Source organism: Acidovorax sp. CF316 (genome assembly GCF_000276605.1).
Classification (GTDB): Bacteria; Pseudomonadota; Gammaproteobacteria; order Burkholderiales; family Burkholderiaceae_C; genus Acidovorax.
The window spans coordinates 1-84,603 of sequence record NZ_AKJX01000178.1; the positions used below are offsets into that span (position 1 = coordinate 1).

Consider the following 84,603-nt stretch of genomic DNA (forward strand, 5'->3'; position numbering starts at 1 on the left):
TGCCGCGACCGCACAGCAGCAGCGCGACGGCACCGAGCAGCGAGCCGCGCCAGTACAGACGCGTGTAGCGGAAGTCCGCGTCCATGCCGCTGCCCTTCAGCTTGCGCACGCACAGGTGCACGGTCATGTTGGCGTCAAGGCTCTGGGCCAGCAGCCCGGCCATGAAATCTACGATCAATCCGGCATCGCGCGCCGGCACGAAGGGCTGGTCGTCGCGTAGCGGGACGTCCACCATGCGCGCCAGTGCCAGATCCTCGCCGTCGAAGAGGCTCGTGAGCACCTCGCGCTGAAAGGCATCTGTCGCCATCCAGAACGCGGCGCTGGCACCGCTGGCGAGCAGCTCGTTGGCCAGGGTCAGCGGCCGGCGGCCCATCATCGGGTGGCGCATCACGTTGCCCAGCAGGGAGTTGGGGCGGTCATCCCACAGCGGGGTGTCCAGGTTCACCCCCGCGGCGACCAGTTCGGCAACGGTGCCTGCGTCGCGCTCCTGCCAGTACAGGCGCTCCAGTCGGCGTTGATCGCTCATGGCCGGCGGCGCAACGGAGCGCGCGCCCAGCGTCTCCAGCACGGCCAGCACGTCCGGCCGGTCCTTGAAGAAATCCACACTGTTGAAGAGCAGGCTGCCCCGCACCTGCTCCGGGTGCAGGGCCCAGCGGATCTGCGCGTTGACGTCCACGCCCTCGCGCGACGCCAGCACGGCCAGCAGCTCGGGATGGTCGCAGAGCGCGCGCAGCACATACTCCGAGCGCCACAGCGCCGCCGGGTCGGCCTGTGGCGCCTGGACGAACGTGCGCAGCAGCGCCGGGGTGTTCTTGCCGCCGTAGCGCTGCACAACCTCTGCGACCTCGTCGACCCAGGCCAAGCAGGCGGTCAGGTCGACGCCCGCGTTCAGCAGCGCCGACACCGCCTTGCCCAGTCCGGCCTTGGCCGCATGCACCAGAAGCGGTGCGCCATCGACCACGGCGTTCTTCGGTGCACCGTCCTTGATGGCCTTGGCGAAGGCCGCCTCCTTGCCGTCGAGCAGCAGCTCCAGCAGCTGCTCCTCCTCGGTCAGCGTCGGCGCCGGGAAGGCCTTGGCCGCCACCTTCTTGCCGCCTTGGTAATGCAGCGTTCGCGTTTCGCCGACCTGCCCGTACCAGATGCGCACCCGGATGTGCGTCGCGCCGGCGTCGTGCAATGCCTGGATGTGCGCCTTCTCCAGCTCGTCGCCGGATGAGCTGTCGATCACGAAGCGCAGGGTCTCGCCGCGCAGCGACGTACTAGCCAAGAAGGGCTTCTCCCAATCGTCGAAGCAATCTTGCAGCGGCGCGGGCCACTGGTCGGCGAACTGGCCGACTGCGGCCTGGAGGTGACCATGCAGCGCGGAGAGCATAAGGGCATCGGCGCCGATGCAGGTAAAGGTCAGGATGTTGGAAGACATGAGGGGTGGTGTAGAAAGGCGAGAAGGCGTCCGAGGCGCCATTGTGTCCAGGCTCGATGCCCGCTAGATTGACAATTTGTCCACACACCCATATTCAGCCTTTGCGACCTTCAATCGACGTTGCAAATTCGGCTTTAGATTTTGCTATCGGATAGAAGCGTGCGAACTGCCGCGTAGGAAAGGACGCAGCGGCCGAACCAACACTGTAGGAGATCCCTGAAGGTAAATTGGCATGCCTGCCTAGGTCCATCCGCCGTTGCAAGCCGTACTTTGAGGGTTTTCCAACCCAGCTGCGGCAGGCGTCAATCGAGCACCCTGCGGGCAACTCCAAGGAGACCATCATGAGCGAGCTTCGTACCAGTCCACTTGATCCCGAGAACAAACCTGGCGCTGGTGCCGTCGTCGGGGGCGCGGCAGGAGGGATTGCCGGTGGAGCCGCTGCCGGAGCCCTGGCAGGGGGTTTGACTGGGCCAGCAGGCGCTGCCGTAGGGGCTGTCGTTGGCGCTGTGGCGGGCGCCGTCATGGGTAGCAAGGCAGCGGATCCCGCTGTTGAAGATACCTATTGGCGCGAGAACTTTTCTTCGCGGCCCTATGCCGGCGGATCGACCTACGACGAGTATCAACCTGCCTATCGCTATGGCGTCGATTCCTATTCCAAGTACCCCAATCGCACGTACGAAGACATCGAACCCGAGCTCGGCAGAGACTGGGGCGGAGTCAGGGGACGGTCCTCACTCGAATGGGAGAAGGCAAAGCACGCAACCCGGGATGCATGGCATCGGGTGAGCAATGCTGTGGAACGGGCAGTTCCCGGTGACTCCGACAAGGATGGTCGCTAACAACTGCATGCGGGGCATCTTCAATGCCTTTTTGCTTACTTCAACTCTTGGAAAAACCATGCAAGAAAAACCCAATGATCCACATCCTCTCAGCGACCTTGCCTACGACTGGATCACCTTGATTCAGAACAAGGCCCAGGCATTGATGGCGTACGACCAGTACATCAAGGACGCCGAAGCTGCAGGCTCGCCAGAGTGCGCCGCATTCTTCAAGAAGGTCCACGACACCGACAAAGCACAGCTCGCCGAAGCAAAACAGCATATGCTGGGGGTGCTTCAAGGCAATATGGGTGCTACCAAGTAGGTTCCAAGCACCCGTGCACCCTATCCAGGCTGCATAGAACCAGTCCTGCAGTTTGAGCAGGCGAAGAAGTAGGCCATCAGCGCAGGCAGTCACAGATCGATGAGCCCGCGTAAGTCCGCTGCTGCGGCTTTGCCTCAACGCTGCCAGCCTATCCCGTGTACTCCGTTCGCGATCGCCGATCTCTCGAGCATCTGGCATTCGCTGAGCGTGAAGTGCTTCTTCATGAGTGCAACGTGCGCCAGCGTCGAATGGCCTCCTAAAGGCCCCATGTCGCCATCGTGAATCGCCCCGGGGCGATTCAGCGAGCCCAGGCTTGCTTCGACGAGAAATCTCTTTGTCCACGGCTGGCCTAGCAATTCGAGCCTTGCGAGGGCGTGATGTCGTTGATCGCGCTCGGTGAGGCGTTGGTAAAGAAGCTTCAACCACTCGGCGTTGGATCTCGTGCAGCAGCCCAAATACGCAGCCGAGTGACGGGATGGCTTGTTGTCCGACAGGGTTCGATTAGCGCCGCTCATAAGAATCGATTTCCCAGAGTCGACAAAAGAGCCGCTCCATGCCGCATTCCATTTCCCTGACAGTCAACGGCCGAACCCGCAGGTTCGATATCGAGCCATCGGTCACGTTGCTGGACCTCCTTCACGACAAGCTCGGCCTCACGGGCGTCAAGAAAGGCTGCGACCACGGTCAGTGCGGTGCATGCACCGTGCTGGTCAATGGCGAGCGCATCAACTCGTGCCTGACCCTCGCGGTTATGCGGGATGGCTGTCAGGTGACCACCGTGGAGGGTCTTGCCAAGGACGGCCAGTTGCACCCCTTGCAGCAGGCCTTCGTTGAGCATGACGCCTTCCAGTGCGGGTATTGCACCCCTGGCCAGCTGTGTTCCGCAGTGGGCCTGATGAAGGAGGGCCATGCCAGGACGCGCGACGAGGTGCGCGAGCTCATGAGCGGCAACCTGTGCCGTTGCGGTGCGTATGTGCAGATTCTCAACGCGGTGACAGAAGTCGCATTGGGCGCCCGGGGAACGCCATGAAAGGCTTTACCTATTTGGCGGCCACAGACACGGCGCAAGCGCTGGCTTCGGGGAACGAGGGCGCCTTTATTGCCGGAGGCACCAACCTGCTCGATCTGATGAAGGAGGGCGTGGCGCGCCCGCGGACGCTCGTTGACATCAACCCGCTGCCGCTGAGCGCCATCGAGCAAACCCAGAGTGGCGGGGTGTTGCTGGGCGCGTTGGCCCGCAATGCGGCCACGGCATATCATCCGCTGGTGCGCGACAGGTATCCCCTGCTCTCGGCTGCCATCCTCTCGGGCGCGTCCCCGCAGATCCGCAACATGGCCACCGATGGGGGCAACCTGCTTCAACGCACCCGGTGCCATTACTTCTACGACACCGGCACGCCCTGCAACAAGCGCCTGCCCGGTGGCGGGTGCTCGGCCATAGGCAACCTGGCACGCCAGCACGCCATCCTGGGCGCCAGCCCGCAGTGCATAGCCACCCACCCTTCAGACATGTGCGTGGCACTGGCTGCGCTGGATGCAGTGGTGCACCTCGAATCCCCCGCGGAGCGCAGAAGCGTTCCATTCGCCGAGTTCCACCGGCTGCCCGGGGACCACCCCGACATCGACAACACTATGCACCCGGGCGAGTTGATCACGCACATCGAGTTGCCCCCGTCTTCCCAGTTTGCTCAGCACAGCGCCTACCTCAAGATCAGGGAAAGAGCGTCGTACGCCTTCGCGCTCGTGTCGGTGGCTGCGGCACTTCACCTGGATGAGAGTGGTCGGATCGTCGAAGCACGAATCGCCGTCGGCGGCGTTGCGCACAAGCCTTGGCGCCAAACGCAGGCGGAGGCCCTGCTGCAGGGGAAAAGGCCCGAGCGTACGGTGTTTGCCGAAGCGGGTGCAGCCCTGCTGGCTGGCGCAGTCCCGCAGGGCAGCGGGCCCGGGAGCAACGCGTTCAAGATTCCCATGGCCCAGCGCGCAGTGGTGCGCGCCCTTGAGATGGCCCTGGCCGGGCAAACCAGTCTGTTGCCAGGCAACGCTGTGAAAGGGCACACCGCATGACATCGACTCTCAGCCAAAACACCCAGCAGCCCAAGGCGGAGCCCGGCACGGGCTACGTCCGAATCGGAGACTCCGTTTCACGCACAGACGGGCGCGCCAAAGTCACGGGCCAGGCGCTGTATGCGGCAGACCACTTCGTGCAGGGGATGCTGTTCGGGGTGGTGGTGAACAGCACGATCACTCGGGGCCGTATTACCCGCTTCACGCTCGAGCGCGCGTTGGCCGTCGCGGGCGTGCGCGACATCCTGACCCACGAGAATCGACCCAAGACCCGGTCCATGGACATCTTCTACAAGGACATGACGGCACCGGGTGGCTCGCCCTTCAAGCCCCTGCACAGCGATGCGATCCTATACAGCGGACAACCCATCGCGCTGGTGCTGGCAGAAACCTTCGAGGCGGCCCGCGAAGCTTCCCAGCTGGTGGAGGTCGAGTACGAAGTCGAGAAGCATGAAACCGACCTGATGGCCGCGCTTCACCGGGCCCACGAGCCCAAGGGGTTCAAGGCCGGGTATGTGCCGCCACCCAATCCCAAGGGGGATGCGGACGCCGCCTTTGCGGCGGCGCCGGTGAAGATCGATGCGCAGTACTACAGCGGGGCTGAATACCACAACCCTCTGGAGATGCACGCCACCACCGTAGTACGCGACGAGGAAGGGCACCTCACCATCTACGACAAGACGCAGGGATCGCAGAACAGCCGCTGGGTGGTGTCCCGTGTCTTTGGCTTGGGCAAGGACAAGGTCACGGTCAAGAATCCGTTTGTCGGGGGTGCTTTCGGATCGGGGCTGCGGCCGCAGTACAACCTCATCCTAGCGGTGATGGCTTCGCTGCATACCGAACGCTCTGTAAGGCTCGTGCTGACCCGCCAGCAGATGTTCACCTTCGGGCACCGGCCGGAAACCGTGCAGCGCGTGCGGCTTGCCGCCGACCGCGATGGCACCCTCCAGTCCGTCATCCATGAGGCGGTCGCAGAGACATCGCGCCTGGAAGACTATGTCGAGGTGGTGGTGAATTGGTCGGGCCAGCTGTACACGAGCGACAACGTTCGCCTGGAGTACAAGCTCGTCGACCTAGACCGCTACAGCCCCATCGACATGCGAGCACCCGGCGCTGCCCATGGAGTGCACGCGCTCGAAATCGCCATGGATGAACTCTCGTACGCGCTCGGGATGGATCCCTTGGCTCTGCGGTTGAAGAACTACGCCGAGCGCGACCCGTCCAGGGACCTACCCCATTCCACCAAGGAGTTGAAGGCCTGCTATGCACAGGGCGCCGAGCGCTTTGGCTGGGCAAAACGCCCGCTGGAGCCACGGTCCATGCGGGAGGGCAACGAACTGGTCGGCTGGGGCATGGCGACAGGCGTCTGGGATGCAATGCAGATGCTCGCCCGTGCGCGGGCAGTGCTCCATGCTGACGGCCGGCTGGAAGTAAGCAGCGCTGCGAGCGACATTGGCACGGGCACCTATACCGTCATGGCGCAGATTGCCGCCGCGGCCCTGGGCCTGCCACTGGAGAACGTGACCTTCAAGCTCGGGGATTCGACCTTGCCGGTCGCGCCCATCGAAGGCGGCTCATCGCACGTGGCCACGGTGGGATCGGCCGTGGAAGGCGTTTGCGAGAAGCTGCGAAAGAGGCTGTTCAAGGTGGCCCGTGGACTGGACGATTCACCGTTTGCCAAGGCGCGCTTCGCAGACGTGGAATTCGTTCGCGGCACCCTGCGCCTGAAGGGGGTGTCAGGAGCGCAGTTGCCGCTCGCGCAGATTCTTGCCGCTGCTGGCGGCGAGCCTCTTGAGGAGAAGTACTTGATGCTCCCGCACATGCTCAAGCAGCGCAAGTATTCGCGGGCGACCCATTCTGCGGTGTTCTGCGAGGTGCGGGTGGACGAAGAGCTGGGCACAGTCCGTGTGACACGCGTGGTGAGCGCCATCGCAGCTGGCCGCATCATCAGCGCGAAGACGGCCCGCAGCCAGATCCACGGTGGCGTGGTGTGGGGTATCAGCCAGGCTCTTCATGAGGAAGCCCATTCCGACAATTCACTGGGTCGCTTCATGAACCACAGCTTTGCCGAGTACCACATCCCGGTGCAGGCGGACATCCACGATATTGACGTGATCTTCGTCGATGAGGATGACCGGATCGTGAGCCGGCTTGGCGCCAAAGGCGTGGGTGAAATCGGCCAGGTGGGCGTTGCGGCTGCCATCTCCAATGCCATCTTCCATGCCACCGGCAAGCGTGTGCGAAGTACGCCCTTGACGCCGGACAAAGTGATGCAACTAGAGAACGAGGGTAAGCGTCCAGGCAGCTATATGGATAGCGTCGTTCTCGCCGCTGACTAGCTAAGCCACGGTGCCGTCGTGGTACTAGCAGCCGGGAACCGGGGCCAGCCGCTTGAACAAGGCGTTCCGCCGGCGTGGCGCGGGAGCGTGGCCAGAGTGTTGTGGCCGGCGTCAAGCAACTGCTCAGAGATGAGTGTGTGGGTGGAGCAGCTTCTTCGGCGTTGACCGCCGAGGAAGTGGAGCGCCACTGGCGCCCCCAGCTCACGGCCTATAAAGTGCCGCGCAGATAGTGATACGCGATCGGCCGCCCCAGTCGCCGGTGGCAAGATATTCTGTTGCTGGGCAGGCAGGTGCAGGCGGTGCGCACGACCGATTGAGCCATCGGTGCCTGCTAGGTAAGCGGGCGAACTGTGCCCCCCTGGGTCGGCCACGCTGGTCTGCCTGGGCAGAACGCCTGGTTTCGATCCACGGCAGGATGGCCGCAACACCTCAGGAGAAAAAAAATGGACAAAAAGCGATGGAGTGCCGAGACCCTCATGCGCGGCGAAAAGGCTATGAGCGACCTTGAGACCTTTTGGGGCAACTTCAAGGCCAGTACACGCGAAGGGCGAAGGCTCATGATGTCGCAACTTCCCAGCCTCCGCTCAGAACTCGCGGGGGTGAGTGAAGCCGACAGTTATGTGCTTGAGCGCCTGACCAAACTGGATGACGCATGCAGGCAACTATCGCGACTCCAACCTATGAGCTTCAGCGAAGAAGATCAGATCGTGTTCGCACTAGGTGACGTCTCCGTGATCCGCGGCCAGCTGCACATGCTGGGCATTGTTGAAGAGGAAACGGCCGCACCCAAATAGCCAAATACCGCCTTCTAGCGCTACCCTCCTACGCATCAGGAGACTGGCAAGGCGTCCGATGGCCTGCTCCACCAAGAAGCCCCCCTGTAGTGCGGCTGGCACCAAGTTTTCAGTTCCGGGAAACTCCATCGGATTGATGAAGGCCAACAGCACTAGGCTTGCGACTCACGTGGAACCCGTACCTCTCCGCGATCTCGCCGTGGAGGGCCGCCGGGACCGATCAAGCTCTTGCAAATGCACTATGCAGATATTCGTCAAAGCTGGTATCCCCCCGCACAGAGTCGTCCGGCATCGCAAAACCATTGTCTATGCTGAGGCGTGTCATCCTGGCGTATGACTCAGCCGCCGCTGCCGAGAATCCCAGCGCGCGGAACGCCTCTTCCATTTGGGCGCGCGGCGTGACAACCACCTCCACGGGTCTGCCCAACACTTGAGAAACGCTTTGTGCCACGTCCCTTGGACTGTATCGCCTAGGACCTTCGACATGGCGAAGGGCCACGTCGCTCACCGAGGAAAGCAATCGTTCAGCTGCGTACTTTCCCAAGTCGCTTGGCGCCACCATCGGAATCGCCATGTCAGCGGGGATCATCGAATGCAACTGGCCTGTTTGGCTCACGGCGTCGATCTGAGCGAACCAATTGCTCATGTAGTAAGCACCGCGCTGCACGGCGGCGGGAGTGGATAACCTCCCCAGCCCCTGCTCTAGTTCCCAAAGCACGTTGAGATCCCCGATGCGATCTCCGGCCTGGGCCCCGCCGGTTGAAGCCGCAACCACCTTCTCCAGCCCCGATTCTTCCAACGCTTCCAGGATATTGGCGACCGTCTGCCGTTCCACGATATCCGTATCCAGCGATGTGTCTGCGGGCGGATTGAGCACGAAAGCGCGGCGTCCTTGCTTGAACGCGGCCCTGAGAGAAGCAGGCTTCCAGATATCCGCCACCAGGATCTCCGCTCCGCGTTGTTTCCATTCCTTCGCGTGCTCGGCGTGATGGGTGACGATGCCGACGGGCTCACCTCGCGCCAAAAGAGTTGAGGCCACACCAGAGCCCACGTGACCAGTGCCTCCCATGACTACGTACATATGCAGATCCTCCATAGGAAATTCAGGTGTCCATTTTTTGACCTCCTACCGACAGATCCTGTCAGCAGGTCAGGCAAATTGGTAACAGGGCGATTCCTAACGAGGGCAGCGCGACCAACCACTGAGCACGACCTTGAACCGCCAATGCTGAGCTGCCTTCGGAGTTTTCCTACATCGATATAAGAAAGCTAGGAACTGCCATAACAGTTCCGATTGATAGAGTGCTTGCGGTTTCCAACCCAAAAAATAGTTTGTGAGGGATCAATGCTGCAAGCAGACTTCGAAAAACCCCGGCTCACGCAGAAGAAGGTCAGAGTGGCACTGGTGGACGATCACGCGATCGTGCGCAGGGGATTGCGCGAATACCTAGAAAGCCATGATGACATTCACATCATTGCCGAAGCAGGCAACGGTCGTGAAGCGATGAACTTGGTGCGCGACCACGCCATTGACGTGCTGGTGCTTGATCTGACGATGCCCCAGTTCAGCGGGTTGGATGCCCTGGCCAGCTTGAAGGCTCGCTCGCCAGATACAGGCATTCTCATTTTTTCGGGGATGCCAGTTTCGCAATACGCCATCACCCTTTTGCAACAGGGCGTAGATGGTTACCTCAACAAGGACTGCGATCCGGATGAGGTGGTGCGCGCTATTCGGGTCGTCGGCGAAGGTCGACGATACCTTACGAGCGAGGTGGCGGAATTGCTCGCCCAGGAGGTTCTGAAGCCGAAGCCAAGCCTCCCCCACGAGTCGCTGAAGGCGCGGGAGTTTCAGATTTTCTTGAAGCTCGCTCAGGGACAGGACGTCGGTGAGATTGGAAAAATGCTTAACTTGAGCACCAAGACAGTAAGCACCTATCGCACCAGAACCTTGAAGAAACTCGGGCTCGACAGCAATAGCGAAGTGACCTACTACGCGCTAAAGCACGGCCTCATCGACTGACGGGGCATCTCTTGAGAGCCGTGCGAATTCGCAAGGGCGAAGCACGGCCTCACTGCCGCTTGGGGGCCAGCTATTTGGAGCCTGACTGTTGCACCCGATCAGCGTTTGTTGAACTTCGCGCTCCCTTGAGATGCAGCTCAATGTCGGTCGCCTTGTCTCCAACCTGGGCAACTGCGTTCTTCAGCTGTTCTTCAGTCGTGTCGAGCTCACGCTTCCAACGAGCCAGTGATGCGGCGTCGTTTACGTCAATGCGATCTGGTTGAGGGTTCGATTGCGCCATCGGTATGTCCTTTCTGGTTGGTCTACCGTTTCAAATGCTAGCCCTGTGAACCGGCTCGCAATGTAGGCGAGTAGCATATTTACCTTCTGCAATGGATGAGTTCGGTTGGACCGCACCGACCGTCGTTGCGAGTTAAGTTGAACTGAAAATCCATTGGATGGTTCCCTCGACTCAATGCGTGAATGTGCTGTGCACAAGGAGCGACGCAATATCCAAGGCGGATGCGAAATCGCCCGTTCGTCTGGATATGCGCCGAGTGCTGGCAGACCAAACTTGGAATCATCAAGGGCAGGCGCAGCCGGTCTTCCAAATAGCCACGTCAACGGCTGAGCCTGGATTTCGGAAGTGATGCGCCAGCGCAGTCAGCCTTTGCCCCTGACGAGTTCCAGCACCGCCATGGCGAATTCCTGTGGTGCTTCTTGCGGAAGGTTGTGACCGACGCCGTCCAGGATCCGATGGCCGTGCAGAGCGCTGAAGCGTGCTGCATGTACCGACGTCTCCGCCGGCGGACGCACTCCGTCGTCGGCGCCATCCAAGGTGATAGATGGAACGGTGATGACGGGTTGCTGGGCAAGCTTCGCTTCGATGCCGGCATAGGCCGGATCACCCGGCACCAAGGCGTAGCGGTGCCGGTACGAGTGGATTACCACTTCGACGAAATCCGGGTTGTCGAAGGCTGCAGCGCTCTGCTCGAAAGTGGCATCATCGAAGCGCCAGGTCGGTGACCACAGTTGCCACAACAGCTTCGCCAAAGGGCCGCGGTTTTGCTTCAGCCCCGCATGGCCACGCTCGCTGTGGAAGTAGTACTGGTACCAAAGCCTCAGCTCCTTTTCAGGCTCTTCTGGCACTAGGGCCTTGGCAATGTTTTGGATGTTGTAGCTGTTCACGGACACCAGGCCTGCACATCGCTCGGGCCAGAGAGCGGCAACGACACACGCGGCGCGGCCACCCCAGTCGTAACCGGCAAGATAAGTACGATCGATCTTTAGCGCGTCTAGAAAGGCGAGCAGGTCGGCTCCTAGCGCTGCCTGCTCGCCTGACCGCACGGTGGCCGTGTGCAGAAAGCGTGTGGAGCCATATCCACGCAGATATGGGACAAGCACGCGACAGCCGGCCTCGGCCAGGAGCGGAGCGACCTCTTGATAGCTATGGATGTCATACGGAAATCCGTGCATCAACACCACCGGCGGCCCATCGGCAGGGCCTTGTTCGACGTATGCAATGTTTAGAACTCCGGCCTGGACAGTGCGTGGGGGTTTCATGCGATCCATGGGTGTCTCCTTTACAGCCGCATTGCACAGGCTGGCGCTAAAAGGGAATGTCGTCATCAGTGCCAGGTGCGGCAGCGGATGTCGAAGCAGCCTTCGCAGAGTTTGAAGTTGGCGGTTCTGCGGCGGAGTTCAAAGCCGTTTCAAGTGCTTTTTCCACCGCGTCGATGCGCGTCTGGCATACCTTGTACGCAGCAACCGATTCCTCAACGATGCGAAGAAGATCATCGATGTTTGGTTCAGTCTGCTTGCGCAGGGTCTGGGCATGCGCTTGCAACACCCCATATGATTTCTTGAACGTTTCGCTCATGGCTTGTCTTCCTTGCGCAGCGTCGCGCTGCGCGTGCCGTCTCTGAATTGGATGGTGACCTTGGCACCAGCGCTGGTCGCACTGGTAACTGCCTTGCCAGCAGCATCACGCACCAGCGCAAAGCCACGGCTCAAAGTCTTTGCGGGTCCTTGCCCAGCGATCTCTCGGATGAGCGCCTGTGCTGCGACCCTGGCTTCCGCCACTGTCTTGTGCGCTTGCGGTCCTACCTCTGCAAACGCATTGGAGGCAGCATCTTTCATATGGCGCACGTCAGCCGCAGCCCGGTCGAGCACAAAGGTTTTGTCTGCTTTGATCGTGGCCCGTGCTGTCTGCAGGGTTTGCCGCGCTTCACTGCGTATTTCAGCCATTAGCGCGGGCACCTGGTTGCGGGCCCAACCCAGTTGGTGCGTTGCCATGCGACGCACATCGACCATGCTCCGCTCGGTCTGCTCGGCGCCGTTTCGCACGGCCTGCACTGCATCGAGCTGCAGTTGCGCCAACATCTCGGTAGTGCGCTGCCGGCTGCGAGCAATCTCCTGCCTGGCTCCCGCCTCTATAGCAGTGAAGTTCTCGAAGAAGATTCGCCGCGCGCTGCCCATGGCGTGCGTAGCTTCGCGGATGATGTCGTCGAACAAGCTCTTGGCTTCCTGGGCTCGTAGCAGAATGAGTCGCTCAATGCCCGCGATGACCTTGGAAGGGGTGTCAAATCGGATATTGGCAACCTCGTCGAGCACGGTGTTGTCTCGCTCGTGCCCTATGCCAGTGAGCACGGGGACATCCAGTTCGCAGACGGCGCGCACTAGCGCATAGTCATTGAGCCAAGCCATGTCGTTGATAGCCCCACCACCGCGGATGATGGCCACGGCGTCGGGGTGCAAGCCCTCTTGATCCATGCGCTCCAGCGCGCCAAGCAACTCCATGCGGATCTCTGCAGCAGCACCATCGCCCTGAAATCGACTGTGGACATATACGAACCGGCAGATTCCACTGGCCTCCAGCCGCTTCGCCTCAGCTTGGAAGTCGCCCAAGCCGGCTCCCCCCTCCGGTGCCACGACCAGGACCAGGTAGTAATCCCACGGACTTGGCAACTGTCGATTCAGTTCGAACAAGCCCTCGTGCTGCAAGCGCTCGCGGATTTCACGCTTGCGGGCCTCCAAGTCACCCAGCGTGTAGTCAGAGTCGATGGCATCGACCTCGATGCTGAAACCGAACTGCGGCTTGAACACGGGCCGTGCACGCACCAGCAGTTTGATACCTGGCCCGATCTGGGCGCCGGTCGCCGACTCGAACTTGGGGAGAATCTGGCTGGCCGTACTGGCCCAGATGACAGCATTGGCCTTGGCGGTGATGACGCCCGAAACGTCGCGCTCGGAGACTTCAAGGTACACATGGCCGTTGCGAATCCGCGTATCCACCACCTCCACGAGCGTCCAGACCCCGGCTTTGAAAGCCTGCGCTACCGCCCCCGAGACGCCTTGCAGCAACTGAGACAGCGATACCCCCTTCTTTTCAGGGACCGCCAAGCCGCTGGACGCGGTCGGGGAAGGCGCCAGCAAATCACGCGAGACTACGGGTGCCGGCACATCTGCAGCAGGCAACCACTGCGCGAACGGCGCCAGTTCGCGGCCCTCGGGCACATACCACTGCCGGCGAGTCGGATCCCAACGTGCGCCCAGCGCTTTGACGCGGTCTTTGTCCGCAAATGATGATACAAGGTAGGTGTCGGTCATGCCGCTGCAGACACTGGCGGGGGCGCATCCGATGCGCCTAGCCGCCAGGCATCCAGGTCGGTGAACTCTCGCGTGCATCCCGAGCACAACAAACGCTCGCCGTAGCGCATCGAGCCCTGTGCATCGCGTTCAACCACTCTGCGGTAGTTGGTAGATCCACAGTAGCCACAGCGATTGATGGGGGCAGTCTGATCGGTTTCCATCGTTGAGCTCTTATACAGAAATCTGCCTTTCAGGCACTTCGGGCATTGCAGCATGCTGACCTTGCACCAGGGTTTCGTCCGCACGCTCCGCTTGGTCATCGCAAATTTTTTCCACGCTGATGGTTCTTTTGATCCTCCAGCGCAGACGCTGATTTCCCCGCTATCGATTTGGGTGCGAACCGCTCGCAATGGCCTTCAACCGCCGTCGGAACCCTCTTTCCATGTCAGTAAGTCTGTCCATATACTGTATTTAATTACAGTATTTTGCCATGCCTGCCGCTCGCGCTTCCCAGCCCTTCGACAATCAGAGTCTGCCCATCTCGGTGCGGGAGTCAGTGTGGCTGGGCGACGACCTGGTGCACGAAGGCCACCCGACAATCTCTACGGGTTTTGACCTGCTGGACGCCTCCCTGCCGGGTGGTGGCTGGCCCACACGCGCCCTGACCGAGGTCCTCACGGCCCAAGCACCGCTGTGCGAATGGCGCCTGCTGGGCCGATGCTTGCCCAGCCTGGTCCAGAATGGCGGCCAGATACTGCTCGTTGCCCCACCCCAGCAGCCCCATGCAGGTGGCCTGGCTCAGCTCGGGGTGCCCGCCGACCAGATCGTCTGGATCCAGGCCAAGACTCCAGCCGAGCGCTTGTGGGTGACGGAGCAATTGGTGAAGTCCAATCCCCGCGGAGCGGTGCTGTCCTGGCTCCCCCAGGTCCGCGCGGACCAGATCAGGCGCCTGCAGGTGCACGCCCAGTCCTGTCAGTCGCCCGTCTTTCTCTTTCGGCCCTTGAACGCGCAGCGAGAGGCCTCGCCGGCGCCACTGCGCACCCTGGTGTCGCTCGGCACAGGCTGGAACATGTGCGCATCCTCAAGCGCCGTGGCACGCCATGCCCCGGTGTGCTGGAACTGCAGGCCATCCCCGGCCGCCTGAGCCAGGTGCTGCCGCCGCGACTGCACCGCCTGGACACCGATTTCGCCATCCCCCTGCGCAGAGAGGAGGCCACCGATGATCGGCATCTGGGTCGCACTGCTACCGCACAAGACCAGCACCGAGTCCTGCACCGCCATTGACCTGCCTTCCCTGGCTGTTTGGGCGCTGCAGTTCTCTCCGAGGGTGGCGGTGCGCGAAGAGGTGGTCTTGGTGGAGGTGGGAGCCAGCGCACGCCTGTTCGGCGGCCTGTCGCACCTGCGTGGGCGCATCGAGTCGGAGGCCAGTGAGTTGGGCGTTGAAGCTTTCGCCTGGGCCCCGACTGGCATGGCCGCGCTGGCTCTGGTGCGCTCGCGCGTGGTGGATGGCTTTGCAGGCCCGCTGCCATCCATCCTCGACAAACTACCGCTGGAAACGATCACCGCGGTGGCGCGCCATCAGTGCACGCTGCACCGCCTCGGATCACGCACGCTGGGTGATGTACGCAAGCTGCCCCGGGGTGGCCTGGGCCGGCGCTTCGACAAGGAGCTGCTTCACTGCCTGGACCAGGCCTACGGACTGCGTCCGGAGGTCTGCGAGTGGCAGCAGTTGCCCGAGACCTTCAGTGCCCGCCTGGAGTTCATGTTCCGCGTCGAAAACGCGATGGCGCTGATGTTCGGCGCCCGTCGCTTGTTGCTCCAGATGTCCGGCTGGCTCGCGGCCAGGCACATGGGCGTCACCTCGTTCACGTTGCGCTGGGCCCATGACGCGATGCGCGCCAAGACCGCAGGGACTGGCGGCGAGATCACCGTACGCACCGCGGAGGCCACGCAGAACGTGGACCACCTGGGCCGCCTGCTCAGCGAGCACCTAGCCAAAGTCGAGCTGCTGGCACCCGCTGGCGACATCGAGCTGCTTGCTTCCGAGACCATCCCCATCAAGCAGGAGAGCAAGTCACTGCTGCCTGAGACGATCCGCCAAGGCGAAGCCACGTCCCTGGTCTTGGAGCGCGTGCAGGCCCGACTGGGCAAGGATCGCGTGGTGCGTCCTGTCCTGAATGCCGACCACCGCCCAGAATGGATGCAGTGCTGGCAAGGTGCGGAGATGGCACGTCCACGCGCTGCACCCGACTGCCACGAGTTGCCACTGCCCGCATGGGTGCTGCCCGAACCGATGCGCTTGGCCGAGCGGGAGCACCGTCCGATATACCAAGGCCAACTGCAGTTGCTGCTGGGCCCCGACCGCGTGGAAGGCGGCTGGTGGCACCGAGAGTCCTCGACGGCTGCAGGTGCACCGGGCGGCCAGCTCAACGTGCAACGCGACTACTGGATCGCCTTGAGCCGGCATGCCGGAGTGCTGTGGATCTTCCAGCGCCGCTTGGCCGAGGACGAGACAGGCTGGTTCCTTCACGGCCTGTACGCCTGAACGATGCATCGACCTCCAGGCAACAGTCATGGCGCTTCCCTTTTACGCAGAGCTGCGCTGCGTCTCCAATTTCACGTTCCTTGTCGGGGCCAGCTGGCCTGACGAGCTGGTCGAGCGCGCCAAGGAACTGGGCTACAGCGCCATTGCCATCACCGACGAATGCACGCTGGCCGGTGTCGTGCGCGCGCATGTCGCCGCCAAGAAGGAGGGACTGCAGTTGCTGGTGGGCTCGCAGTTCAGGGTGCAGGCCGCCCTGCCTTTCACGATGGTGGTGCTTGCGCAGAACCTCGACGGCTATGGGAACCTCTGCCAGTTCATCACGCGGCTGCGGCGCACCGCCGAGAAAGGCACTTACCTTCTCGAACGGTCAACCATCGAAGGCGATGCGCTGGCCGACTGCCTGGTGATGGTGACGCCCGACCGGACAGGGACGGACGAGCAGCTGGAGGAACTGGGGCGCTGGACCTTGACGCACTTCATCGGGCGAACCTGGATTGGCGTGGACCTGAACCGCCGCATCGATGACGAGCTGTGGCTGCACCGCATGCGGGAGTTGTCTGCGCTGACTGCCATACCGCTGGTGGCCATGGGCGATGTGCACATGCACCGGCGCAGCCGCAAACCACTACAGGACGTGATGACCGCCACCAGGGTAGGTCGGCCCCTGACCGAGTGCGGCTACGAGCTGCAGCGCAGTGCCGAGCGACATCTGCGCAGCCGCCTGCGCTTGGCACAGACCTACCCCGATGAATTGCTGGCTGAAACGATTCGCGTGGCTGAGCGATGCACCTTCAGTCTCGACGAGCTGAGATACCAGTACCCGGACGAAGTCGTTCCAGAGGGCCACACCCCTGCCAGCTACCTGCGGCAGGCCACCTACGAAGGCGCCGGCCGCCGCTGGCCGCACGGCATCACCGCGAAGGTGCAGGCGCAGATAGAGCATGAGCTGGAGCTGATCTGCGACCTGCACTACGAGCACTACTTCCTCACTGTGTTCGACATCGTCAGCTTCGCGCGCTCCCAGCACATCCTCTGCCAGGGCCGTGGGTCCGCTGCGAACAGCGTGGTCTGCTATTGCCTGGGCGTGACCGAGGTGGACCCAGATCGCATGTCGACGCTGTTCGAACGCTTCATCAGCAGGGAGCGCAACGAGCCGCCGGACATCGATATCGACTTCGAGCACCAGCGCCGCGAAGAAGTGATCCAGTACCTGTACACAAAATACGGAAGGGACCGCGCTGCATTGGCAGCGATTGCGGTGACGTACGGACCCAAGTCAGCGATACGCGATGTCGGCAAGGCACTTGGCTTCAGCCTTGAAACCGTGGATGCCCTGGCCAAAGGGCACCAGTGGTGGGACGGCGAAGGTGTGCGGCTTGAGCGCTTCGAGGAACTAGAGTTGTCCGAGAACGACCTGGCAGTGAAGCAGCTCATCTTGCTGGCAAGCCAGCTGATTGGCTTTCCGCGGCATCTGTCACAGCACCCCGGTGGTTTTGTGCTCACGCGGGGTCTGCTCAGCCGCATGGTTCCGATCCAGAACGCGAGCATGGAAGACCGCACGGTCATCGAATGGGACAAGGACGACCTGGATGCAGTCGGTTTGCTCAAGGTCGATGTTCTAGCCCTGGGCATGCTCACGGCCATCCGCAAAGCCCTGACCCTGGTGGGCCGGCGCAAGGGGTACGACTTCGGGATGCAGGACATTCCAGTGGAGGACCGCGAAACGTACAAAATGATTTCTCGCGCGGACACGGTGGGCGTTTTCCAGGTGGAGAGCCGCGCGCAGATGTCGATGCTGCCGAGGCTCAAACCACGGTGCTTCTACGACCTCGTGATCTCCGTGTCGATCGTGCGGCCCGGCCCGATCCAGGGCGGTATGGTGCACCCATACCTCAACCGCCGACAAGGCCTGGAACCTGTGATCTATCCGAGCGAGGATTTGAAGCAGGTGCTCAGCCGCACGCTGGGTGTGACGCTGTTCCAGGAGCAGGTCATGCAGGTGGCGATGGTCGCCGCCGGCTTCACTGCAGGCGAGGCCGATGACCTTCGCCGCGCCATGGCGGCGTGGAAGAAGCGCGGCGGGCTGGAGAAGTACCAGACCAAGCTCATCGAGGGCATGAGGGCGCGGGGATATGACGAACCCTTTGCCCAGTCGATCTACCAGCAGATCAAGGGCTTCAGCGGGTACGGCTTTCCGGAAAGCCATGCGGCCAGCTTTGCGTTGCTGGTCTATGCCAGCTGCTGGCTCAAGCGGCACGAGCCAGCAGCCTTTCTCACGGCACTGCTCAACTCGCAGCCGATGGGCTTTTACACGCCAAGCCAGCTTGTGCAGGATGCCAAGCGACACCGCGTGGAAGTGCGAAGGATCGACGTGATGCACAGCGCCGTCGAATCAACACTGGAGGACTTGCCCACAATCCCTGCGGTGCGGCTTGGACTGCACATGGTTGCAGGCCTGCACGCCACTTCGGCCACGAAGATCGTCGAGGCCCGTGAAAACGGGCCGTTCGACAGTGCGGAAGACTTGGCCATGCGGGCAGGATTGGAACAGCACGAGATGAAGCTGTTGGCTGCAGCAGATGCGTTGCTCAGCCTGTCGGGCCACCGCCGCCAGCAAGTGTGGGACGCTGCAGGCCTGCACTCGACGCCGGAGCTGCTGCAGGACGCACCGATCAACGAGGAGTATCTGGAGCTACAGGACGCCCCGGAGGGCGAGGAGATCGTGTGGGACTACGCATCCACCGGACTCACCCTGCGTCGGCATCCGTTGGCGCTACTACGGCCACGGATGGCGGCCAAGAAGCTGCTGTCGTCGCGCGATCTGCGCCATATCCCGGACGGCAGGGTGATCCGCACAGCTGGCATCGTGACCCTGCGGCAGCAGCCGTCCACGGCCAAAGGCACGATCTTCGTATCTTTGGAAGACGAGTTTGGGACCGTGCAGGTGATCGTGTGGTCATCGGTAAGAGATGAGCAGCGGCAGGTGCTGCTGGAGTCCCGGGTGCTGGCGGTCAAAGGGGTTTGGCAGCGGCGGGGGCAGGTGACCAATCTGATCGCGGATCGGCTGGTCGATCTGACGCCATGGCTGGGGAGGCTGGGGCGGTTGGAGAGTCGGGATTTCAAGTAGACTGAAATTTCGCCATCACCGTCACCATGCAACTTGCGCTTTGCAGGACACCAGCGTTCCTGTAGTTATAGCTTTGCCAATTTTTTCTCCAGCAATGCTTCGAGCGTCGCTGCCTCCGGCAGAGAAGGGCGCGTTGGACCAACACGCTGCGCTAGCTTTTAACGGGTGCTTTGGAAAACTAAAGCTTGGAACCAGGGAATTTTCGAGACGAGGGGGCTGACGCCACCCAAGTCAGCTAGCAACCTTCGAGCTTGGCAAATGCGCTATAACTGCGTTTCAACTCATTCTCGAAAGCCTATGAACCGCGCTGATCTCATCGAAGTTATTGCTTCCAAGCACGACCTGTCCAAAGCCGCCGCTGGTGCAGTCCTCGAAACTCTCATCGACACCATTCAGACGGCAGTCAAGAAAGGTGACGCTGTCCAATTGGTAGGCTTCGGCACCTTCAAGTCTGCCAAACGTGCAGCACGCACCGGCAAGAATCCATCGACTGGGGCCGCGTTGAAGATCCCAGCATCCACCGTACCAAAGTTTGTGGCGGGCGCCAAGTTCAAGGCCGCTGTAGATCCTAAAGCGGCAAAGCGCAAGGCCGACAAGGCTGACAAGGCTGACAAGGCTGCAAAGTAACTGCGCTTGAGGCCTTGTGCCGATACAACCAATCAACCGCCAAGGCTTGAGGCCTTCGGCGGTTTTTCATTTCTGGTGCCGCTTTCCAAATGTCGCAGCATATTCATACACAATGCGCCCATGAATACTTTCTCGAATGCATTCCGCGCGGAAGTTGTCCGCATGGCTCGTAAAGAGCTGAAGCCAGAACTGCAGAGCATGCGCAAGGCGCTGACTTCCCATCGCTCGGAGATCGCCGCTTTGAAGCGTGAAGTGAAAGCACTGACGTCTCAGCTCAAAGCGACGCAACGCACTGTCAAGGTTCAGGAGAAAAGCCCAGCCAGTGAAGAAGCACCTGCACGCAAAGGCGGCAGAAAATGGGTATTCAAGCCCGAGGCCCTGGCCACCAAAAGAGCCGAGTTGGGCATCTCGCAGAAGGACATGGCCAAGCTCTTGCAGGCATCTTCACTATCTGCGTACAAATGGGAATCCGGGAAGGCCCATCCACGTGCGGCGCAACTGGAACGAATCCACGAGGTGCTCGGTTTGGGTAAACGCAAAGCCCTTGCCCTCCTCGCCGAACACCCAGTAGCAGCTTAGCACCGCTGCGGCAAGCTCAGGCTGCTTCGCCAGCCTCCAGCACCTTCGCCCCAAAGAAGATGCACTCCAACTTCTCATTGATGTAGTCCGACATCACAGGATGAAGCGGCAGGATCTGCCCGTTGTGCACATTGCACTGCGTGAAATCAATGCCCTTGGTGTTCGCGGCGCGGCAGGCTGTGATGTACTCATTCATGAGCCCTGCAAACTCGATGAATGAATGGTTGCGCACGCAGCTTGTCTCATGCAATTCTTTCACTGGTCGGACCAGATACTCAGATCCAGCTGACATACGACTTTCCTGGTCAGGAGCGCCGGCTATGCATCTTCAAAACTTGAGAATTCATTCTCTCTTAGGTGTCAGGCTCACTCGTCAGCTGCAACTTCACCATCGCCAGTGCTACTTCTGCGCGGATCTCTAAACACAGGCTCACGCTTTTGAGCAAATGCATCCAGCCCCTCGGCCAGGTCCGCGCTGCGCGCATAGCTTGCAAACGCGCCGATCTCGGCGCGCGCTGCTGCGCGGGGACCGGACTGCAGGCCGCGGCGCAGCAGTTGCTTAATTGTTTGAAGACCCAGGGGACTGTGCCGAGCCAGCATGCGTGCCAAGCTTTGCACCGCGCCGGTCAGCTCATCGTCTGCCACCACTTGGTTGACAAGGCCCCATTGCTCCAGGGTACGGGCCGGCAACAGCTCGGCGCTGAGCAACAGGTAGTTGGCCCGGTTCGCGGCGATCTTGCGCGGCAGGCGGGCCGATGAGCCCCCCGCGGGAATGATGCCGTAGCGCGCATGCCCGTCGCCAATGCGTGCGGACTCCGCGGCAATGACCAGGTCGCAGCACAACAGCAGCTCCAGCCCGCCGGCCACGGCCACGCCATTGACGGCGCCGATGACCGGCATGGGCAGATCCTCGATGCGGTCGAAAACCTGCTGGGCATAGCGCAGCCGGGCCAAGAGGCGGTCGGTCGTGGGCTCGGCCAGATCGGCCTGGAAGCCGCGCAGGTCGCCCCCGGCGCAGAAGGCCTTGCGGCCCGCGCCGGTGATGACCACGCAGCGCACGGCACCGCTGTCCCTGTGCAGGTCTTCAACTGCCTCGGCCAGTTGCTCCAGCATGGGCAGGGACAGCGCATTCATGCTCGCAGGGTGGTCGAGCGTGAGCCACTCCTCCCCGTCCTTGCGCTCCCTGCCGATCAGGCGTTCCGTCATGAGTCGTCTCCTGGCCCGCGCTATACGCGTTCGAAGATGGCGGCTATGCCCTGCCCGCCGCCGATGCACATGGTGGCCAGGCCGTAGCGGGCGCCCACGCGCTGCATCTCATAGACCAGCTTCACGGTGATGATCGCCCCGGTGGCCCCGACCGGGTGGCCCAGTGAGATACCGCTGCCGTTCGGGTTGACCTTCTCGGGATCGAAGCCCAGCATCTTGCTCACGGCGCAGGCCTGCGCGGCAAAGGCCTCGTTGGACTCGATCACCCCCAGGTCCGCCACGGACAGGCTCGCGCGCTGCAGTGCCAGTCGCGTCGCGGGCACGGGGCCGATGCCCATGTAGGCCGGGTCTACCCCCGCATGGGCATAGGAAACCAGCCGTGCCAGGGGCTGCAGGCCGTGGCGCTGCACCGCGTCGCCACTGGCCAGCACCACGGCGGCGGCGCCGTCGTTGATGCCGGAGGCATTGCCTGCGGTGACCGTGCCGCCCTCTTTCTTGAACAGGGGCCGCAGGCCGGCCAGTTCGCCGGCATCGGTGCCGGGGCGCACATGTTCGTCCTGCGCGAACACCACGGTCTTGCCCTTGGCCCGAGTCTCGATGAGCAGGATCTGGTCCTGGAAGCGCCCCGCCGCAATGGCAGCGCTGGCACGCGCGTGGCTCTGGGCGGCCAGCTCGTCCTGCTCGCTGCGCGAGACGTCGTGGCGCTCGGCCACGTTCTCGGCGGTGACGCCCATGAGGATGCGGTTGAACGGGTCGGTCAGCGCTCCGGTCAGCGTGTCCTGCAGGGCCACGTCGCCCATGCGCTGGCCCCAGCGCGTGGAGGGCGAGAGAAAGGGCGCGCGGCTCATGCTTTCGGCGCCACCGCCCACGGCGATGTCGGCATCGCCCAACATCACGGCCTGGGCCGCGCTCAACACCGCCTGCAGGCCCGAACCGCACAGGCGGTTGAGCGTGAGCGCCGGCACCCCGAACGGCAGGCCGGCCTGCAGCGTGGCGATGCGGGCCAGGTAGGCGTCGCTGGGCTCGGTGGGGATCACCTGCCCGAAGACGACATGGCCCACGGCATCGGCCGCCGCACCGCTGCGGCGCAGCGCCTCTGCCGTAACGCTGGCAGCCAATGCGCTGGGTGCCACGTCGCGCAGGCTGCCACCGAAGGAACCGATTGCCGTGCGCACGGCGGAGACGACAAAGACCTCCTGGGTGCCCATGGGGGTGCTCCCGCTCATGCCTGTGCAGCCGCCGGCTCGCGGGCAGCGCGGGCCTTGAGCAGCTCGCGCTTGGACTGGTCGAACCCGGTGGCAGGAACGATCTCGCCGCGCCGCTCGACCAGGGCCGGCGCGTTCAGCGCGATCAGCTCGGGCGCCAGCGGGCCGTCGCCCGCAAAGATGCCTTCGGTCATGGTGACGTTGGAGCAGGCAAAGGCGCCGGCACCCGCGCACAGAATGGTCTTGTTGGGCGCACTGCCCGAGACCAGGTACACCAGCCCCGGCGTGACACTGGCGGGCGTGAGCAGGTCCAGCTCTTCCTGCGCGAACAGTTCGTCGGTCATGCGCGTTGCGGCCGAGGGGGCCAGGCAGTTGACGTGCACGCCGTACTTGGCGCCTTCCATGGCCAGGGTCTGCATGAGCCCCACCAGCCCCATCTTGGCGGCGCTGTAGTTGGCCTGGCCGAAGTTGCCGAAGAGGCCCGAGGACGAGGTCGTCATCACGATGCGGCCATAGTTCTGGGCCTTCATGGTGTCCCACACGGCCTTGGTGCAGCGCACGGCGCCCATGAGGTGCACGTCGACGATGGCGGCGAAGTCCTCCAGGCTCATCTTGGAAAAGCTCTTGTCGCGCAGGAAGCCGGCGTTGTTGACCAGGATGTCGATGCGGCCCCAGCGCGCCAGGGTGGCGTCGACCATGCGCTGCACTTCGGCCGCGTCGGTGACCGAGGCGGCATTGGCCACGGCCTCGCCGCCCATGGAGATGATCTCCCGCACGACCGCGTCCGCTTCGGCGGACGAGGCAGCCGAGCCGTCGCGCGCCACGCCCAGGTCGTTGACGACGACCTTGGCGCCGCGCTGCGCGAGTTCGATGGCATGGGAACGCCCCAGGCCCCGGCCGGCGCCGGTCACGATGGCGACCTGCCCATCCAGGCGCAGGGTGGACAACAAGGGGTTGCCGGCAGGGCCGGACTTTTCAAACGTTGCAGACATGGTCGTCGATGGAGAGTGGTTGGCAGAGGGGGCCCTGGGGCGCGACAGCAGCGACTGTAGGCACCCGGCCCACAGCCAACAATGTGTGTTTTTCACAAGCAAGGCACCCGACACTGGGTAGTTCTCACAATGGCGCGCAGAGGCTTGCGCCATTACCCTTGACCACCTTTTCCAGGCCCACGCCCGTGCAACACCCTGCCCTCGACCCTCCGCCCGCATTCGCCAGCACCGCCGCAATCCATGGCGAAATCCTGCAACTGCTGGAACAGGGAGACGGCGCACCCGCAGCACTGGCCGCGCTGCTGCAAGAGATCGAGCGGCTGCCCGACGGCCACCCCGACCGCGCGACACTGCTCGGAGCGGCACACCGCGCACTGGCCATCGGCCAAAGGCTGGAGCAGCACCGCCAGAACGAAGCCAGCCTGCGCGGGGTGTTCGAAAGCGCACAGGCGCTCACCGAGCTCAGGGAGCTGGACCAGGTGCTGTTCGAGATCGTGGAACGCGGGCGCAAGCTGCTGGGCAGCGACCTGGCCTGGCTGGCCGGCCTGGACCCGGAAGATGGAAGCCTGCGCGTGCAGGCGGTGAGCGGCGTGTTCTCCAACGAGACGCTCAAGACCAGCACCCACACCACCACGGGCGTCGCCGGCCACGTGCTCCAGAGCCGCAGCCCCTTCGCCACCAGCGACTACATGGCCGACGTGCATTTCGAGCACAGCCCGGGCACGGACCTGATGATCCGGCGAGAGGGCCTGCAGTCGCTGGTGGCGGCGCCACTGCTGTCGGGTGCAGAGGTGGTGGGCATCCTGATCGTGGGAGACCGCTATGCACGCAGCTACCTGCAGCGCGAGATCTCGGTGCTGGCTACGCTGGCCGCGCACGCCTCGGTGGCGGTGCGCAATGCGCGCGCCTACGATCTCACGCGCCAGGCCCTGCTCAAGGCCGAGCAGGCCAACGCACGGCTGAAGGAGCAGACCGCCTCGCTGGAGTACGCGGCCGACGCGCACGAGCAACTGACCCGGCTGCTGGCCAAGGGCGCCTCGCTGAAGGACCTGATCCACGCCGTCGCCACCATCCTGGGTGGACAGGTCATGTACCTCAATGCGGCAGGCATCGAGGTGTGCGCCGCCGCCCCTCCCGGTTACGAGGCGCCCGAGGTCATCGGCACCTACCAGGGATTCTCGGGCATGGACTCGGGCATCCAGTCGGCCGTGGGCCAGAGCCGGGTGACGGGTCGGGCCACGGCGGCCACCGTCCCGGGCACGGACCTGCACTGCCAGGTGGCGGCCGTGATCAGCAAGGACGAGCTGTTCGGCGCCCTGGTGGTACAGACCCGCGCGCCCATGACCGGGCAGGCGCTGCGCATCCTGGAGCGCAGCGCCATGGCCACGGCGGTGCTGCAACTGTCGACGGACAAGAGTTCCGCCTCGCTCGACCAGGACCTCAACCTCACGGTGCGCGCCCTGGTGGAGCCCAGCCAGCACGGGGACAGCGGCTTGGCGGCGCGCATCGCGCGGCATGGTGTCGACATCACGCAGCCGACCATGCTGGCCCTGCTCCAGGTGGAGCCAGGCAAGGCAGGCTACGCGGTGCGAAAGCTGGCAGGCCGGCAGCGCGGCGCGTTGCAGGTCGCGACCGAGATCGCCGGGCAGGTGGTGGTGCTTGCCAACCATGCCGACGCCGCAGGCTTCGAGGACGCGCTGCGCACGCTGCTGTTCGACGAACTCTCGCTGCCCGGCGTGGCCTGCATCGCGGGTCCGCACACCTCGCTGCCCGGGCTGGCCCAGGCCTACGGCCACCTGCAGCGGGCCCTGGGCCTGCTGCACGCGCTGCGCCGGACGGACTGCGTGGTGCACGAGGCCTCGCTGCGCATGTATGCGGTGCTGTTCCAGCACCAGTCTGCCGAGGCGCTGGATGCGACCATCGATGCCGTCATCGGCCGGCTGCTCAAGCACGACGCCAGGCGCAACGCCCAACTCACCGACACCCTGCACGCCTACCTGGACCACCAGCAGAATGCCCGGGCCACGGCAGCGGCGCTGCAGATCCACGCCAACACCCTGCACAACCGGCTGGAAGCCATAGGCGCCCTGCTCGGCCCGTGGGAGGCGGACGGCCGTGTGGCAGACATCCACCTGGCCCTGCGCCTCGCACGGCTCAGGGGCGCGCCACCGCCATCCGCATAGGGCCTACGGCACGCATTCGAACGAAGCGGCCAGGTTGGCATCGCCACGGCCCTTGTAGCGGGGCCAGGTCGGGTACTCGCACATCGGGCGCGTGCGGCCCGGTACCCCGGTGATGTCCGCGACCACCTGGGCCACGGGGATCTTGCCGTCGACGCGCCAGGCATCCAGTGCCGTCAGCGAGTCCCACGCCGCGTTGAACACCTGGCTCGAAGCGTGGCCGTAGCCGGGCACCTCGTAGTAGCGCACGAACCCGTCCACCTTCGACGCGCCGAGCTGGGCCTGCAGGCGCCGGTAGTATTCTTGCGTGGGGCGCGAGCTGACGACCGTATCGGCCAGGCCATGGGCGATCAGCAGCTTGCCGCCGCGGGCCTGGAAGGCCGAGATGTCCGTTTTGGCATCCAGCAGCCGGCTGACTTCCTGTACGCGGCCCGTCCATGGGCCCATGTTTTCCGGATCGAACTCGAGGGAGTTGAGGTTCTGGTCGCGCGCCACGAAGTAGCGCACCCACTGGTCGCCCAGGATGGCCATGAACGGCGCCGTGACCGGCATGGGGAAGGCCGGCTGCGAGGTATTGAAGTTCACCAGGCTCACGTAGGCCTGGGTCGGCTTGTTCCAAGCGGTGATGCCGGTGTCGGCCCCCCAGACGTTGAAGCCCGGGTGGTCGGTGTCGCCGTTGAGCAGGGGCGCCTTGAAGCTGAACGGGCTGTTGATCATCTTGAGCGCGGTGATCTGCGCATCCGACAGGCAGGTGTCACCCGTATCCGCACCGCCGGGGCAGCGCAGCGGCGCGCCGCGCAGCATCGCGGTGGACGGATCGAAGCGCGCGTTGCACGCATTCTGGTGGCTGATCACCCCATCGGCCACGCCGTCCAGCGCATCGCAGGCCTCCAGCGCCGCGTCGAACAGCGCGAGCCGCTTGGCCGGGTTGGGGTAGGCCCCGGGCTGTGCCAGCGCGCGCCCCATGACCTGGCCGGCCAGCAGCGCCGCCACGTCGTTCCACGCCGGGTACCAGGCAATGGCGCCGTCCCAGTCGGCCGGCCAGCGCTGGATGGCGGTCAGCGTCTCGCGCCCGCCGTTGGAACCGCCGGCAAAGTACGAGGTCGCGGGCAGCTTGCCATAGTGCGCCTGGATGATCGCCACCGCGGTGTCGCGCGTCTTCTTCAGGGCATCGCCGCCGTAGTTGCGCAGCGCTTCGTCGTTCATGGCGAACAGACCATCGCGCGTGGTCAGCGGGCCGGACTGGTGCCCGGAATCGCTGGCGAAGGTGGCATAGCCCCGGCCCAGCGGCGTGGGCTGGTCGGTGGGCCCGGCCGGCACGTTGTTCTTCACGCTGGGGACGCTGCCGTTGAAGCCGCCGCCGCCGAACATCATGGCCTTCTGGTTCCAGTTCACTGGCAGGCCGACCTGGAACAGGATGTTGGGGGCCGTGGTGTCCACCGGCGCAATCCTGCCCGCCACTTCGCAGTAGGCGGGCACGGCAGTGGCGCCGCTGCCGCTGGCCTCCACCAGCTTGGCCGAGGTCACCGTGGCACCGGTGGTCGGCAGCCCGATGGACGCGGCCAGGATGGCCAGCCCCTGCAATTTCTCGCAGGCCACCGGCGCGGACGCCGCAGGCTCCAGCGATACGCCGCCACAGGCAACGAGCGAACCGCCCGCCGCGATCGCCATGGCCGCGCGCACGGCCCGTTCTCCAAGAGTGCTTGTCATAGGTCTCCTTTTGCTTGTAATGGCCCCGGCGATGCACCAAGGCTCTGAACGTCCGCGAAACGGACGGTGGACGCCACGGCCTTCAGGCCGCGACGTTGACACCCAGGTAACGGTCCTTGGCCGCGTCGTCGCTGGCGAACTCGGCATTGCTGGCCGTGTAGACCACCCTGCCCTGCTCCAGGATGGTGTGACGCTGAGAGAGCTGGGCGCAGACCTCCAGGTTCTGCTCCACCAGCACGATGGGCATGCCCGTGGCGCTGATCTGGCGCAACTGGTCCACGATCTCTTCCACGATGACCGGGGCCAGTCCCTCCACGGGCTCGTCGAGCATGAGCAGCCGGGGGTGGTTGAGCAGCGCACGGGCAATGGCCAGCATCTGCTGCTCGCCGCCCGACAGCTGGGTGCCGCCATTCCTGCGGCGCTCCTTGAGGCGCGGGAAGATGCGGTACACGTCGGCCATCTGCCAGGGCGAGCTGCGGCGCACGGCGATGGCCAGGTTTTCCTCCACCGACAGCAGGCCGAAGATGCCGCGGTGCTCGGGCACCAGGCACAGGCCTTGCGCCGCGATGCGGTACGGCTCCTGCCCGGCCAGGTCGCGGCCCTGGAACACCACGCGCCCGCGCAGCGGCGGCAGCACGCCCACGATGCTCTTGAGCGTGGTGGTCTTGCCCGCCCCATTGCGGCCCAGCAGGGTGACGACCTCGCCGGCCCTCACCGTGAACGACACGCCCTGCAGCACATGGCTCTTGCCATAGCAGGCGTGCAGGTCTTCCACCTGCAGTACGACATCGGTGCTCAATTGCGGCCCCCTGTGATCATGTTGCCCAGATAGGCGCGGCGCACCTGCTCGTCGTTGCGGATCGCATCGGGTGTGCCTTCCACCAGCACACGCCCGAGCTGCATCACCGTGATGGTGTCGGAGATGCCCATCACGATGTCCATGTTGTGCTCGATCAGCACCACGGCATACCCGTCCTGTTTGAGCGCAAAGATCAGCGCCTTCATCTCGCCGATGTCGTCGATGCCCATGCCCGAGGTGGGCTCATCCAGGAAGACGATGCGCGGCTGCGCGGCCAACGCCATGGCCACTTCCAGCCGGCGCTGCTGGCCGTGGGACAGCAGCGCCGCGGCGCGCCCGGCCACAGGGCCGAGCCGAAAGCGCGCGAGCAGCCCCTCGGCCACAGCCATCGCCGCATCATCGGGTGCAGGGGGACGCCAGCCGAACAGCGCCTGGCGCGGCACCCGGCCCTGGGCGGCCACGCGCAGGTTCTCGCGCACGCTCAGGTTCTGGAACAGGCTGGTGACCTGGAACGAGCGCGCCATGCCGCTCTGCACGCGTTGGTGCCCGGGCAGGTGGCCCACCTCCTGCCCCGCAAAGCGGATGCGGCCCGCGGTGATGGGCACGGTGCCCGTGAGCGTGTGGAACAGCGTGGTCTTGCCCGCGCCGTTGGGCCCGATGACCGAATGGATGCTGCCTGGCATCACGTCCAGGCTGACCGACTCCACGGCCGTGAAGGCGCCATAGCGCTTGGTGACAGAGCGCGCCTGCAGCAGCGCCCCGGTGGTTCCGTCCATGCTGGCGCTGTGGTTCATGCCTGCTCCTTGTGCTGTGTGCTGGCCGCGGCCGCTGGCGGGTCCTTCCTCAAAGCCTGTGCGATGCGTTCGATAAGGCCCCAGATGCCCTTTTGCATGTACAGCGTGACGGCGATCAGCAGCAGGCCCAGCAGCAGCATCCAGCGCGGCCAGAACGAGGCCAGCCAGTCGGCCGCGATGGTGTAGAACGCCGCGCCGATGACCGAGGCGAGCAGGTTGCCGGTGCCGCCGATCACGGTCATGAGCAGAATGGTCTCGCTCACGTGGTACTCAATGCTGGACAGTGGCGCGATCCCCGACAGCATGGCGGCCAGCCCGCCTGCCAGGCCGGTCACTGCGCCCGAGATCACAAAGGCCAGCAGCTTGAACGCCCGGACGTTGTAGCCCACGGCGGCGGCGCGCGCTTCGTTGTCGCGGATGGCCAGCAAGGTGCGCCCGAACTTCGACTCGGCCACGCGCTGCATGGCCACGAACACGGCAAGAAAGACCACCGCCACGAAGGCGTAGTAGCGCCAGGGGCTGCCGGTGTCGAACAACTCCAGGCCGAAGACCAACAAAGGGGGCCGCGCAATGCCGAGCAGCCCGTTGTCGCCACCCGTGAGGTCCACCATCGAATACGCGAGGAAGTAGGCCATCTGCGCGAAGGCCAGCGTCAGCATCACGAAGTACACGCCGCGCTGGCGGATGGCGAACCAGCCCACAAGGGCGGCAGCCAGCGCACCGATGGCGGTGGCGCCCAGCATGGCCACCAGCAGCGGCACCTTGAAGTGCAACAGCAGCAGCCCCGCGGCATAGCTGCCCAGGCCGTAGAAGATGCCCTGCCCGAAGGACATGAGCCCGGTGTAGCCCAGCAGCAGGTTGCAGGCCATGGCCGCCATCGCGAAGATGAGCAGTTCGGTGGCCAGCGAGCCCGATGCCAGCACCAGCGGCAACGCCAGCGCCAACAGGGCAGCCAGCGCCGTGAAGCGGTGGCGAACGAGAAGCTTGTTGTGGTTCATTGTTGTCCCCCTATGCGCGGCCGAGCAGTCCGTTGGGGCGCAGCAGCAACACCAAGGCCATGGCCACGTAGATCATCAGATTGGCGCCGGGGGGCCAGAGCGTGCTCATCATGCTTTGCACGATGCCCACCAGCAGGCCACCCACCAGCGCCCCGGTGAAGCTGCCCATGCCCCCCACCACCACGGCGACGAAGGCAATGCCCAGTGCCTCCACCCCCATGAACGGGTCGACCCCACGGATGGGGGCTGCCAACACGCCCGCCAGGGCCGCCGTGGCCGCGCCCAGGGCGAACACCAGCGAGAAGATGCGCCGGATGTTCAGGCCCAGCAGCGACACCATCTCCGCCGATTCGCTGCCTGCCCGCACGATGGCGCCCAGCCGCGTTCCTTCGAGCACCGCGCCCAGCACGGCCGCCATGGCCACGCCCAAGCCGATCACGAACAGCCGGTACTTGGGGTAGACAAAATCGCCGGCCACCACCACGCCCTGCAGCAGCTCGGGCGGCGGCACGTTGTTGCCGTGCGGGCCCCAGTACAGGATCACCGCCTCCTGCAGCACCAGGGCCAGGCCCACGGTGATGAGGATGTGCAGCTCATGCGGCAGGTGGTAGACCCGGCGGAACAGCAGGGCCTCGGCCAGCCATGCGAACAGGCCGACCGCCAGCGGGCCGAGAACGAGCGTCCACCAGAAGTTGAGGCCTGCGCCGACGAGCTGGTAGCAGCCGTATGCCCCCAGCAGAAAGAAAGCGCCGTGCGCGAAGTTCACGAAGCGCAGCAGGCCGAAGATGATGGACAGGCCGACGGCCAGCACGAAATACAGCATGCCCAGGCCGATGCCGTTGACAAGCTGGAGCAGATAGACGTTCATGGGCGGAATTCACTGGTGGGAACGGCGCGCGCGCAGGCCCCTGGGCCCGCGCGTGCACGGCAGGCCCTCAGGCCATCTTGCAGCCGGCCTCCTGGGGCGACAGGAAGAAGCGGCCCGAGCTGATGATGTCGGCGTAGTCGTCCTTGTCGCGCATCTGGCCCTTGGCCTTGCCCTTGATGAGGTAGAAGTCGCGCAGCACCTGGTGGTCCTCCTTGCGCACTTCTTCCAGGCCGGTCAGGCTCTCGAACTTCAGCCCCTCCAGCGCCGCAGCGACGGCCTTGGGGTCGGTGCTCTTGGCCTTGTTGATCGCCTCGATCAGCATGCGCGTGTTGATGTAGGGCGCGGCCAGGCTGTAGTTGGGCGTGAGCTTGAACTTCTCGCGCACCTGGCTCACGAAGCGCTTGTTGTAGGCCGTGTCGATGGTGTGCCAGTACACGGCGCCGAAGTACACGCCGTCGCAGATGTCCGCGCCCAGCGACTCGAACTGCTCCAGCCCCGATGCCGCCGCGACGACGATGGTCATCTTCTGTTTCATGCCAAAGCTCACCGCCTGGCGCAGCGTGTCGGACGCCTGCGCGCCGTAGTTGAGCAGGAACAGCACGTCGGCCTTCGAGGCCATGGCGTTGGTCAGGTGGCCGCTGAACTCGCGCTCGGTCAGCGAGTGGTAGCTGTTGCCCACGTGCTCGATGCCCTTTTCCTTGAACAGGTCCTTGGCGTTCTTGAGCAGACCTTCGCCGAACACGTACTGCGGCGTGATGGTGTACCAACGCCTGGCCTTTGGCATGCGCTCGGCCAGCGGCCGGGCCGAGCCCTGGATCAGCCCGTAGGTGGGCAGCGCCCAGCGGAAGGTGCTGCGGTTGCAGTCGCTACCGGTCAGCTCGTCGGCACCGCCGTTGGTGACCAGGATGCCGCCGGCCTTGTCGATCTCCTTGCTCATGGCCAGCGATTCGGCGGACAGCAGTGCGCCGGTGAAGAGGTTGATCTTGTGCTGCTCCATGGCCTCCTGCACGCGGCGCACGGCCGTCGCGGGCTTGGCCTCGGTATCGAGCATGCGGTAGCCGAGCTTGCGGCCGAGCACCGTGCCCTGCTGCTCCACGGCCAGCTGCATGCCCATCTCGGAGTACTTGCCGATGGCGGAGAAGGTGCCCGACATGGCGGTCGGGCAGGCAAGCACCAGGTCATTGTTGCCCTGGGCGATGGAGAACAGCGGGTGGGCGGCCAGGCCGGCTGCGGCCGTGGCTTGCAGGAATGCGCGTCGTTGGATCATGGATGTCTCCTTGGGTGGTTGTTGGTGGTCGGCAAGAAAAAGAGGCAGGCGCGGTGCTTCCACGCCATCAGGGGCTCACGGGGATCCGTCGTCGTCCACCCAGGCCAGGTGGACCTTGGCAGGCAGCCGGGCCCAGGCAGCGGACAGCCGCTCAGCGCACGCGGCCCGGTCGATGGGCGCGGTGGCGCGCAGCGTGACGGTGGCTTCGGTGCCGTCGTTCGCGGCCGCAATGTCCACCAGCGCGACCGGCTGCTGCAGGTCGGCGATTTCCATGCGCAGCTTGTAGACCAGCGCCATGTCGCGCAGCGCGGGCTTGTAGATCTTGCCCACGCCCGTCACGGGGATCGAATCGAGCACGAACAGGTGGCGCGGCTTCGCCGGCGGCTCGGGAATGCGGTCGCCGATGTAGCGCTGCAGCTCGGCGGTGTCCACGCTCTGGCCCGGCGCCAGCGCCACGAAGATCACGGGCAGCTCGCCCGCATACCCGTCGGGCATGCCCACGGCCGCGCTCAGCGCCACGGCGGGGTGGGCGTTGGCCACTTCTTCGATGGACTGCGGGTCGATGTTGTGGCCGCTGCGGATGATCAGGTCCTTCTCGCGGCCGGTGAGGAACAGGTAGCCGTTCTCGTCCAGGCGGCCCAGGTCACCCGTGACCAGCCCGCCATCGGGCGTGAAGGCGCCGTGGTCGTGCCCGGGGTTGAGGTAGCCGCCCACGATCTGCGGGCCGCGCGCGACGACCGAGCCGATGGTGCCCACCGGGCAGGGCTGCCAGCGCCCCTCGGCATCGCGCTGCAGGATGTCGATGGCCGAGAACGGCGCGCGGATGCCCACGCTGCCGCGCACATGCGCCCCATGCAGTGGCGTGGCGGCGATGGCGGCCACGCTCTCGGTCATGCCGTACTGCTCCAAGAGCGCAATGCCCGTGCGCTCCTCGAAGCGTTGGCCGATGGCCGTGGGCAGGGCCGCGCCGCCGGTGAAGGCAAAGCGCACCGAAGACAGGTCGCAGCCCTGCACCGGCACCTCGCTGAGCGCGCCGATGGAGGTCGGCACGCCCCCGATGAAGGTGGCGCGGTAGCGCTCGGCGATGCGCCAGAAGTTCTTCACGATGGCCGGGTCGCGCAGCCCCGCGGGCGACAGCATCACCACATGGCCACCTGCGGCCAGCACCGACATGCCGATGGTGGAGGTACCGCCCACATGGAACAGCGGAAAGCCGTTGAGCGCGACATCCTGCTCGGTCAGGTCGAAGGCCTGGGCCAGCGCCCAGGCCGCATGGATCTGGTTGCCGTGCGTCTGGCGCACCAGCTTGGGCAGGCCGGTGGTCCCGCCGGTATGGAACAGCGCCGCGATGGCGGCGGGATCGTGGACGCGCTCGAAGGCCAGGCGGTCGCCAGGCTGCGCGTCCATGGCCGCTTCGAGGGCGTGCACGCGCGGGTCCTGGGCCCCGGGCGCGCCGCCCATCACCAGCACGGCCTGCAGGCCTGGCACGCGGGGCAGCACCTGCTGCACCTTGGCCCAGATCTCCGGGTCCAGCGCAGGGCCGGGGCAGACCAGGATGCGGGCGGCCTCCGCCTCCAGCAGCGCGGCGATGACCTCGGGCGCCAGCAGGTAGTTGATGCAGCTGGCGGTGCCCGCCGTCTGCGCGCCCCAGATCAACGCCGGAACACGGGCATGGGTGCGTGCGACGATGGACACCACGCCCTCCCCCGCTATGCCGAAGTGCGCGAACAGGTTGGCGGCGCGCGTGATCTCGGCCAGCAGCTCCTTGTGGGTATAGGTGGCCGGCACATCCTCAAGCGCGGCCGAAGGCATCATGGTCAAGGCCATGCGGTCGCCGCACAGTGTGGCCGTGGCCTGGAACACTTCGTAGATGCTGCGCGACGGCACCAGCTCGCCGTAGGGCAGGGTCTCCAGCCGCTCGATATCCGCGATGCCCCGGATCTTCTGTTCCGAGCGTGTCGTCTTGGTCATTGTTGGTCGCTCCGCACGTGGCGCTTCGCAAGAAATTCAAAGCCCTTGGCCTATGGCACGCCATCCAACCTCCGTGGTACTGCCGGAAAGCGCGCAAGCGCTGCCCTACCCGGAAATGTTCCGGGAGCTTTTGCGTGGACCAGGGGGTGGAAGAAAGCCGTGCCGAAATGCGTTCAGGCGGTGATGTCTCTTGCGCTCCTTGTAATCCGGCTGCATGGCTTGCATGCGCCGTGTTGATGGAGCAAGTCTAGGAATCGCACGCATTGCGGACAATGTGACGAAGTCACAGCGCCCACCCGAAGTTTTGTGCAAGGGGCACACGGCGCCCCCTGCCACTAGCGGCTATGGTTCAGGCCACAGCACCCGCGCCAGACGGGTGCACCGGAGACAAGCCCAAAGGAATGACAACACCCGCCCACCACGGGCCCACGGCCTGTGGAGACCCGGCCGCATCAGCCACCAGCCGGCACCGCCTTCATCAGCCGCTGCCACAGCTGCTGGTTGAAGTCGCGCGCCGGCGCCGTCTGGCCGGTGCGCACCACGATCAGCTGGCGGCTGGGCACCACGAAGAGCTTGCGGTCGTGAAAGCCCAGCGCGGCCACCAGGTCGGCCGGAGCGGTCTCGATCAGCGGCCCCTCGCGCCGGGGCGCGTCTGCACCGCTCAGGTAGGCATGGCTGCCGCCATTGAGCCACCACAGGCGCCCATAGGCCGGGTTGGTCGGCGTGCGCTGCAGCAGCAGGCCGAGCTGCGCGGCCGATACCACACGGCGGCCGTCGGGCGCGAGGCCCTGGTCCAGCACCAGCTGCCCCATGCGTGCGATGTCGCGCGGCGTGGTCACCAGCCCGGTGGGGTTGCCTGCGTCGGCCAGCGCGGCGGGCCGGGGGCGCCAGGCGGTATCGGCCATGCCCAGCGGCACGGTGAGCCACTGGCGCGTGATCTCGTCCAGCGGCCCGCGCGCCGCCTGCTCCAGCACGCGCTTGGTCACGGCGTAGGCAGGCGTGTTGTAGAAGAAGCGCGCGCCCGGCTCGGCCTCGGTGCGCAGGTCCTCCGTGAGGCCGGAGGTCATTTCCAGCAACTGGCGCACGGTGATGCGCGCCTCCACCGCGGGCGGGGCCTTGGACCAGGCGGCACCGATATAGGTGGCCACCGGGCGCTCCACGTCCATCAGCCCGCGGTCGGCCGCAATGGCCGCCAGCAGCGCGATGAAGCTCTTTTGCTGCGAGGCTACGTCCTCCAGCAGCGCGCCATCGGCCGCCTGGCCATGCACGAAGGCGGCGCGAAAGACGGTTGCATCCGCCGGCAGCGGCCAGTGCTGCTCGGCAATCACCTGCCGGTTCTGGATGATCAGCAGGCCCGTGGTCTTTTGCGCGCGTGCGTAGTCGAGCACCTCCTGCAGCGCGGCGGCGTTCCAGGCGGCTGGTACCGTGGCGCCCATGGCGGGTGGCGCGGCCGTGGGCGAAGCAGCGCAGCCCAGCAGGGCGGCGGCCACGCACAGTGCGGTGGCGGCTGCACGGGTGGTGGTAGCGATGGGAGTCATGGTCGTCATCCTTGCTTTCATTGCATTGCGCATGGCGGCAACTCAGCTGGCCACGCGCCAGCCCAGGCCGGGCGAGATGGCGCGGGCATCGCCCTCGCCCAGCGCCAGCGGCTGCAGCAGCCCGGTCTCGGCCGCCTGCTGGGCGAATTCGCGCAGACTGCGCACGCGCGCCGCGGGCACGCCCGCTGCGTTCAGGCCCTGCTCCAGCTCGGCCGCGGGCTGGTCGGCCAGTTGCGCGGCCAGCAGTTCGCGGAAGGCGCCGGGGTCCAGCGCGCGCGCAAAGCTCGGGCCGCTGCCCGTGCCGGGGTCAAGCAGCGGCGTGTAGCGCGCGGGCTCCACGCCCAGCACCCGCATCAGCGCCGCAATGTGCTGCGGCGTGTTGGCGCCAATGGCCAGCCAGCCGTCGCGGCAGGCAAAGGTGTCGGCCGCCGGGCTGCCCGAGAAGCCCTTGTTGCCCACGCGCGGGATCTCCTGCCCGGTGCTCAGCACGTCGCAGGCAAAGGGGTACATGAGCTGCAGCGCGCTGGCCCACATGCTCACGTCAAGGAAGCTGCCCTCGCCCGTCAGGTCCCGCTCGCGCAGCGCGGCCATGATGGCCATCGCACCGACCAGGCCCGTCGCCGCGTCGATGACAGGAAAGCCCACCTTGGTCGGCGGCGCGCCTTCCTGGCCGCCCAGCAGGGTCATGCCGGTCAGCGCCTGCATCACATGATCGTAGGCGCCCCGCGGCGTGAGTTCCGGGTCACTCAGGCCGTAGCCCGAGATGGCGCAGTACACGATGCGCGGGTTGACGGCCTTCACCTGCTCGTAGCCCAGGCCATGGCGCTCGAGCACGCCGGGGCGGTAGTTGTCGACCATCACGTCGGCGTGGCGCGCCAGGTCCAGTGCCTGGGCACGGCCCTCCGCCGTCGCCAGATCGATCGCCTGCATGTGCTTGCCGGCGTTCAGTGCCGTGAAGGCGTGCGCGCCTGCGCCACCGCGGCGCATCACGTCGCCGCCGCCGGGGCGCTCGACCTTGGTCACCTCGGCCCCCATCTGCGCGAGTTGGAAGGTGGCGAACGGGCCGGCAATGACATGGCTAAAATCCAGTACGCGCACGCCGCGCAGCGCCTGCGGCGGCGATTTCCAGGTGCGGGGTGCGCTCATCGGATGCTCCCTTGCGTGGCCTTGACGAGCTTTTCCAGCTTGGCCGTCTCGGCCTGGATGAAGGTGGCGAAGGCCTGGGGCGAGGCACTCAGGCTGACCACCGTGCCCGCGTCCTCGGTCTCCTTGCGCAGGGCCGGGTCGTCGAAGGCCCGGTGCACCGCCTTGAACAGCGCCTGCACGGTGCCCTCTGGCGTACCGGCGGGTGCCCACAGGCCGAACCATGCGTCCAGCACCAGGTCCTCGCTGCCCAGCAGTTCCCGCAGCGTGGGCACCTGCGGAAAGGCGGCCAGGCGCTTGGCGCTGGTCACGGCCAGGGCATGCACCTTGCCCGACTGCACATGCGGCGCCGCCGTGGACGCGATGGGGAACGCGAAATGAACCGAACGCGAGAGCAGTGCGGGGATGATCTCCACCGAGCCCTTGTAGGGCACGTGCAACGCGTCGATGCCGGTGTGCAGCGACAGCGCCGCAGCGCACAGGTGGGCGGCGCTGCCGATGCCGCCCGAGGCGTAGTTGAGCGTGCCCGGGCTCTTGCGCGCGGCCGCCACCAGGTCGTCCACGCTGCGGTAGGGCGAATCGGCCGCCACCACCAGGATGGACGGTGCCAGGCCGATGGCCGAGATCGGCGCAAAGTCTTTTTGAGGATCGAACTTCACGCTGGGCTGCAGCGCCTTCTGCACGATGTGCGACGAGGCACCCATGAGCAGGTTGTAGCCATCGGGCGCCATGCGCGCCACATTCTGCGCGGCGACGATGCCGCCGGCACCGACGACGTTCTCGACGAACATCACGGCGCCCTTGCCCAGCGCGGGCGCCATGCGCACGGCCGTGGCACGGGCCAGCAGGTCCGGCCCGCCGCCCGCGGCGAAGGGCACGACCAGCCGCACCGGGCGGCTCGGAAAATCGCCGGCCTGCTGCGCGAACGCCGCACGGGGCAGGCCAGTGGCGGCGGCCGCCAGGGCCAGGAGTTGCAGTTGGAATCGGCGTCGATCAGGCATACGCAAAGGGTCTCGGAAAATCGGTGGGTTCACAGAAGGCAGCATGCGGGAACACCGTCGTCAGAAGGCGTGCCGCACACCGAGGGCCACACCGGTGGCCGAGCCATTGGGGCCGGTGACCGCGCCTTCGAAGGTGCGCGACGCGCCCCCTGCGTTCTCGATGCGTGCCACGATGCCATACAGCGTGGTGCGCTTGCTCAGGTGGTAGCCATACCCGACAGAAAAGCGGGTCGTGCGCGGGGACGAGGGGGCCGTGGAGGTGTAGCGCGATACCTGCGCCTTGAACTCGTGCACCCCCATGGGCACGCGCGCACCAAGCTCCCAGCCCCGGCCATCGGGTGGATCGCCGGCGACCTTGTCGCGCATCGCCACGGCCATCAGTTCCAAGGCACCGAAGTCGTAGCTGCCCGCAATGCTGGCGTTGCTGACCCGACCCGATGCGAAATCGGTCTGCATGCCGCCTACGCCGATCTTCACCGCGCCGGCTTCATAGCCGGCGCGCAGGCTGTAGCCCGTGCCATCGCGGCCCGTGGCGCTGCCGTCCTTCGCGTTCTCGCCGAGGAAGTAGGCCGCATGCACGAAGGCGCCGCCCAGTGTGGCCGGCGTGAAGTAGTGCACGGCATTGGAGGCCCGCACCCACGAGGTCGACACGCCAGCCACGGTGGAGGTGATCAGCTGCGCCTGCCCGATGCCGATGTGCGCGAACGGGTCGAACAGGCCGATGTTCAGGTAGTGCGGCTGCAGGTCGCGGCCCGCGCGCAGCTCGCCCCAGGGGCCGAACAGGCTGACCGTGGAGCGCCGCCCGAAGGTCAGGCCGCCCACCGTGCCCTGGCCGCTCACCTGGTTGTTGGTGTTGGTCGCGCCCCCCGCCCCGCTGTCGGGAAAGATGGCGCCTTCGAGCCAGAAGCCGGCGCGCCAACCCCCGCCCAGGTCCTCGACGCCGCGGAACCCGATCCGCGAGGCGCCCCAGTTGCTGTTGGACATGGTAGTGCCGCTGGCGACCGTGCCGCTCGATCGGGTCAGGGCCGCATCGAGCGTGCCGAACACGGTGACGGAACTCTGTGCGCCAGCCGTGCAGGCGAGCGAAAGCAGCGCTGGGAGTAGCGCCCATTTTTTCTTCATGGTGATTTGTCTCCAAACTTCGGGAAGGAATGCCACAGGCCTGTAAAAGCGTCCTGCGGAGCCGGCTCGTTGGATGGGCAAAAATGCTATCGCCGAACCTGTGAATTCATTCTAGGAACGGGTGGCCCTTTACCTCAATTGATAAATTCTTTTGGAGACTAAGCCTGTGGTTAAGTCAATCGTGTCCACCCCCGCCGGACTGCGCCCGTTCCCCCCGCTGCTGCGCGGCCTGCGTCTGCCGCAGCTGCAGCTTGTGCGCATGGCCGGCGCGGGCGCCAACTTCCGCGAGATGGCCGATGCACTCCATGTGACCCAGCCGGCCATCACCAAGATGGCGCGCGAACTCGAACGTACGCTGGGCGCGCCGGTGTTCGAGCGCAGCGCTTCGGGCGTGCGGCTCAGCGCCTTCGGCCAGGCCGTGCTGTCGCAGGTGCAGCGCTCGCTGGCCCACCTGGACCAGTTGGCCGACGACCTGCCGAGTCACCGTGAGGGCGCCGGTGCAGCCCTGCGCATCGGCTCCCCCTCGTTCACGGCAGCGGCGCTGCTGGCGCGCCCCGTGGCCCAGTGGCTGGGAGCCACGCCTGGGGGCCGCGTCATCATGAGCGATGGGGTGAGCGCACAGTTGCTGGCACCACTGCTCGCGGGCGAGCTCGATGCCGTGGTCGGCAGCGTGGACGACGGAGCCTGCAGCGACGACGAGCTGCAGCAGCTGCGCTTCGAGCCGCTGTACGACGATGCCATCACCTTCGTCACCAGCGCAGACACGCCTGGCCTGGAGGGGCCGATGGACCTGGCCGACCTGTGCCGTCTGCCCTGGGTCATGCCGCCGCGCAACTCGCAGGTGTGGATGGCGTTGCGGCGCGAATTCATGGTGCTGGGCCAGGGCCTGCCCCGGGGCGTGGTGGAAGCCAGCTCGATACCGGCGCTGGGCACCATCTTGCGCCATGCCCCCGGCACCGTGGGGGCACTGCGCGCCGACGCCGGCCGCTACCTGGTGCGCGACCAGGGCCTGCGCCTGCTGCAGGTGGCGCCCGCCGTCGCGTTGCCGCGCGTGGGCATCGTGCGCCTGAGTTCGGCTGCGCCTGACGCCGCATTGGAATCGTTGCTGGCCTTGGTACGCTCTGAAGTGAACGTAATTTTTGCTTCTGAGTAGCCTGCCTGAATCCAGATCCCCACTCGCCTTCGCTCCTTTTCACGCAACAAGCGGTCAGTAGATTGGGAACTGGTCTGAGAAGTTTTCCTGGCAACTCAGATTGCAGGTGCAGGACTTAGCCATACAAGCAAGTGCCTAGCAGCAACTTTCAGCATCACACACGAAGGCCATACCGCTTACGCCTGTGTGTAGGCAGTCTTCACAGCGGTGTAGAACTCTGATGCGTACCTGCCTTGCTCACGCGGTCCATAGCTAGAGCCCTTGCGACCGCCAAAAGGCACGTGGAAATCAACTCCTGCGGTGGGTAGGTTCACCATAGCCATGCCAGCCTGGACGTGCCGCTTGAAATGAGTGGCATGCTTGAGCGAAGTCGTCGCAATTCCAGCCGCCAGGCCGAAAGGCGTGTCGTTGGCTAGGCACAGCGCTTCCTCGTAATTGCGCGCTCTGAGCACACTGACCACTGGGCCGAAGACTTCCTCCCGGTTGATGCGCATCTCCGCCGTAGTGTCGACAATCAAAGCGGGGGTCATGTAGAAGCCCGGTTTCCCCGTCGGGCCCTGCGCCAACGCCTCGCCCCCGTGAGCCAACCGCCCACCTTCCTTTTGGGCGATATCAACATACTCCAAGTTTTGGCTCAGCTGATTCTGATCAACCACCGGTCCAATGTCTGTCCCAGCAGCGCGCGCGTCGTCCACCCTTAGGAACTTCAGGCGCTCGACCATCGCGGCGACGAACCGGTCATGGATGCCTTCGGTGACGATGAGGCGCGACGACGCCGTGCAGCGCTGACCGGTAGAGAAGTAGCCACTGTTGACCGCACAATTCACGGCGAGATCCAGGTCCGCATCGTCCAGAACCACCATCGGGTTCTTGCCCCCCATCTCCAGCTGGAACTTGGCCATCCGGGCGACGCAGGCAGTCGCCACCTTGCGACCCGTCGCGGCGGATCCCGTGAAGGAGATCGCGGTGACGCGCGCATCGTCCAGCAGTGCGGCCCCCACCTCGGAGCCCCGCCCCATCACCAGATTGAACACGCCCGCCGGCAGGCCCGCGCGCGACAGGATCTCGGCCAGCGCCCAGGCTGAGCCCGGCACCAACTCCGCCGGCTTGAACACCACGCAATTGCCATAGGCCAGCGCTGGCGCGATCTTCCACGCCGGAATGGCGATCGGAAAATTCCAGGGCGTGATGATGCCCACCACGCCCAGCGGCTCGCGCGTGATTTCCACACCGACGCCTGGTCGCACCGAAGGCAGGGCCTCCCCGCCGGGACGCAAGGCCTCGCCGGCGTAAAACTTGAAGATATTCCCGGCGCGCACCACCTCGCCGATGGCTTCGGGCAGGGTCTTGCCCTCCTCGCGTGCCAGCAGGTCGCCGAGCTCGCTGCGGCGCCCCAGCATCTCGCTGCCTACCGCATCCAGCAGGTCGAAGCGCTGCTGCGGTGTAGAGAGGCTCCACCCTGCGAAGGCGGCCTCGGCGGCGGCGATGGCCAGCCGGGTCTGCGCGGCATCGGCCTGCGCGTACTCTCCCACCAGATCGCGGGTATCGGAGGGGTTGATGTTGCGGGAGACCTGCGGCCCCGCCAGCCAGCTGCCGTCGATGAAGTTCTTGAACATTGCTTTGGTCCTCTGTGAGAGTCGGTGGACGGGCCTCGCTTGCCGCAGGCCGCAGCCACCCCTGAGGCTACGCAAGACGCCTTCCCAGGTCCCTGCACAGGCGGCAGATTCGTTGGCACTTTTGACGCGCCGGCCGACGTCGCTCGCTCAGCGCCTGGCCGCGCCGTCGGCGAGCTGGAAGGCTGCGACCACGTGGCTCAGGCGCTGAGCTTGGGACTGCAGCGACTGCGCTGCCGCCGCACTCTGCTCCACCAGCGCGGCATTCTGCTGGGTGGACTGGTCCATGCCGTTCATGGCCTGTGCGACCTCGTCGATGCCCACGCTTTGCGATGCTGCAGCATGGGTGATCTCGTGGATGGCTGCCGTGACCTGGCGCACTCCGGCGACGATGCCCTCCATCTTCTGGCCCGCGTCGTGCACCAGCGCGCTTCCGGATACCACGCTGGCCACGGACGACTGGATCAGAAGCTTGATGTCTTTGGCCGCTGCGTCCGATCGGTGCGCGAGGCTGCGCACCTCGCCCGCTACCACCGCGAATCCACGACCTTGCTCCCCCGCCCGGGCCGCCTCCACGGCGGCATTGAGTGCCAGGATATTGGTCTGAAAGGCGATGCCTTCGATCAGGCCGATGATGTCGGCGATTTTGCGGGACTGCATGGCAATGTCCTGCATGCTCTGCACGGCCTGCACCACCACCTGCCCCCCCTGCTCAGCGGCAAGGGCCGCATTGCGTGCCAGGTCGTCTGCGGCGTGCGCCGACTGGGCCGACTGGCGCACCGCCCCTGACAGTTGGTCCACGGATCCCGCCGTCCTCTGCAGCTGGCTGGCCGCGTGCTCGGTGCGCTGCGAGAGGTCGTTGTTGCCCGAGGAGACATCGGTGGAAGCGTCCTGGATGGAATGGGCGGCATCCCGCACCTCGCGCACCAGTGCGCCCAGGCTGGCCTGCATGCGGGCCAGGGCATCCAGCAAGGCCCCCGTTTCGTCACGGCCACCGCGCGGGATCACAAGCGAAAGATCTCCCTGCGCCACCCGCTCGGCGACGCGGACCGCCTCCCCGATGGGTCGGGTCACGCCCCGCGCGATGCTCCAGGCAGCCAGTGCGCCGCCCAGGATTGCCAGCACCGATGCCAGCACCTGGACCGACTGGGCAAGCGCTGCCGCAGCCGATGCGTGGGCCTGACGCTCGCGCCCGGCCGTCGTGGTCGCCTTCACGATCGGATCGACAGCCTTTGCCCACTGCTCGACCCGTGCCCTCATGGTGCCAGCGAACTGGTCGATCACCGCAAGGTCAGGCTCCACATCGCCCTGGCCCCGGACCGCATCCACCCGGCTGCGGATGCTGCGCTCCAGCTCCTGCAGCACGCCCTCGGCCTGCGCAAGTCCGCCCAGGGCCCCCGCCAAGCCCGGGATGTCCTGGCCACCGTGGGTCAGCGACATCAGCTCGCTCCTGGCCAGCTGGTACAGGCCACGCGACTGCTCGACCAGGCCTTGGTGGAAGTCGATATCCTCGCGCTGGGTCGACAGCACCAGCAGCAGGGCGTTGAGGTAGATGTCGTCGATGCTGCTGCGCATGGCGCCGGCACGGGCGGCGATCTCGGCATGGGCATGGACCGCCGCTGCCATGTTCCGTTCCATGGCCCTCATCTGCAAAACCGCATAGGCCGTGGTGCCGGCGAACAGCGCCAGCACCAGGCCGAAGCCCAGGGCCAGCCGCATGCCGATGCCCAGCCGGCCGCCCCCTTGTGGGAGCCTTGCTGCGGCCACGGCATGTCGGAGACGAAACGATGGAAGCGGGGACGACGGCATGGTGTCTCGCTGGTTGGTGGATGTTGGATGCGGGGAAAGGTCTACTGGCGGGGTATCCCGGCTCTGTCGATTACCGAGCGCCATTTGGCGATGTCGCTGCGCATGCGCTGGGCCATCTGCTGCGGCGTGCTGGCTTGGGCTTCGGCCCCCAGGTCCAGCAGCGCCTTGCGCACCTGTGGCGACCCCACGGCCGTTGCAATTTCCCCGGCGAGCCGGCTCACCACCGCTTGCGGCGTACCCGCAGGGACGGAGATGCCGTTCCAGGAGGACACCTCAAACCCTGCCAGGCCGCTGTCCGCCACCGTCGGCACCCCGGGCAGGCCGGCGAAGCGGTGGGCCGAGGTCACCGCCAGGGGCTTGATCGCACCGGCCTGGATCTGGCTGAGCACGACTGGCAGCATGTCGATCGCCACATGCACGTCCCTGGCCCGGATCGCGCTGACCAAGTCAGCGGTGGTCTTGTAGGGCACGATCACTGCGTCGATGCCAGCCATGGACCGGAACATTTCGGCCGCCAGGTTCTGCGTGCTGCCGACCCGAGCACTGCCGATGTTGAGCTTGCCCGGATGGGCCTTCGCGAAAGCAATCACATCAGTCACCGAGCGCAGGTCCGACGGCCCCGCGGCGACGAGCGCGAGATCGAACGAGGACAGGGTGGAGACATGGGTGAAGTCCGCCATCAGGTCGTAGGGCAGCTTGTGAAAGAGCGCCGAGGTGAGCGCGGTTCCGCTGCCCGCCATAAGCAGGGTGTGACCATCCGGCCGGGCATGCTTTACCAATGAAGCGGCCGCCACCGGAACGGGACGGTTCTCGATCACCACCGGCTTGCCCAGGCCTTCGCCCATTTTTTGCGCCACAAGCCGGGCCACGATGTCACCCGCGCCGCCCGGCGCGAACGCCACGACCAGTTGCAGGGGCTTGCTGGGATAGGACTGCGCACGGATACCACCCGTGGCAAACGCCAGGGCGACCGCGCTCCCGTAGCGCACGAAGTTTCTTTTCTGGGAGTCCACGGTACCTCCTCCCGCCGCAGCGGGACATCCGTGATGCACATGAATGGGACCGGCGCAAGCCGGTGGGGATGCAGGCGCTCAGGCCCCCACCGCCACGCCCACCAGGATTCGTGGCGGCCGGGGAGCTGCGCTGCGCGCTGCCTGGGCCGATCAGCGCGCGCCGGGTGGCGCGTACTGCGGCGTCGAGTCTTCCCAGATGCTGTCAGTGATCTGGCGCTTGCCACTGCCGTCGGCGTTCATCACAAACACCTGGCCGTAGGGCTGGAAGGTCTGGTCATAGTGGCAGGCCTCGTCGCGGTATCCGGCCTGGCCACTGTTGTAGAGAATCTGCTTGCCGTCTGCTGTCCACACGGGGTGGCCATCGCTGGCCGGGTGGTCGGTCAGGCGGCGCAGGTCGCTGCCATCGGGGCGCACCGTGTACAGGTCGAAATTCGACCAGATGCTGTCGGGGTTGCGCACCCCCCGGTTGAACAGGATGCGGCTGCCATCAGGCGACCAGATCGGCATGTTGTCATAGCCCCGGGTGATGTGCCGGATCTGGCGTGTCTCCAGGTTCAGCACGGCCAGCCCTCCCAGCGACGCGCTGCTGGGATCCTGGTTGGCGATGCGAAAGACCACTTCCTTCCCGTCGGCGGAATAGCTGGGAAAGCCCGCATTGAAGACGCTGTCGTCCGTCAGTTGTTCCAGGCCGGAGCCATCGCGTTTGACGCGCATCAGCTTGGCACGACCCTTTCCACGCTGCGTGAACCACTCGCCGACGCCGAAGACGATCCACTCCCCGTCCGGCGACCACACGGGGAAGAAGGCTCCCGCCAGGCCCCGTTTGACCAGCGTCAAGTCCAGGCCGCTCTGCTTGGTGACGTCGTAGACACGGCGACGCTCGCTGCCATCGGCACGCATCACATCCACCGAACCATCTTCATGCTTGGCCGTCAGCACCATCCAGCCATCCTTGGAAAAGGCAGGCCAGACGTCGGTGTAGCGGTACTCACGGCCAGCCTCCCAGCTGTACAGCGCCTGGTTCTGCTTCCAGCCGCGCCACGTGAATTTCTCGTAGACCACCCGCTTGCCGTCCGGCGACCAGGCGGGCGTGCGCAGGCCGGCGATCTTGACCATGGCCTTGCCCGCTGCCGTGGAATAGAGCCCATCCTCGGGCCCGCCCTTGCGGCGGTAGACGATCTCGTCGCTGCCCAGGTACTGGGGGCTGATCTTGAAGCCCGGGCCGCTGGTGTGCTCGGTGCGTTCGCCACTGGCCACGTCTACAGAAACGATCTGCGAGTCGATCTTCAGCAGCAAGTCCGGGCGCAGGACCCAGTAGGTGTACTCGGCCTGGGTCTCATAGAACACGATGCGCTTGCCATCGGCCGACCACTTGGGCGACCCCTGGCAGTAGTCCTTGCGGCTGCTGATCTTGCGGAATCCGGTGCCGTCGGCGCGAATCACGTAGATGCTGAGCTCCTGTGTGTGCTCCCAGCCCGCGCCGTTGTGGTGGCCCTTCCACTCGGTGTCGCGGTCGGAGGAAAAGGCCAGCCACTGGCCGTCGGGTGACCAGCTGGGGCGGAAGAAACCGTTGGGCGAATCGGCCCGTCCCTGGATGCCCTTCACGCCAGTGAGGTTCTTCAGCGTGCGGATCTTGAGGTCCAGCATCCAGATGTTGGCAAGCATGCCGTCGCGCGTGCTGACGAAGGCGACCTTGCTGGCATCGGGCGAGAGGGCTGCCGCATCTTCCACGATGGAGCCATCCGTCAGGCGCTCCACCTGCGTGCCGTCGGTCCGAGCGCGGTAGAGATTGGAGTTGCCCAGGCCATCGCGCTCGGATGTGAAGACGATCCATTGGCCGTCGGCCGAGAACGAGGCGTTGTAATCCAGGGTGCCGCTGTCGATCAGCTTGCGCTCATTGGATCCATCGGCGTTCGCGATGAAGATCTGCGAGGCCGAAGGTCCGATGCGATTGAGGAGCAGCGGCCCCTTGGCAGGCTCTGCCGCCACTGCGGCCCACGGTTGCTGCCCAAAGGCCATGAGGCTGGCCGAAGCGGCGCCGCCCAGAAATTTTCTACGATCCACGGTTCTTTGTCTCCTGCCAGGCTAGGTTCGGCTGCACAGCAAGGTGCAACCTCAGTTCACGAACAAGACGCTCACGGGCGCTGGCGATTCCAGCGCCACGCCGGTATCGGACAAACGCCCCGAGGCCGCATCGATGCGCATCAGGCTCACGCGATTGCTGCGGTAGTTGGCCACCAGCATCCATTGGCCGGATGGATGAATATCGAAGGCCCACGGGGCTTCGCCCCCGCTGGGCAGGCGCTGCACGGGCGTGAGCTCGCCAGAGCCGGCATCCACCCGATAGACGAGCAGCTGGCTCTCGCCCCGGTTGCCCACGTAGAGAAAACGGCCATCAGGGCTCAGCGCCAGTTCGGAAGCGCTGCGCGTGCCAGCAAATTCCGCACTGGACAAGGCCAGGGTCTGTACGGGCGCCAAACGGCCGGACGAAGCGTCCCAGCGCAATGCGGTGATCTCAGCCGTCAACTCGCTCAGCACGTAGACGATGCGCCCCGTTGTGCTGAAAACAGCCCGGCGCGGTCCGCTTCCGGCAGCCGCCTGGAAGGAACGGGGAGCGGCCGCATCGTCGGGCGCCAACACCCGGGTCGAGCGCTCGAAGCCGTAGACGAACACGCGGTCCGCCCCCATGTCCGCGACCAGGGCGTGACGTCCCGCCGGGTCGATCGCTACGCCATGGGCATGGGGACTGGCTTGGCGGCGGTGCGGCCCCGAACCCGTGGCCTTGATGGTGCTGACCAAGGCACCTGGCTTGCCATCGGGCAAAAGTGCGATGCTGGAAACCGTACCTGCTGCGAAATTCGCGGCCAGAAGGGTCATGGACGGGGCATCCAGCCACAGATGCGTGGTACCGGCCCCACCCGCAGCCCCTTCGCCCAACAAGGAGAGTCCCCCGGTGCGGCCGTCCACCGTATAGGCAAGCACACGTCCCTCGCCCTCTGCCCCCTCTGCCGCCGCGTACAGCACGGGCAGGCGCGGGTGCTTGAGCAGCCACCTGGACTTGCGGGCATCCGCGGGTCGCCCCAGCGGCGCGAGCGTCCCCGCACAGGCGTCAAAGCGGACCGCCCGGATCCCCACCCCATCCGTCCCCAGGTAGGCCAGTTCGGACGCATTGCAGGGCACCGCTGCAGCGGCGTTGGCCGCGCCCCAGCACCACAGCAGCGCGAGGCCCAGGCCGCGCCAGGCCGATCCCGATCGTGTGAAATGCCCCAACATGGCCAGCAGGTCTCCTGTCACTTGTTATGCCCGCCGCACCACATGGCTCCCGACGGTATCTCAAGGATAGGGGAGGACCTGCCGCGGGTATCTACACGAAAGGCAGATTCGCTGGCACTTTTCATGCCCTCGGGCTTGACGCGGGTCAAGCATCCGCCCCTTGCAGGCATGCCCCGCGAGTGGGGGAAGGCCATGGCGCCGAGGGTGGTGGCCCTCCAGCAAGCTACATAGCGGGTTGGGTCTGCTCGCGTGCGGCAGTGCGGAACTGGCTGGGAGACTGTCCCACTTCCTTGCGGAAGAAGCGCGTGAAGTACGCAGTGTCCATGAAGCCCAGCCCATAGGCGATCTGCTCGATCGACATGTCGCCAAAGATCAGGTTGCGCTTGGCCTCGGTGATCAAACGGGCATGGATCAGCTTGGTGGGACTCAGGCCCGTGGCGGCGACACAGGCCGCACGCAGCTGCGTGGGCGACACCGCCATCTTCGAGGCATAGGTCTGCAGGCGCAGGTTTTCCCGGTAGTGCTGGTGGACGAGCTCACGGAAGCGGTTGGTCAGGCGGATCGCATTGCGCGTGGCGCCTTCCTTGTCGAGTTGGTCCAGCCGGGTGCTGCGCACCAGCATCAGCAGCAGCGAGGTCAGCAGGGCCTCCGTCCCCACGACATGACCCAGCGCCATGGATCGGATTTCGTGTTCCAGCCGGCTGACCAGGCCATGGACGTCTTCTGGCGCCTCGGGGTTGTGGGTGAGCGGAATCACGCGCGGTTCCGTCCACAGCTGTATGAACTCGGGCAGCTTGGCATTGACCTGGTTCAGGTAGGTTTCCTCGATGGTCACCACCCAGCGGTCCACATCAATCTCGTACTCCAGGCCGTGCACGCATTCGTTGGGCAGCAGCAGTGCGCACGGGCCTTCGAAAGGCACACTGCTGCCTTCGAGGTTCATGACGCCGCGCCCGATGCGGACAAAGATCACCTGACCGTAGGCGGGATGGGAGTGGGGGGCCGTACGACGGCGCCCGCCTTCCGTGACATGGCCGACGTTCACGAACCAGGACTGCGGCTTCTCTGGGCTTTCGACGTACAGGCGCACCTTCGGCACCGGTTCCGGCACGTTCGGTGGGTACCAATCACGTTGGGACTTGGTCATCGAGAGCTGCTCATTGGATGGAATGCGCCGGGCCTACGGCAACAGGACAAACCGCTCAGGCCCTCAGGCCACGTGGCCCAGCACCGCAAGCGGGCTGCATGGCAGGGTGTTGGAGAAGAACGCAGAAGACGCCGCGCATAGCAATGGTGCACGCGTTGTAAAGATGCTCGGCCAGGGCTGCCCCCCTGGCAAGCGGGTAATCCCGGGCGACAGCCACCCGGGAGCCTCTTCTCAGTAGCGCAGGCGTCCCTTGGCATCGATCACCGCAATGTTGACGAACTGGCTGCCGGCATTGCCCTTGCCAAAATTGAGCCGATAGCCATCCACCGCGATTTCCCCCATGGTCTGCAAGGCCTTGGCCAAGGCGCCGGGCGTGATGTCACCACGGATGCGGCGCAGCCCCTCGACCGCAACGCGCGTCGAGACATAGCCTTCGAACTGGGCCGGCGTATATGCATCCAGCTCCGGGAAGGCGGCCTTCATCGCCGCCTGAAATTCGCGCACGCCCGTTTTGCTGTTCGGATCGGGGTAGATCTGCACGATGCCGACGCCGCGGGCCGCCTCGTGCCCCGCGGTCCGGATCAGAAACTCCGGCGACATGTCGGCCGCCAGGAAGATGGTCTGGCCCACGCCGGCTTTACGCAACTGCGCTACGGACGACGCGGCGAACGGCGGAGCACCCAGCACCAATACGCCGTCTGCGCCGAGTCCGAAAGTCTCCCGCGCTCCACTGGCCAGATTTTCCGAGGCCACGGCAACGCCTTTGACCTCTATGCCGCCGATCCGCGCCGCTTCTCGGACAACGTCTTCCAGCCCGGCAACCCCCACGGGGTTGTTCTGGTACAGCACTGCCAGCTTGCGCATGCTCAAAGCGCGTGCATGCAAGACGATCTTGCTCAACTTCTGCAGGTCACTTGCACGCACATGGAACAGCCTGGCATGCCCAGGATTGCGAAAGGCATCCGACCCAGGTACGACATTCATGACCACGAGGTCGTACCTGTCGAGCAACTTGTCACCCAGCATCTTCTGAACCGCCCCCGACCCCCAGGGCGAGATCAGAGCCACGGGCTTGCGCTGCATGGCGGTATCGAACTGGTCCGCAAAGACCGCCGGAGACAGCGTGTCATCCAGTTCAAACCAGGCAATCCTGCGCCCAGCCACCCCGCCAGAACGGTTGACATGGGCCACTGCGGCCCTTGCGCCCTGGCTGATCTGCCGGGCATCCGGCACGGGAACGCCCGTGAACGGCCCGATCTGAGCCAGCACAATGTCCTGGGCCAGGGCGGGGGTTCCCAGCACCACCCATGCCATCAGGCACCGTTCCAACCACCTGACGATGGGGCCAGGCCCCGCGGGATTGTTCATGGCATCTCCACGGCCTGGTGCCGCTGGTTATCGGGCAATCACAGTCTGGGCGAGCGGACTTGCATCAGCCCAGTGCGCCGGTGACATCGTCGAACAGCTCGTCGACGCTCAGACGGTGCGGGATGATCTTCTGGTCCAGCGCCCAGTCGATCGCCAGCTGCAGGCCCTTGCGGTTGGCCTCGAGCCCGACCGGCGGGAACACCGCCGGCACGCCTTCGGCCAGTGCACGGCTTTCGACCACCATGCGATAGAGCTCGCGAACGATGTCCGGCCGCTTCTTCGAGAGGTCTGCATGCACCACGAACATGTGGTTGATCGGCACGATCCCCACGCGCTCGTACCAGGTCCTGGCTGCGGCCTGCGCATCTGGCACCAAGGTGCGCACGCGGGGATCCTTGGGCATGTCCTCGCCGAGCAGCGCCGCCGTCAACTGGCCGGCCATCATCATGTCCGGGATCGAGGAGCCGGCAGGCAGGCGCTGGCAGTTTTCTGGGTCCTTGTACTCGGCCAGATGTCCATCCCCCAGGGTCATCCAGGTCACCTTGTCGAGGTCGACGCCGCACTCGTGGCGCAGGACGCCCCGGATCCACAGCGCGGTGGTCTGCGTGTAGGTGCGCACGCCCACCTTCTTGCCTTCGATGTCTTTGGGGCGAATGTCGCCAAACTCGATGTTGAAGCCAGCGCAGTGGTGCTGGAAGCGCCCGGAAATCGGCACCGGCAGCATCACATAGGGCTTGCCATAGGCCTTGGCTTGCAGAAAGGTGACGATGGCGAGCTCGCCTGCATCGAACTTGCTTTCGCGCACCATGGCCTTGAAGCCGTTGTGCGCCGGAGTCGGGCCGCAGTAGTCGAGGTGGACGATGTCGGTCTTCACGCGTCCATCCTTCATCGCTTTGGTGACGGCGTAGTCGGCCAGGTTCGTGCGCAGCGTCGGCACCGTGGTGTCGGTCGTGGTCATGTGGTGTCTCTTCCGGATGGAGATGTTTACAGCCTGACTTCGATCAGGCAGGGACCGGGCTCGCGGGTGGAATTCACCATGGCCTGGTAGAAGCTTTCTGCGGTCTCGACCGCCACCGCCGGCACGCCCATGCTCTTGGCCATGGCGAGCCAGTCGATGCGGGGCCGGTCGATGTCGATCATCGACAGCGCACGGGCGCCAGGCGTACCCGCCCCCATGTTGGCGTACTCGGCCTTCAGGATCGCGTAGCTGTTGTTCGCAAAGATGATGGTGGTCACGTTCAGGCCCTCGCGCGCCTGCGTCCACAGCGATTGGATCGTGTACATCGCGCTGCCGTCACCCACCATGCAGAACACGCGCCGCTCAGGGCAGGCGAGTGCCGCACCGGTGGCCACTGGTGTCGCATAGCCGATGGATCCACCCATGTTGTTGATCAGGTCGTGGGGGCGGGCGCCCATCGTCAGGCCCATGGACTCCCGGCCGGTGGTCAGCGACTCGTCCACCAGGATGCAGTGCTCGGGTAATGCCGCCGCCAGCGCATGCGCCACGCTGGTGGGGTTGAGCGCGCCCGAAGGCACCGACGTCTCCAAGCGGGGCTGCAGCAGCGCCTCGGTGCCCGTCGCGCCCAGGGCTTCGAGCAGCATGTCGAATGCCAGTTCGCTGTCCTCATCGGCCTCCACCAAGGGATGAACCGCGGTGCCTTCGGCCTTCAGCAGGCTGGGCCTGTCCGGATAGGCGAAGAAAGCCACGGGCTCCCGCGTTTCCACCGTGATGAGGTGCTTGAAGCCCTGGAGAAAAGCCTGCGCCTGCGGCACGGCATACGGGATGCGCTCGATCGGCACCCGCCCAGCCCCGCGTTCGATGCGGGCCGTGAAGAATTGCGAACCCAGGCGGGCGCCGGTGGCAGCCGCAATCTGGCCGGCGCGCTGCAGCGCCATCCCACGGGTGGCCGTGTTGGCCAGGATGATCAACGCAGGCTCCCCTGAGCGCAGCACCCGGGCCACATGCGCGATGCGCGCCGCATCGGGCAGCTTGCGCCGGGGCGCGGCCGGCTTGGGCAGCACCGGCGTGCCCGCTTCCTGCCACGATGTGTCGCCTGGAAGGATCAGCGTGGCGATCTGGCCCGGGTGCTCGGACGCCCTGGCCACCGCCTGCGCGGCGTCCCACGCAATGGCATTGGCCGAGTCGGCACGCCGCACCCAATGGCTCAGAGGCCGGGCCAGGCCTTCGATGTCCGAGGTCAGCGGTGGGTCGTACTTCAGGTGCGAAGTGGAGTGCTCGCCGATGATGTTGACCATGCCCGACGAGGCACGCTTGGCGTTGTGGATGTTGGCCAATCCGTTGGCTAGGCCCGGCCCCAGGTGCAGCAAGGTGGACGCGGGTGTTCCCTTCATCCGGTACCAGCCATCGGCTGCACCCGTGGCAACCCCCTCGAACAGGCACAGCACGCTGCGCATCTTCGGGTTTTCCAGCGCCGCCAGAAAGTGCATTTCCGACGTGCCAGGATTGGCAAAACAGATATCGACGCCCTGGTCCACCAGGGTCGCGACGAGGCTTTCAGCTCCGTTCATGGCATCAATACGAAGTGGCAGCCTGCTGGGCCAGGCCCACGACGCCGTAGCTCTTTGTCGGTGCGGCCATCAGAAAGCGGTAGCCTTCGTCCAGCAATTTCTTGTGGTTCTTGGCCGTTACATGCGGGTTGCCAACGACCACCTTGTGCCTGTGGCAGGTTTCGACGATGCGGCGCATCGCGTCCTGCACCTCGGGGTGCTCGTACTGGCGCGGGAAACCCAGGGCCTGGCTGAGGTCGCCTTCTCCGATCAAGATGAAGCCGATGCCGGGCACGTTGGACAGGATGTCGTCGAGGTTCTCTACGGCCTCGGGGCTTTCGCACATCAGGCCCACGAGGAGTTCGCCCTCTGGCGCCAGGGGCCAGACGTCGGCTTTCTGGTAGTAGTCGGCCATGGACAGTCCCCAGTAGCGCGACGCATTGGCCGGACCGTCACCGCGCACGCCCTTGGGCTCGTACAGCGGCGCGCCCTTGGGACGTGCGTAACGGCACGATGCCACGGCGTTGTAGGCCTGCTCGACGGTGGACACATGCGGCCAGATGACGCCATAGCAACCGCGGTCCAGAACCTGCTTGGCAAAGCTCTGGTTCATCTCCACACCGTTGGCCGGTATGCGGGCCAACGGCGTCACCCTGGGTGCGACCGATCCGCTCTCGGCGATCTGCTTGCGGTTGAGCATGTACTGCAAGGCGTCGCCCAAGGCCGACACGTCGTAGGGGTTGTGCTCCATCTCGTAGACGACGCCGTCGTAGGGAGAATCGGCAAACTCGGCAGCGCTGAACTTGTCGAGCTTGGAGAAGGCCGTGAAGGCAGGCTTGCCGGCCTCGAAGGCCTTGATGATGCTGTTCAGACGTTGTGTCATTTCTTTGCTTCCTCGGGGTTCCAATACATGAAGCCCATGCCTTCGCCGGTACCGGCAGCGGTGCGCCAGCAGGGCACGTAGTCGACTAACGTCATCTGCGCACCCGTGTGCTGCAGCGCTTTCATGACGGTCGAATAGATCTTGATTTCCGAAGTGCCGGACTGGAACCAGCCATCCGGTATGGCCGACAGGCCCTCGTAGTCGTAGCCAGCCAGCTTCTGGAGGATGTCCTGGTCGAACTCCTCGTCGTTGACGAAGTGCGAGAGCCCGCCCGAAGCGATGACTGCCACGCGCACGTCTTCGGGCCAGGCCTCGATGGCATTGCGCAGCACATCACCGAACTCGATGCAGCGCGCCATCGACGGCTGCGTCGGCGGGTAGAAAAGATTCATCAGCACCGGCACATGCGGCGGCGGGTTGTCGCCCATGATCTGGTGGTAGACGAAGCTGTAGGCATGGGGCACGACGGGGTAGTCGGCCTTTTGCTTCATCTGCTTTTCCATCCAGACGTTCTCGGGCCAGTCCTCCAGGTCGCACATGTCGAAGCCCTGGGCCTGGAAGGCCTTGAGCAGGTAGGCAGCCAGCTCGGGGTGGCACTGGTGCACGACATGGTGATCGGGCGCGTACACCTTGCGCTGCGGCGGCCCGTTGTGCACTTCCTTGCCGCTGTAGATGGCGATGGAAGGCGAGAGCTGCGGAAAGATTTCCTTTTGGTCCTTGCCGAGAATGATGGCCACATCGATATTGGCGCGCTGGTAGGCAGCGGCCATCACATCGAGAGCCGCGCGGCAGCGGCCGGCGCGGGCCGTGCGTTCCTCGATCGTGAGGTACTGCTCGAAGGCCTTGCCGCGATGGGCCTCCAGTTCCGGATAGGTCCAGGTTCGGTTGCGGAACCACAGTTCCGGGTTGTTGAAGTCGCGCTCGGCGTTGTGGAGCCATTCCTCGGGCTTCTGGCCCAGCATGCCGCTGTGTGGAACCGCCATCCCGAAAACGATTTTTGCCATGGGTCTCTACCAATTCTGTTTGTTAAATGGAGGCGAGCATCAATTGACGACCACACCGGCCTTGGTGACGATCTGACGCCAGACAGGGATCTCACGCTTGATCTGCGCAGCAAACTCCTCAGGCGTGGAAGTGCCCGGCTCGATGCCTAGCTCGAGCATCCTCTTGGCGATCTCGGGGTCCTTGACGAGCTTGGCAACCTCGGAGTTGAAGCGCAGGATGATGTCCTTGGGCGTGCCCTTTGGCGCCAGCAAGCCGAACCACACGTCGACGCTGAAACCAGGCACGCCTTGTTCCGCCACGGTGCGCAGCTCGGGAAGGAACATAGAGCGCTTGCTGCCGGCATAGGCCAACATCTGCAGGCGGCCCTGCTTGACCAGTGGCAGGACGGCGGTGGGACCGGCAAAGGCCATGGAGACCTGGCCGCCGGCCACATCGTTCAGCGCCGAAGGGCCGCCCTTGTAGGGGACATGCACGACATCCACACCGGCCAGCAGATTGAATTGCGACAGTGCCAGATGGCCGGTGGACGCATTGCCGGAGCTGGCGGCGTTGAGCTCGCCCTTGCGGCTCTTCGCCAGGGCGATCAGTTCGGGCAGCGTCTTGGCCGGCAGCTTGGGACTCGTCACCAGCACCAGCGAGTTCTGGCCGATGTTGATGATGGGCTCGAAGTCGTTGACCGGGTCGTAGCGGACCTTGGACACCACCGGGTTGATGGTGAAGGGGGCGTTGGACGCCAGCAGCAGCGTGTAGCCGTCCGGTTTGGCCCGGGAGACGGCTTCGGTGCCAATGCTCTGGCCGGCGCCGTTGCGATTCTCGATGACGATGGGTTGCCCCAGGGCTGCACTGAGCCTGGGCGAAATCAGCCGCATGAAGGCATCGTGCGTGGCCGCCGCCTGCACCGGCACGATCACCGTGATGGGACGCGCGGGGTAGGTTTGGGCCTGCGCCATCACGCTCCAGGCGAGCAGCCCGGTCACCAGAGCCCTGGCAGCGGTTCTTGAAAGATGGATCAATTGCATGGTGTGGACGCTGTGAGGCTTCAGGCGAGCGCGGGATACAGATGTTGCGCCGTCTTGCCAAAGATCCAGTCGCGGTCTTGCGCGCTCAGGCTGGCGAGGCCGGTCTGGGCCGTGGCCAGGATCTCCGCCAACGTACCAGGCGAGGTGGGGAAGTTCGATCCCCAGGCCATGCGCTGCGCACCGAAGGCCTCGACCACGCGCGGGAAGAAGGTCTCGGCGCTGGCCTTGTCCTTTTGCACGTCGCCGAAGATGCGCGGCGTGAGTTTCATGTAGAGATTGGGCAGGTCGGCCAGGTCGAACAGGCTTTGCGCACTCTGGTAGGGCGGGCCATCGAGCACGTCCGGTCTTCCGAGGTGGTCAAGGATGATGGCCACGTTCTGGAATTTCTCGGCCAGCATGCGCACCTGCGGCAGGCCGATGGGGCCGGTCTGGATGCACATCGGCAAACCCAGTTCGGCGCACATCTCCCAGGCCTTGAAGCTCTTCGGGTTGTCCAGCTCGCTGGGGTCAAAGTCTTTGGTCGAACCGCCGGTGAAAATGCGCAGGCCAGCCAGGCCCCTGTCGGCCCAGCCCTTGATCACGGCGGGCACGTCGTCGGCCAGCATGTCCACCGAACCCACGGCCACCAGCCGGTCCTTGTGCTGGTTGCAGCCATCGACGACATAGCTGTTGTCGAAGCCGTAGGTGGTCGAGGAGTGCACGACCGCCGCCTTCGCGACGCCCGCTTCGTCCATCGCTGCGATCAGCGATTCGACGGTGCTGGGCCGCTCCTGGGACCAGTCCGAGCGCTTGCCGAACAGCGGCGCTGGCGGGTAACGCTTCTCGTCGTCCGAGATGATGTGGGGATGGATGTCGATGATGTTCATGGGTACTCCGTCCGTCACAGGCCCTTGGCCTTCAGGTGCTTGTCCAGGCGCGGGTAGATGCGGCGCGCATTGCCTTCAAAGATGGCGTGTCGATCCGCCTCCGATAGCGCTTCGCACTGGTCGATGTAGCGCTTGGTGTCGTCAAAGTAGTTGCCGGTATCGGGATCGCGGCCACGCACCGCCCCGATCATCTCGGAGCCAAAGAGCACGTTCTTGGTCGGAATCACCTTGGTCAGCAGTTCGACGCCCGGGTGGTGGTAAACGCAGGTGTCGAAGAAGACGTTGTCCAGCAGCCCTTCCAGCGGGCGCTTGGCGATTTCCAGCGACATGCCGCGGTAACGGCCCCAGTGATAGGGCACTGCGCCGCCGCCGTGCGGGATCACCAGGCGCAGCTGCGGGAAATCCTTGAACACCTCGCCCTGCAGCAACTGCATGAACACCGAGGTATCGGCATTCAGGTAGTGCGCCCCCGTTCCATGGTGGCAGGCATTGCAGGAGGCTGCGACGTGGATCATCGCGGGCACGTCCAGTTCGCACAGCGCCTCGTACACCGGGTACCAGCTCTTGTCGGTCATCGGCAGGCCTGTCCAGTGCCCGCCGCTGGGGTCGGGATTGAGGTTCACGCCGACGAAGCCCAGTTCATTGACGATGCGCTTCAACTCCGGGATGGAGTTCTTCGGAGGCGCCAGAGGCGACTGAGGCAGCATGCCCACAGGAACGAAGTTGTCCGGATAGAGGTCGCAGACACGCCGCACCAGGTCGTTGGAGATGCGGGCCCACTCCAGGCTGGTGCGCTCATTTCCCAGGTGGTGGCTCATCAGGCCGGCAATGGGCGAGAACAGCGTGATGTCGCTGCCACGCTCCTGTTGCAGCTTGAGCTGGCCATTGCCGACGCCTTCGCGGATTTCATCGTCGGATACATGGGCACCCGACAGCGGAGGTGCGTTGCCAGGATCGTTGGCGGCAGCCACTTGGGCGGCACGCCAGTCGCGAAAGGAAGCAGGGACGGTCGTGAAATGACCGTGGCAATCGATGATCATGGGAGATTCCGGTTCAGGCTTTGGGGTCCACGAACAACTCGTGCATGGACATGCGGCGCGGGGTCAGGCCTTGCTTGAAAGCGGTTTGCTCCAGGGCCTCGATGGTCTTGCGGTTTTCCTCGATGCCATAGGGCAGCGGGTCGTGGCCGACGATCTTGCGCAACTCCAGGTACTTCTTGTCCGTCGCGCTGTTCGCCTCGCCAGCGTCCAGCCGCGCCAGGTAGTCCTGCTTTGCCTTGTCGAAGGCGTCGTAGAGCGACTTGGCGACCCAGGGGTGTTCGGCCAGCACCGAGTCCTTGACGACGATGGTGCCGTGCATCGGGTAGATGCCCGTGCGAGCGTAGTACTCGGCTTCGAGCTCGGCGGCATTGGGCAGCAGGTCGGGGTAATTCGCCTCGACCTCCTGCCAGCCGCCCGTGGGGTTGCCTGTGCGACCTATGCCGGCGGCGCCGTCGAAGCCCGCCACCAATTCACCGTCCGCCATCATCTCCGCCAAAGGGCGTGTGGCATGAACCACGTTGGACGGCAGCTTGAGTTGCGTTACATGCTCTTCATCGTCGACTACCCAAGTGACCTTGTCGTTGTCCAGGCCGAATTCTTCGATCAGAACCTGCCGTGTCCAGACACCCGTGGTGACCGAGTAGGCGCGCACACCCACCTTCTTGCCTTCAAGGTCCTTGGCGGTCTGGATACCGGCATCCGGGCGCACCAGCAGGCCTGCGTGGTGAAAGCGACGCACCACAAAGATGGGCAGTGCGACAAACGGTGCCCCGTATGCGCGGGCGATGATGTAAGTGGTGGGGGCAATCTCGCAGACATCGAATTCGACGTCACGGACCATGCGGCGGAAGGCGCCTATCTGCGGCTTGACGGTGATGATTTCGGCATCCACCCCCTCGATGGGAATGCTGCCGTTGCGAATCGCCGACGTGTGCGGATGCTCCGCAATGGCGATCTTGAGATGGACTTTTTTGCTGGACAACGTGCGTCTCCTTGAACTTTCCTGTTGGTGCCTGCGCAGCAGGCTCCACCGCCTTGGGGCATGTGGAACCATGCTCTGACAGACTGAAGGTTAGGGTCCGCTCGCCGATGCGCACATCTACAAAAATCAGATTCGCTTGTACTTTCCGGTGAATCCACCGGCAACGGATCCCGGCGCTGAAAAAATGACCGCGCTGCGTCCTAGACTCCGGCGCATGAACGCTTTCACGACCCCTTCCACGGGCAGCGCGCAACTGCGCGAGCAACACGATTACCTGCGCCTTCTGGGCGCCCGCGTGACGGGTGGGGCCGCCAACCAGATGCTGATGGTGGCGCTGGGCTGGCAGATGTATGACCTGACAGGCAGTGCCTGGGACCTGGGCCTGGTCGGGCTTGCGCAGTTCCTTCCGGCACTGCTGCTGACCCTGCCCGCCGGGCATCTGGTCGACCAGCACGATCGTCGCCTGCTGCTTGCAGGCAGCTTGGGCCTGCAATGCGCGGTTGCACTGTGCCTGGCCCTGTCCTGCTTCCACGGGTGGATTGGTTCCCACATGATTCTGGTGCTGTCCATCGCGCTGGGCGCCGCACGGGCGCTGCAGATGCCTTCGCAGCAGGCCTTGCTTCCGTCACTGGTACCCACGGCCCTGCTGCCGCGCGCAGTCGCTGCGGCCAGCTCATCGATGCAGGCCGCCGTGATCGCCGGACCGGCCCTGGGCGGCGTCCTCTATGCGCTGGGCCCCCAGGTCTCGCAGTTGGGACAGCCGGTGGCCCAGGCTGGCGCCAACTGGGGCGCTGCGCTGGTCTATGCGGTTTCGTTGGCCTTGCTGCTCATCGCGGTGAGCGCCGTGCTGGCGATCCGGCACCGGCCGCTGGAGCGGGTGCGCCGAGCCCCTGGATTGGCCCAGCTGACCGCTGGCATCCACTTCATCTGGCAGCGCCCCGTGGTCCTGGGTGCCATCTCCCTGGACCTGTTCGCCGTGCTCCTGGGAGGCGCCACCGCGCTCCTGCCGATCTTCGCGCGCGACATCCTGCACACCGGGCCTGAAGGGCTCGGGATGTTGCGCTCCGCGCCCGCGCTGGGTGCGGTGATCGTGGGCCTGGGCCTCGCGCGCATGCCAATCAATCGGCGGGTGGGCCGCGCCCTGCTCAGCGCCGTGGCGCTGTTCGGCTGCTCGATGATCGCCTTCGCGTTGACGGCCTCGTTTTGGGTGGCCTTTGCAGCACTGGCCGTCAGCGGCGCAGCAGACATGGTCAGCGTGGTGATCCGCCAGTCCCTGGTGCAGCTGGAAACCCCGGACGAGATGCGCGGCCGCGTGGGCGCCGTGAACTCGGTGTTCATCGGCGCCAGCAACCAGCTGGGTGAGTTCGAATCGGGAAGCACCGCCGCCCTGCTGGGGCCCGTCGGCTCCGTCCTTCTGGGAGGGGTAGGCACCCTTGCCATCGTGTTGCTCTGGACCCGGCTGTTTCCCGCGCTGGCACAGCGCGATCGCTTGCAGTCCTGAGGGCAGGCAGCCACTGGGAACGGGCTTGGGACAGATGGCAGTGTCCCGGCCCCATCAGCGACGGTGCAACGCCGGCAGGCGAGATTCCGTGCCACGCAAGCAGCCAGGGCGCCAAGCACTTCCCCCTTCATCGGCCCGCGTCCCTCCCGCTCCCTCGGGCCCGCGCCTTGCCGGGTGGTCAGCGCCGTGCCCGACACCCATCCCGACAAGGTCTTTGCGCGACCTCAGAGGCCGAAACAGGCTCTGCGCGCAGGATGCATTGCCTGAGCACCCTGCAACGGGGCGCGCGGGGCCGGAGGCAGTCCCGGCGCAAAAGGGTTCGGCAGAGCCGAGCGGGCCACAGGAGGAGGTCGAAGAATGGAGGCTGGGCGCGCGATGGACGCCCAGGTCCCGGGGCTACCGGTGCCGTGTGCGCAGCGCGGTGGGCCGCTTCGGCTTGAGCAGAAAATGCGCCAGCGCCGGCAGCAGCACCAGGGCGCCCACCATGTTGACCACGAACATGAAGGCCAACAGCACCCCCATGTCCGCCTGGAACTTGATGGGCGAGAGTGCCCAGGTGGCCACTCCGATGGCCAAGGTGATGCCGGTCAGCATCACCACCCGGCCGGTGAAGAGCAGCGAGTGGAAATAGGCGGCACGCAGGCTGGCCCCTTCGCGCAATTGCACCAGCATGAGGCTGAGAACATACAGCGCATAGTCCACGCCAATGCCCACACCCAGCGCCACCACCGGCAGCGTGGCCACCTTGAGGCCGATGCCCAGATGCACCATCAGCGCTTCGGCCAGCACCGAGGTGACGGCGAGCGGAATGATGGCGCAGGCTACGGCCCGCCAGGAGCGGAAGGTCAGGTAGCTCAGCAGAACGACCGCTGCGTACACCAGCACCAACATCTGGCGGTTGGCCTTTTCGACGACGGCGTTGGTGGCGGCCTCGAAACCCGCATTGCCCGCGGCCAACAGGAAGCTCGCGTCCTCGTTGTCGTTGCGCCGGGCGAAATCCTCCACGGCCGCGGTCACCCGCTTGAGCGTATCGGCCTTGTGGTCGGCCAGGTAGACCTGCACCTGCAGCAGCGAGAAGCCGGCGTCGACAAGCTGGCGGGGAGCGCGCGAGCCCGCCGTGTTGAGTGCGCCCTGGTTGGGCTGCAGCTCGTACCAGCGGGGGTTGCCCTCGTTCATCGCCACGGCGGTCTGGCGCGCCAGCGACGCGAGCGATTGCGTGCTCTCCACGCCAGCGACCTGGCGCAGCTCCCACTCCAGCTCATCCACGCGCTCCAGCACGGCATGCGCCATGGCGCCCTGCTCCTTGGTGCGCACCATCACGGTCAGCACATCGCTGCTGGTGGCGTAGTGCGCGGTCAGGTAGGCGTTGTCCTGGTTGTAGCGCGACTGGGGGCGCAACTCGGGTGCGCCGGCGTCGAGGTCGCCAATCTGCAACAGGCGGGCCTGGTACAGCCCCACCCCGGTCAGCACGACGGCCACGGCGATCGCCGCCTGTGCCCAGCGCCGGTCGGTGAAACGGCACAGCAGATTCCAGAGCCAGGCGCTTGTGGGATTCTCGCTGTGTTCTGCCCTGGCGGCACGGCGCGCAGCCGCCGCGCTCACCCCGGTATAGCTCAGCAGCACCGGCAGCAAGATCAGATTGGTGAACACCAGAAGGGCCACCCCCAGGCTGGCGACGATGGCGAGTTGGCGGATGGACTGGATATCGATCAGCAGCAGCACGGCAAAGCCGACTGCATCGCATGCCAGCGCAGTGAAGCCCGCCGTGAACAGACGGCGGAAGGTGAAGCGTGCCGCGACCAGGCGGTGCATGCCGCGGCCGATGTCCTGCATGATGCCGTTCATCTTCTGCGCGCCATGGCTCATCCCGATGGCGAACACCAGAAAGGGCACCAGCACGGCATAGGGGTCGAGTGCAAAACCCAACATGGGCAGCAGGCCCAGCTGCCACACTACGGCGATGATGGAGCACAGCATCACCAGCAGGGTGCTACGCAGGCAGCGTGTGTACCAGAGCACCACGGCCGTGGCGATGGCTGCGGCCAGGGCAAAGAACAGCAGCACCTGGGTCAGGCCCTCGATCAGGTCACCGGCAACCTTGGCGAAGCCGGTGATACGCACTTCCAGCCGGTGGTCGCTGTGCTTGGCGCGCAAGGCCTCCAGACGCTCTGACAGCTGCGCATAGTCGAGTGCCAGCCCGGTCTCCGGGTCGCGCTCCGCCAGCGGCACCAGGACGGCGCTGGACTGGTAATCCCTGGCTACCAATTGGCCGACCTCTCCCGAACGCTCGATGTTCAGCCGCACGCGCGCCAGCGCTCCAGGCGACCCGTCGTAGCTGTCAGGCATCACCGTGCCGCCCTCGAAGCCGCTCTCGGTCACGGCGGTCCATCGGGTGGACGGCGTCCACAGCGACTTCATCTGACCACGCACCACGCCAGGAAGGGCAAACAGATCGTCGTTCAGTGCCCTAAGCCGGGTCAGGTAATCTGCATCCAGGATGCTTCCCCCGTCCCGGCGCTCCAGCACCACACGCAGGCTGTTCGCTTGCGAGACGATCTTTTTGCGCTCGGCCAGGTAATTTTGCAGGTAGGGGTGCGACAGCGGGAGCATCCCCTCGAAGCTGGCGTTGGATGCCACTCGCGTCGCCTGCCACCCAAGCACCAGGGTCAAGACAAGGCAGACCAGCAGCACGAATGCGCGGTGGTTGAAGACCGCACGCTCCAGCCGGCTGCCAGAGTCTGCATCGAAGCTCTCGGTCGAGGGAATGTCGGTCACGGTGTGCAGCGCCACGCTCATACAGGGGACTTCCTAACGGAAGAAGAAGGAGAAGAAGATGCGGCGGCCGTCAATTCGGCCGGCGTCAATCGCAGCAGGCCACGCATGCCGACGAGGAGCACGGTGCCATCGTCGGCTTCTGCCAGCCCCGTGAAAGGAAAGCGCTGCGGCAGCGCCAGGGGGTGAAAGCGCTGGCCACCATCACGGCTCAGCAGCACCTGGCCTGCAGCGCCCACCAGCAGCACGCTGCCGTCGGCCAGTTGGGTGCCCGCGACCAGGGAGGCATCCACGGGCGTCTGCACCGCCGTCCAGGCATCGCCCGGTTCGGCACTGCGCCACAGCTTGCCGCGCAGCCCCAGCATCAGCAGCGACCCCTCACGCAGCGCCAGCGCGCCAAACAGGCTGCCGTTGGAAGGCGATGGCTGGGCCGAGAAATTTCCGCTCACGCCACCGGTGCGGCGGCCCAAAACCAGCCCTTGCTCACCGAACAACAACTGCTCCCCTTTTCGGGAGACCAGGCCGTAGTAGCTCAGGCCATCCGGGTTGGGCAGCCGGTGCATCTGCGATTGCCACTCCCGCCCGCCATCGGTGCTGGAGAAGGCCAGTCCATAGGCGCCCACCGCCCACAGCGCGCCATCGTCACCGAGCGCAATGTCCAGCAACGGCTTGTCGGCCCCTTCTGCGACCAGGCGCTGTGCATCCTCCACCAGCAGATTGCCCTGGGCCATGGCCTCGCTGCCGGGTGGGCTGGCCTGCAGCTGTGCCTGCGCCGCCTGCAGAGCCAGCCGGGCCGCTGTCTGGCCATCGAGACACCGGCGCCAACTCGCGCCGCCATCCTCGGTGGCCAGAACCACGCCCATGCTTCCGACGGCCCAGCCGCGCTGCGCATCGGCGAATCGCAGCGCCGTGAGCGTGCAGCTCACCGGCACCCGAGCCTGCACCCAGCTCTGGCCCCCATCGTTCGAGTAAATGACCAGGCCACGCTCGCCCACCGCCACCATCCGCTTGCCTGCACGGGCCACTGCCTGCAAGACGGCCTGGGTCGGCCGCGCCACCTGCACCGCCGGCAGGCCCAGCGCCCGCCCCACGCGCTCGTTCGCACGGGCTGCCATGGGCAACAGGCCGACGCCCACCGTCCCCAGCAGCACCGCACGGCGCCTCAATCCAACTGCATCCATCATCGGCCGCCTGTCTGTCTCGCTACGTCGGCGACCCGCCCCAAGGGGGCCTTCGCCATTTACAACCATCCTGCCGCCTCGCACTCGCTCGCCTCGGCGCATGCGGGGCACGGCTGCGGGCTCACCTCACGCCACCACTGGCAAGCGCCGACGATGTGAAGTTGTTCAGCTGCTTGGCGTCGAACGGCCGGTAGCTCACGCCACCCGTTTCATTGACGGCTCCGGCGAACACCCAGCCACCCGACAGCAGGTCGAACCAGGCATAGCTCAACGTGGTGGCCAGCGGCTGGTCGCCGGCCACGAGCGTGAAGGCCTGGCCGGTCTTCCACAGCTTGCCCTGCGCATCCCAGCTGTCGGCCAGCACGGCTTGCCAGGTGTCCTCGTCCAGGTAGAAGCGGCGCTTGGCGGCCGTGTTGCGCTTGCCATCGCGCAGTGTGGCCTCCACCACCCAGACCCGGTGCAGCTCCCAGCGCACGGCATCGGGATTGAGCGCGCCCTTACCCACCACCTCCTTGACCGGCTTGGCCATGAGGGCGTTGTTGTTGTAGGGCACGATGATTTCGCGCTTGCCCAGGAGCTTCATCTGGTAGCGGTCCTGTGAGCCAATGAAGAGGTTCACATCATCGAAGTTCGCCAAGCCGGCGGCCGATCCATCCGGTGTGTCATAGGCAATCGACGGCGACTTGCGCACGCGGCGCTGGCCCGGCAGGTACTGCCAGCCGTCCTTGGGCTTGCCGAAGTTGTCCACATAGTCGATGGTCATCAGGGCCTGGCCGGCGTTGGCCGGTGGCTCGGTGATGTCGATGCGCGCACGCGCCCACTCGCCGCTGAACTGCTCGGGGCTGCCGGCCGGATCGTAGAAAGGGTAGATCAAGTTGGTGCGCTGGCGGCTCGTCAGGACTTGGTCACCTGCGGAGGTCATCACGTACTTGTCGGCGACGAAGCTGGTCACCTGCCCGCGGTAGCTGAGCATGTGGTTCCAGATGGCCTCGTGCCCATTCTTGGGCACCGGAAAGGGAATGCCGCCGTAGGAGCCTTCGACCGTGAGGCCGTCGTTAGCCAGCTTGGAACGGCTGGCGTTCTTCAGGACCTGGTCGTAGATAGCCTGCGGGAACACGGCGCTGCGCCGGGTGGGATAGACATCGAGCTTGAAGCCGGGCACCTTGGCCAGCAAGGCCTTAGTGCCGTCGGTTAGCGCTGCTGCATGTTCGCCGGCATTCGCGGCGGTGATGGTCAGGCGCGGCTTGTCCGCAGCGAAGGGATCGGCCCGCTTGGTGGTCGCACTGCCGGAGGCGGGGGGCGCCTTGCCGTCCCACGCGGGGATGGTGCCGTCCTTGTTGCCGGCACGCTCGGCCCCGTAGGGAGTCAGCGGGCCGGATTTCAATGCTGCGACATCTTCGGGTGCCGCCATTGCGGCCCCCGTCAGAAGAAGTGCGGCGGCCATGCTGGCAGTGGCCATGGCGCCAGCGCGGTTCAGGGAAGGGAAATGCATGGGATGTCTCCGAAAGCTTTGTTCTCTAGGACTGCCTGTCAGAACGTCGTCTGCAGGCTGAAACGCAAGTAGTCGCGGTCCAGCACGGGCTGGCGGGCCGCATTGCCCAGGTAGTTGATCCAGGACAGATTGGCCGTCCACTTGTTCAGATAGACCAGCGTGACGCCCAGGACCAGCTCACCGCTGCGCTCGGGACTGCCGCCGAAGGGAAAGGACGTGTCAATCATCGAATTGCCCCGGAAGGACCAGCCCAGGTTGATCGGCAGGCTCATGTCCAGGCCGGGTGCCACCTGGTACCAGGATGGGGTGAAGATCACGCGCATGCCGGCACTGGTCTTGCGTTTTTCCAGATTGACTTTCTCGGTGCCGACGGGGTAGCGGCCCGCAACGCCGGTGCGCACATCGTCGACGCCCATCACGCGGTTGGCAGCCAGTTCACCTACCAGGCTGTAGCCGTCCCATGCTCCTGACTTGCCACCCAGCATCGTCCACGACAAGTTCATGTGCGCCGTGCGGCCCGTCACGTAACCAGGGTCGGCGGGGCTGACCACACCCTCCTTGACCGCCAGTGGCTGCTTGTCGCGCGCCGACAGCTCCAGGCCCACGTTGGCATCGCCCACCAGCTTGGCCATGCTCATGCCGACCGAACGCACGGGTTCTGTTGGAGCAATGAGCCGGTAGGTGCCACCAGCGGTGTTTGTCTGGATGATCTGAGAGGTGTCACGGTAGCTGATGGCGTAGAAGCCCAGATCGGCGTTGAGCCATTCACTGCGTGTGTTCAGCGCCAGGCCGAAGTTCGGGCGCTTCTTGCCTTCGTCCATGCCCGCGTAGCCGAGATAGCAGTTGTTGAAGCGCTGCGCGACTGGCACGCTGGCGCTCCCGCAGCGGTTGGCCGTGGGGTTGCCGATGAACATGCGCTCGGCTCCATCGCCCAGCATGTCCGTGGTGCTCAGGAAACTGCCCGAAGGGTGCAGGCGGGTCGGCCGGTACTTGAACTGGACATAGCCTTCCAGGCTGGTGTCGTCGGTCAGCTGCAGCGTGGAGGACAGCTGAGGCACGGGGATGGTGGTTTCCTTGGCCTGGGTGCCGGGGATATTCAGCTTGTAGACGTCTATCGGTGCCATGCCCTTGGCAATGCCGTTCATCCCGAAGAACATGCTGGTACCCCAGATCAGCGAGTGCTGACCGAGGCGGTAGGAAAGGGTCTTGCCGCCGATGTCGTTGCGCCCGAACACGAACCAATCGAGCATCTCGGCCTTCTGGCCGGCCACCTTCTGTGTGCCCGGGGTGAACTCGTTGTAGGGAACGCTGGCGCGATTGGCGGAGATGGGCGAGTTGTGGTCGTTGAGGCTGTTGTAGGCCTGGTCGTACCAGGCCGCCGCGCTCAGTCGAAGGCCAAAGCCATTTTTCTGGACATCGAACTCGCTGAGTAGGTCGGCCCGGTTGGAGATGGGACCACGGCCGAAGCTACGGTCGCCATCGTCGCTGTTGGCTCGCACCGACACGGGGTCGATAAACGTGGATGCGGGGGACTTGAGGCGGTAACCCGCGCTGTACTTGACGGTGTTGTCCCAGCGGATCTGCCACTCGCCGTCGGGATTGAGGTCCATCGCCATGGCCCCGCCGCCCAGCGTTGTCATGATCAGGGCAGCCAGGGGGCTGACCACCTTGCGGGCGCGCTTGCGCCCACTGCACACAGTTTTTTCCACAGTTGTCTCCTGTTTTGATGTCGATAGACCAGGCGCTCCCTCGGCACGGGGAGATCGTTTCTAGCTGTGGTAACTGTATTGATTGGCCGTATTCGCGCCTCTATACAAAATGAAGATTCGCTGGCACTTTTATTTCGGCCAGTGCCTGGAGCATGCGCACGTAGCAAGCGTGGGGCGGCAGGCGGCAGGCGCAGCCTCGTAGCTGGTGTAAAGGCTCAGCCTCAACTATCGGAACAGGTCTTGGCGCGCAGCCCTTGGTTCACAGGCTATCGTCTTGCGCGAGATGGTGGGCAGCCCGATGAAGGTGCGCCATGAAATGGCGCACGCTGGGCTTGAGGTGCACATCGGTACGCGTCAGCGCACACAGCGTCAGGCGCAAAGGGCCCTCCGCCAGCTGGATGGTGTCCAGGTACTGGGTCGCAATCGGATGTGCAGCGATCTGTTGTGGCAGTAGACCGACGCATTTCCCACTGGCAACGATGGACAGCAAGCCCAGCGTGGAGTTCACGAGAGCTCCCGCAGGAGGCGCAGCGAGACCATGCAACTCAAACAGCGTTTTGGCATAGCCGGAGTCGGAAGAAGCCCCGGTGTAAACCCATGGTGCTAGCGCCAGGTCACGCAGGCTGCCGGCCTGGGCAAGCGGGTCGCCCTTCCTCACCACCGGCACCATGGTGATGGGCATCAGCGTCTCCACGACGAACTCTCCGGGCGGTAGCTCGGGAGGCAGCGGCCCCAGCGCGATGTCCACCTCCCCCTTGCGCAGCCGCGTGAGCTGGGCGATGTAGAGCTCTTCCGAAATGCGCAGCTGGATGCCCGGGAAGGCACTGCCAAAAGTGCGCAGCGTTTCAGGCACCAGCAGCATCACGGCCAGCGGCACCGCGCCGATGGTCAGCGCGCCAGTCATGTGACCGTCGAGCTGGCGGATCTGCTCCACGGCCTGCGCCAGTTCGCGCTCGGCGGCCACCGCGCGACCGTACATCACCATGCCCTGCGCGGTGGCCACCACGCCGGTGGTGGAGCGCACGAGCAGGGTGGTGGCCAGCTCACGCTCCAGTTCGCGGATCAGCTTGGTCAGCGCGGGCTGCGACACGCCCAGACGCTTGCCCGCAGCCCGCAGGCTGCCCTCCTCGATGGCCGCCACCAGGGCGCGCAGGTTGGTGAGCTTCATGTTTCCATGATAGCCCCAGGTTATCGCGCTCCCCCGCACAGCATCTTCCACCACCCCAGTCTAATTTTTAGACTCCGAACCAAGCTTGAACCAGATCAAGGTCCGGCGATTGCAGCACATCGTTGTGCAGGCAACCCGAAGAACGAGAAGAAGCAGGAGACAAGACCAATGCAGGAACAGACACTCCACGTGTCGATCACGATGCGCCGACTAGAGCGCCTGTGCGATGCCAGCGCCGCCGTGGGCGCGGCCGTGCTGATGGCCGTGGCTCTCATGACAACCGCCAGCGTGATCGGGCGGGCCTTCTTCTCGCACCCCATCCTCGGGGACGTGGAGCTGGTGCAATTGGGCGGCGCCATCGTGGTGGCCTCGTTCCTGCCCTACACGCAGTTTCGCCGCGCCAACATCGTGGTGGACTTCTTCACGAGCGGTGTAAGCAAAGGCACGCAGCGGTGCATGGACGCCTTCGGCATCCTCCTCTACACGGTCACGCTGGCACTGATCACCTGGCGGGTCGTCGTGGGCGGCATCGACATCCATGCAGCGCAAGAGCGCTCGATGCTCATGGACTTGCCGCTGTGGATTCCCTACGCGCTGATGATCCCCGGGCTGGCGCTGTGCGTGCTCATCGGCATCGCCCAGTTCGCCGAATGCACTGCGCGTGCGCCGCACAAGGACGCCGCATGAGCACGATGTCCACAGGGCTCACCATGTTCGCCGCTATGCTGGTGTTGATGGCGGTGCGCGTGCCAATCGCCATTGCCATGTTCATTCCCGGAGCCCTCGGCTACCTGGCCCTCTCGGGCTGGCTGCCGCTGCTGGCCCACCTCAAGGGCGCGGTGTATGGCCGCGTGTCGGTGTACGACCTGTCGGTGATCCCGCTGTTCATGCTGATGGGCGCCATCGCCGTGCAGGGCGGCCTGGCCAAGGCCTTGTTCGACTTTGCCAATGCGCTCCTGGGGCGTTTCCGTGGTGGCATGGCGATGGCTGGCGTGCTCGCCTGCGCAGCTTTCGGTTCCATCTCCGGCTCCACCGTGGCGACCACCGCGACCATTGCCCAGGTGGCCTACCCGCAGATGCGCCGTATCGGCTACTCGGGCCGGCTGGCCACGGCGGCGCTGGCCACCGGCGGCACCATGGGCGTGCTGCTGCCGCCCTCGGTCACGCTCATGGTCTATGCCATCCTGACCGAGCAGAACATCACCAAGATGTTCCTTGCTGCCTATGTGCCGGCGCTGATCGCTGCGGTCGGCTACATCCTGGCGATTGCCGTCATTGTGCGGGTCAACCCACAGCACGCCCCAGCAGCTCAGACAGTCCCGCATGCGCAGGTGCTCGCCACAGCTGTGAAGGTCTGGCCCATCATTGCAATCTTTGTCGTGGTGTTCGGCGGAATCTACGGAGGCTTCTTCACCGCCACCGAAGGCGCGGCCATCGGCAATGTGCTGACATGCGCGATCACCTTGCTGCGCCGTGAAATGGACTACGGCAAGTTCGTTGCTGCGGTGCGCACCACGGCTCAGACTAGCGGCATGATCTTTCTGATCTTCATCGGTGCCGACATGATCAACGCATCCCTCGCCTTGTCGCAGTTGCCGACGCAACTAGCCGATTTAGTTGGGCATCTGCAGATATCGCCCATGCTGGTCATGGTCGGGGTAATGCTGTTCTACGTGCTGCTGGGCTGCGTGATGGACGAGATGAGCATGATCTTGCTGACCGTGCCCACGCTGTTCCCAGTGATCATGGGCATGGATTTCTTCGGCCTCGGCCAGGCCGACAAGGCCCTGTGGTTCGGCATCCTGATCCTCACCGTCTGCGAGATCGGCATGATCTTTCCGCCCGTGGGGCTCAACGTCTACATCATGAACGGCCTGGCGCGCGACGTGCCGATGGCCGAGACCTACCGGGGCGTCGTGCCCTTCCTGGTCACCGATGGCCTGCGGCTGGGCCTGCTGATCGCCTTTCCCGCCACGGCCCTGTGGCTGGTGCACCGACTGACCTGACAACCCTGCGTCCCCTGCTCAAACCACACCTGAGGGTGGTGGGAGGGAGCCGTGTTGCCTGCATTTTCCGACGACCCGCCGCGAGGCCACCACAAAGAAGGAGACAACTCATGAAACTGCACCACTACCTGCTGGCCCTGTGCGGCCTGGCTGCTGCCGCACTCCCTGCGGCCGCGCAGGAGGTCACGCTCAAGGTGCATTACCACCTGCCGCCCACGTCCTTCGCGGGCACGCTGTTCATCAAGCCCTGGTGCGACCGCATCGCGAAGGAATCCGGCGACCGGATGAAGTGCCAGATTTACCCCTCGATGCAGCTGGGCGGCACGCCGCCCCAGCTGTTCGACCAGGTCCGCGATGGCGTGGCCGACGTGGTGTGGACGCTGCCCGGCTATACCGCCGGACGCTTCCCGTCGATGGAGGCATTCGAGCTGCCCTTCATGATGCAAAACCCCGAAGCAACCAGCAAGGCTCTGTGGGACTACGCACAGGTCCACAGCCAGGGCGAGTTCAAGGACGTCAAGCCGCTGGCATTCCACGTGCATGGCCCGGGGGTGTTCCACATGTCCGGCAAGCCGGTGCGTACCATGGCCGACTTGCGCGGCCTCAAGCTGCGTGCGCCCACGCGACTGACCAACAAGTTCATGGCGATGCTGGGCGCCACGCCGGTCAGCATGCCGGTGCCGCAGGTGGGCGACGCACTCGCGAAGGGCGTGATCGATGGGGCCGTTGTCCCCTACGAAGTGGTGCCGTCGGTCAAGCTCGAGGAGCTGGCGAAATACCACTCGGAGACCGACAGCCACGAGGCCGCCTTCTACACCTCCACCTTCATCTTCGCGATGAACAAGGCGAAGTACGAGGCATTGCCTGCGGACCTGAAGAAGGTGATCGACAACAACTCCGGCCAGGCCTTCTCGGGCCAGATCGGCAAGGCTTTCGTGCAGGCCGATGCCGAGGGCAAGAAGCTCACGGCCAGGAACGCCACCAACGTGATCGCTGTCAGCGAACTGGTCGCCTGGAAAAGGCTGGGCGACAAGTTGTCCGCCGACTGGGTCAAGGAGATGGGCGGCAAGGGCCTGGACGGCGCCAAGTTGCTGGACGACGCCCGGACCCTGATCAAGAAGCACCAGGACGCTGCCGCCCGCTGAGCCGCAACGCATTCCACCCACCACAACAAAGCCCCTTCCACGGGGCCAGGAGACAAGACGCATGCCCACCCATTTCAAACGCCGCGCCCTGGTGTCCGCGCTGGCCCTCATCGCGACCGCCAGCATGATCACCGCCTGCGGCGGCAGCGACGACGCGCCCACCGACGCGGAGGACGCCGCGCTGCAGTTCGACCCCGCCAGCTACACCACGGTCAATGTCACCGTGGACGGCGTGGCCATGAAGGTGCGCCAGTACAAGGTGGTCTATGTCGCCAAGCCCATCCGCATGGCCGCCACGCAGGCCACGCTGGGCGGTGGCAGCACCACGCTGGCCGACACGTTCGCCTACCAGAGCATGGTCATCTCGGTGCCGGAGGCCTCGGCCAGCGACCAGAAGAAGGCCGTGTACATGCTGGTCAACAACGGCGGCTGGTTCACCAGCGCCGTGGCCACCACCATCAACGAAGGCCAGGCCTTCGCCAGCACCAACGACACCGACAACATCGGCGCGGCGCTGAAGGCCGGCTACGTCGTGGCCAACGTGGGCACGCGCAGCCGTGGCGCGCGCGCCGCCGATGGCAGCTGGGCCGGCAAGGCGCCCTCGCCGGTGGTGGACACCAAGGCCGCCATCCGCTACCTGCGCCTGAACGACGCGCGCATGCCCGGCTCGGCCGAGCGCATCGTGCTCACGGGCACCAGCGGCGGCGGGGGGCTCACGGCGGCCGTCTCGGCCAGTGGCAACAGCGCCGACTACCTGCCCTACCTGGCCGAGATCGGTGCCGCCGGCACCACGGGCGCGGGCGCCACGCTGGCCAGCACGCTCAAGGACGATGTGTTCGCCGCCGTGGCCTACTGCCCCATCAACAACCTGGGCAATGCCGACGCGGGCTACGAGTGGGAGTACAGCGCCCTGCGCAGCGATGGCAACACCGGCGCAATCGACGGCGTGGCCTACTCGGCGGGCCAGCAGCCGGCGGCCTCGCGCGCCATTGCGGCGGCCTTCCCGGCCTACCTCAACGGCCTGGGCCTGGCGCGCGAAGACGGCAAGGCGCTGACCGACGCCAACCTGCGCGACGCCACCCTGGCCCAGCTCAAGGACGAGATCGAGCGCCAGATCGCCCGGGGCACGGCCGTGCCCCCGCTGGGCGGCAGCTTCACCGTCACGCAGCGCGGCACCACGGGCAACTACCCCAACGACTGGCTCACGCTGACCGGCACGGGCACCAGCGCCAAGGTGGCGGCCATCGACTACGCGAAGTTCCTGAACTTCGTCACCACCATCACCAAGCTCAAGACCGTGGTGGCCTTCGATGCCGCGGGCGTCACGGGCAACCCGGCCGTCAGCGGCGAGACCAACCTCTTCGGCTCTGCCGCCGCCGAGTACTCCAACTTCACCGAGTGGAGCTGGAACAACAACAGCAAGGCCAAGGACGCATCGGGCCAGGACGACACCGGCCAGCCCTGGGCCAGCTACCTGGCCAGCACCGCCACCAACACGCTGGCGCAGCAGATCAAGCTCATCAACCCGATTGCCTACCTGAACACCAGCGCCGACAGCGCGCCCTACTGGTACGTGCGCCATGGAATGATCGACCGCGACACGGCCTTCGCCATGCAGACCCTGCTGTACCACGCGATCCGCAAGGACCCCAGCGTCAAGGAGGTCAGCTTCAAGCTGCCCTACCTGGTGCCGCACAGCGGCAACTACGACGTGCAGGAGGCCTTCGCCTGGATCAAGGCCAAGCTCGATTCAAACCCCTGACCCCGAATCCCAACGACCTGGCGGCCCGCAGGGGCCGCCCCATTCCCATGGCAACCATCATCGGCGGCATTGCCGCCTCGCACACCCCGACCATCGGCTTCGCGTTCGACCGCGACAAGCGCACCGACCCGGTCTGGGCGCCCATCTTCGAGGCCTTCGCGCCGGTGCAGGACTGGATCGCCGAGCGGCGGCCCGATGTGCTGCTGCTCATCTACAACGACCACGTCACCTCGTTCTTCTTCGACCACTACAGCGCCTTCTCGCTGGGCGTGGGAGAAGAGTGGTCCGTGGCCGACGAGGGCGGCGGTGCGCGCGATCTGCCGCCGATTGCCGGGCACCCGGGCCTGGCGGCGCACATCGGCCAGTCGCTGATGGCCGACGAGTTCGACATGTCCTTCTTCCAGGACAAGGGGCTGGACCATGGCTGCTTCTCGCCGCTGTCGGTGATGTGCCCGCACGAGCCCGCCTGGCCCGTGCAACTGGTGCCGCTGCAGATGGGGGTGCTGCAATTCCCCATCCCGAGCGCGCGGCGCTGCTACAAGCTCGGTCAGGCCCTGCGCCGCGCCATCGAGAGCTACCCCGAGGACCTGCGCGTGGCCATCGTCGCCACCGGCGGCCTCTCGCACCAGGTGCACGGCGAGCGTGCGGGCTTCAACAACCCCGAGTGGGATGCGCGTTTTCTCGACCTGTTCGAGCGCGATCCTGAGCAATTGGCCGACATGACCCATGCCGAGTACGCCGCGCTGGGCGGCTTCGAGGGGGCCGAGGTCATCATGTGGCTGGTGATGCGCGGCGCGCTGGCCTCCCAGGTGCGTTGCCTGCACCGCAGCTACTACCTGCCGTCGATGACCGGCATCGCCGCCGCCATCTACGAGCCCGCCGACAGCGGCCTGCCCGCGCCGGTGCTGCAGCGCCACCGCGCGCACATGCAGCTGCAGCTGGCCGGGGCCGAGGCGCTGGAAGGCACGCACCCGTTCACGCTCGCGCGCAGCGTCAAGGCCTACCGGCTCAACCGCTTTTTGCATGCGCTCGTGCAGCCTGCCGTGCGCGCGGCCTTTCTCGCCGACGAGGAGGTCGCCTATGGGCGCGCCGGGCTCACCGAGGTGGAACGCACCCTGGTGCGCCAGCGCGACTGGCGCGGCCTCATCCACTACGGGGTGATCTTCTTCCTCCTGGAAAAGCTGGGCGCCGTGGTTGGCGTCTCCAACCTGCACATCTACGCCGCCATGCGCGGCGAATCGCTCGAAGCCTTCCAGCAGACGCGCAACACCCAGGCCCTGTACTCCGTGGCCGGCAAGGATGCCGGCGCGCTCGCCTGGGATGCGCCGCCCGCCCCGGCAGCCTCCACCGGCACCTGAGTACACCGATTGTTTTCACCACCACCCTGAAGAAAGAGGAGACCTCCAAGATGAAAACCCATTCCCTGTTCACCCTGGGCCTGCTGGCCGCAGCCTGCGGCGCGGCCTGCGCCCAAAGTGGCACCGGCAGCAGCGTCACGATCTACGGCCTGCTCGATGCCTCGGTCGAGCACCTTTCCAATGCCTCGGCCAACGGCGGCAGCCTCACCCGCATGCCGGGCCTAACCGGCAGCGCACCCTCGCGCCTGGGTTTTCGCGGCGTCGAAGACCTGGGCGGCGGCCTCAAGGCCGGCTTTACGCTGGAGTCGGGCTTCGGCGTGGACAGCGGCACCTACAACCAGGGCGGCCGGGCCTTCGGACGCCAGGCCTTCGTGGGCCTGTCGGGCGACTGGGGCAGCCTGAACCTGGGGCGCCAGTACTCCATGCTGTTCTGGTCGCAGCTCGACGCCGATATCCTCGGCCCCAGCGCCTTCGGCTCCGGCTCGCTCGACAGCTATTTGCCCAATGCCCGCGTGGACAACGCCATCGCCTACCGCGGCACGTTCAGCGGCTTCACCGCCGGCGCCACCTACAGCCTGGGACGCGATGCCGTCAACGCCGGTCCCAGCCCTTCAGGCACCAACTGCGCGGGAGAGTCCGCTACCGACAAGTCGGCCTGCCGCCAGTGGTCGCTGCTGGCCAAGTACGACACCGCAGCCTGGGGTGTGGCCCTGGCGGTGGATGAGATCCGTGGCGGCGCCGGCGCGTTTGCAGGGCTGACCAGCAGCACCCTCAAGGACCGCCGCTCCACCGTGGCCGGCTGGGCGAAGTTCGATGCCTTGAAGCTCGGCGCCGGCCTGATCGCGCGCGACAACGACGCCGCCCCCGCCACACGGCGCAGCAACCTCTGGTACCTGGGCGCGGCCTACAGCGCCACGCCGGTGCTGGTGCTCGACGGCCAGGTGTTCAAGCTCGACTACAAGAACAGCGCCAACCAGGCCACGCTGCTGGCCCTGCGCGCCACCTACCATTTGTCCAAGCGCACGGCGGTGTACGCCACGGCCGGGCACATCGCCAACGACGGTGCGCTGGCCATCTCCGTCAGCAATGCCGCCGCGGGTGGCGCGCCTGCCGCAGGCGGCTCGCAAAGCGGCGTGGCCGTGGGCGTGCGCCACGCGTTCTAATAAAAAAGGGATGACTCCAAGGTTGGCGCCGGGCATGGGCCCGGCGCTTTTTTTGTTCCAACGTCCAGTTCAGAAAGTCGCCGCCTCGCCAGGTTTCAAAGGAAGCACCCGGGTACGGCTTTCGCCTATGGCCTTGATGAAGTCCTCCGGCCGCCCCTTGCCCAGCGGATTCGCGCCGTAGTGCATGGGTATCACGAATCGTGGGCGCAGCCACTCCCGCGTGGCGTACGCTGCGTCCTCTGGTCCCATCGTGAAATGACCTCCAATGGGCATCAGCACCAGGTCGGGCTTGTAGTACTCGGCTATGAACTTCATGTCGCTGAACAGGCCGGTATCTCCCATGTGATAAATCCGAAAGCCATTCTCCAATTCGATAATGAATCCCACCGGCTCACCCGCCGCATGTGGCTCGTCTTTCTCCGTCACTGGATTTTTCCAGACGAGGATGCTGGAGTGCTCTGCATGGACCGCCGTCACCTTGATGCCCTCGACAGGAGTGACGGTACCGCTCTTGTTGAACCTGGGTGCAAGAGCCGGGGGAAGGATTCCCAGCAGGCCCACGGTCTGGTTCATATCGCCCGGTGCATACATCGGCACGTTGTTCAATTTCGCCAATGCAGGCGCATCGGCAAAATGATCGGCATGGGCATGCGTGACCAGCAACACGTCGATCTTTCCAAGCGCTGCGAGATCCTTGTATTTCGCGGGCGTCAATGGATTCTGGATCAACCACGGGTCGGTGACGATCACCTTGCCAGAGGGGGTCTTGATTCGAAATGCCGACTGCCCCAGCCACAGCACCTCGACATTCCCCGCTTTGTGAAGATCTGCGCTGCCAGATGAGCCAACACTGGTAGCACATCCGTAAGGCAGTACCAGGGCGATCACGACGGCTTTCAACAACAACCGAATTCCTTGGCGCATGGGTCCACTCCAAACTCTGGCAACTTCAGCAGGAAAAGGCCTGCTCCAACAGAAAAGGCGCTACTCGGAAGGCTCGGTAGCGCCGGCCTCTGCCGCCACGTTGCATGCCCTCAGAGCGCATCGACAACGGCGCAGGGGCGTCGCCTAATCCGGCTTGATTCCAGTCTCACGGATGAGCTTCTCGTAGCGTTGGCGTTCCGAGCGAACCAGGTTGGCAAACTGCGTGCCGGGACCCGGCGTGACCTCACCACCCACGCCCGACATGCGGGACTTGACCTCAGGCGTGCCCAACGCCTTCTGGATTTCGGCATGCAATTTGTCGGTGATCGACTTGGGGGTTCCTGCAGGCGCCACAAGGCCGTACCAGACCGATGCCTCAAAGCCGGGGTAGCCGGACTCGGCGATCGTTGGGGTGTCGGGGAAAATACTGGTGCGTGCGGAACTCAGCGCTGCAATGACCTTGAGCTTGCCGTTCTTCACATGTGGCAATGCTTCCAGTGCATTCACCGCGACGAGCGGAATCTGACCACCGATGGCGTCAGTGATTGCAGGCCCACCGCCTCGGTAGGGGATATGCTGGAGGGAGATACCGGCCGCTTTGGCGAACAACTCCACCGCCATGTGGGGAGTGGCTCCGTTGCCTGGACTCGCAAATGCAATCGAGCTTGGCTTGGCCTTGGCCGCCGCGATCAGCTGGCTGACGTTGTTGAACGGCGTAGTGGGGTTGGCTGCAATCACTACCGGAACTCTGCCCACTTGCGAAATCAGCACCAGATCTTTCTCCGCATCGAATGGTGCGGGCTGGTACAAGGCCATGTTGGCAGCCAGGGCGTTGGCCGCGAGCATCAGCGTATAGCCATCGGGTGCTGCGGTGATGACGGATTTGACCGCGATGTTGGTGCCGGCACCCGGCTTGTTTTCAACCACCACCGGTTGGCCCATGCTAGTGGAGAGCGACTGCCCGATGGTGCGGGCAATGATGTCCACCGCCCCACCAGCGGGGTAGCCGACAACAAGCTTGATGGGTTTCTCGGGGTAGCTTTGTGCAATGGCACCGCACGCCATGCTCAACGCTGCGATCGCGACGAATGTGCGGCGCGAAAAGGGAAGTTTGTGGGTCAACGATGTCTCCTTGGATGGCTATGCGATGCCTGTGAGGCTGTACGGCCAGTGGGTGATGTGAAGTGAGCGAGGGCTCTGCTCCCGCGCGCGCAAGCGATCGGAAATTCACGGTTGACTCGACTCGCAGATGGGCGCTCAATGGCAGTGTCGAGAAGCCGTGTCGAGAATTCTCGGCCCTCCGTCAGCAGCAAGAGCAGGACCATTCATGTCGCGCGCGTTGTCCATTGTCTGTCTACCCATGCTCCAACGCTAGGCACGCCAACAGCTAGCTGATAGAGCGAGTTGAACTATCGATCGCGTTCGCCAGGCGCCCTGCAAATCGCTTCGCGCGGCGCAGATCCACCCGCAAGCTCGTGGCACTTTTGCCCACTTGTTGAACGTCTATGCACCGCTCCCCGATCTACGTGTTTTTCCGAACTCGGTAGTGTTCTATGCCAGCCCACAATGCGAGCCCGGTTGGTACTTGCGCGCAACCTATCAAGACCCCCATGAACTCCGCCCCTACGCCATTGCTCTCAAATACCGCAGACGCTCACGTAACGGCCGTTCTCAGGGCGCTTTCGCTGCTGGACGCTTTCGACGTTCTCGATGCCCAGTTGCCTCTGGCAGAACTGGCCAAGCGCACCGGCCTGGCCAAGCCCACTGCCTTGCGGCTTGCCCGCACCCTGGCAGCTGCTAACTACCTGGTTCAGCTGGAGGGGGGCTCTTGGCGGCTTGGCCCTGCAGCGGCCCGGCTGGGAGCTCAGTATCAACGCAGCTTTGACCTGCTCAATGTCATCGAGCCTGCGCTTCAGGAGCTTGCGCAGACGACGGGGCACAGCGCATCATTCTTCACGATAGAGCAGGGCCGGCGCGTTCGCCTGCTACGTGTCCGAGGCAAGGACGGCTTTGTCAGTACCTCGCGCGTCGGAGAGTCACTGCCGCTGGAACGCGGATCAGCAGGGCAGGTAATTCTTGCTTACCAAGGAAAGAAAGGCGCGATCAACGATGCCATCCGGGCCCGGGGATACCACCTCACCGTTGGTGAAGCGGATGCCACTGCGGCCAGCCTCGCAGCACCAATCTTCGCTGCACGCAACGGGGTTTTGGGAGCACTGAGCATTACCGTCAGAGCCGAGGCAGCCGCTGCCGTAGAGCTGGAACGCCACGCCCCCATCGTGGTGGCGAGCGCCGCCCGGTTGTCCCAAACGCTGGCCGCTTCACGCTATTTCCCGGGTGACAAAGGCTCCCTCAGAGGCTTCTGGCATCCATGAAGAACCCGAAGGTCGGGCTGCTGCCCGCCCTTCACTTTCATCGGCTGGCAACTAAGATGCATCCGACTTCGGCGCCCTCAGCCAGGCTCACCAGACTCTCGCTTAGAAGGTATGCAGGATGCCTGCAGAGATGCCGGTGCCGTGGTCCTTGTTCACGGCGCCCTGATACCCCCCGCGCCAGTTGGTGCGATCGGCCTCTGCGTACAGCTTCGTGCGACGGGACAGCTTGTACTCCGTGAACAAGATCACCCGTCCATAGCCATCCCGGTTGGCGTTGCCGCTGCGTTCCCTGTCGAGACGGTAGTACGCCGCTGTGACGTCGATCAGTGGAGTAACGGACCATGTCGCGCCCGTGGAAAACACCTCTTGCACGGTTTGCGCGGTCAGGGACGTCTCGCCTTTGCTGCGACCCCAGTTGGCTGCTAACTTTACAGTGCCCCACTGATACGCCACGCCCAGAGTTGACCCATCCAACTCCAGGTCGCTGGCCGCCTTGAACTTCTGGTATGCGCCCGAAACCACCCATCCGGATTGCGAATACACACCGCCCAGTCCCATGGATGTCTGGGCGGAGGAGTTTCCGCTCACCTCACCCAGCGAGTACATCGCACGGCCAGTCAAGGAACCCGCCGTGATGCTGTACTTGACCGAATTGTCCAAGCGGTAGGCACCGGTATTGGCACCGGTGGTTCCATACTCGATTCCCAGGCCGTGCGAACTCAGCGCAGTGCTCACGATATTGGGGTTGAAGCTGGCAAATCGCATGCCGACGGCATCCACCGGAGAGATCGCGTCAGCCAAAAGATTGGTTTGGCGGCCGAATGCGAAGGTTCCCCAACCTCCGCCGATTCCGACCCAGCTCGCGCGATCAAAGAACTTTGCAGAGTTGGCGGTCGCACCCGTGTCAAGGTTGAGACCTGTTTCGAAGTTGAAGGTTGCCCTCATCCCACCCCCCAGGTCCTCGACTCCACGAAAGCCCAAACGGCTTGTGTTGTCGATACCGCTGAGCAGGGCCGTGGCCGAGCCGGATGCAGGTGCATTCGCGGCCGATAGACCGGAGGTGTGGCGGACACCGGCATCGGTGATGCCGTAAATGGTCACGCCGCTCTGAGCCTGGGCGATCACTGGCAGCGCGAAGGCCGAAGCCATCAAAATCTTCTTCATGTCTCTGTTTCCTTGTAATTTGTTGCACGTCTGCGCGGGCACAGGGGCCTCAGTCCACTGTCACTTTTGCGTTGCCCACAACGACTCCCCAGCGTTTCACTTCGTTGTCGATCAACGCACCGAATGCAGTGGGTGAAATCGGCGAAGGCTCAGCGCCTTCCGTCGAAAATCGCTTCACGACATCAGGGCTCGCGAGCGCCTTGTTCACCTGCTCGTTGAGCAGCTTCACCACCGCTGCGGGCGTGCCGGCAGGAGCAACGAGGCCGTACCACTGATCGGCTTCAAACCCAGCAGCGCCCTTGACCTTGGTCTCCGCCACCGTTGGAACATCTGCAAGCAATGACACTCGCTTGGCGCTCGATACAGCGAGCGCCCGCATCTTTCCGGACTTGATATGGGGCAACAGTGCTGGGCTGCCCGTGAACAAGACCTGAATCTGACCTGCGAGCAGATCGTTGACCGAAGGCGCCGTACCTCTGTACGGAACATGCTGCATGGGAGTCCCGGTCTGCAGTTTCAGATACTCCATCGTGATATGGGCCGCGCTCCCATTCCCACCTGAGCCATAGGAGATTTCGTTCGGCTTCGCCTTGGCCAGGGCGACAAGTTCGGCGACCGACTGCGCAGCAACCGAAGGATGCACCACCAACACATTCGGAACCCGGGCAACAAGTGCCACTGGTGCGAAATCGCGCGATGGATTGAGTGCGAGTTTGGGATAGAGGTGGGGGTTTACGGCCAGGGTTCCGGTGTGGCCCATGAACAGCGTGTACCCATCTGCCGCGGCCCTCATGACCCGCTCCGTCGCCAGGCTTCCGCCTGCACCTGCAAGGTTCTCCACGACGACGGGCTGACCTAGCGATTTGGAAAGCTCCTGCCCCACCGCGCGAGCGAGGATGTCTGCCGAACCACCTGGGGTAAAAGGCACCACAAGCTTGACCGGGCGCTGAGGGAACCCTTGCGCATGTGCGCCCATCCCGATTAGTGAAAGCGAAGCGATTGCGGCTAGCAGGCAATGGCGACGCGAAGCAAGAGCATTCACGGCATCTCTCCAGTTATCTGTTCATTGTTGGATCGCATTGGCGGCCGGCTCGGCAGCCATGAAGGGCGAAAGCTTAGGTGGCGCAGCCCAGGCGTTCAACGGCGTTACGCACCGTGGAACGATCGCGGGTAATCCCTGTTCAAGGCCATGTTTCCACGTTCGGACGAGACACCATTGCTCATACCAAACAGGCATACCTCCCTGTGGCTTTGGAGTCTTTCCGAACGGACCACCTTCTGCAACAGTTTGCCCCGCGCCATCAATCAACGCGCGCTTTTCAAAGCAAGAATCCAGGAGACATCCATGAAATTTCGCATCGGTACTTTGACGGCTCTGTGTGCCTTCTCTTTCATTTCAACGGGCATCCCTGTCGCCGCACAAACCTCCGGGTCTGGCGGATCGGTGTCGATCTATGGAACCTTGGACACCTACGTCGGATCGATGCGCCGCAGTGACCAGCCGGGACGTACCACCAACGTCAACAGCGGGGGATTGACGACATCCTTCCTGGGGTTCCGTGGAACGGAGGATCTGGGCTCAGGAGCGAAAGCGTTCTTTGTTCTGGAGAGCTTTCTCCAGGTAGACAGCGGCTCGGCGGGCCGGACCACTGCGGATCCATTCTTTTCGCGGAACTCGTTTGTCGGCCTTTCGAACGGCTACGGCCAATTGACCATCGGCAGACAGACCAATCCGATGTATGTCGCGACTGGGGCATTCAACCCCTTTCTTGCTTCGGCCAATCTGAGCCCTGTGCTCTTGCATGTGTGGAGCGCGAACTACAACCGCACGGTGGTTGGGGACACCGTCTGGGACAACAGCATCCAGTATTCAACGCCACGCCTCGGTGGCTTCACCGGCTCGGTGACCTACGGTTTGGGGGAGGTGGCTAACGACAGCGGCGTGAGAAATTTGAACGCCACGGCCAACTATGCCGATGGCGCATTCGCTGCCGTCGTATCTGCCCAGCAGGTCAAGATTGGCCCGGGCCTGACGGCGGCTATGGGCAGCGAAAAGGCGGCCATGACCGGCATGTCCTATGACTTCACTGCAGCCAAGGTCTATGGTCAATACTTCTGGACTGACACCCGAGACACGCGCCTGAAGACCAAGACTGCGCAAGTTGGTGTGGGGATTCCCCTAGGCAACGGCAACGTCATGGCTTCCGTTGCACATACCCGCCGTGAGGCCCCCAACGTGGATGCCAGCCGCACAACTGCAGGTCTTGGGTATGACCACTTCCTGTCCAAGAGAACCGACCTCTACGCAGTTGCGCTGAAAGACAAGTTCACCGGCTTTTCATCCGCAACGAGCCTCGCACTGGGCATCCGCCATCGCTTCTAAAGACCGAACCAAGGAAACACCAAGATGAAATTCTCCAAGACGCTGGTGCTGCGACCCCTGGCACTGCTCATAGCCACCGCAGCGGTGTCCGCCGCGGCCTTTGCGCAGACTCCAGGGCGTCCGATTCGCCTCGTAGTGCCCTTTGGTCCTGGCGGCGTGGCCGACCTCACCGCCCGCGTCGTTGCCCAGAAAATGACCGAAAACATGGGCCAGAGCATCGTCGTGGACAACAAGCCCGGCGCCGGCGGAATCGTCGCTGCTGATGCGGTCGCCAAGGCCCCTCCAGACGGGAATACGTTGCTTCTGATGTCCAATGGCAACGCCGTCAGCGCAGGTCTCTTCAAGACGCTTCCCTTCGATCCGCTCAAGAGCTTTTCGCCTGTCTCGATGCTGGGTACGTTCGACATCGCAGTGATTGCAAGTCCCAAGTCACGCTTCAAGGACATCAAGTCGGTCATCGAGTATGCCAAGGCGAATCCCGGAAAGCTGAACCTCGGGACGATCAATATCGGAAGCACGCAGAACCTGGCAGCGGAACTGTTAAGGCGCAGCCTTGGCATCGATGTCACCATCGTGCCGTTCAACAGCTCGGCAGCGGTGACGAGTGCACTTCAAGGCGAACAGATCGATGCCGCCATCGAGATCCTGGCACCGGTTCTGGGACAGATCTCCGGCAAGACGCTGAACGCTCTTGCGGTCATGGGAGACCAGCGATCAACCGCACTGCCCGCCGTCCCGACCATTGCCGAGAGTGGCGCGCCCAACTTCAATGTAGCTTCGTGGAACGCCTTCGCAGCCCCTGCGAACACACCTGCCGCAGTCATTGAGCGCTTGAACAAGGAGACCAATGCAGCCCTCAACTCACCTGAAGTCAAAGAGAAATTGTTGAAGCTTGGTGTTCAGGCGAAAGGTGGCAGTCCTCAAGACCAGTGGAGCTTTTACGAACGCGAGGTTAAACGCTGGACCGAGATCATTCGGGTAGCCAACATTCCAAAACAGTGAGTGGGTTGAAGCGGGGGCAGCATGCGCTGACCTCTGCACAGTCGAGATCCAAGGTTGCACCGGGCTTGCCCGGTGTTTTTTTGCCGGTGCACCCTGAAAGGGCTGGCGAAAGCGATGCCGATGGTTCAATTCTTCAACGCCCTGAATGCCGGCGAACGACGCAGATTGCAACACTATCGCCCCTGCGAGAGGCCCAAGGCAACGCTCGGCTTGACGGCCCGACACATCGCCAGAAGGGGGATGCCGCCCGGCGCCGTGGTGCTGGCGCAGTGGCCGACAGGGCCGGTATGCGAAGCTGCCTCCCCTACTCCGCCGTCAGCTTGCGCTCCTTGATGATGGCGGCCCACTGGGCGGATTCCTTCCGCATGAAGGCCGTGAGTTCCGCGCGCGTCGTGGGCTGGGGCGTCAGGCCATGCTTGTCCAGCGCCTCCTTCACGGCCGGGTCGCCCAGCACGGCCACGATCTCCTTGTTCCAGCGGTCCAGGATCGCCGCAGGCGTCTTGCCCGGCGCCACGAAGGCATACCAGTTGAGCGCCTCGAAGCCCGCAAAACCCGACTCCGCCACCGTGGGGATGCCCGGCAGATAGGCCGGCCGTGTGAGCCCGGTCGTGGCCAGCGGCACCAGCCGACCGGCCTCCACATGCGGCATGGCCGTGGGCGGGGCCGAGAAGTACGAGGCCACGCGCTCGCCCAGCAGGTCCTGCAGCGCAGGCGCCCCACCCTTGTAGGGCACATGCACCATGTCGATGCCTGCACGCTGGTTGAAGAGTTCGCCTGCCAGGTGCGAGGCCGATCCC

71 protein-coding genes are annotated in these 84,603 nt (G+C 64.9%); 24 read left to right on the forward strand and 47 right to left on the reverse strand.

Annotated elements, in window-relative coordinates; all coding sequences use genetic code 11:
- On the reverse strand, positions 1 to 1,420 hold a 1,420-nt coding region (locus PMI14_RS22465), incomplete at its 3' end, for a hypothetical protein (RefSeq protein ID WP_007857701.1).
- Positions 1,421 to 1,761: 341 nt separating this feature from the next.
- On the opposite strand from PMI14_RS22465, the gene PMI14_RS34345 reads away from it, so the two are divergent.
- Entirely contained in the window at positions 1,762 to 2,259 is a 498-nt protein-coding gene (locus tag PMI14_RS34345) for a hypothetical protein (protein ID WP_081497371.1), read from the forward strand.
- Positions 2,260 to 2,317: 58 nt separating this feature from the next.
- Positions 2,318 to 2,563 carry a hypothetical protein gene (locus PMI14_RS22470; protein ID WP_007857703.1) on the forward strand — a complete coding sequence of 82 codons (246 nt, stop codon included), beginning with the start codon at positions 2,318 to 2,320 and terminating at the stop codon, positions 2,561 to 2,563.
- A 134-nt stretch (positions 2,564 to 2,697) separates the two neighbouring features.
- On the opposite strand, the gene PMI14_RS35025 is transcribed toward PMI14_RS22470, so the two are convergent.
- Positions 2,698 to 3,078 (reverse strand): hypothetical protein, encoded by a 381-nt coding sequence (locus PMI14_RS35025; protein ID WP_146187968.1) that lies wholly within the window; start codon positions 3,076 to 3,078, stop codon positions 2,698 to 2,700.
- A 38-nt stretch (positions 3,079 to 3,116) separates the two neighbouring features.
- Between PMI14_RS35025 and PMI14_RS22475 the strand changes: the two genes are divergently transcribed.
- The 4 genes from PMI14_RS22475 to PMI14_RS22490 all read left to right on the forward strand — a co-directional run bounded on the left by PMI14_RS22475 (position 3,117) and on the right by PMI14_RS22490 (position 7,760).
- Positions 3,117 to 3,593 carry a (2Fe-2S)-binding protein gene (locus PMI14_RS22475; protein ID WP_007857704.1) on the forward strand — a complete coding sequence of 159 codons (477 nt, stop codon included), beginning with the start codon at positions 3,117 to 3,119 and terminating at the stop codon, positions 3,591 to 3,593.
- A complete protein-coding gene (locus PMI14_RS22480; RefSeq protein ID WP_007857705.1) occupies positions 3,590 to 4,627 on the forward strand; it encodes a xanthine dehydrogenase family protein subunit M in 1,038 nt (345 codons plus the stop codon). Before PMI14_RS22475 ends, PMI14_RS22480 begins: the two co-directional genes overlap by 4 nt.
- Positions 4,624 to 6,966 carry a xanthine dehydrogenase family protein molybdopterin-binding subunit gene (locus tag PMI14_RS22485; RefSeq protein ID WP_007857706.1) on the forward strand — a complete coding sequence of 781 codons (2,343 nt, stop codon included), beginning with the start codon at positions 4,624 to 4,626 and terminating at the stop codon, positions 6,964 to 6,966. The genes PMI14_RS22480 and PMI14_RS22485 overlap by 4 nt, the downstream gene beginning before the upstream one ends.
- A gap of 443 nt (positions 6,967 to 7,409) precedes the next feature.
- The gene (locus PMI14_RS22490; protein ID WP_007857707.1) at positions 7,410 to 7,760 is read left to right on the forward strand and encodes a hypothetical protein; all 351 of its coding nucleotides are present in this window, start codon (positions 7,410 to 7,412) and stop codon (positions 7,758 to 7,760) included.
- Positions 7,761 to 7,980: 220 nt separating this feature from the next.
- Here PMI14_RS22490 and PMI14_RS22495 read toward each other — a convergent pair whose 3' ends face one another.
- On the reverse strand, positions 7,981 to 8,841 hold the full coding sequence (locus PMI14_RS22495; RefSeq protein ID WP_007857708.1) for an NmrA family NAD(P)-binding protein: 861 nt from the start codon (positions 8,839 to 8,841) through the stop codon (positions 7,981 to 7,983).
- A gap of 264 nt (positions 8,842 to 9,105) precedes the next feature.
- On the opposite strand from PMI14_RS22495, the gene PMI14_RS22500 reads away from it, so the two are divergent.
- The gene (locus PMI14_RS22500) at positions 9,106 to 9,780 is read left to right on the forward strand and encodes a response regulator transcription factor (RefSeq protein WP_007857709.1); all 675 of its coding nucleotides are present in this window, start codon (positions 9,106 to 9,108) and stop codon (positions 9,778 to 9,780) included.
- Between the two features lie 70 nt (positions 9,781 to 9,850).
- Here the strand turns inward: PMI14_RS22500 and PMI14_RS34350 are convergent, their stop codons facing one another.
- The 4 genes from PMI14_RS34350 to PMI14_RS22510 all read right to left on the reverse strand — a co-directional run bounded on the left by PMI14_RS34350 (position 9,851) and on the right by PMI14_RS22510 (position 13,368).
- Positions 9,851 to 10,060, reverse strand: a complete 210-nt coding sequence (locus PMI14_RS34350; RefSeq protein WP_081497372.1) for a DUF3606 domain-containing protein — start codon at positions 10,058 to 10,060, stop codon at positions 9,851 to 9,853.
- A 362-nt stretch (positions 10,061 to 10,422) separates the two neighbouring features.
- On the reverse strand, positions 10,423 to 11,331 hold the full coding sequence (locus tag PMI14_RS22505) for an alpha/beta fold hydrolase (protein WP_007857710.1): 909 nt from the start codon (positions 11,329 to 11,331) through the stop codon (positions 10,423 to 10,425).
- A gap of 37 nt (positions 11,332 to 11,368) precedes the next feature.
- Entirely contained in the window at positions 11,369 to 11,638 is a 270-nt protein-coding gene (xseB, locus tag PMI14_RS34355; RefSeq protein WP_007857711.1) for an exodeoxyribonuclease VII small subunit, read from the reverse strand.
- Positions 11,635 to 13,368, reverse strand: a complete 1,734-nt coding sequence (locus tag PMI14_RS22510) for an exodeoxyribonuclease VII large subunit (RefSeq protein WP_007857712.1) — start codon at positions 13,366 to 13,368, stop codon at positions 11,635 to 11,637. The genes xseB and PMI14_RS22510 overlap by 4 nt, the downstream gene beginning before the upstream one ends.
- Positions 13,369 to 13,840: 472 nt before the next feature.
- Between PMI14_RS22510 and imuA the strand changes: the two genes are divergently transcribed.
- The 5 genes from imuA to PMI14_RS34360 all read left to right on the forward strand — a co-directional run bounded on the left by imuA (position 13,841) and on the right by PMI14_RS34360 (position 20,228).
- Positions 13,841 to 14,494, forward strand: coding sequence for a translesion DNA synthesis-associated protein ImuA (gene imuA / locus PMI14_RS22515; RefSeq protein WP_007857713.1), 654 nt, complete (start codon positions 13,841 to 13,843; stop codon positions 14,492 to 14,494).
- Between the two features lie 75 nt (positions 14,495 to 14,569).
- Positions 14,570 to 15,895 carry a DNA polymerase Y family protein gene (locus PMI14_RS22520; protein WP_007857714.1) on the forward strand — a complete coding sequence of 442 codons (1,326 nt, stop codon included), beginning with the start codon at positions 14,570 to 14,572 and terminating at the stop codon, positions 15,893 to 15,895.
- Positions 15,896 to 15,923: 28 nt separating this feature from the next.
- Positions 15,924 to 19,022, forward strand: a complete 3,099-nt coding sequence (locus PMI14_RS22525) for an error-prone DNA polymerase (protein ID WP_007857715.1) — start codon at positions 15,924 to 15,926, stop codon at positions 19,020 to 19,022.
- A 258-nt stretch (positions 19,023 to 19,280) separates the two neighbouring features.
- Positions 19,281 to 19,649: an HU family DNA-binding protein gene (locus PMI14_RS22530; RefSeq protein ID WP_158279169.1), complete on the forward strand. Its 369-nt coding sequence runs from the start codon at positions 19,281 to 19,283 to the stop codon at positions 19,647 to 19,649.
- Positions 19,650 to 19,769: 120 nt separating this feature from the next.
- On the forward strand, positions 19,770 to 20,228 hold the full coding sequence (locus tag PMI14_RS34360) for a helix-turn-helix transcriptional regulator (protein WP_007857717.1): 459 nt from the start codon (positions 19,770 to 19,772) through the stop codon (positions 20,226 to 20,228).
- Between the two features lie 16 nt (positions 20,229 to 20,244).
- Here the strand turns inward: PMI14_RS34360 and PMI14_RS22535 are convergent, their stop codons facing one another.
- The 4 genes from PMI14_RS22535 to PMI14_RS22550 all read right to left on the reverse strand — a co-directional run bounded on the left by PMI14_RS22535 (position 20,245) and on the right by PMI14_RS22550 (position 23,631).
- Entirely contained in the window at positions 20,245 to 20,520 is a 276-nt protein-coding gene (locus PMI14_RS22535) for a hypothetical protein (protein WP_007857718.1), read from the reverse strand.
- 74 nt (positions 20,521 to 20,594) lie between these two features.
- The gene (locus PMI14_RS22540) at positions 20,595 to 21,434 is read right to left on the reverse strand and encodes an enoyl-CoA hydratase/isomerase family protein (protein ID WP_007857719.1); all 840 of its coding nucleotides are present in this window, start codon (positions 21,432 to 21,434) and stop codon (positions 20,595 to 20,597) included.
- A gap of 20 nt (positions 21,435 to 21,454) precedes the next feature.
- Positions 21,455 to 22,642 (reverse strand): beta-ketothiolase BktB, encoded by a 1,188-nt coding sequence (bktB, locus tag PMI14_RS22545; RefSeq protein ID WP_007857720.1) that lies wholly within the window; start codon positions 22,640 to 22,642, stop codon positions 21,455 to 21,457.
- Positions 22,643 to 22,656: 14 nt separating this feature from the next.
- Entirely contained in the window at positions 22,657 to 23,631 is a 975-nt protein-coding gene (locus tag PMI14_RS22550; RefSeq protein WP_007857721.1) for an SDR family NAD(P)-dependent oxidoreductase, read from the reverse strand.
- A 185-nt stretch (positions 23,632 to 23,816) separates the two neighbouring features.
- Between PMI14_RS22550 and PMI14_RS22555 the strand changes: the two genes are divergently transcribed.
- Positions 23,817 to 25,814: a GAF domain-containing protein gene (locus PMI14_RS22555; protein ID WP_007857722.1), complete on the forward strand. Its 1,998-nt coding sequence runs from the start codon at positions 23,817 to 23,819 to the stop codon at positions 25,812 to 25,814.
- A gap of 3 nt (positions 25,815 to 25,817) precedes the next feature.
- Here the strand turns inward: PMI14_RS22555 and PMI14_RS22560 are convergent, their stop codons facing one another.
- The 11 genes from PMI14_RS22560 to PMI14_RS22610 all read right to left on the reverse strand — a co-directional run bounded on the left by PMI14_RS22560 (position 25,818) and on the right by PMI14_RS22610 (position 39,022).
- The gene (locus tag PMI14_RS22560) at positions 25,818 to 27,521 is read right to left on the reverse strand and encodes a tannase/feruloyl esterase family alpha/beta hydrolase (protein WP_007857724.1); all 1,704 of its coding nucleotides are present in this window, start codon (positions 27,519 to 27,521) and stop codon (positions 25,818 to 25,820) included.
- An 82-nt stretch (positions 27,522 to 27,603) separates the two neighbouring features.
- The gene (locus PMI14_RS22565; protein WP_007857725.1) at positions 27,604 to 28,320 is read right to left on the reverse strand and encodes an ABC transporter ATP-binding protein; all 717 of its coding nucleotides are present in this window, start codon (positions 28,318 to 28,320) and stop codon (positions 27,604 to 27,606) included.
- On the reverse strand, positions 28,317 to 29,114 hold the full coding sequence (locus PMI14_RS22570) for an ABC transporter ATP-binding protein (RefSeq protein ID WP_007857726.1): 798 nt from the start codon (positions 29,112 to 29,114) through the stop codon (positions 28,317 to 28,319). The genes PMI14_RS22565 and PMI14_RS22570 overlap by 4 nt, the downstream gene beginning before the upstream one ends.
- On the reverse strand, positions 29,111 to 30,112 hold the full coding sequence (locus PMI14_RS22575) for a branched-chain amino acid ABC transporter permease (RefSeq protein WP_007857727.1): 1,002 nt from the start codon (positions 30,110 to 30,112) through the stop codon (positions 29,111 to 29,113). The genes PMI14_RS22570 and PMI14_RS22575 overlap by 4 nt, the downstream gene beginning before the upstream one ends.
- Before the next feature lie 10 nt (positions 30,113 to 30,122).
- Complete coding sequence (locus tag PMI14_RS22580) at positions 30,123 to 30,980, reverse strand: branched-chain amino acid ABC transporter permease (RefSeq protein ID WP_007857728.1); 858 nt, start codon at positions 30,978 to 30,980, stop codon at positions 30,123 to 30,125.
- Between the two features lie 67 nt (positions 30,981 to 31,047).
- Positions 31,048 to 32,247: an ABC transporter substrate-binding protein gene (locus PMI14_RS22585; RefSeq protein WP_007857729.1), complete on the reverse strand. Its 1,200-nt coding sequence runs from the start codon at positions 32,245 to 32,247 to the stop codon at positions 31,048 to 31,050.
- 75 nt (positions 32,248 to 32,322) lie between these two features.
- Positions 32,323 to 34,218 carry an AMP-binding protein gene (locus PMI14_RS22590; protein WP_007857730.1) on the reverse strand — a complete coding sequence of 632 codons (1,896 nt, stop codon included), beginning with the start codon at positions 34,216 to 34,218 and terminating at the stop codon, positions 32,323 to 32,325.
- Positions 34,219 to 34,670: 452 nt separating this feature from the next.
- Complete coding sequence (locus PMI14_RS22595; RefSeq protein ID WP_007857731.1) at positions 34,671 to 35,756, reverse strand: serine hydrolase; 1,086 nt, start codon at positions 35,754 to 35,756, stop codon at positions 34,671 to 34,673.
- A 42-nt stretch (positions 35,757 to 35,798) separates the two neighbouring features.
- Positions 35,799 to 36,902: a CaiB/BaiF CoA-transferase family protein gene (locus PMI14_RS22600; protein WP_007857732.1), complete on the reverse strand. Its 1,104-nt coding sequence runs from the start codon at positions 36,900 to 36,902 to the stop codon at positions 35,799 to 35,801.
- Positions 36,899 to 37,900, reverse strand: a complete 1,002-nt coding sequence (locus tag PMI14_RS22605) for a tripartite tricarboxylate transporter substrate binding protein (RefSeq protein WP_007857733.1) — start codon at positions 37,898 to 37,900, stop codon at positions 36,899 to 36,901. The genes PMI14_RS22600 and PMI14_RS22605 overlap by 4 nt, the downstream gene beginning before the upstream one ends.
- 60 nt (positions 37,901 to 37,960) lie before the next feature.
- Positions 37,961 to 39,022 carry a porin gene (locus tag PMI14_RS22610; protein ID WP_007857734.1) on the reverse strand — a complete coding sequence of 354 codons (1,062 nt, stop codon included), beginning with the start codon at positions 39,020 to 39,022 and terminating at the stop codon, positions 37,961 to 37,963.
- Between the two features lie 181 nt (positions 39,023 to 39,203).
- Here PMI14_RS22610 and PMI14_RS22615 point away from each other — a divergent pair, with 181 nt between their 5' ends.
- Positions 39,204 to 40,175: a LysR substrate-binding domain-containing protein gene (locus tag PMI14_RS22615; RefSeq protein WP_238541885.1), complete on the forward strand. Its 972-nt coding sequence runs from the start codon at positions 39,204 to 39,206 to the stop codon at positions 40,173 to 40,175.
- Between the two features lie 176 nt (positions 40,176 to 40,351).
- Here PMI14_RS22615 and PMI14_RS22620 read toward each other — a convergent pair whose 3' ends face one another.
- The 15 genes from PMI14_RS22620 to PMI14_RS22690 all read right to left on the reverse strand — a co-directional run bounded on the left by PMI14_RS22620 (position 40,352) and on the right by PMI14_RS22690 (position 58,701).
- The gene (locus tag PMI14_RS22620) at positions 40,352 to 41,791 is read right to left on the reverse strand and encodes an aldehyde dehydrogenase family protein (protein ID WP_007857736.1); all 1,440 of its coding nucleotides are present in this window, start codon (positions 41,789 to 41,791) and stop codon (positions 40,352 to 40,354) included.
- A gap of 147 nt (positions 41,792 to 41,938) precedes the next feature.
- A complete protein-coding gene (locus PMI14_RS22625) occupies positions 41,939 to 43,597 on the reverse strand; it encodes a methyl-accepting chemotaxis protein (protein WP_007857737.1) in 1,659 nt (552 codons plus the stop codon).
- Between the two features lie 41 nt (positions 43,598 to 43,638).
- Positions 43,639 to 44,610 carry a tripartite tricarboxylate transporter substrate binding protein gene (locus PMI14_RS22630; protein ID WP_007857738.1) on the reverse strand — a complete coding sequence of 324 codons (972 nt, stop codon included), beginning with the start codon at positions 44,608 to 44,610 and terminating at the stop codon, positions 43,639 to 43,641.
- 150 nt (positions 44,611 to 44,760) lie between these two features.
- Positions 44,761 to 46,674 (reverse strand): PD40 domain-containing protein, encoded by a 1,914-nt coding sequence (locus PMI14_RS22635; protein WP_007857739.1) that lies wholly within the window; start codon positions 46,672 to 46,674, stop codon positions 44,761 to 44,763.
- A 51-nt stretch (positions 46,675 to 46,725) separates the two neighbouring features.
- Positions 46,726 to 47,883: a lactonase family protein gene (locus tag PMI14_RS22640; RefSeq protein WP_007857740.1), complete on the reverse strand. Its 1,158-nt coding sequence runs from the start codon at positions 47,881 to 47,883 to the stop codon at positions 46,726 to 46,728.
- A 223-nt stretch (positions 47,884 to 48,106) separates the two neighbouring features.
- Positions 48,107 to 49,030: a helix-turn-helix domain-containing protein gene (locus PMI14_RS22645; RefSeq protein WP_007857741.1), complete on the reverse strand. Its 924-nt coding sequence runs from the start codon at positions 49,028 to 49,030 to the stop codon at positions 48,107 to 48,109.
- Between the two features lie 231 nt (positions 49,031 to 49,261).
- Positions 49,262 to 50,398: an ABC transporter substrate-binding protein gene (locus PMI14_RS22650; RefSeq protein WP_007857742.1), complete on the reverse strand. Its 1,137-nt coding sequence runs from the start codon at positions 50,396 to 50,398 to the stop codon at positions 49,262 to 49,264.
- A 64-nt stretch (positions 50,399 to 50,462) separates the two neighbouring features.
- A complete protein-coding gene (locus tag PMI14_RS22655) occupies positions 50,463 to 51,356 on the reverse strand; it encodes a hypothetical protein (protein WP_007857743.1) in 894 nt (297 codons plus the stop codon).
- Positions 51,357 to 51,382: 26 nt separating this feature from the next.
- Positions 51,383 to 52,927 carry an acetolactate synthase large subunit gene (locus PMI14_RS22660; protein ID WP_007857744.1) on the reverse strand — a complete coding sequence of 515 codons (1,545 nt, stop codon included), beginning with the start codon at positions 52,925 to 52,927 and terminating at the stop codon, positions 51,383 to 51,385.
- 4 nt (positions 52,928 to 52,931) lie between these two features.
- Positions 52,932 to 53,789, reverse strand: a complete 858-nt coding sequence (locus PMI14_RS22665; RefSeq protein WP_007857745.1) for an HpcH/HpaI aldolase/citrate lyase family protein — start codon at positions 53,787 to 53,789, stop codon at positions 52,932 to 52,934.
- Entirely contained in the window at positions 53,786 to 54,793 is a 1,008-nt protein-coding gene (locus tag PMI14_RS22670) for a protocatechuate 4,5-dioxygenase subunit beta (protein ID WP_007857746.1), read from the reverse strand. The genes PMI14_RS22665 and PMI14_RS22670 overlap by 4 nt, the downstream gene beginning before the upstream one ends.
- Before the next feature lie 39 nt (positions 54,794 to 54,832).
- The gene (locus PMI14_RS22675) at positions 54,833 to 55,813 is read right to left on the reverse strand and encodes a tripartite tricarboxylate transporter substrate binding protein (protein ID WP_007857747.1); all 981 of its coding nucleotides are present in this window, start codon (positions 55,811 to 55,813) and stop codon (positions 54,833 to 54,835) included.
- A gap of 20 nt (positions 55,814 to 55,833) precedes the next feature.
- A complete protein-coding gene (locus PMI14_RS22680) occupies positions 55,834 to 56,679 on the reverse strand; it encodes an amidohydrolase (protein ID WP_007857748.1) in 846 nt (281 codons plus the stop codon).
- Positions 56,680 to 56,693: 14 nt separating this feature from the next.
- Positions 56,694 to 57,719, reverse strand: coding sequence for an amidohydrolase family protein (locus tag PMI14_RS22685; RefSeq protein ID WP_007857749.1), 1,026 nt, complete (start codon positions 57,717 to 57,719; stop codon positions 56,694 to 56,696).
- 13 nt (positions 57,720 to 57,732) lie between these two features.
- The gene (locus PMI14_RS22690) at positions 57,733 to 58,701 is read right to left on the reverse strand and encodes an ABC transporter substrate-binding protein (RefSeq protein WP_007857750.1); all 969 of its coding nucleotides are present in this window, start codon (positions 58,699 to 58,701) and stop codon (positions 57,733 to 57,735) included.
- A gap of 214 nt (positions 58,702 to 58,915) precedes the next feature.
- Between PMI14_RS22690 and PMI14_RS22695 the strand changes: the two genes are divergently transcribed.
- Positions 58,916 to 60,202 carry an MFS transporter gene (locus PMI14_RS22695; protein ID WP_007857751.1) on the forward strand — a complete coding sequence of 429 codons (1,287 nt, stop codon included), beginning with the start codon at positions 58,916 to 58,918 and terminating at the stop codon, positions 60,200 to 60,202.
- Positions 60,203 to 60,598: 396 nt separating this feature from the next.
- Here PMI14_RS22695 and PMI14_RS22700 read toward each other — a convergent pair whose 3' ends face one another.
- The 5 genes from PMI14_RS22700 to PMI14_RS22720 all read right to left on the reverse strand — a co-directional run bounded on the left by PMI14_RS22700 (position 60,599) and on the right by PMI14_RS22720 (position 68,524).
- The gene (locus PMI14_RS22700; RefSeq protein ID WP_007857752.1) at positions 60,599 to 62,998 is read right to left on the reverse strand and encodes an RND family transporter; all 2,400 of its coding nucleotides are present in this window, start codon (positions 62,996 to 62,998) and stop codon (positions 60,599 to 60,601) included.
- Positions 62,995 to 64,155 (reverse strand): photosystem II stability/assembly factor-like protein, encoded by a 1,161-nt coding sequence (locus tag PMI14_RS22705; RefSeq protein WP_081497375.1) that lies wholly within the window; start codon positions 64,153 to 64,155, stop codon positions 62,995 to 62,997. Before PMI14_RS22705 ends, PMI14_RS22700 begins: the two co-directional genes overlap by 4 nt.
- A gap of 121 nt (positions 64,156 to 64,276) precedes the next feature.
- On the reverse strand, positions 64,277 to 65,647 hold the full coding sequence (locus PMI14_RS22710; protein ID WP_007857754.1) for a DUF1329 domain-containing protein: 1,371 nt from the start codon (positions 65,645 to 65,647) through the stop codon (positions 64,277 to 64,279).
- 38 nt (positions 65,648 to 65,685) lie between these two features.
- Complete coding sequence (locus tag PMI14_RS22715) at positions 65,686 to 67,356, reverse strand: DUF1302 domain-containing protein (protein ID WP_007857755.1); 1,671 nt, start codon at positions 67,354 to 67,356, stop codon at positions 65,686 to 65,688.
- Positions 67,357 to 67,615: 259 nt separating this feature from the next.
- A complete protein-coding gene (locus PMI14_RS22720) occupies positions 67,616 to 68,524 on the reverse strand; it encodes a LysR family transcriptional regulator (RefSeq protein ID WP_007857756.1) in 909 nt (302 codons plus the stop codon).
- A 201-nt stretch (positions 68,525 to 68,725) separates the two neighbouring features.
- On the opposite strand from PMI14_RS22720, the gene PMI14_RS22725 reads away from it, so the two are divergent.
- The 6 genes from PMI14_RS22725 (at position 68,726) to PMI14_RS22750 (ending at position 75,958) form a co-directional block, all read left to right on the forward strand.
- Positions 68,726 to 69,211, forward strand: a complete 486-nt coding sequence (locus tag PMI14_RS22725) for a TRAP transporter small permease (protein WP_238541886.1) — start codon at positions 68,726 to 68,728, stop codon at positions 69,209 to 69,211.
- Positions 69,208 to 70,530, forward strand: a complete 1,323-nt coding sequence (locus PMI14_RS22730; protein WP_007857758.1) for a TRAP transporter large permease — start codon at positions 69,208 to 69,210, stop codon at positions 70,528 to 70,530. The genes PMI14_RS22725 and PMI14_RS22730 overlap by 4 nt, the downstream gene beginning before the upstream one ends.
- A gap of 110 nt (positions 70,531 to 70,640) precedes the next feature.
- Complete coding sequence (locus PMI14_RS22735) at positions 70,641 to 71,675, forward strand: TRAP transporter substrate-binding protein (RefSeq protein ID WP_007857759.1); 1,035 nt, start codon at positions 70,641 to 70,643, stop codon at positions 71,673 to 71,675.
- Between the two features lie 61 nt (positions 71,676 to 71,736).
- Complete coding sequence (locus PMI14_RS22740; protein WP_007857760.1) at positions 71,737 to 73,437, forward strand: subtype B tannase; 1,701 nt, start codon at positions 71,737 to 71,739, stop codon at positions 73,435 to 73,437.
- A 47-nt stretch (positions 73,438 to 73,484) separates the two neighbouring features.
- Complete coding sequence (locus tag PMI14_RS22745) at positions 73,485 to 74,795, forward strand: gallate dioxygenase (RefSeq protein WP_007857761.1); 1,311 nt, start codon at positions 73,485 to 73,487, stop codon at positions 74,793 to 74,795.
- Positions 74,796 to 74,845: 50 nt separating this feature from the next.
- Positions 74,846 to 75,958 (forward strand): porin, encoded by a 1,113-nt coding sequence (locus tag PMI14_RS22750; RefSeq protein ID WP_007857762.1) that lies wholly within the window; start codon positions 74,846 to 74,848, stop codon positions 75,956 to 75,958.
- A 69-nt stretch (positions 75,959 to 76,027) separates the two neighbouring features.
- Here PMI14_RS22750 and PMI14_RS22755 read toward each other — a convergent pair whose 3' ends face one another.
- Both PMI14_RS22755 and PMI14_RS22760 read right to left on the reverse strand, forming a co-directional pair.
- Entirely contained in the window at positions 76,028 to 76,882 is an 855-nt protein-coding gene (locus tag PMI14_RS22755; RefSeq protein WP_007857763.1) for a metal-dependent hydrolase, read from the reverse strand.
- Positions 76,883 to 77,026: 144 nt separating this feature from the next.
- On the reverse strand, positions 77,027 to 78,004 hold the full coding sequence (locus PMI14_RS22760) for a tripartite tricarboxylate transporter substrate binding protein (RefSeq protein ID WP_007857764.1): 978 nt from the start codon (positions 78,002 to 78,004) through the stop codon (positions 77,027 to 77,029).
- 488 nt (positions 78,005 to 78,492) lie between these two features.
- Here PMI14_RS22760 and PMI14_RS22765 point away from each other — a divergent pair, with 488 nt between their 5' ends.
- Entirely contained in the window at positions 78,493 to 79,257 is a 765-nt protein-coding gene (locus PMI14_RS22765; RefSeq protein ID WP_052024465.1) for an IclR family transcriptional regulator, read from the forward strand.
- Positions 79,258 to 79,359: 102 nt separating this feature from the next.
- Here PMI14_RS22765 and PMI14_RS22770 read toward each other — a convergent pair whose 3' ends face one another.
- Complete coding sequence (locus PMI14_RS22770; RefSeq protein WP_007857766.1) at positions 79,360 to 80,421, reverse strand: porin; 1,062 nt, start codon at positions 80,419 to 80,421, stop codon at positions 79,360 to 79,362.
- Between the two features lie 49 nt (positions 80,422 to 80,470).
- The gene (locus PMI14_RS22775; protein ID WP_007857767.1) at positions 80,471 to 81,463 is read right to left on the reverse strand and encodes a tripartite tricarboxylate transporter substrate binding protein; all 993 of its coding nucleotides are present in this window, start codon (positions 81,461 to 81,463) and stop codon (positions 80,471 to 80,473) included.
- A gap of 303 nt (positions 81,464 to 81,766) precedes the next feature.
- On the opposite strand from PMI14_RS22775, the gene PMI14_RS22780 reads away from it, so the two are divergent.
- Complete coding sequence (locus tag PMI14_RS22780; RefSeq protein WP_007857768.1) at positions 81,767 to 82,804, forward strand: porin; 1,038 nt, start codon at positions 81,767 to 81,769, stop codon at positions 82,802 to 82,804.
- Between the two features lie 24 nt (positions 82,805 to 82,828).
- Positions 82,829 to 83,806, forward strand: a complete 978-nt coding sequence (locus PMI14_RS22785) for a tripartite tricarboxylate transporter substrate binding protein (RefSeq protein ID WP_007857769.1) — start codon at positions 82,829 to 82,831, stop codon at positions 83,804 to 83,806.
- Positions 83,807 to 84,110: 304 nt separating this feature from the next.
- Here PMI14_RS22785 and PMI14_RS22790 read toward each other — a convergent pair.
- A partial coding sequence (locus tag PMI14_RS22790; protein ID WP_007857770.1) for a tripartite tricarboxylate transporter substrate binding protein occupies positions 84,111 to 84,603 on the reverse strand: 493 nt, incomplete at its 5' end.

Excerpts from the sequence above, each read along its gene's own strand:
- PMI14_RS34345 (WP_081497371.1), top strand. The coding sequence starts at position 1,762 with ATGAGCGAGCTTCGTACCAGTCCACTTGATCCCGAGAACAAACCTGGC.
- PMI14_RS22470 (WP_007857703.1), top strand. The coding sequence starts at position 2,318 with ATGCAAGAAAAACCCAATGATCCACATCCTCTCAGCGACCTTGCCTAC.
- PMI14_RS35025 (WP_146187968.1), bottom strand. The coding sequence starts at position 3,078 with ATGAGCGGCGCTAATCGAACCCTGTCGGACAACAAGCCATCCCGTCAC.
- PMI14_RS22475 (WP_007857704.1), top strand. The coding sequence starts at position 3,117 with ATGCCGCATTCCATTTCCCTGACAGTCAACGGCCGAACCCGCAGGTTC.
- PMI14_RS22480 (WP_007857705.1), top strand. The coding sequence starts at position 3,590 with ATGAAAGGCTTTACCTATTTGGCGGCCACAGACACGGCGCAAGCGCTG.
- PMI14_RS22485 (WP_007857706.1), top strand. The coding sequence starts at position 4,624 with ATGACATCGACTCTCAGCCAAAACACCCAGCAGCCCAAGGCGGAGCCC.
- PMI14_RS22490 (WP_007857707.1), top strand. The coding sequence starts at position 7,410 with ATGGACAAAAAGCGATGGAGTGCCGAGACCCTCATGCGCGGCGAAAAG.
- PMI14_RS22495 (WP_007857708.1), bottom strand. The coding sequence starts at position 8,841 with ATGTACGTAGTCATGGGAGGCACTGGTCACGTGGGCTCTGGTGTGGCC.
- PMI14_RS22500 (WP_007857709.1), top strand. The coding sequence starts at position 9,106 with ATGCTGCAAGCAGACTTCGAAAAACCCCGGCTCACGCAGAAGAAGGTC.
- PMI14_RS34350 (WP_081497372.1), bottom strand. The coding sequence starts at position 10,060 with ATGGCGCAATCGAACCCTCAACCAGATCGCATTGACGTAAACGACGCC.
- PMI14_RS22505 (WP_007857710.1), bottom strand. The coding sequence starts at position 11,331 with ATGGATCGCATGAAACCCCCACGCACTGTCCAGGCCGGAGTTCTAAAC.
- xseB (WP_007857711.1), bottom strand. The coding sequence starts at position 11,638 with ATGAGCGAAACGTTCAAGAAATCATATGGGGTGTTGCAAGCGCATGCC.
- PMI14_RS22510 (WP_007857712.1), bottom strand. The coding sequence starts at position 13,368 with ATGACCGACACCTACCTTGTATCATCATTTGCGGACAAAGACCGCGTC.
- imuA (WP_007857713.1), top strand. The coding sequence starts at position 13,841 with ATGCCTGCCGCTCGCGCTTCCCAGCCCTTCGACAATCAGAGTCTGCCC.
- PMI14_RS22520 (WP_007857714.1), top strand. The coding sequence starts at position 14,570 with ATGATCGGCATCTGGGTCGCACTGCTACCGCACAAGACCAGCACCGAG.
- PMI14_RS22525 (WP_007857715.1), top strand. The coding sequence starts at position 15,924 with ATGGCGCTTCCCTTTTACGCAGAGCTGCGCTGCGTCTCCAATTTCACG.
- PMI14_RS22530 (WP_158279169.1), top strand. The coding sequence starts at position 19,281 with ATGCGCTATAACTGCGTTTCAACTCATTCTCGAAAGCCTATGAACCGC.
- PMI14_RS34360 (WP_007857717.1), top strand. The coding sequence starts at position 19,770 with ATGAATACTTTCTCGAATGCATTCCGCGCGGAAGTTGTCCGCATGGCT.
- PMI14_RS22535 (WP_007857718.1), bottom strand. The coding sequence starts at position 20,520 with ATGTCAGCTGGATCTGAGTATCTGGTCCGACCAGTGAAAGAATTGCAT.
- PMI14_RS22540 (WP_007857719.1), bottom strand. The coding sequence starts at position 21,434 with ATGACGGAACGCCTGATCGGCAGGGAGCGCAAGGACGGGGAGGAGTGG.
- bktB (WP_007857720.1), bottom strand. The coding sequence starts at position 22,642 with ATGGGCACCCAGGAGGTCTTTGTCGTCTCCGCCGTGCGCACGGCAATC.
- PMI14_RS22550 (WP_007857721.1), bottom strand. The coding sequence starts at position 23,631 with ATGTCTGCAACGTTTGAAAAGTCCGGCCCTGCCGGCAACCCCTTGTTG.
- PMI14_RS22560 (WP_007857724.1), bottom strand. The coding sequence starts at position 27,521 with ATGACAAGCACTCTTGGAGAACGGGCCGTGCGCGCGGCCATGGCGATC.
- PMI14_RS22570 (WP_007857726.1), bottom strand. The coding sequence starts at position 29,114 with ATGAACCACAGCGCCAGCATGGACGGAACCACCGGGGCGCTGCTGCAG.
- PMI14_RS22575 (WP_007857727.1), bottom strand. The coding sequence starts at position 30,112 with ATGAACCACAACAAGCTTCTCGTTCGCCACCGCTTCACGGCGCTGGCT.
- PMI14_RS22580 (WP_007857728.1), bottom strand. The coding sequence starts at position 30,980 with ATGAACGTCTATCTGCTCCAGCTTGTCAACGGCATCGGCCTGGGCATG.
- PMI14_RS22585 (WP_007857729.1), bottom strand. The coding sequence starts at position 32,247 with ATGATCCAACGACGCGCATTCCTGCAAGCCACGGCCGCAGCCGGCCTG.
- PMI14_RS22590 (WP_007857730.1), bottom strand. The coding sequence starts at position 34,218 with ATGACCAAGACGACACGCTCGGAACAGAAGATCCGGGGCATCGCGGAT.
- PMI14_RS22595 (WP_007857731.1), bottom strand. The coding sequence starts at position 35,756 with ATGACTCCCATCGCTACCACCACCCGTGCAGCCGCCACCGCACTGTGC.
- PMI14_RS22600 (WP_007857732.1), bottom strand. The coding sequence starts at position 36,902 with ATGAGCGCACCCCGCACCTGGAAATCGCCGCCGCAGGCGCTGCGCGGC.
- PMI14_RS22605 (WP_007857733.1), bottom strand. The coding sequence starts at position 37,900 with ATGCCTGATCGACGCCGATTCCAACTGCAACTCCTGGCCCTGGCGGCC.
- PMI14_RS22610 (WP_007857734.1), bottom strand. The coding sequence starts at position 39,022 with ATGAAGAAAAAATGGGCGCTACTCCCAGCGCTGCTTTCGCTCGCCTGC.
- PMI14_RS22620 (WP_007857736.1), bottom strand. The coding sequence starts at position 41,791 with ATGTTCAAGAACTTCATCGACGGCAGCTGGCTGGCGGGGCCGCAGGTC.
- PMI14_RS22625 (WP_007857737.1), bottom strand. The coding sequence starts at position 43,597 with ATGCCGTCGTCCCCGCTTCCATCGTTTCGTCTCCGACATGCCGTGGCC.
- PMI14_RS22640 (WP_007857740.1), bottom strand. The coding sequence starts at position 47,883 with ATGTTGGGGCATTTCACACGATCGGGATCGGCCTGGCGCGGCCTGGGC.
- PMI14_RS22645 (WP_007857741.1), bottom strand. The coding sequence starts at position 49,030 with ATGACCAAGTCCCAACGTGATTGGTACCCACCGAACGTGCCGGAACCG.
- PMI14_RS22650 (WP_007857742.1), bottom strand. The coding sequence starts at position 50,398 with ATGAACAATCCCGCGGGGCCTGGCCCCATCGTCAGGTGGTTGGAACGG.
- PMI14_RS22655 (WP_007857743.1), bottom strand. The coding sequence starts at position 51,356 with ATGACCACGACCGACACCACGGTGCCGACGCTGCGCACGAACCTGGCC.
- PMI14_RS22660 (WP_007857744.1), bottom strand. The coding sequence starts at position 52,927 with ATGAACGGAGCTGAAAGCCTCGTCGCGACCCTGGTGGACCAGGGCGTC.
- PMI14_RS22665 (WP_007857745.1), bottom strand. The coding sequence starts at position 53,789 with ATGACACAACGTCTGAACAGCATCATCAAGGCCTTCGAGGCCGGCAAG.
- PMI14_RS22670 (WP_007857746.1), bottom strand. The coding sequence starts at position 54,793 with ATGGCAAAAATCGTTTTCGGGATGGCGGTTCCACACAGCGGCATGCTG.
- PMI14_RS22675 (WP_007857747.1), bottom strand. The coding sequence starts at position 55,813 with ATGCAATTGATCCATCTTTCAAGAACCGCTGCCAGGGCTCTGGTGACC.
- PMI14_RS22680 (WP_007857748.1), bottom strand. The coding sequence starts at position 56,679 with ATGAACATCATCGACATCCATCCCCACATCATCTCGGACGACGAGAAG.
- PMI14_RS22685 (WP_007857749.1), bottom strand. The coding sequence starts at position 57,719 with ATGATCATCGATTGCCACGGTCATTTCACGACCGTCCCTGCTTCCTTT.
- PMI14_RS22695 (WP_007857751.1), top strand. The coding sequence starts at position 58,916 with ATGAACGCTTTCACGACCCCTTCCACGGGCAGCGCGCAACTGCGCGAG.
- PMI14_RS22700 (WP_007857752.1), bottom strand. The coding sequence starts at position 62,998 with ATGAGCGTGGCGCTGCACACCGTGACCGACATTCCCTCGACCGAGAGC.
- PMI14_RS22705 (WP_081497375.1), bottom strand. The coding sequence starts at position 64,155 with ATGGATGCAGTTGGATTGAGGCGCCGTGCGGTGCTGCTGGGGACGGTG.
- PMI14_RS22710 (WP_007857754.1), bottom strand. The coding sequence starts at position 65,647 with ATGCATTTCCCTTCCCTGAACCGCGCTGGCGCCATGGCCACTGCCAGC.
- PMI14_RS22720 (WP_007857756.1), bottom strand. The coding sequence starts at position 68,524 with ATGAAGCTCACCAACCTGCGCGCCCTGGTGGCGGCCATCGAGGAGGGC.
- PMI14_RS22725 (WP_238541886.1), top strand. The coding sequence starts at position 68,726 with ATGCGCCGACTAGAGCGCCTGTGCGATGCCAGCGCCGCCGTGGGCGCG.
- PMI14_RS22730 (WP_007857758.1), top strand. The coding sequence starts at position 69,208 with ATGAGCACGATGTCCACAGGGCTCACCATGTTCGCCGCTATGCTGGTG.
- PMI14_RS22735 (WP_007857759.1), top strand. The coding sequence starts at position 70,641 with ATGAAACTGCACCACTACCTGCTGGCCCTGTGCGGCCTGGCTGCTGCC.
- PMI14_RS22740 (WP_007857760.1), top strand. The coding sequence starts at position 71,737 with ATGCCCACCCATTTCAAACGCCGCGCCCTGGTGTCCGCGCTGGCCCTC.
- PMI14_RS22745 (WP_007857761.1), top strand. The coding sequence starts at position 73,485 with ATGGCAACCATCATCGGCGGCATTGCCGCCTCGCACACCCCGACCATC.
- PMI14_RS22750 (WP_007857762.1), top strand. The coding sequence starts at position 74,846 with ATGAAAACCCATTCCCTGTTCACCCTGGGCCTGCTGGCCGCAGCCTGC.
- PMI14_RS22755 (WP_007857763.1), bottom strand. The coding sequence starts at position 76,882 with ATGCGCCAAGGAATTCGGTTGTTGTTGAAAGCCGTCGTGATCGCCCTG.
- PMI14_RS22765 (WP_052024465.1), top strand. The coding sequence starts at position 78,493 with ATGAACTCCGCCCCTACGCCATTGCTCTCAAATACCGCAGACGCTCAC.
- PMI14_RS22770 (WP_007857766.1), bottom strand. The coding sequence starts at position 80,421 with ATGAAGAAGATTTTGATGGCTTCGGCCTTCGCGCTGCCAGTGATCGCC.
- PMI14_RS22780 (WP_007857768.1), top strand. The coding sequence starts at position 81,767 with ATGAAATTTCGCATCGGTACTTTGACGGCTCTGTGTGCCTTCTCTTTC.
- PMI14_RS22785 (WP_007857769.1), top strand. The coding sequence starts at position 82,829 with ATGAAATTCTCCAAGACGCTGGTGCTGCGACCCCTGGCACTGCTCATA.